The sequence below is a fragment of the Agrobacterium tumefaciens genome, from assembly GCF_009649785.1.
Lineage (GTDB): Bacteria > Pseudomonadota > Alphaproteobacteria > Rhizobiales > Rhizobiaceae > Agrobacterium > Agrobacterium tumefaciens.
Genome location: NZ_WJOK01000017.1, coordinates 1 through 112,973, shown reverse-complemented (window position 1 = coordinate 112,973; position 112,973 = coordinate 1). Strand labels below are relative to the sequence as shown.

112 protein-coding genes, 3 tRNA genes and 1 other annotated feature (1 of these 116 running past the window's edge) are annotated in these 112,973 nt (G+C 58.3%); of the genes, 51 read left to right on the top strand and 64 right to left on the bottom strand.

Annotated features, from left to right (window positions below; genetic code table 11):
• From uppE to GH784_RS18465, 4 genes are all read left to right on the top strand, one after another.
• Window positions 1-190 carry the final stretch of a polysaccharide biosynthesis glycosyltransferase UppE gene (gene uppE, locus GH784_RS18480; RefSeq protein WP_065704721.1) on the top strand. Its footprint begins 1,364 nt before the window's first position, so 190 of the gene's 1,554 nt are visible here — the last part of the coding sequence; its start codon lies off the left edge, out of view; its stop codon occupies window positions 188-190.
• The gene (uppF, locus tag GH784_RS18475) at window positions 187-1,428 is read left to right on the top strand and encodes a polysaccharide biosynthesis O-antigen ligase family protein UppF (protein WP_065661100.1); all 1,242 of its coding nucleotides are present in this window, start codon (window positions 187-189) and stop codon (window positions 1,426-1,428) included. Before uppE ends, uppF begins: the two co-directional genes overlap by 4 nt.
• 78 nt (window positions 1,429-1,506) lie before the next feature.
• The gene (locus GH784_RS18470; protein WP_003512607.1) at window positions 1,507-1,656 is read left to right on the top strand and encodes a hypothetical protein; all 150 of its coding nucleotides are present in this window, start codon (window positions 1,507-1,509) and stop codon (window positions 1,654-1,656) included.
• Window positions 1,657-1,886: 230 nt separating this feature from the next.
• Window positions 1,887-2,567: a hypothetical protein gene (locus GH784_RS18465; protein ID WP_065704723.1), complete on the top strand. Its 681-nt coding sequence runs from the start codon at window positions 1,887-1,889 to the stop codon at window positions 2,565-2,567.
• A 96-nt stretch (window positions 2,568-2,663) separates the two neighbouring features.
• On the opposite strand, the gene GH784_RS18460 is transcribed toward GH784_RS18465, so the two are convergent.
• Window positions 2,664-3,200, bottom strand: coding sequence for a DUF1269 domain-containing protein (locus GH784_RS18460; protein WP_003512604.1), 537 nt, complete (start codon window positions 3,198-3,200; stop codon window positions 2,664-2,666).
• A gap of 219 nt (window positions 3,201-3,419) precedes the next feature.
• Here GH784_RS18460 and GH784_RS18455 point away from each other — a divergent pair.
• The 3 genes from GH784_RS18455 to GH784_RS18445 all read left to right on the top strand — a co-directional run bounded on the left by GH784_RS18455 (window position 3,420) and on the right by GH784_RS18445 (window position 4,269).
• Window positions 3,420-3,496 (top strand) — tRNA-Pro (locus tag GH784_RS18455).
• Between the two features lie 138 nt (window positions 3,497-3,634).
• Window positions 3,635-3,895: a hypothetical protein gene (locus GH784_RS18450; RefSeq protein WP_003512603.1), complete on the top strand. Its 261-nt coding sequence runs from the start codon at window positions 3,635-3,637 to the stop codon at window positions 3,893-3,895.
• Window positions 3,896-4,065: 170 nt separating this feature from the next.
• Window positions 4,066-4,269 carry a hypothetical protein gene (locus GH784_RS18445; protein ID WP_013635930.1) on the top strand — a complete coding sequence of 68 codons (204 nt, stop codon included), beginning with the start codon at window positions 4,066-4,068 and terminating at the stop codon, window positions 4,267-4,269.
• Between the two features lie 59 nt (window positions 4,270-4,328).
• Here the strand turns inward: GH784_RS18445 and GH784_RS18440 are convergent, their stop codons facing one another.
• The 7 genes from GH784_RS18440 to GH784_RS18410 form a co-directional block, all read right to left on the bottom strand.
• Entirely contained in the window at window positions 4,329-4,826 is a 498-nt protein-coding gene (locus GH784_RS18440; protein WP_003512602.1) for a ferritin, read from the bottom strand.
• A 116-nt stretch (window positions 4,827-4,942) separates the two neighbouring features.
• The gene (locus tag GH784_RS18435) at window positions 4,943-5,398 is read right to left on the bottom strand and encodes a pseudoazurin (RefSeq protein ID WP_065661104.1); all 456 of its coding nucleotides are present in this window, start codon (window positions 5,396-5,398) and stop codon (window positions 4,943-4,945) included.
• Window positions 5,395-6,216, bottom strand: a complete 822-nt coding sequence (locus GH784_RS18430; RefSeq protein ID WP_065704725.1) for an ABC transporter ATP-binding protein — start codon at window positions 6,214-6,216, stop codon at window positions 5,395-5,397. Before GH784_RS18430 ends, GH784_RS18435 begins: the two co-directional genes overlap by 4 nt.
• On the bottom strand, window positions 6,213-7,265 hold the full coding sequence (locus tag GH784_RS18425) for a FecCD family ABC transporter permease (RefSeq protein WP_065704973.1): 1,053 nt from the start codon (window positions 7,263-7,265) through the stop codon (window positions 6,213-6,215). Before GH784_RS18425 ends, GH784_RS18430 begins: the two co-directional genes overlap by 4 nt.
• A gap of 120 nt (window positions 7,266-7,385) precedes the next feature.
• Window positions 7,386-8,480, bottom strand: a complete 1,095-nt coding sequence (locus GH784_RS18420; RefSeq protein WP_035198131.1) for an ABC transporter substrate-binding protein — start codon at window positions 8,478-8,480, stop codon at window positions 7,386-7,388.
• Window positions 8,481-8,792: 312 nt separating this feature from the next.
• Window positions 8,793-9,347, bottom strand: coding sequence for a dual specificity protein phosphatase family protein (locus tag GH784_RS18415; RefSeq protein ID WP_065704727.1), 555 nt, complete (start codon window positions 9,345-9,347; stop codon window positions 8,793-8,795).
• A gap of 138 nt (window positions 9,348-9,485) precedes the next feature.
• Window positions 9,486-10,073: a YqaA family protein gene (locus GH784_RS18410; RefSeq protein ID WP_003512594.1), complete on the bottom strand. Its 588-nt coding sequence runs from the start codon at window positions 10,071-10,073 to the stop codon at window positions 9,486-9,488.
• Between the two features lie 515 nt (window positions 10,074-10,588).
• Between GH784_RS18410 and GH784_RS18405 the strand changes: the two genes are divergently transcribed.
• Window positions 10,589-11,233 carry an exopolysaccharide biosynthesis protein gene (locus GH784_RS18405; RefSeq protein WP_003512591.1) on the top strand — a complete coding sequence of 215 codons (645 nt, stop codon included), beginning with the start codon at window positions 10,589-10,591 and terminating at the stop codon, window positions 11,231-11,233.
• 3 nt (window positions 11,234-11,236) lie between these two features.
• Here GH784_RS18405 and GH784_RS18400 read toward each other — a convergent pair whose 3' ends face one another.
• Window positions 11,237-11,515 (bottom strand): hypothetical protein, encoded by a 279-nt coding sequence (locus tag GH784_RS18400; RefSeq protein ID WP_013635921.1) that lies wholly within the window; start codon window positions 11,513-11,515, stop codon window positions 11,237-11,239.
• Between the two features lie 176 nt (window positions 11,516-11,691).
• Between GH784_RS18400 and GH784_RS18395 the strand changes: the two genes are divergently transcribed.
• Window positions 11,692-11,766 (top strand) — tRNA-Asn (locus GH784_RS18395).
• A gap of 90 nt (window positions 11,767-11,856) precedes the next feature.
• On the opposite strand, the gene GH784_RS18390 is transcribed toward GH784_RS18395, so the two are convergent.
• On the bottom strand, window positions 11,857-12,249 hold the full coding sequence (locus GH784_RS18390) for a DUF2934 domain-containing protein (protein ID WP_065704729.1): 393 nt from the start codon (window positions 12,247-12,249) through the stop codon (window positions 11,857-11,859).
• Between the two features lie 169 nt (window positions 12,250-12,418).
• On the opposite strand from GH784_RS18390, the gene GH784_RS18385 reads away from it, so the two are divergent.
• Window positions 12,419-12,658, top strand: a complete 240-nt coding sequence (locus tag GH784_RS18385) for a hypothetical protein (protein ID WP_065704731.1) — start codon at window positions 12,419-12,421, stop codon at window positions 12,656-12,658.
• 69 nt (window positions 12,659-12,727) lie between these two features.
• Here GH784_RS18385 and GH784_RS18380 read toward each other — a convergent pair whose 3' ends face one another.
• The 3 genes from GH784_RS18380 to GH784_RS18370 all read right to left on the bottom strand — a co-directional run bounded on the left by GH784_RS18380 (window position 12,728) and on the right by GH784_RS18370 (window position 14,261).
• Window positions 12,728-13,171, bottom strand: coding sequence for a TIGR02594 family protein (locus GH784_RS18380; RefSeq protein WP_025593218.1), 444 nt, complete (start codon window positions 13,169-13,171; stop codon window positions 12,728-12,730).
• 113 nt (window positions 13,172-13,284) lie between these two features.
• Window positions 13,285-13,842, bottom strand: a complete 558-nt coding sequence (locus GH784_RS18375) for a methylated-DNA--[protein]-cysteine S-methyltransferase (protein ID WP_065704975.1) — start codon at window positions 13,840-13,842, stop codon at window positions 13,285-13,287.
• 131 nt (window positions 13,843-13,973) lie between these two features.
• Window positions 13,974-14,261, bottom strand: a complete 288-nt coding sequence (locus GH784_RS18370) for a DUF982 domain-containing protein (protein WP_003512562.1) — start codon at window positions 14,259-14,261, stop codon at window positions 13,974-13,976.
• A gap of 189 nt (window positions 14,262-14,450) precedes the next feature.
• Between GH784_RS18370 and GH784_RS18365 the strand changes: the two genes are divergently transcribed.
• The 4 genes from GH784_RS18365 (at window position 14,451) to sseA (ending at window position 19,238) form a co-directional block, all read left to right on the top strand.
• Entirely contained in the window at window positions 14,451-15,890 is a 1,440-nt protein-coding gene (locus GH784_RS18365; RefSeq protein ID WP_153793667.1) for a cryptochrome/photolyase family protein, read from the top strand.
• Window positions 15,891-16,012: 122 nt separating this feature from the next.
• Window positions 16,013-17,050, top strand: coding sequence for a cysteine synthase A (locus GH784_RS18360; protein WP_003512558.1), 1,038 nt, complete (start codon window positions 16,013-16,015; stop codon window positions 17,048-17,050).
• Between the two features lie 12 nt (window positions 17,051-17,062).
• Window positions 17,063-17,800, top strand: a complete 738-nt coding sequence (locus GH784_RS18355; protein WP_003512557.1) for an alanyl-tRNA editing protein — start codon at window positions 17,063-17,065, stop codon at window positions 17,798-17,800.
• A gap of 16 nt (window positions 17,801-17,816) precedes the next feature.
• On the top strand, window positions 17,817-19,238 hold the full coding sequence (gene sseA, locus GH784_RS18350; protein WP_025593211.1) for a 3-mercaptopyruvate sulfurtransferase: 1,422 nt from the start codon (window positions 17,817-17,819) through the stop codon (window positions 19,236-19,238).
• A gap of 138 nt (window positions 19,239-19,376) precedes the next feature.
• On the opposite strand, the gene GH784_RS18345 is transcribed toward sseA, so the two are convergent.
• Together GH784_RS18345 and GH784_RS18340 are read right to left on the bottom strand one after the other, a co-directional pair.
• Complete coding sequence (locus GH784_RS18345) at window positions 19,377-20,021, bottom strand: dihydrofolate reductase family protein (protein ID WP_065704735.1); 645 nt, start codon at window positions 20,019-20,021, stop codon at window positions 19,377-19,379.
• 54 nt (window positions 20,022-20,075) lie between these two features.
• Window positions 20,076-20,960 carry a DUF4344 domain-containing metallopeptidase gene (locus GH784_RS18340; protein WP_013635909.1) on the bottom strand — a complete coding sequence of 295 codons (885 nt, stop codon included), beginning with the start codon at window positions 20,958-20,960 and terminating at the stop codon, window positions 20,076-20,078.
• A 162-nt stretch (window positions 20,961-21,122) separates the two neighbouring features.
• Between GH784_RS18340 and GH784_RS18335 the strand changes: the two genes are divergently transcribed.
• From GH784_RS18335 to GH784_RS18325, 3 genes are all read left to right on the top strand, one after another.
• Window positions 21,123-21,590, top strand: coding sequence for a DUF1203 domain-containing protein (locus tag GH784_RS18335; protein WP_065704737.1), 468 nt, complete (start codon window positions 21,123-21,125; stop codon window positions 21,588-21,590).
• A 98-nt stretch (window positions 21,591-21,688) separates the two neighbouring features.
• A complete protein-coding gene (locus GH784_RS18330; RefSeq protein WP_003512551.1) occupies window positions 21,689-22,024 on the top strand; it encodes a PilZ domain-containing protein in 336 nt (111 codons plus the stop codon).
• 214 nt (window positions 22,025-22,238) lie between these two features.
• Window positions 22,239-24,227, top strand: a complete 1,989-nt coding sequence (locus tag GH784_RS18325) for a bifunctional 2',3'-cyclic-nucleotide 2'-phosphodiesterase/3'-nucleotidase (protein WP_003512549.1) — start codon at window positions 22,239-22,241, stop codon at window positions 24,225-24,227.
• A 45-nt stretch (window positions 24,228-24,272) separates the two neighbouring features.
• Here the strand turns inward: GH784_RS18325 and GH784_RS18320 are convergent, their stop codons facing one another.
• Both GH784_RS18320 and GH784_RS18315 read right to left on the bottom strand, forming a co-directional pair.
• Window positions 24,273-24,824 (bottom strand): DUF2087 domain-containing protein, encoded by a 552-nt coding sequence (locus tag GH784_RS18320; protein WP_065704740.1) that lies wholly within the window; start codon window positions 24,822-24,824, stop codon window positions 24,273-24,275.
• A gap of 200 nt (window positions 24,825-25,024) precedes the next feature.
• A complete protein-coding gene (locus GH784_RS18315; protein WP_013635904.1) occupies window positions 25,025-25,993 on the bottom strand; it encodes a LysR family transcriptional regulator in 969 nt (322 codons plus the stop codon).
• Window positions 25,994-26,142: 149 nt separating this feature from the next.
• On the opposite strand from GH784_RS18315, the gene GH784_RS18310 reads away from it, so the two are divergent.
• A complete protein-coding gene (locus GH784_RS18310) occupies window positions 26,143-26,760 on the top strand; it encodes an FMN-dependent NADH-azoreductase (RefSeq protein ID WP_003512545.1) in 618 nt (205 codons plus the stop codon).
• A 42-nt stretch (window positions 26,761-26,802) separates the two neighbouring features.
• On the opposite strand, the gene GH784_RS18305 is transcribed toward GH784_RS18310, so the two are convergent.
• The 3 genes from GH784_RS18305 to ilvA form a co-directional block, all read right to left on the bottom strand.
• Window positions 26,803-28,068: a GGDEF domain-containing protein gene (locus GH784_RS18305; RefSeq protein ID WP_153793665.1), complete on the bottom strand. Its 1,266-nt coding sequence runs from the start codon at window positions 28,066-28,068 to the stop codon at window positions 26,803-26,805.
• Between the two features lie 117 nt (window positions 28,069-28,185).
• Window positions 28,186-28,494 (bottom strand): HlyU family transcriptional regulator, encoded by a 309-nt coding sequence (locus GH784_RS18300; protein ID WP_013635901.1) that lies wholly within the window; start codon window positions 28,492-28,494, stop codon window positions 28,186-28,188.
• Window positions 28,495-28,570: 76 nt separating this feature from the next.
• The gene (gene ilvA, locus GH784_RS18295; protein WP_029658759.1) at window positions 28,571-29,845 is read right to left on the bottom strand and encodes a threonine ammonia-lyase; all 1,275 of its coding nucleotides are present in this window, start codon (window positions 29,843-29,845) and stop codon (window positions 28,571-28,573) included.
• Window positions 29,846-29,924: 79 nt separating this feature from the next.
• Between ilvA and GH784_RS18290 the strand changes: the two genes are divergently transcribed.
• Window positions 29,925-31,382 carry a TrkH family potassium uptake protein gene (locus GH784_RS18290; protein WP_003512541.1) on the top strand — a complete coding sequence of 486 codons (1,458 nt, stop codon included), beginning with the start codon at window positions 29,925-29,927 and terminating at the stop codon, window positions 31,380-31,382.
• A gap of 107 nt (window positions 31,383-31,489) precedes the next feature.
• Window positions 31,490-31,744 (top strand): heavy-metal-associated domain-containing protein, encoded by a 255-nt coding sequence (locus GH784_RS18285; RefSeq protein ID WP_003496638.1) that lies wholly within the window; start codon window positions 31,490-31,492, stop codon window positions 31,742-31,744.
• Between the two features lie 391 nt (window positions 31,745-32,135).
• On the opposite strand, the gene GH784_RS18280 is transcribed toward GH784_RS18285, so the two are convergent.
• The 16 genes from GH784_RS18280 to GH784_RS18205 form a co-directional block, all read right to left on the bottom strand.
• On the bottom strand, window positions 32,136-33,629 hold the full coding sequence (locus tag GH784_RS18280; RefSeq protein ID WP_065704742.1) for an ABC transporter substrate-binding protein: 1,494 nt from the start codon (window positions 33,627-33,629) through the stop codon (window positions 32,136-32,138).
• Window positions 33,630-33,869: 240 nt separating this feature from the next.
• Window positions 33,870-34,880, bottom strand: a complete 1,011-nt coding sequence (locus GH784_RS18275; RefSeq protein WP_065704744.1) for an ABC transporter ATP-binding protein — start codon at window positions 34,878-34,880, stop codon at window positions 33,870-33,872.
• A 12-nt stretch (window positions 34,881-34,892) separates the two neighbouring features.
• Window positions 34,893-35,957 carry an ABC transporter ATP-binding protein gene (locus tag GH784_RS18270; RefSeq protein ID WP_003512538.1) on the bottom strand — a complete coding sequence of 355 codons (1,065 nt, stop codon included), beginning with the start codon at window positions 35,955-35,957 and terminating at the stop codon, window positions 34,893-34,895.
• Between the two features lie 141 nt (window positions 35,958-36,098).
• The gene (locus tag GH784_RS18265; RefSeq protein WP_013635895.1) at window positions 36,099-37,004 is read right to left on the bottom strand and encodes an ABC transporter permease; all 906 of its coding nucleotides are present in this window, start codon (window positions 37,002-37,004) and stop codon (window positions 36,099-36,101) included.
• Entirely contained in the window at window positions 36,994-37,938 is a 945-nt protein-coding gene (locus GH784_RS18260) for an ABC transporter permease (RefSeq protein ID WP_003512536.1), read from the bottom strand. The genes GH784_RS18265 and GH784_RS18260 overlap by 11 nt, the downstream gene beginning before the upstream one ends.
• Before the next feature lie 72 nt (window positions 37,939-38,010).
• Complete coding sequence (cueR, locus tag GH784_RS18255) at window positions 38,011-38,499, bottom strand: Cu(I)-responsive transcriptional regulator (protein WP_013635893.1); 489 nt, start codon at window positions 38,497-38,499, stop codon at window positions 38,011-38,013.
• 11 nt (window positions 38,500-38,510) lie between these two features.
• A complete protein-coding gene (locus GH784_RS18250) occupies window positions 38,511-39,533 on the bottom strand; it encodes a 2Fe-2S iron-sulfur cluster-binding protein (RefSeq protein WP_065704746.1) in 1,023 nt (340 codons plus the stop codon).
• Window positions 39,534-39,545: 12 nt separating this feature from the next.
• Window positions 39,546-42,050 (bottom strand): heavy metal translocating P-type ATPase, encoded by a 2,505-nt coding sequence (locus GH784_RS18245; RefSeq protein ID WP_065704980.1) that lies wholly within the window; start codon window positions 42,048-42,050, stop codon window positions 39,546-39,548.
• Window positions 42,051-42,297: 247 nt separating this feature from the next.
• Window positions 42,298-42,383: transfer RNA gene (locus GH784_RS18240), tRNA-Leu, on the bottom strand.
• Between the two features lie 141 nt (window positions 42,384-42,524).
• Entirely contained in the window at window positions 42,525-43,253 is a 729-nt protein-coding gene (locus GH784_RS18235) for a hypothetical protein (RefSeq protein ID WP_013635890.1), read from the bottom strand.
• A 116-nt stretch (window positions 43,254-43,369) separates the two neighbouring features.
• Complete coding sequence (locus GH784_RS18230) at window positions 43,370-43,903, bottom strand: MerR family transcriptional regulator (protein WP_003512531.1); 534 nt, start codon at window positions 43,901-43,903, stop codon at window positions 43,370-43,372.
• 275 nt (window positions 43,904-44,178) lie between these two features.
• Window positions 44,179-44,517, bottom strand: a complete 339-nt coding sequence (locus GH784_RS18225) for an integration host factor subunit alpha (protein WP_003512530.1) — start codon at window positions 44,515-44,517, stop codon at window positions 44,179-44,181.
• 243 nt (window positions 44,518-44,760) lie between these two features.
• Window positions 44,761-45,732: a beta-ketoacyl-ACP synthase III gene (locus GH784_RS18220; RefSeq protein WP_003512529.1), complete on the bottom strand. Its 972-nt coding sequence runs from the start codon at window positions 45,730-45,732 to the stop codon at window positions 44,761-44,763.
• 4 nt (window positions 45,733-45,736) lie between these two features.
• Complete coding sequence (plsX, locus tag GH784_RS18215) at window positions 45,737-46,798, bottom strand: phosphate acyltransferase PlsX (RefSeq protein ID WP_003512528.1); 1,062 nt, start codon at window positions 46,796-46,798, stop codon at window positions 45,737-45,739.
• A 99-nt stretch (window positions 46,799-46,897) separates the two neighbouring features.
• Window positions 46,898-47,461 carry a YceD family protein gene (locus tag GH784_RS18210; RefSeq protein ID WP_003512527.1) on the bottom strand — a complete coding sequence of 188 codons (564 nt, stop codon included), beginning with the start codon at window positions 47,459-47,461 and terminating at the stop codon, window positions 46,898-46,900.
• Between the two features lie 8 nt (window positions 47,462-47,469).
• Window positions 47,470-48,009 carry a ubiquinol-cytochrome C chaperone family protein gene (locus tag GH784_RS18205; RefSeq protein WP_019565431.1) on the bottom strand — a complete coding sequence of 180 codons (540 nt, stop codon included), beginning with the start codon at window positions 48,007-48,009 and terminating at the stop codon, window positions 47,470-47,472.
• 270 nt (window positions 48,010-48,279) lie between these two features.
• Between GH784_RS18205 and GH784_RS18200 the strand changes: the two genes are divergently transcribed.
• Window positions 48,280-48,810, top strand: coding sequence for an outer membrane protein assembly factor BamE (locus tag GH784_RS18200; protein ID WP_065661135.1), 531 nt, complete (start codon window positions 48,280-48,282; stop codon window positions 48,808-48,810).
• Between the two features lie 75 nt (window positions 48,811-48,885).
• Here the strand turns inward: GH784_RS18200 and GH784_RS18195 are convergent, their stop codons facing one another.
• The 10 genes from GH784_RS18195 to GH784_RS18145 all read right to left on the bottom strand — a co-directional run bounded on the left by GH784_RS18195 (window position 48,886) and on the right by GH784_RS18145 (window position 59,570).
• On the bottom strand, window positions 48,886-51,024 hold the full coding sequence (locus tag GH784_RS18195; RefSeq protein WP_035251686.1) for a sodium-translocating pyrophosphatase: 2,139 nt from the start codon (window positions 51,022-51,024) through the stop codon (window positions 48,886-48,888).
• Window positions 51,025-51,243: 219 nt separating this feature from the next.
• Complete coding sequence (locus tag GH784_RS18190; protein ID WP_025593088.1) at window positions 51,244-52,467, bottom strand: MFS transporter; 1,224 nt, start codon at window positions 52,465-52,467, stop codon at window positions 51,244-51,246.
• 21 nt (window positions 52,468-52,488) lie between these two features.
• Window positions 52,489-52,986, bottom strand: a complete 498-nt coding sequence (nusB, locus tag GH784_RS18185) for a transcription antitermination factor NusB (RefSeq protein WP_013635887.1) — start codon at window positions 52,984-52,986, stop codon at window positions 52,489-52,491.
• Window positions 52,987-52,990: 4 nt separating this feature from the next.
• Window positions 52,991-53,437: a 6,7-dimethyl-8-ribityllumazine synthase gene (gene ribH, locus GH784_RS18180; protein ID WP_025593086.1), complete on the bottom strand. Its 447-nt coding sequence runs from the start codon at window positions 53,435-53,437 to the stop codon at window positions 52,991-52,993.
• A gap of 164 nt (window positions 53,438-53,601) precedes the next feature.
• Complete coding sequence (locus GH784_RS18175; protein ID WP_065704748.1) at window positions 53,602-54,234, bottom strand: LysE family translocator; 633 nt, start codon at window positions 54,232-54,234, stop codon at window positions 53,602-53,604.
• Between the two features lie 262 nt (window positions 54,235-54,496).
• Window positions 54,497-55,108: a riboflavin synthase gene (locus GH784_RS18170; protein WP_003512512.1), complete on the bottom strand. Its 612-nt coding sequence runs from the start codon at window positions 55,106-55,108 to the stop codon at window positions 54,497-54,499.
• Window positions 55,108-56,244 (bottom strand): bifunctional diaminohydroxyphosphoribosylaminopyrimidine deaminase/5-amino-6-(5-phosphoribosylamino)uracil reductase RibD, encoded by a 1,137-nt coding sequence (ribD, locus tag GH784_RS18165; RefSeq protein ID WP_065704751.1) that lies wholly within the window; start codon window positions 56,242-56,244, stop codon window positions 55,108-55,110. Before ribD ends, GH784_RS18170 begins: the two co-directional genes overlap by 1 nt.
• A gap of 2 nt (window positions 56,245-56,246) precedes the next feature.
• Complete coding sequence (gene nrdR / locus GH784_RS18160; protein WP_003512508.1) at window positions 56,247-56,726, bottom strand: transcriptional regulator NrdR; 480 nt, start codon at window positions 56,724-56,726, stop codon at window positions 56,247-56,249.
• A gap of 12 nt (window positions 56,727-56,738) precedes the next feature.
• Window positions 56,739-58,028 carry a serine hydroxymethyltransferase gene (gene glyA / locus GH784_RS18155; RefSeq protein ID WP_003512506.1) on the bottom strand — a complete coding sequence of 430 codons (1,290 nt, stop codon included), beginning with the start codon at window positions 58,026-58,028 and terminating at the stop codon, window positions 56,739-56,741.
• Window positions 58,029-58,238: 210 nt separating this feature from the next.
• On the bottom strand, window positions 58,239-59,570 hold the full coding sequence (locus GH784_RS18145) for a L,D-transpeptidase family protein (RefSeq protein WP_065704753.1): 1,332 nt from the start codon (window positions 59,568-59,570) through the stop codon (window positions 58,239-58,241).
• Between the two features lie 573 nt (window positions 59,571-60,143).
• Between GH784_RS18145 and GH784_RS18140 the strand changes: the two genes are divergently transcribed.
• Entirely contained in the window at window positions 60,144-61,184 is a 1,041-nt protein-coding gene (locus GH784_RS18140) for a hypothetical protein (protein WP_065704755.1), read from the top strand.
• A gap of 147 nt (window positions 61,185-61,331) precedes the next feature.
• Here the strand turns inward: GH784_RS18140 and ldtR are convergent, their stop codons facing one another.
• The gene (ldtR, locus tag GH784_RS18135) at window positions 61,332-61,841 is read right to left on the bottom strand and encodes a transcriptional regulator LdtR (RefSeq protein ID WP_025593036.1); all 510 of its coding nucleotides are present in this window, start codon (window positions 61,839-61,841) and stop codon (window positions 61,332-61,334) included.
• A 234-nt stretch (window positions 61,842-62,075) separates the two neighbouring features.
• Complete coding sequence (locus GH784_RS18130) at window positions 62,076-62,513, bottom strand: DUF6163 family protein (RefSeq protein ID WP_003512497.1); 438 nt, start codon at window positions 62,511-62,513, stop codon at window positions 62,076-62,078.
• Between the two features lie 181 nt (window positions 62,514-62,694).
• Here GH784_RS18130 and hemB point away from each other — a divergent pair, with 181 nt between their 5' ends.
• The 5 genes from hemB (at window position 62,695) to GH784_RS18105 (ending at window position 65,906) form a co-directional block, all read left to right on the top strand.
• Window positions 62,695-63,708, top strand: a complete 1,014-nt coding sequence (gene hemB / locus GH784_RS18125; protein ID WP_003512495.1) for a porphobilinogen synthase — start codon at window positions 62,695-62,697, stop codon at window positions 63,706-63,708.
• Between the two features lie 115 nt (window positions 63,709-63,823).
• Window positions 63,824-64,282 (top strand): RDD family protein, encoded by a 459-nt coding sequence (locus tag GH784_RS18120; RefSeq protein ID WP_003512493.1) that lies wholly within the window; start codon window positions 63,824-63,826, stop codon window positions 64,280-64,282.
• A 176-nt stretch (window positions 64,283-64,458) separates the two neighbouring features.
• A complete protein-coding gene (locus tag GH784_RS18115; protein WP_065704982.1) occupies window positions 64,459-65,226 on the top strand; it encodes an arginyltransferase in 768 nt (255 codons plus the stop codon).
• A 72-nt stretch (window positions 65,227-65,298) separates the two neighbouring features.
• Window positions 65,299-65,520, top strand: coding sequence for an AbrB/MazE/SpoVT family DNA-binding domain-containing protein (locus GH784_RS18110; protein WP_038490623.1), 222 nt, complete (start codon window positions 65,299-65,301; stop codon window positions 65,518-65,520).
• Entirely contained in the window at window positions 65,517-65,906 is a 390-nt protein-coding gene (locus GH784_RS18105) for a type II toxin-antitoxin system death-on-curing family toxin (RefSeq protein ID WP_065688205.1), read from the top strand. Before GH784_RS18110 ends, GH784_RS18105 begins: the two co-directional genes overlap by 4 nt.
• Window positions 65,907-65,970: 64 nt before the next feature.
• Here the strand turns inward: GH784_RS18105 and parC are convergent, their stop codons facing one another.
• The gene (gene parC / locus GH784_RS18100; RefSeq protein WP_013635880.1) at window positions 65,971-68,223 is read right to left on the bottom strand and encodes a DNA topoisomerase IV subunit A; all 2,253 of its coding nucleotides are present in this window, start codon (window positions 68,221-68,223) and stop codon (window positions 65,971-65,973) included.
• Between the two features lie 230 nt (window positions 68,224-68,453).
• Between parC and GH784_RS18095 the strand changes: the two genes are divergently transcribed.
• Window positions 68,454-69,644, top strand: coding sequence for a hypothetical protein (locus GH784_RS18095; RefSeq protein WP_003512485.1), 1,191 nt, complete (start codon window positions 68,454-68,456; stop codon window positions 69,642-69,644).
• A gap of 43 nt (window positions 69,645-69,687) precedes the next feature.
• Here the strand turns inward: GH784_RS18095 and GH784_RS18090 are convergent, their stop codons facing one another.
• The 3 genes from GH784_RS18090 to aspS all read right to left on the bottom strand — a co-directional run bounded on the left by GH784_RS18090 (window position 69,688) and on the right by aspS (window position 74,874).
• Window positions 69,688-71,169: a SulP family inorganic anion transporter gene (locus tag GH784_RS18090; protein ID WP_003512483.1), complete on the bottom strand. Its 1,482-nt coding sequence runs from the start codon at window positions 71,167-71,169 to the stop codon at window positions 69,688-69,690.
• A gap of 74 nt (window positions 71,170-71,243) precedes the next feature.
• Window positions 71,244-71,299, bottom strand: a sequence feature (sul1 is cis-regulatory element that is thought to sense ions involved in sulfur or methionine metabolism; They are found in Alphaproteobacteria).
• Window positions 71,300-71,375: 76 nt separating this feature from the next.
• Window positions 71,376-72,830, bottom strand: a complete 1,455-nt coding sequence (creD, locus tag GH784_RS18085; protein ID WP_194842978.1) for a cell envelope integrity protein CreD — start codon at window positions 72,828-72,830, stop codon at window positions 71,376-71,378.
• Window positions 72,831-73,086: 256 nt separating this feature from the next.
• A complete protein-coding gene (aspS, locus tag GH784_RS18080; protein ID WP_003512477.1) occupies window positions 73,087-74,874 on the bottom strand; it encodes an aspartate--tRNA ligase in 1,788 nt (595 codons plus the stop codon).
• 180 nt (window positions 74,875-75,054) lie between these two features.
• On the opposite strand from aspS, the gene GH784_RS18075 reads away from it, so the two are divergent.
• The 8 genes from GH784_RS18075 to GH784_RS18040 all read left to right on the top strand — a co-directional run bounded on the left by GH784_RS18075 (window position 75,055) and on the right by GH784_RS18040 (window position 82,858).
• Window positions 75,055-76,326 carry an MFS transporter gene (locus GH784_RS18075; protein WP_065704757.1) on the top strand — a complete coding sequence of 424 codons (1,272 nt, stop codon included), beginning with the start codon at window positions 75,055-75,057 and terminating at the stop codon, window positions 76,324-76,326.
• A gap of 82 nt (window positions 76,327-76,408) precedes the next feature.
• Complete coding sequence (gene rnd / locus GH784_RS18070; protein WP_003512471.1) at window positions 76,409-77,569, top strand: ribonuclease D; 1,161 nt, start codon at window positions 76,409-76,411, stop codon at window positions 77,567-77,569.
• Between the two features lie 137 nt (window positions 77,570-77,706).
• On the top strand, window positions 77,707-78,321 hold the full coding sequence (locus GH784_RS18065) for a hypothetical protein (protein WP_065704759.1): 615 nt from the start codon (window positions 77,707-77,709) through the stop codon (window positions 78,319-78,321).
• Window positions 78,322-78,506: 185 nt separating this feature from the next.
• Entirely contained in the window at window positions 78,507-79,535 is a 1,029-nt protein-coding gene (locus GH784_RS18060; RefSeq protein WP_003512469.1) for an adenylate/guanylate cyclase domain-containing protein, read from the top strand.
• A gap of 149 nt (window positions 79,536-79,684) precedes the next feature.
• The gene (locus GH784_RS18055) at window positions 79,685-81,040 is read left to right on the top strand and encodes an esterase-like activity of phytase family protein (protein ID WP_065704761.1); all 1,356 of its coding nucleotides are present in this window, start codon (window positions 79,685-79,687) and stop codon (window positions 81,038-81,040) included.
• A gap of 159 nt (window positions 81,041-81,199) precedes the next feature.
• Entirely contained in the window at window positions 81,200-81,547 is a 348-nt protein-coding gene (locus GH784_RS18050) for a YunG family protein (protein ID WP_003512467.1), read from the top strand.
• Between the two features lie 176 nt (window positions 81,548-81,723).
• On the top strand, window positions 81,724-82,038 hold the full coding sequence (locus GH784_RS18045) for a hypothetical protein (protein WP_065704763.1): 315 nt from the start codon (window positions 81,724-81,726) through the stop codon (window positions 82,036-82,038).
• Window positions 82,039-82,225: 187 nt separating this feature from the next.
• Window positions 82,226-82,858, top strand: coding sequence for a DapH/DapD/GlmU-related protein (locus tag GH784_RS18040; RefSeq protein WP_013635872.1), 633 nt, complete (start codon window positions 82,226-82,228; stop codon window positions 82,856-82,858).
• Between the two features lie 47 nt (window positions 82,859-82,905).
• Here the strand turns inward: GH784_RS18040 and ppx are convergent, their stop codons facing one another.
• The 4 genes from ppx to GH784_RS18020 all read right to left on the bottom strand — a co-directional run bounded on the left by ppx (window position 82,906) and on the right by GH784_RS18020 (window position 88,593).
• A complete protein-coding gene (ppx, locus tag GH784_RS18035) occupies window positions 82,906-84,429 on the bottom strand; it encodes an exopolyphosphatase (protein WP_003512464.1) in 1,524 nt (507 codons plus the stop codon).
• Window positions 84,426-86,624: an RNA degradosome polyphosphate kinase gene (locus GH784_RS18030; protein ID WP_075807550.1), complete on the bottom strand. Its 2,199-nt coding sequence runs from the start codon at window positions 86,622-86,624 to the stop codon at window positions 84,426-84,428. The genes ppx and GH784_RS18030 overlap by 4 nt, the downstream gene beginning before the upstream one ends.
• Window positions 86,625-86,722: 98 nt before the next feature.
• A complete protein-coding gene (gene hdaA / locus GH784_RS18025) occupies window positions 86,723-87,451 on the bottom strand; it encodes a DnaA regulatory inactivator HdaA (RefSeq protein WP_013635869.1) in 729 nt (242 codons plus the stop codon).
• 2 nt (window positions 87,452-87,453) lie between these two features.
• On the bottom strand, window positions 87,454-88,593 hold the full coding sequence (locus GH784_RS18020) for an AI-2E family transporter (protein ID WP_003512458.1): 1,140 nt from the start codon (window positions 88,591-88,593) through the stop codon (window positions 87,454-87,456).
• 296 nt (window positions 88,594-88,889) lie between these two features.
• On the opposite strand from GH784_RS18020, the gene purM reads away from it, so the two are divergent.
• The 3 genes from purM (at window position 88,890) to GH784_RS18005 (ending at window position 91,703) form a co-directional block, all read left to right on the top strand.
• Window positions 88,890-89,963 carry a phosphoribosylformylglycinamidine cyclo-ligase gene (purM, locus tag GH784_RS18015; RefSeq protein ID WP_003512456.1) on the top strand — a complete coding sequence of 358 codons (1,074 nt, stop codon included), beginning with the start codon at window positions 88,890-88,892 and terminating at the stop codon, window positions 89,961-89,963.
• Complete coding sequence (gene purN / locus GH784_RS18010) at window positions 89,960-90,634, top strand: phosphoribosylglycinamide formyltransferase (RefSeq protein ID WP_065704765.1); 675 nt, start codon at window positions 89,960-89,962, stop codon at window positions 90,632-90,634. The genes purM and purN overlap by 4 nt, the downstream gene beginning before the upstream one ends.
• Window positions 90,635-90,767: 133 nt before the next feature.
• Window positions 90,768-91,703, top strand: coding sequence for an omptin family outer membrane protease (locus GH784_RS18005; RefSeq protein WP_065704766.1), 936 nt, complete (start codon window positions 90,768-90,770; stop codon window positions 91,701-91,703).
• Between the two features lie 317 nt (window positions 91,704-92,020).
• Here the strand turns inward: GH784_RS18005 and GH784_RS18000 are convergent, their stop codons facing one another.
• Window positions 92,021-92,644 (bottom strand): NUDIX domain-containing protein, encoded by a 624-nt coding sequence (locus tag GH784_RS18000; RefSeq protein ID WP_065704768.1) that lies wholly within the window; start codon window positions 92,642-92,644, stop codon window positions 92,021-92,023.
• Window positions 92,645-92,710: 66 nt separating this feature from the next.
• A complete protein-coding gene (locus tag GH784_RS17995) occupies window positions 92,711-94,930 on the bottom strand; it encodes a molybdopterin-containing oxidoreductase family protein (RefSeq protein ID WP_065704985.1) in 2,220 nt (739 codons plus the stop codon).
• Between the two features lie 29 nt (window positions 94,931-94,959).
• Between GH784_RS17995 and GH784_RS17990 the strand changes: the two genes are divergently transcribed.
• Window positions 94,960-95,823 carry a 23S rRNA (adenine(2030)-N(6))-methyltransferase RlmJ gene (locus GH784_RS17990; RefSeq protein WP_003512446.1) on the top strand — a complete coding sequence of 288 codons (864 nt, stop codon included), beginning with the start codon at window positions 94,960-94,962 and terminating at the stop codon, window positions 95,821-95,823.
• A 4-nt stretch (window positions 95,824-95,827) separates the two neighbouring features.
• Here GH784_RS17990 and GH784_RS17985 read toward each other — a convergent pair whose 3' ends face one another.
• Window positions 95,828-96,769 carry a lysylphosphatidylglycerol synthase domain-containing protein gene (locus GH784_RS17985; RefSeq protein ID WP_065704770.1) on the bottom strand — a complete coding sequence of 314 codons (942 nt, stop codon included), beginning with the start codon at window positions 96,767-96,769 and terminating at the stop codon, window positions 95,828-95,830.
• A 199-nt stretch (window positions 96,770-96,968) separates the two neighbouring features.
• Between GH784_RS17985 and GH784_RS17980 the strand changes: the two genes are divergently transcribed.
• Complete coding sequence (locus GH784_RS17980) at window positions 96,969-97,742, top strand: ribonuclease T2 family protein (protein ID WP_065704772.1); 774 nt, start codon at window positions 96,969-96,971, stop codon at window positions 97,740-97,742.
• Between the two features lie 33 nt (window positions 97,743-97,775).
• The gene (locus tag GH784_RS17975) at window positions 97,776-98,372 is read left to right on the top strand and encodes a glutathione S-transferase (RefSeq protein ID WP_003512441.1); all 597 of its coding nucleotides are present in this window, start codon (window positions 97,776-97,778) and stop codon (window positions 98,370-98,372) included.
• 115 nt (window positions 98,373-98,487) lie between these two features.
• Here the strand turns inward: GH784_RS17975 and GH784_RS17970 are convergent, their stop codons facing one another.
• Complete coding sequence (locus GH784_RS17970) at window positions 98,488-99,144, bottom strand: outer membrane protein (RefSeq protein ID WP_003512439.1); 657 nt, start codon at window positions 99,142-99,144, stop codon at window positions 98,488-98,490.
• A 347-nt stretch (window positions 99,145-99,491) separates the two neighbouring features.
• On the opposite strand from GH784_RS17970, the gene GH784_RS17965 reads away from it, so the two are divergent.
• From GH784_RS17965 to GH784_RS17945, 5 genes are all read left to right on the top strand, one after another.
• Window positions 99,492-100,280: an SDR family oxidoreductase gene (locus GH784_RS17965; RefSeq protein WP_003512437.1), complete on the top strand. Its 789-nt coding sequence runs from the start codon at window positions 99,492-99,494 to the stop codon at window positions 100,278-100,280.
• Window positions 100,277-102,328, top strand: coding sequence for an excinuclease ABC subunit UvrC (gene uvrC / locus GH784_RS17960; RefSeq protein ID WP_065704774.1), 2,052 nt, complete (start codon window positions 100,277-100,279; stop codon window positions 102,326-102,328). Before GH784_RS17965 ends, uvrC begins: the two co-directional genes overlap by 4 nt.
• 102 nt (window positions 102,329-102,430) lie before the next feature.
• Window positions 102,431-103,018, top strand: a complete 588-nt coding sequence (gene pgsA, locus GH784_RS17955; RefSeq protein ID WP_003512433.1) for a CDP-diacylglycerol--glycerol-3-phosphate 3-phosphatidyltransferase — start codon at window positions 102,431-102,433, stop codon at window positions 103,016-103,018.
• Window positions 103,018-103,272: a molybdopterin converting factor subunit 1 gene (gene moaD, locus GH784_RS17950; protein WP_019565410.1), complete on the top strand. Its 255-nt coding sequence runs from the start codon at window positions 103,018-103,020 to the stop codon at window positions 103,270-103,272. The genes pgsA and moaD overlap by 1 nt, the downstream gene beginning before the upstream one ends.
• Window positions 103,273-103,276: 4 nt before the next feature.
• Window positions 103,277-103,732 (top strand): molybdenum cofactor biosynthesis protein MoaE, encoded by a 456-nt coding sequence (locus tag GH784_RS17945; RefSeq protein ID WP_013635855.1) that lies wholly within the window; start codon window positions 103,277-103,279, stop codon window positions 103,730-103,732.
• Window positions 103,733-103,792: 60 nt separating this feature from the next.
• Here GH784_RS17945 and GH784_RS17940 read toward each other — a convergent pair whose 3' ends face one another.
• Window positions 103,793-104,689 carry a branched-chain amino acid ABC transporter permease gene (locus tag GH784_RS17940; RefSeq protein ID WP_003512428.1) on the bottom strand — a complete coding sequence of 299 codons (897 nt, stop codon included), beginning with the start codon at window positions 104,687-104,689 and terminating at the stop codon, window positions 103,793-103,795.
• Window positions 104,690-104,748: 59 nt separating this feature from the next.
• Here GH784_RS17940 and GH784_RS17935 point away from each other — a divergent pair, with 59 nt between their 5' ends.
• Window positions 104,749-105,300, top strand: coding sequence for a CGNR zinc finger domain-containing protein (locus tag GH784_RS17935; protein ID WP_065704776.1), 552 nt, complete (start codon window positions 104,749-104,751; stop codon window positions 105,298-105,300).
• Window positions 105,297-105,809: a hypothetical protein gene (locus GH784_RS17930; RefSeq protein WP_065704779.1), complete on the top strand. Its 513-nt coding sequence runs from the start codon at window positions 105,297-105,299 to the stop codon at window positions 105,807-105,809. The genes GH784_RS17935 and GH784_RS17930 overlap by 4 nt, the downstream gene beginning before the upstream one ends.
• A 294-nt stretch (window positions 105,810-106,103) precedes the next feature.
• Here GH784_RS17930 and ndk read toward each other — a convergent pair whose 3' ends face one another.
• On the bottom strand, window positions 106,104-106,526 hold the full coding sequence (gene ndk, locus GH784_RS17920) for a nucleoside-diphosphate kinase (RefSeq protein WP_003502118.1): 423 nt from the start codon (window positions 106,524-106,526) through the stop codon (window positions 106,104-106,106).
• Window positions 106,527-106,629: 103 nt separating this feature from the next.
• Entirely contained in the window at window positions 106,630-107,325 is a 696-nt protein-coding gene (locus GH784_RS17915; RefSeq protein WP_083211660.1) for a glutathione S-transferase family protein, read from the bottom strand.
• Window positions 107,326-107,581: 256 nt separating this feature from the next.
• Between GH784_RS17915 and GH784_RS17910 the strand changes: the two genes are divergently transcribed.
• Both GH784_RS17910 and abc-f read left to right on the top strand, forming a co-directional pair.
• Window positions 107,582-108,628 carry a GGDEF domain-containing protein gene (locus GH784_RS17910; RefSeq protein ID WP_323131482.1) on the top strand — a complete coding sequence of 349 codons (1,047 nt, stop codon included), beginning with the start codon at window positions 107,582-107,584 and terminating at the stop codon, window positions 108,626-108,628.
• Window positions 108,629-108,698: 70 nt separating this feature from the next.
• Window positions 108,699-110,582, top strand: coding sequence for a ribosomal protection-like ABC-F family protein (gene abc-f, locus GH784_RS17905; protein WP_019565405.1), 1,884 nt, complete (start codon window positions 108,699-108,701; stop codon window positions 110,580-110,582).
• A gap of 25 nt (window positions 110,583-110,607) precedes the next feature.
• Here abc-f and GH784_RS17900 read toward each other — a convergent pair whose 3' ends face one another.
• Window positions 110,608-112,545 (bottom strand): EAL domain-containing protein, encoded by a 1,938-nt coding sequence (locus tag GH784_RS17900; protein WP_065704989.1) that lies wholly within the window; start codon window positions 112,543-112,545, stop codon window positions 110,608-110,610.
• Window positions 112,546-112,973 lie beyond the last annotated feature (428 nt).

Here is a 112,973-nt window from a genome sequence, read left to right as displayed (position 1 = left end):
CAAGGTCAAGCCCGGTGTTACCGGCTGGGCGCAGATCAATGGCTGGCGTGGTGAGATTGACCACGGCGACAAGATCAAGTTCCGCACCGAATACGATCTCTATTATATCGAGAACTGGTCGCTGCTTCTCGATCTCAAGATCCTGTTCCTGACGCCGATCCGGCTGCTCAAATCGGAAAATGCCTATTGACCCACACCGGTTACCAGCACGCACCGGATTTTGACGCACCGCTTGCTGCCATGCGGCTGGTCGGCGCGTTCTTCATTGCCTTCGGCGTCTTTCTTTCCGGCTTCGTGATTTCCGAACCGGCGCCCTATGAGCTGATGATGGTGGGGCAAGTAGCCATCTGGTTCCTGCTGGGATTGCGCCTTTCGCGCACCGTCGTCCTGCTTTTGTGCCTGCTGCTTGCCTTCAATGTCGGCGGTTATCTTTCGCTGACCACCATGGCCAATCTCGACGAGGGGCCGCTTTATCTCGCCGTGTCGACCTTTCTGGCGCTGACCTCGGTTTTTTATGCTGCGATCATCGAGGACAAGCACCAGCGGCTGCTGCTGATTTTCCGGGCCTGGCTCGCCGCAGCGTTGATTACCTCCCTGCTCGGCATCATCGGATATTTTCACGCCATTCCCGGTTTCGAGGTCTTTACCCTTTACGATCGCGCCAAGGGCGCCTTTCAGGACCCGAACGTCTTCGGTCCCTTCCTGGTGACGCCGTCGCTGTACCTGATTTACGGCCTGCTCTCCGGCAAGGCGATGCATGCGCCATGGCGGATCCTTGGCCTGCTCATTCTGTCTCTTGCCGTGTTCCTGTCGTTTTCACGCGCCGCATGGGGCCTTTTCCTGTTTTCGGCAGTGCTTCTGGTTTTCGTCATGCTGCTGAAAGAGCGTACGGCGGCATTCCGGCTGAAAATCCTCGTTCTGTTTCTCGTCGCCGTGGCATTGATGGTGGCAGCCGTCATCATCGCCCTGCAATTCAAGCAGGTAGCAGACCTGTTCTCCAGCCGCGCCTCGGCGGTGCAATCCTATGATGGCGGCCATCTCGGACGTTTTGCCCGCCACTATCTCGGTTTCCTGATGGCGATGGAACATCCGCTCGGCATCGGCCCCATGGTGTTCGACGACATCTTTCCCGCCGCGGAACATAATATCTGGCTGAAGAGCCTGACCACGCATGGCTGGTTCGGCTTCGTCATCTATCTCACGCTGATCTGCTGGACCATTGCCGCCTGCTTCAAACTGCTGCTGCGCCAGCGGCCCTGGCAGCCGTTTCTCATCATTTCCTGGGTAACCTTTGTCGGGCATGTGATGATCGGCAACGTCATTGACACCGACCACTGGCGGCATTTCTTCCTGCTGCTCGGCATATTGTGGGGATGCATGGCTCTGGAAAAGCGCGAAAGCCTGCGCCAAAGCAGAAGTGCCACCTAAAGTCCTTCCCCTTACGGAACCTTACATTATTTCATGCGTTTAGCCCGCGATCATGATTGTCAAACGGGGAGACATCCTATGACGCAGACGAATAATCTCTATTTTATCATTGGCGCACTTCTGGTGGTTCTTGTCGGGCTTGGAGCCTATGTCTGGCACGAAGAAAGCAAACCGAAGGGGATCGAGATGAATATCGGCCCGAACGGTGTTTCCGTGCAGGAAAACTGAGCACTTCCAGTAAAAAATGCGTAGCGGTTTCATGACTGAAACCAAGGCATTGAGTGCGTCCAACGCTTCCGTTCATTAGAGACGCACTATATGTCCGCAAGCGTCGCGCAAAGTTCGGCTATTAGACCGGGTGCATCCCAAGCTTGAGACGGCTGGGGATACACCCGGTCTTCTTATGAGAGGAGACGAAAGGCGGGATCGAGGATCTTCGCCGAGCCGGTTCGGTATGCATGACGTGTATCGGCCTGATCATGGAAACAGTGAGCGCAATGGTCTCCTCCGTCGACCTGTCCACACGCATCAACTCCACCAAACTCGCACTCAAGGCCATCAAGGAGCAGGAGGACAATTCCGCTTCGACCTCCTCGCCACGAACTGCGATCCTCGACTCCTACGGGATCGACACCTCGCCCTCCTCCACCAATACGCGGCTGACACAGCTTCTGGCGCAATATGCGCAAGTCTCCGGCCCTGACGCGGAGACCGACGACACCAGCACACAGGCGCCATCCGGCGACATTACACAGGCCAGTTTCATGACAAGCCTGAAGGCGACGCTGGAAGAACTCTCCAAGGACCCAAGCAAGGCTACGCAAGCCAAGGCAATGCTGGAAGCGCTGGCCGCTGGAACGCTGACAGTCTCCGATCCGACCGAAGGCGCAAAGATAAAAGCCTGGGACGTGGAGGCCGACAAGACAACCACCTCAAAACCGGCAACCGAGATCACCACGACCGGCTGGAGCGATTTTCTGAAGGACCACCTCAAGCGCGACGGTTCCGCTTATGCCAAGACCACCGGTGGCGCCTATGTCGACAGTATTTCCGGCGACAATGCATTTTTTGGCAATGTCGGTAGTCGGTATTATTATCTGACCTGGCCGCAGCCTAAAACCGGAACGCTGACGGTTTAAGCCAACGTTTCCGGCGAGGGTCGCAAAGAGCGCCACCGCACTTTTATAGATCTGCTGCGACATAAAACATGCCGCAGCATCTTCTCCTTGCCTCGTTCAGACGGCAGGCGCTGCGGCTTGTTCCGTTCCGCCGGAAAGCGCCTTTTGCAGTTGCGCTTCCTGCTCTGGCGAAAGCGAGGTTTTGATGACCCGCCCACGAAGACCCTCCAGTTCCGCCATCACCTTTTCCGGCTGCACCTTGCGGATCAGCACGAACAACGCCGAAGAGCCATTCGGGATGGTTTCACCCAGAGATTTGATGAAATCGTCGTCGATGCCGTAATCCGTCAGCGACCCCGCAAGCGCACCCGTTCCCGCACCGATCGCGCCGCCAATCGCAAATCCCGCGAGCGGATTGAGGAACAGCAGGCCAACGAGGCCGCCCCAGAGACCACCGGAGAGAAAACCGGAGCTTGCACCGATCGCCGTCAGATTGACGCTCTGCTTCAGGTGCACCTTGCCGTTTTCATCGCGAACGACGACGACGGCATCTTCCAGATCGACCAGATATTCTTTTTTCATTCCAGCAAGTTTCAGAAGGACCCGGTCGGCCTCTTCCGTTCCGTCAAAACCGACAACGACGAGTTCGGACATGTTTCATCTCCCTGAATTTCAGTTTCGCTTAGATTGGAACGCCAAAGAACACGGCAGGTTCCCGCCATGATGGAAGGATGATGTGTCACGCGTTTGACGGGCAACATCTTCGGGAAGAAAGTCCCCTGCTCACCGTCCACAGCCTTTATTCCTTTTTTCAAGAAAAGGCTATTTTCCGCTTGCGCCCTAACAGGCTTATATATAAACGGCTTTCAGGTTCGGAGCGTAGCGCAGCCCGGTAGCGCACTTGACTGGGGGTCAAGGGGTCGTGGGTTCGAATCCCGCCGCTCCGACCATTAAAAACAGATAGATAGCCAGTTCCCCCAGAGCTGGCTATAATTTTTTCAGCCACATTCTCGCCGGCGCCATGCGCGAATTGACAAGATGCGGTCTGGGTGTGCGTTTATCCAAGCCTGAGAACGAGGTGTGCTGTGATGGTCAAAAAAACAAAAATTGAACACTCGGAATTCTCAGGCGAATTTGAAGACGACGGTATCACGGTTCTGGTTGATATCTACCGGCCGGCCGGCACCCAGCAGGATTGGACGCTCGAGGTTATCAGCGAGCATGATGATGTCACCACCTGGGAAGAACCTTTCACGACAGACAAGGACGCCTGGGAAGAATTCCTGGCCACCTGTGAGAAAGATGGAATTCGCAGCTTCCTGGACGGCGAAGATCCATCCGTTCATTGACGCTTGACACTGCGGTGCGAGGCCGTGGCAGGCGCGAGTGCATTCAACGATAATTCCAGAAATATACTCTTATTGCAAAGCCTGTGACCGTCCAGAGACGGCACGCATTTGCCTTGTTGACTCTCTGCTAAAATTAGAACATTTAGTGAACAAACGAGAGGTCAACCGATATGCCCGATGCGGAAAAAATCACCCCTGTACGGCCTGACGACATAGCTGGATATGTCATCCAGTGTCATGATGGCGATGCGAAGGCGGCTGTTGAAACGCTGCTGGGCGAAATCGAACATTTGCAGGAACAGCTTTCCCTTGCGGTTGCCATCATGGGAAAAGGCTATACGCGTGGATGGACGCCGGATTTGGGAAGTGACTGAACCAGCCACAAGCTGCGTTTGATGCAGCTTGTGGAATATCAGTGAATGCTGCGCAGCCTTCAGGCCTTTTCAGCCAGTTCGCCGATTTCGCGGTCAATCAGATAAAGCGCATTGGGACCGTCACCGATCAGCTCGATCTTGCCCATTATCGTGCGGCACAGGCTGTCCTCCTCATGCTGTTCGTTCACGAACCATTGCAGGAAGGATGTGGTCGCATGGTCTTTTTCAGACCGCGCGAGATCAACCGCCGCGTTGATGGCGGCGGTGACACGCGATTCGTGTTGCGCGACAATTGCAAACAACCCCTTGATATCGTTTGCGGTAACCTGTGGGGCAGGTAGCTCGGTGAAAATAACTGGAGCTCCGAGATCGTTCAGAAAGCTGAAGATACGGTGCATATGCTCCAGCTCTTCGGCAGCATGGCCAAGCAGAAACTTGTAGCAACCATCGAGATTGCGCTCAGCCGCCCAGGCGGCCGCCTGAAGATAGGCGTGGTGGGCGCGCAATTCGCCGTTGAGCAGGTCGTTCAATGTCGTTTCGACTAGTTTATTTGCCATTGGTTTATCCTTGTTATGGTGATTGCAGCCAATTTTTTCGTGTGGGCTGCTTCACACACCCGGCGAGCGAGATAAGAGGGATCGAGCGTCCCATCCGGTCGAGCACGGAGATGGCGTCATTGCGCCGGCGTTACCTGTGCCAGAGCCGCGTCCAGCCTTTCGCCCTTCATGACCAGTTTGGGGCGCAGCTTCTCCGCCTTTTGCCTGACCGCTTCCAGATTGACGGGCTTGCCGACCTGGATCACACCGATCATCGCCATCATCAGATGCGGTGGGCAATAATAGAGATAGACGCCTTCCTTCTCGACGGTAACGGTGAAGGCCTCATCGAGCTTGCCTTTCCACGGCGTTACGCCTTCCGGAACGGCATAGGACTGCACGTAATGGCTGGAATTTTGCGGCACGAAGGTGATGGTGTCGCCGGGCTCTGCCTTTACATAGGAAGGCTCAAACACCATGCTGCCGTCCGTGCCGTAATTGAGCATCAGCACCTTGTGTTCGGCAGCAAAGGACGGCGCGACAGAAAAGGTTACGGCCAAAGCCGCGGCAAACGTCATCAAAAATCGTTTCATGCAATTATTCCTTCAAGGGTTTTCAAATGTTCGGGCAGCGGGTCGCCAGCCGGCTGAATGACGGGATTGCCGCGCCTGTCCCGCAAAACTTCCACCGCCACCCCGTAGGTCTCGGAAATGAGCTTCGGCGTGACGATATCTCCCGGCGCGCCGGTCGCCTTCAATGCGCCATCGGAAATCACCAGCAGGTTGTCGGCATATTGGCAGGCGAGGTTGAGATCATGCAGCACGACCAGCGTTACCCAGCCATTGGCGCGGGTTTCCTGCCGCACCAGATCGAGAAGCGCCACCTGATGCTTGAGGTCCAGCGCGCTGACCGGCTCGTCCAGCAGCATCGCCTGCGGCTCGCGCATCAGAACCTGCGCGAAAAGCGCCATCTGCCGCTGCCCGCCGCTGAGGGAGGCGATCTCCCTGCCCGCCAGATGCGCTATTCCCGCCTGATGCAGGCGTGTCATGGCCAGGTCGAGCGTCTCGTCGTCAATATGCAACGACAGACGCCCGAACCGGCCGAGTGCCACCACCTCCAGCACGCTGAGCGCAATATCGGCCGTGGTGTCCTGCGGCATGTAGGCAAAGCCATCGCGCCACTGCCTTATATACCGCCCCGCCCGCTCCCCGGCCCGAAGACGGCGGTCGCCGAGGCTGATCGAACCGGCAGCAAGTGGCAGATCGCCGAAGATCGCTCTCAGAAGGGTCGTCTTGCCCGTTCCGTTTGGGCCGATGACGGCATGAATATGCCCCGCCTCCAGACGCGCCGACAGCCCTTTCACAACAGTCTGTCCGCCGCGCTCGGCGGAAATCGAATCGAGAACCATCATCGGCCGCGCCTCTTCGGAGCGAAAATCAGCCACATCAGAAACGGCACGCCGACAATGGCCGTGACGATGCCAACCGGGAACAGCGCACCGGGAACGATCGATTTGGAGAGGATCGAGGCAGCCGACAGCATCAGCGCGCCGCTCAGCACCGACATGGGCAGGAAGAAGCGCTGATCCTCGCCCACGGTCATGCGGGCGATATGCGGCGCGACCAGCCCGATAAAACCGATGACGCCGACGAAGCTGGTGGCCGTCGCGGTCATGATGGCGACGATGACGAGAACCTTCATGCGCAGCCAGCGGACATTGATGCCGAGGCTTGCCGCCCGCATCTCCCCCATTCTGAGCGCGGTCAGCTTCCAGCAATCCGCCATCAGCAGGGCGCAGCAGAGGGCGGTCACGGCAGCGGTCAGGCCAAGCGTCGGCCAGGTCGCCTTGGTCAGGCTGCCGAACAGCCAGAAAAGGATCTGCTGGGACAGCTCCGGTGAGGACAGGAACTGGATGAGCGACAGCAGCGACTGAAACAGGAAAAGAAGCGCGATGCCGCCGAGAATGATGGTTTCGGTCGTCATCTGCCGCATGGAGGCCAGCGTGAAGAGAAAAAGTGCTGCGAGCATGGAAAAGACGAACGCGCCCAGCGGAACGGCAATCATGGCATCCAGCCCAAGACCGCCAAGCGCCAGTACCAGCGCCGCACCGAAACCGGCCGCTGCGGCCATACCGAGCGTATAGGGGCTCGCCATGGGATTATTGAGCAGGGTCTGCATTTGCGCGCCGCCTGCCCCGAGTGCCGCACCGACGGCAAGCGCCATCAACGCCATGGGCAGGCGAAGGCCGCGCACGATGGAATCGGTCATGGCGGCCCGTTCGCCAAGGCCGGTCAGCGACTTCACCACTTCGGCGGGCGACAGCAGCGAAGGACCAGTGGCGATATCGAGAACGAGGCTCACCGCCATCAACACGAAGAAGATAGAGACGACACGCCAGCGACGGCGCTCGCGCAGCCGGTGCGCACCGATGGCCTCGGCGTTGCGGGCAGCAATTGTCATGAAAACCTGCCTGAAAGGACTGTCTGGAAAAGCGGACGCCGCAACGGCGGCGTTCGCGAGATTTCGCCACTGTGGCGGCGAAGAAAGCACGTTTCCGTGCCGCCACAGGCAAGCGCGATATCAATCCTTGACGGCGATGGCGAAAGTGCCTTGAGGCGTTACCGGAAGGTACTTCTTGTAATAGCCGAGATAGTTGGCGATCGGATCGACATCCTTGAACTGCTCGGGATATAGCTGCTTTGCGATGTACTGAACCATGGCGAAATCGGAGAGCGTGCGCGACGCACCCTGGTAGACACCGAACAGCTGGCCGTTCTTGATGGCGGGCAATTCGCTCCAGCCCTGGCGGGCCTCAAATGCCTTGAGTTTCTCGCCTGCGTCTGCCGCCTTCACCGCCTGTCCCATGGGCAGCGCTGCCGGGTTCTTGTTGTTTTCGCGACCGGAAATGAAGATGGCGTCAGGCTTGGACGCCAGAACCTGTTCTGGATTGATCGGTCCCCACCATTCGACGAAGGGAGCGGCAATGTTGTCGCCGCCAGCCGCCGTGGACATGGCGCCCCACATGTTCTTGCCGTAGGTGAAAGAATATTCGGCCGGGCCCTTGTTGCCGAACTCGACGTAGACCTTCGGTTTCGGCTTTCCGGACTTGGCGACCCGGTCAGCGACCTCTTTCAGCGAACCGGCATAGAAGTCGGCAATTTCCTTGCCACGCTTCTCCTGGCCGGTCAGGTCGCCAAAAAGCCGGGTCGAGGCGACGTGCCGCTCGACCGTCTGGGCGTTGTAGTCGACGACGACGACGGGAATGCCTTCTTCTTCCAGACGATCGGCATCGAGACCAAGCGCTTTGTATTGCCAGTCCGCCAGAATCACCAGATCGGGATTGAGGCTCAACACTTTTTCGACCGAGAAAGTCTGCGCTTCCACTTCACCGACATCGGCAATGTCGGCAAGCGAGGCGCGATGCGCGAGGTGCATCTTCCAGTTGGCGGGTACCCAGCCTTCCCAGGCTTCGCGAGAAATGCCGACGACGGAATCATAGGCTTTCTCGCCGCCGACCGCCATGTAGTCCTCGAAGTAGAAACCGAGAACAACGCGCTTTGCTGGAAGGTCAACCTTCACTTCGCGTCCGATGACATCTGTGATGGTCTTTTGTTCAGCCATTACATACGGGGCAGTAAAGAGAATAGACAAGAGCGATGCGGCAAGGCCGCTCATAAATGATTTTGGTGTCATGATGCGATCCAGAAGTTGAAACAACGTCGCTCTATAAAAGATGATTAAAGGAGTCAACTTAATTGTTGGATCGCATAAGTTACTAATATATAGACAGAAAATGTGATTTCCGACGAACCTTGAGAGGGAGAAATCGGGTCGCCTGATGAAAGACAGGCTGCGTCGTTGAGAACTCAACAGTTAAGAAACCAAGCGTTTGGGTCCCGTCCCGACCGTTGCGCGATCAGAACAGAACGCAAAATCCCGCTTCAGGAGATCGATCAGCAATTTTGCGGATGTTATGCCCGACCGTTTTCAAAACTCGTTTGAAGCAATTGTGAAGTCGTCGGCGATCGACATGTGTTCGACATTTTCCCAGGTCTGGTCCATGGCATAGGTCTCAGACAGATAGGGGATGCCGATATGGCCGTAGCGGACGGAAAGCTGACTCTCAGCCGCCTTTTCACCGAGATACGCGACGCGGCCGAGATAAAGCGCGGTCGCAAGGCCTGTCCTGTCCGCACCGGACTTGCAATGGATGAGGATGGGTTTCGGCGCATCACGCATGATCGCGACCAACTGGTTCACCTTGGTCATGTCGAGTTCGTGGCGGGCTGACATGCCAAAATCGATATGGGTCAACCCAAGCTCGCGCGAGGTTTTGATCTCATCCTTGTACCAGTCCTCGGATTCATTCTCTCCGCGCAGATTGATGACCGTCTTGATGCCATTGTCCCTGGTATAGCGGACCAGCTGCTCACTGCTTGGCTGGTTGGAGCGGTAAAGCTGCCCTGCCACCACCTCGTGAAAGTTGCCGAGAAGCTGGATGGCCAGGAGATAACCGCCTGCGGCAAGCACAGCAATACCCATGCCCCCCAAGGAGCACTTCCATAATCTTCGCATAATAAATCGGTTCTCTCATTGGACGAGACAACCGATACAGCTGGATTCTGACAGTAGGCTGAAAGTTATGCGACAGTATTGTAAGAGTAGAAAAACTGCGTTTCGTCAGCGCACGAAAACGTAGACCGCATAGATGGCGATGAGCGCTGCGGCCACAGCGGCGGCAATAACACCAAGGCGTTTTTCGATGAAGTGGCGCACCGGTTCACCGTATCTTTGCAGCAACCCGGCGAGGATGAAAAAGCGCGCGCCGCGCGTGACGACAGCCGAGAGAATGAAAAGGCCTAGGCTGATATTGGCCGCACCGGAGAGGATGGTGACAACCTTGATCGGCGGCAGATGCGCAAAGCCAGATGTCACCAGCAGGAGAATGATGGTCTCGTAATTTACCGAATTCTTGAGCTGCTCGAAGCTGTCCAGCTTGCCATAAAATTCCAGAATTGGCCGCGCGATACTCTCGAAAGCATAGTGGCCGAGAAACCAGCCGGCAATGCCACCGAGAACGGAAGCGACCGTTGCGACGAGCGCATAAAACATCGCCTTTTTTGGCTTTGCCAGCACCATGGGCAGGAAAAGCACATCCGCCGGCACAACGAAGACGGAGCTTTCGACGAAGGCCACGATCGCCAGCCACCACACGGCGCTTTTGCGCGCGGCAAGCGCCATCGTCCAGGCATAGATGTTTTTCAGCATTTAATGTCCTCGGGAAGATCGTTTTAGACCGAAGGCAAGGCGGGAGCCTAGACATCTCAGTGGCGGTTTGTCAGCGGCGGACGTTCTGACTATCGACCGCCGCCAAATCAGGATTAGAGACAACGCAAGAGAATGGCAAATGTTGGAAGATTTATTTTTTGCGTTGCGGCAAATGAGAAAAACAAACAATTCCAGACCGCAGCGGCGAATGGTTGCTGCGATGCGAAATTTCATCCTCAGGTAGATAAACCGGCCTTTTTGCGGTAGAATAAGGTGTGGCGGAAAGAGGAGGAAGTTATCATGGACTATGTAAGCTTCATTACGTCGATCAATCCGGTCATACTGGTCATCCTGCTGATTGTTCTTCTCGCAGGCGCCTACAGCAGCTGGGTTTCCCACTGACAAAGGCGGGCGGCAGCACCGGTCCGAAAAGACGCTGATTTTCCATCGGCGGTAGGCATTCGGCCGGATGAATGTTATCAAACCCGGAGTTAAAGCAACTTCCGGGAAGCCTGATGTCGAACGAATTCGCATTCACTGATACGTCTGAAAAGCTCAGCACCACGCTCGAAAAGCTGATTGGGAAACTGCAAGGTCAGACGATCACATTGCGCGAGCTGATGGAGGCAATCGGCGAACAGGGCCTGCTGCTCATCTGTGCCATAGCTTCCCTGCCCTTCCTCATTCCGGTCTCCATTCCAGGCGTCAGCACCGTGTTTGGCGCAGCGATCATTCTCGTCAGTCTGGCCATCACCCTCAACCGTCTGCCATGGCTGCCGGCCAGGATTCTCGACCGGCAGATGGAAACGGCAAAGCTGGTGCCGGCACTGCAGAAAGGCGTCGCCATCGTCTCCAGGCTCGATCGCTTCATCCGCCCGCGCCTTCCGGCGCTGACGGCGGGCATCGTCGCCAATAGAGTGAACGGACTTGCGCTGATGACCGCTGGCGTGTTGCTGATGATGCCGCTCGGCTTCATTCCCTTCTCCAACACCCTGCCGGGCGTCGCCATCCTGCTTTTTTCGGCGGGTATGATCCAGAGGGACGGCGTGACCGTTCTCGGCGGGTATCTGTTTCTCATCCTGACGGCGATTTATTTTGCAGCACTCGCCTATGCCGCCTTCTGGGCCGGACAGGGCCTCAGCAGCTCGATGGGCGGCTGAGCCTTATTGTCCACCTCTATTGCGGGTGTTGCGACCATTGCGTCGCGATGCCCACCACACTGCCAGCCGCCGCCGCCTGCGGCGAACCGCCGGCAAATCGTGGGAAAGCACGATAAGACCAAGCGGGACCATCCAGAAACCGAGGATGGGCAAAAACCCGAGCGTTCCGCCCACCACCAGCGCCGAGCCGGTGGCGATCCTGCCGACGCGCGAACGCGGCATGGCAACGCTCCATTTTCCGAGATTGAGACGACCCGTTCTGTGGTCCATTCCAAATTTCATTCCATACTGCCCTTTAACATCTGGCCTGTGGATAATTTTTTCACCGTCGATAAGCCCGGAAAATCGGGACTCCGGCGAGATAAAACAAGATGAATGCGTTTTTTTTGAAAAAAGCGCTTGGCAAATCGGAAAAGCATTTGTATTACCCCGCTCACACCGCGCCAAGCAGCGCACGTTCCCTGGTAGCTCAGCGGTAGAGCATTCGACTGTTAATCGACAGGTCGCCGGTTCGAATCCGGCCCGGGGAGCCATTTTTCCAAAATATGGCATGATGAGCGAGATGCCGCAGCATTCGCTCTATATCGATCTTGGCATAGGCGCGTAGCTGGGCGCCATTGACCTCAGGTCTTCTTCGCCACACGCTTCGTCGAAGTAGACGCGTTGGTGAGTGCCGGCGGATCGCTTGCCGGGAAACTTTCCTCTAGGCTTTCGGTCAGGTCGTCGTCTTTTCGGCTGGTCTCCGCTTTTTGCTCTTTCTGAAGAGATTTTACCGCTGGGGATTTGGCATTTTTTGCCGACGCCTTATCCGCAGTCACCTTCTTCTGGACCAAGGACTTGGCGGCAGCGGGTTTCTTCGCGCCATTTTTGCCATTGGTCTTTCCGGTTTCCGTGCTTGCCGAGACCTCCCGTTCCGCCTCCATCCAGTGGCGTTCGTGATGTCCCTCCGGCCTGCCTTCCCTCTCCCATATTGCGCGGGCTTTTTCGCGGATTGCTGCTTCGCGATCATGGTTCATAACGTCCTCCTCTTTGCGTCGCATCGGCTTTGACTGTGCCAATTGAAAAACAGAAATGGCCGGAAATTGTTCCGCGTCCGGAGATTGCGCATGCGCATTTCCCTGAAAAAAGGGAACCCTACTCACTGCAGGATCGTTTGTCCGGCAGGAACCCGCAGGAGGACCATCCATGAGCGATTCGAAACAGAAGAAAAACGAACCTCTCGATATCAAAGACGAAGATTTGCCGCGTTTTGAAACCGACAGCGAACTCAAATCGAAAGAAAGTGAGATTTACCCCGATGAATCCATAAGCCTGCGCGCACGCCGGCAGGCAGCGCGGCAACACGAGGATGCCTTCATCGTCGCCACAGACCTTGAGGACGATGACCAGCGCGATGCGGCACCCGGCACAAGGGAACAGCCATAGGGGCCTTAAAACGCATAAGGCGGGCCACAGCCCGCCTTTATAAGGATCGTCGTAAAGTTGGTCCGGTCTTCAGCGACGCACGGAAACGATGGCCTTGCGGTTGAAGTTCGACACCTGCACCCGGCCGGACTGATTGCCGCCGAGAATTTGCGCTGTCTTGCCGCTCATGCTCTTCAATATTCCGGCGTGATAACCGCGGCCGTTGCGAATGACGACAACATCGCCCGGTTTGGCGGCGGCGACGGGAACGGCATAACCGAATGACGTCCAGGATTTTGCAAATCCGTAGGATTTGGGCGATGCGCGTCCGGCCTTGCTGGCAACGGCATGCAGGAACAGGCCACACCACGGTGTGCTGCGGGGATTTGCCCCAAGAATATTCTTCAGGCTCTTGTTGTTTTTGGATTCATGCAGTCCGGTGTATTTTTCAGCCTGGTTCAGCATGCCAGCCGACGCGGGTGCCACGACTGTAAAAGCCAAGGCAGCGGATAGAATTAACGCGGATACTCTCAAACGTCTCGCCCTTATGTTAGAGGGCGTCCGTGTATTGTGACAATTTAGCGACAATTTGACGAGAAAAGGGCAGAAATCAGACGGCTATTCATGTGGACTGATCTGTCATTGCTTTAAAACAGGCTGCCCTGTGCATCGTCAGCACGGCTGCGGCCGGCATTTTCGAGATCCAGCATACGTAATTTGGTGTTCGTTCCGCCCGGCGCGGAAAAGCCACCCAGCCGGCCGCCAGCCGCCAGAACACGGTGGCAGGGAATGATCAGCGGCACGGGATTTTTTGCCATGGCCTGCCCGACGTCGCGGGCCTTTTCCATGGAGAGGCCCAGCGTTTTTACGATACCGCCATAGGTCGTCGTGCGGCCCCAGCCGATATGCCGTGCCACCTCATAGACATCTAGAAAGAACCGCTCCTGCCCGGCAAGATCGAGTTCCACGGGCGTAAAATCAATCTCTTCACCATCGAAATAGCGGGTAACCATCGCAATCGCCTCACGGGCGCGTGTGTCGGGTACAGCAATGGAAGATGACGGCAGGCGTTTCTGGATAAGTTTCTCGGTTTCACCGGCATCTGTGCTGGGCAATTGCAGACGGGCGATACCGCGCTCTGCCCATGCGAGGCCGCAATGGCCGAGAGCTGTCGGGAAAACAATATAGCCGTAGTGGTTGGTCATTGCCGTATTCATCCGCTTTGCACGCGCACGATGCCATATCCTACGTTCGACACAACCCGTTTCTGCCGGCGGATAAAACAAGGCCACCCGGCTTTACGGGTGGCCTTTCACATCTCAATCCGGCAACGCTGTCAGGATGCAAGTTTACCCTGATCTTCCACCTTGTTTCCGGCCTCCAGGAGGCATTGCGCCTGCCGGCTTGCGGTAACGAAGGCGGCGCGCGCAATCTCTCCAGCCACGTCCCCCATCAGCGAGGCGCGGCACAGACGCAGGGCCTGCTCATGCGCCTTGTCACCGCGTTGTGGCCATTCGTGCTGGAGAAAATCGAAGGCCTCGTAAACGCCGTTGAAAATCCGGGGAGCACCGTTTTCCAAGGATATGGTAACAGGCTTTTCCCACTTAACGTCTTTCAGCAACATTGATTGTACTTCCATGCTCTATTAACCAGCGAAAAACGCCGGCTCCTCCAGTTGGTTCCCTTCACTTTCGGTTTCAAGGTCGAAAAAATAGCCCTCGAAAAACCATGTGCCTCCAGCTTTCCATTCTACGCGATTTGAGGAACAAAGCGTTTCAACACTCGTTCAAGCGGAAGTGAACCGGATCCCTTCATGCCAACAAAATCCTCTCCTGTTATCGTCTGGTTCCGCAAGGACTTGCGTCTTGCGGACAATCTCGCCCTTCTCGCAGCGGTGGAGCATGGCGGCCCCGTCATACCGCTCTATATCCGTGAGACATCCAGCGGCCCGCTGGGCGGCGCGCAGGAATGGTGGCTTCACCATTCGCTTGCCTCTCTTTCCGCGGCGCTGGAGAAATGCGGCAGCCGTCTACTGCTCAGAAGCGGCAACGCAGAGGAGACGCTGCGCCGGCTGATAACCGAAACCGGCGCGGATGCAGTCCTCTCGAACCGTCGCTATGAGCCGACCGGCATGGCAACGGACAAGGCACTAAAAGAGGCGCTTGGGGACGACGGCCTGACAGTTCGCAGCTTTGCCGGACACCTGCTGCATGAACCATCCCGGGTGCAGACCAAATCCGGCGGTCCCTACCGGGTCTACACGCCCTTCTGGCGGGCTCTGGAGGGCGGCGAGGAGCCACATACGCCGGCGGATGCACCGCAGAGCCTGAAGGCACCTGAGACATGGCCAAAATCGGAGAAACTCGATGACTGGAAGCTTCTGCCGGTCAAACCGAACTGGGCCAGGGGTTTCAGCGAGATATGGACACCCGGTGAAAATGCCGCGCGGGAAAAACTCGATGATTTCATCGATGGTGCCTTGAAGGGTTATGAGGAAGGCCGCGATTTTCCGGCGAAGGACGCCACGTCGCTTCTTGCGCCGCATCTGGCGCTCGGCGAAATATCGCCCGCCGCCGTGTGGCATGCGACGAAGGGGCTATCACGCCATATCGCGTCCAACGATATCAGCCGTTTCCGCAAGGAACTCGTCTGGCGGGAATTCTGCTACCATCTGCTGTTCCACTTTCCCGAGCTGGACGAGAAAAACTGGAACGACAGTTTCGACGCCTTCGGCTGGCGGGACGATGACACATCCTTCAACGCCTGGACGCGTGGCATGACGGGTTATCCGATCGTGGATGCCGGCATGCGGCAATTGTGGAAACATGGCACCATGCACAACCGGGTGCGCATGATAGTGGCATCCTTCCTCATCAAACATCTACTTATCGACTGGCGCAAAGGCGAGAAGTGGTTTCGCGATACGCTTGTTGATGCCGATCCGGCCTCCAACGCTGCCAACTGGCAGTGGGTGGCGGGTTCGGGCGCGGACGCCTCGCCGTTCTTCCGCATTTTCAACCCCATATTGCAGGGGGAGAAATTCGATGCCGAGGGAGACTACGTGCGCCGCTTCGTGCCGGAGCTTGAAAAGCTTGAGCGAAAATACATCCACAAGCCGTTTGAAGCACCGAAAGAGGTGCTTAAAAAGGCGGGTATCGAGCTGGGCAAGACCTATCCCCTGCCGATCGTTGACCATGGGAAGGCACGGGAAAGAGCAATTGCAGCCTATGCCGCAGTGAAGAACAACGCATAAAATTGGGTATCGGCAAAATTTTGCGTGGCGAAGCCTAAGGCGGGAAGATAATTTCTTGCCTTGAGGCGGTTGTAACGGGACATAACGGCACCTAATTTCCGCTCAGACAAGAAGGCTCAATCATGACCATTCATCCCTCTGCGCTCAGTGCTATCGGCAACACGCCGCTTATCCGTCTGAAAGCTGCCTCTGAAGCGACGGGGTGTGAAATCCTCGGCAAGGCGGAGTTTCTCAATCCCGGCCAATCGGTGAAAGATCGCGCCGCGCTTTACATCATCCGCGATGCGGAACGGCGCGGACAGCTGCGGCCGGGCGGCACCATCGTGGAAGGCACGGCAGGCAATACCGGCATCGGCCTGTCGCTGGTGGCCAATGCGCTCGGCTACAAGACTGTCATTGTCATTCCCGAGACGCAAAGCCAGGAAAAGAAGGATGCGCTGAAGCTTCTCGGCGCAAAGCTGGTCGAGGTTCCGGCAGCACCCTATTCCAACCCGAACAATTATGTGAAGGTTTCCGGCCGCCTGGCAAAACAGCTGGCCGCGACGGATGAAAACGGCGCGATCTGGGCCAACCAGTTCGACAACATCGCCAACCGTCAGGCCCATATTGAGACAACGGCACCGGAAATATGGGACCAGACGGACGGCAAGGTCGATGGTTTCATTTGCTCCGTCGGTTCCGGCGGAACGCTTGCGGGCGTCGCTGACGGCCTGCGCGATTTCAATCCCGACATCAAGATCGGCCTTGCCGACCCTGAGGGCGCCGCCCTCTACGAATTTTACAAGCATGGCGTCCTGAAGTCGGAAGGCTCCTCTATCACCGAGGGCATCGGACAGGGGCGCATCACCGCCAATCTGGAAGGCTTCGCGCCGGATTTCTCCTATCGTATTTCGGATGCGGAAGCCCTGCCGGTGCTGTTCGATCTGGTCACGAAAGAGGGTCTTTGCCTCGGTGGCTCCTCCGGCATCAACATTGCCGGCGCAATCCGCCTTGCCCGCGAGCTTGGTCCGGGGCATACAATCGTGACGATACTTTGCGACTACGGTAATCGTTATCAGTCGAAGCTGTTCAATCCGGATTTCCTGCGCTCTAAGGGGCTTCCGGTTCCCCAGTGGCTGGCAACGAAAAGCGAGATTGCGGTTCCGTACGAAACCGTTTGAGGACATGCCGAAATGCCTGTGAATGCCCTGTTCCGTGACGATTTTTATCTTTCCACCGCAGAAGCGATCGTCACGGCGGTGCATGAGGATGGCGGCATCGAGCTCGACCAGACCTGCTTTTACGCCACGTCCGGCGGCCAGCCGGGCGACAGCGGCTTTCTCGAGCGGGCCGATGGTTCGCGCATCGAACTCGGCATTACCAAAAATGGCGCCGACAAGAGCGTTATCATCCATGTGCCGCTGGAAGGTCAGCCCTCCCCCGAGGTCGGTGAAAAACTGACCCTGCACGTAGACTGGCCGCGCCGTTACAAGCTGATGCGCATGCACACGGCCTGCCATCTGCTATCCGTCGTCTGCCAGTGGCCGATCACCGGTGCTGCCGTCGGCGAAGACGAATCGCGCGTCGATTTCGACATGTCGGAAACCATCGACAAGGATGAAGTGACGGCAAAGCTGATGGAACTGGTGAAAGCCAACCATCCCGTTTTCCTGCAATGGATTACCGACGAAGAACTTCAGGCCAATCCGGGCATCGTCAAATCCAAGAATGTGCGCCCGCCAATCGGCCTTGGCCGGGTCAGCCTTGTCTGCATCGGCGAAAACTCTACCATCGACAGCCAGCCCTGCGGCGGCACCCATGTTTCCGAAACGCAGGAAGTGGGCGATATTCACATTGCCAAGATAGAAAAGAAGGGCAAGGAGAACAGGCGGTTCCGCATTCGTTTCGGCACGCCTGAAGCTGCTGCCTGAAATCAGGAGAGACATCGTGAGCACGGATAAGAGCCGTTTCGTCGTTTCGGCGGACTGGGTAGAAAAGCAGCTCGGCACGGCCGGGTTTCGTCTCGTTGATGCCTCGTGGTATCTGCCGGCGCATAAACGCAACGGTGCGGAAGAATTTGCGGCGGGTCACCTGCCCGGTGCCGTGTTCTTCGATCAGGACAAGATCGCCGATCATGCAACCGGATTGCCGCATTCCCTGCCCTCGCCGGAGTTCTTTGCGGAACAGGCGGGAGAGCTTGGCCTCAGCGACACCGATACCATCGTGGTCTATGACGGCCCCGGTTTCTTTTCCGCACCGCGCGTGTGGTGGATGCTGCGGGTGATGGGTGTGCGCAAGGCCTACGTGCTGGATGGCGGTCTTGACGGCTGGAAGCGCGAAGGCCGGCCGCTAGAAACCGGCACGCCGGAAATCGAGCCTGCCACCTTCACACCCGATTTCAACGAAAAGCGCGTGACCTCGCTATCGACCATGCGCGGCATCGTTGACAGTGGCGAAAAGCAGATTGCCGATGCCCGCGGCGCGGGACGTTTCACCGGCGACGAGGCCGAGCCGCGTGCCGGCATGCGTTCGGGCCATATGCCTGGTGCTCGCAGCCTGCCCGCCACCGCATTTTCCGAGAACGGCCACTTCAAGGACCTCACCGCCATCCGCAAGATGGTGGCGGATGCCGGTATCGATCTTGGCAAGCCGGTGGTGACGAGCTGCGGCTCGGGCGTTACCGCCGCCGTCATTACGCTGGCGCTGGAATCGCTCGGCCACCAAGATAATTCGCTCTATGACGGTTCGTGGTCGGAATGGGGTGGACTGGAAGACACGCCTGTTGTCACCGGCCCTGCCGAACCTCTTCCCGTGGTGTCACATGGGCCGTTGAAGGCGCATGTCACGCAGCTTGAAATGACGGCGCCGCCGAAGGTCAGCCTTGCTATCCCCGTCAACATCCAGACGGCACTGATGCGGGTCACCGATATTCCCTTGCACTTCTACCGCTACATGTACTGGCGGGTGGGAAAACGTTGGCACTGGCAGAAACGCATGCGCATGAGCGATGCGGAACTGTCCGCCGTCCTCAAGGACCCGAAGAACAGCGTTACCGTCCTTTATATGAACGGTGCACCCGCCGGTTTCTTCGAGCTGAACAAGGCAAGCGACGAGGTAACCGAGCTTTCCTATTTCGGGCTTCTCGAAGAGGCGATCGGTGCTGGCGTCGGCAAGTGGTTCCTGTTGCAGGCGCTCTACGCCGCCTGGCAGGACAATCCGAAGCGCGTGACGGTGACCACCAACACGCTTGACCATCCCCGCGCGCTGCAACTCTACCAGATGATGGGATTTTCGCCTGTTGGTACCTATGAGGCCTGGGTAGAGCCGCTGTCCGATACGGAGCTTCTGGAAATCTCGCTGCGCAACTGAGTTCGTCACGTCGGGGATGGCCCGCGCTATTCCCCGACTATAGAGCAGATCCGACTACTCCTCCCTCATTCCTGTGCTTGTCACAGGAATGAGGGAGTGGGAGGCCACCGCACATGAAACCATTGTGTAGTTTGCGACTCAGGCTTTATCGATAATCAAATGGGTCGCGCCCTCACCCGCCGAGGTCCCGGTGCAGCGATAACCAAGCGCACGCAAATCCAGCCCCTCGAAGAGGTTTTCGCCCTTGCCGAGAAAGACCGGGGCCAGCGCCAGATGCAGTTCGTCGATCCTGCTTCCGGCCATATATTGCCGAATGGTCGAAACGCCGCCGCCGATCCGGACGTCCCTGCCATTTGCCGCCTCCAACGCCATGTCGAGGGCGGCCTTGATGCCCGTGTTGACGAAATGAAACACGGTGCCGCCCTTCATCGCAAAGGAGGCGCGCGCATGGTGCGTCAGCACGAAAACCGGCACGTGATAAGGCGGCTCTTCCCCCCACCAGCCCTTCCAGTGTTCATCCGGCCAGGCACCGCGGATAGGGCCGAACATGTTGCGGCCCAAGATCCAGGCGCCGATATTTTCGAAACTCTTCTCGGAAAACTGCTCGTCCGTGCCGGTCGAGCCGCCTTGCTTGCCGAACATGCGGTGAAAGGTACGAGTCTTGAACGCCCATTGATGCAGCGTTTCGCCATTCACACCCAGCGGGTTCTGAAGACTTTGATCCGGCCCGGCACCGTATCCGTCAATCGAAATGGCGAAATTTCGAACGACAACCTTCGGCATGGCAATATCCTCCCGTTTCAAGAGGACAGGTTGCCGTGCATCCGGTAACTGGCCTCAGATTTCTCTTTCCAGAGTAACGGCCGTCGGGGTATGCCCGCCGGCGGAACCTTTGTCTTCGGTAACGCTGTTGAGGAGATGATCGGCAATCAGCTCCGCCTGGAATTTACCCAGCTCGTAGCAATAGGTGATCTCACGTTTTTCGGCCGACCAGTAGACATCGGGACGCCCGCAGGACTTCGCCGTCAACTTGACCTCGCCTTTCAAGCCGTAAACGCCGAAACTGCGGCTGATAAGATCGAGAACCTTCGATTCCTTGACCATGATGGCGTAAGGTTCCAGCTCAGGATCGCGCGGCGGCACGTAGCTAACGGTAAATCTGGATGGTGTCTGCGCGCGGTGGGGCGTCAGAAAATCTTCCCACGCCGATGCGATACGCGGATAGGCGGCGCCACATTTGGCAAATTCGTCATTGGCGAGCCCCATCATGGTGGCAAGATCACCATAGCCGTCTTTGTCGCGGCCGACCATCAGGCAGGCCATGTTGCGATCGCGGCTCCTGTCGGGAACAAGTGCCGAAAACACCGGTGCTTCGTGCTGGGGCAAAGCCTCCGTCTCGCGCGCCAGATACCAGCTGTCGGTAGCGTTGACGAGTGCGGTATCAAGCCATTCCTCGTTGGCCTGAAGGATGAGCGTGCCCGCCAGCTGATCGGCAGGTGCTTGCGCGCTGCCGGTCTCCGGCGCGCCGAAATCCGAGATCAGCATGCGTGCACCTTCGTGATAAAGCGAGAAGATCGCATTGCCGATGACGAAATTGACCGCTTGCTGGAGCTGATCGTCGGACAGGCCATCGAGACCGGAGGCGACCTGCGCCTGCGTGTCGATCGGAACCGTCAAAGAAACGAAAGCCAGCGGAACGGCGGCCAGAAAACGACGGAACATAAAATCAGACCTTCCGGGATCGAGGAGCGCCACTGATTCCCGATGCTAACGAGTCACGCAATGGGCTGGTTGCATCACCCGTCAAGAATCGGGTGGATAGAGGTCTGTTTCGGGATCATAGCTGCAAAGAAGCAACGCCGATCCCAACAGAAGGACCTCGCCATGACCGATCTCGTCTTTACAGCAATGCCGGCTAAGGAAGCTGAAGCTTTCCGGGCGGGAGCCGCCGACGCCTATGGCAACCCGCCGGAAAAGGCCGTTTCTCCAGGCGGCATGCCGTGCCGCCATTGCCTTTCCCAGATTAATGAAGGCGAAGGAATGCTGATCCTCGCCTACCGGCCCTTCCCTTCGCTCCAGCCCTATGCGGAAACGGGGCCAGTCTTTCTTCACGCTGAGGCCTGTGAGCACTATCCGCAGACGGATGCCCTTCCCCCGATGCTTAACAGCCCCGATTATATCGTTCGCGGCTATGGCACTGACGACCGCATCGTCTACGGCACCGGAGCGGTGACGGCGACGGACGAAATCCTTTCACGCGCAGCGCATCTTCTGGAGCGGGCAGACGTCGCTTATGTGCATGTGCGCTCCGCCCGCAACAATTGCTATCAGTGCCGTATCGACAAAGCATAATCGCGCGATTACTTGCAATTTTAAGCAAACGGCTAAACGGCTCTCAAACTTTCTACGTCATGATGAAAGCATCGGAAACAATTGATTTGAGTAGCGAAATGACAAACAACCTCAATATGGCGACCCGCACTGCGACCCGTAGCAAGACCCGGATCTACGCGACCGTGCACTATTTCAGCCAGTCGACCCGAGGCCGCGTGGTGGACCTGTCCGCCACCGGCATGGCGCTCGAACTGGACGGACCTTTCGCTGCCGCCAAGGGAAGCCGAGTGAAGGTGCAGAGTGAAGATCTGGGTTTCATCGAGGGTGTCGTGCAATGGCAGCACATGAACCGGCTCGGCCTGCAACTCAAACTTTCCACCAACACGCTGGCACAGCTGTCGTCTTATTTCCGCTTCTTCCACGAAGAAGTAAAACCGACTCTCGCCCGCTAAGCAGACGTTTCCGACAAGGGGAATGCGCAGGCCGGACAAAGCGCATTCCCGAAGCGCACCATGCGCGCGCGGCCACCTTGTGACAAAAAATTTATCAAACGGTTGAAAACTGGCCCGTCCGTCACGGGCTTGTCATTTTGATGATGGACTCCTCGGGGATTGCTTCTACCTTGTCGTTTTCCTGACAGAGCAAGCTTCATACGAAGGAGTTCCCATGTCGTCGCTTCTCGCTCTCCACCCCATCACTCGCCGTTCGCTTCTGGGTGGCATCGCCGCCTCTTCGGCTCTGGTGCTGTTGCATCCCTTCGCCGCGCGCGCCGCAGCCAACCAGGCGCATCTGCGCATCATGGAAACGACTGACATCCACGTTCACGTCTTTCCCTATGATTATTACGCCGACAAACCGAACGACACGATGGGTCTGGCGCGCACCGCTTCGATCATCGGCGCCATCCGTGCCGAGGCCGGAAACTCGATGCTGGTGGACAATGGCGACTTCCTGCAGGGCAATCCGCTCGGCGACTACATAGCCTATGAGCGCGGCATGAAGGCCGGCGACAAACATCCCGTCATCAACGCCATGAATGTCCTTGGCTATGATTGCGGCACGCTTGGCAACCACGAATTCAATTACGGCCTCGACTATATGTCCAATACGCTGGCGGGCGCCGGTTTCCCTTATGTCTGCGCCAACCTCACCAAGGGTCAGCTGGCTTCCGATCCCAAGCAGGATGAGCTGTTCTTCAAGCCTTACGTCATCCTCGAGAAACAGATCCGCGATGGTGCAGGCGTAACCAGCCCGGTCAAGGTCGGTATCATCGGTTTCGTGCCGCCGCAGATCATGATGTGGGATTCCAAGAATCTGGAGGGCAAGGCCCAGACGCGCGATATCGTCGAGGCGGCTAAAGCCTGGGTTCCGGTCATGAAGGAAGAAGGTGCCGATATCGTCATCGCCCTTTCCCATTCCGGCATCGATGGCAAGGGCCAGACCGATCGCATGGAAAACGCCTCGCTTTATCTGGCGGGCGTGGAAGGTATTGACGCCATCTTCACTGGTCACCAGCATCTGGTCTTCCCCGGTCCAAAGACATGGGACGGCATCGAGGGTGCGGATGCGGTCAAGGGTACGCTGATGGGCAAGCCGGCCGTGATGGCCGGTTTCTGGGGCTCGCATATGGGCCTCATTGACCTTCTGCTCGAAAAGGACGGCAAAAGCTGGAAGATCGTCGATTTCACCTCGGAGGCCCGGCCGATCTACCACCGCGACGACAATCGCAAGGTCGTTGCAGATGTCACGGACAAACCGGAGGTCATAGCCGCCGCCAAGGCAGATCACGAAGCGGCGCTCGCCTATGTGCGTCGTCCGGTCGGCAAGACGTCGGCGCCACTCTATTCCTACTTCGCGCTGGTGGCCGACGACCCGTCCGTGCAGATCGTCTCCAATGCCCAGACGTGGTACATCAAGGACATGCTGAAGGAAGGGCAATATAAGGATCTGCCCGTGCTTTCGGCAGCAGCGCCCTTCAAGTCTGGCGGTCGCGGTGGTGCGGATTATTACACCGATGTCCCTGCCGGTGACATCGCCATCAAGAACGTCGCCGATCTCTACCTCTACCCCAACACGGTGCAGGCGGTGCTGATCAACGGTGCGCAGGTGAAGAACTGGCTGGAAATGTCCGCCGGCATGTTCAACACGGTCGAGGCCGGCGCAAAGGATGCGCCGCTCCTAAACGCGGATTTTCCGTCCTATAATTTCGACGTCATCGACGGTGTCACCTACCAGATCGACATTTCCAAACCGGCAAAGTTCGACAAGGACGGCAAGGCCGTCAATCCCGACAGCAACCGCATCGTCAACCTGCAATTCGACGGCAAGCCGATCGACCCCGAGCAGAAATTCGTGGTGGCGACCAACAATTACCGTGCAAGCGGCGGCGGAAAATTCCCCGATATCGCCGCCGACAAGGTGATCTTCGTGGCGCCCGACACCAACCGCGACGTGATCGTGCGCTATATCATCGATCAGGGCACCATTAACCCGTCGGCGGATGCCAACTGGTCCTTCGCCCCAGTTGCCAATACGACCGCCATCTTCGAGACTGGCCCGAAGGGTCGCAATTACGCGGCTGACATCAAGGGCGCAAAAATCGAGGATGCCGGCGACGGCGCCGAAGGTTTCGCAAAGTTCCGCCTCGTTCTCTAGAGCTTGCAGCCCTCCCGGCGTTTCATCGGCCGGGAGGGCATTTACTCAATTGCGGTCACTGACGATACGCAACAACAGTGGCAGTTCCGGCGGTGGCTTCTGCTCGATGCGTTGATAGTCGCTGCCATCGCGATTACGGCGAATGAGCCGGAGACCCGCCATGTCACGCCGCAGCATCGCGGCATCTCCAAACAGGTGCAGACCATCGAGAAAGCTGCTGAATTCGCGCTCTGAGAAACTGCGACCGGCTGGTATTCTTGCCCACAGATACCAGAGGCACAGTTCCTGCTGGGAGCGGCGGGCCGGCCACTGCACCAATCTACCGGCAGCGTCGAAAGTCCGCGCGGTCTTCAGCACCCTGCCCTCATTGGCAGGCATTGTCTCCGGTCGTGTCTGCGGTAGCGGCAAGCCACTTGTTACGGGTGGCGTGCGCGCGGCGCGCAGATGCTGAAAGTTGCGAAACCCGGCAGCCCGGCTCAGGAGATTGAGCATCTCCACATGGCTTGGCTGGCGGTCCAGCCTGCCGATTTGTTCGCGTAGCGATTTGGCAAATGTGGAGAGGTCGGCGATATCAATGGAAAAGATCGAACGTGGCATGACTTACCCTCGAGTGCCATTCCGAAGAGGTGTCGCTGATCGCCGGCTTCCGACTAGGCACGGGATAAGTGCTGTCAATCTTTCAAAATGCAGGTTTAGCTTCCCTTGCGGGACGGCGATGCCTCGGTGAACTGCTGACCGTGTTTCCTGTATAAGGCAGGCCATTCACCTTCGTCAATTGGTCACTCAGTCAACCCATGTCACTCGGCGGCGACAGAAATAGTCCGCTGTTTGCCTCCGGCAATTATCCTGTTGAAATCCTTCTGGTTCGGGCATGCCGACAGACGCTGCTGAAAGGCCGTGGCAAGCCACTGGCCAGCGGGACCGGCGGGTGAATCCACCCGGCGCAGCGCAAAGATTGGATATTCGCCCTGCTCATAAGCTTCGAGATCAAGTGCCTTCAGGCTGCCATTGGTCAGGTCGTTGCGCACGATCGATGCGGGCAGACCGCCCCAGCCGAGACCGCCTTTGATGAGCTGGTATTTCGTGGCAATGTCGCTGACCCGCCATGTCTTGTAAGACAGCACGTTGAAATCACGCCCCTTGGTCAGCCCCGACGCATCGGTGACGACGAGCTGGACCTCCTCGCGGACATCGCCCAGAACCAGCGGCCTCTCGATCTGTGCCAGTGGATGATCAGCGGCGACGACCGGCAGCATGAAGGAATGGCCGACCTTTTCGACGACGAGTTCGTCATCCTGGCGCAACAGCGCCCCGCCGATGCCAATCCCAGCCTTGCGGGAGAGCACCATATCCATAACCATGCCCAACTCACCCACATTAAGACTGAGGGTAACGGTGGGGAATTCCTTTCGAAAATCGCGAAGCACCGCAACGACGGCTTCCGCCGGCACCATGGTGCTGATGGCGACAGAAAGCTCGGCCTCCAGCCCCTGCTTCAAACCCTTGGCGCGCGCACGCATTTCCTGCAGACCGGCCACGATGCGCCTTGCATCTTCCAGCATGGCGCGACCCTCGTCCGTCAATCGAGGCTGGCGTACGCCATTGCGCTCGAACAGGCTGACTTCAAGCTGCGCCTCGAGATTGGCGATGGTGTAGCTGACAACAGACTGGGCGCGATTGAGCGCCCGTGACGCGGCAGAGAAACTTCCGGTTTCGGCAACCGTCAAAAACACCTGCAATTGGTCGAGCGTCGGGTTCGCGTCCATGTTCCATCCATTTCATCGATAGGTCGCTTCCACATTATCACAGTTTTCTTGATGGCATCAATTGGTCATATAGGGGGCAAAGGAAGGGCATCGTGCTCTCCCGCCCTCCCAAGGCGCCCGTCAATTCATCGCTTATGCAAGGAAAGACCATGTCCAACATTCTGCTCATCACCTCCAGCCCGCGTGGCGACGAGTCGGTTTCCAACAAGTTTTCCGGCGAACTCGCAAACAAGCTGAAGGCCAAGTCGGCTTCCAATACCCTTGTCCACCGCGATCTTGCTGCCGACCCCATTCCGCATCTCGACACCGTCAAGACCGCTGCGATCCGCAAGGCTCCAGACCAGCGCACGGCTGAAGAAGCGGTTGCAGCCGATTATTCCGACAAGCTGGTTGCAGAGCTTATGGCCGCCGACACTGTCGTCATCGGCACCGGCCTCATCAACTTCAATATCTATTCCGGCCTGAAGTCGTGGATCGACAACGTCGCCCGCGCTGGCCAGACCTTCAAGTACACCGAAACCGGCCCGGTTGGTCTTGCCACCGGCAAGAAGGTCTACATCGTGCTGGCCGCCGCCGGCGTTTATTCCGAAGGCCCGGCTGTGTCGATGAACCACGCCGTTCCCTACCTCAAGACCGTTCTTGGCTTCATGGGCATGACGGATGTGGAAGTGATCTATGTCGAAGGTCTGGCATTCGGACCGGAAGCCGTTGAGAAGGCCGTTGCGGCAGCCGAAGCAAAGGTTGCCGAACTGGCGCAGGCCGCCTGAGGCGCCATTTGACACATGGTGATGCCGGCTCGATTGCCGGTATCAGCCGACCCACATTCCGTAACGGCCGTGCACCTGATCGCGGCCGTTATTTTTTGCCGCATAGAGCCGCGCATCGGCTTCCGATAGCAGCGCGCGGAAAAGCTGCCCGTCCTCGAAAGCCGTGGCGACGCCGATGCTGACAGTCAGCGGCGAACCGTCTGGCCGTTGCAGATCCTTCAATATCGCCGTCCGCAGACCTGCTGAAAAGGCAAGTGCCCCGTCATGGGTCATCGTCGGCAACAGGGCCACGAACTCCTCGCCGCCGAACCGGTAGAGATGGCCGTGCGGTTGCACGATGCGTTTCAGAACGGCGGCGAATTCCCGCAACATCTCATCGCCCTGCAAATGCCCAAAGGTATCGTTGACGGTCTTGAAGTGATCGATATCGACGATCAGCACGCTGACGGGACGTTTCTTTTCCAGACATTCCACGACGACGGACGGCGCATCGAGTTCCATGCGGGCGCGGTCAGACACACCGGTCAGCATGTCGCGGCCGGAACGGGACAAAAGCTCCTCGTAGCGTTCCCTGAAGGTGAGGTCGTTGAAGACATCGGCAACGCTGCGGCGCGTCAGGAAGCGGCCTTTCGCCGCCGTCAGCTTCAGATAAATGGCAAAGAGCAGAGCATAGATGGCAACGGCCACCATCTTCGCTTTCCAGCCATCGTAAAAGACATCGACAGGCGCGTTCAGCATATATCGCAACGCCGCGTAAAAGCCTGCCTGATCCAGGCTCAAAATCACCACGCCACAGATTGCGAAGCGCAGGACAATATGGCGCTGCAAATAGCGTCCCAGCTTTTCGTAAAACAGGATGATGGCGATGGCGTCGATATAAAGCAGGCTGGTTCCCCAGACCATCAGCACGCCCATCTCATCCAGAAATCCGGTATCTACCGACTGTCCGGGGACAATTGCCAACGTCGGATGGAAGCGGATGATCTGCACCATGATGATGGTGAGTATATTGCCGAGAAACAGGCCGTAGATCGGCTGGCGGACGACTGCCGCATCCTCGCGCATATAGAGCATGAGGATCATCATCAGTTTGCCGGCAAAAAGGATCGAGGAGCCGGGTGATACCACGCCAAAGGGCAGCTCGACGTAAAAGACCGCCGCCAGGTAGGTTTCCAGGAAATGCATGACGCCAAGCGCGGTGAGAAAAACACCGATGCCGAGAATATGCCGGTAATGAAGGAATGCCGTCATTACCGAAAAATAGACTATGGCTTCCGCCACGAAGAGGGCCAGATTTGCCCATTGCATCGGCATACGCCCTATCGATCCACATCGCGCCGGTTCATCGGCGCGACTTCATGCCCTCTGAAGACGATAGGCCGAAGCAACCAACGGAATCTTAATGTCCAGCAGAAGAAACCGCCGTCATTTTCCTGGGAAGAGCGATGCACCGTTCTGGTCGATGATCAGCTTTGCCTTACGGATGGTGAACTCAACCGCATCGTCCATGCTGGTGAAGACATCGGCGCGCACGAATTCATGCACGAGCGTTTCCTCGCCGTCCTTTTTCTCGATGCGGCCCGCCAAACGGAACTGGCCGCCTTCCTTCAGCGGCGTCGCATAGATCAGATAGTCTCCATGCACATGCGGTTCCGACTGCGCTGCCTTCTGCGGCGCATCCGCGGACTGGCCGGAGCCGAAGGCCGAAAGGATTTTGGAAAAAAACGATGCCATGGCTTTCACTCCCTTAATCTGTCTCGCATTTCGAAGGGCGGATATGCTCCGCCCTTCCCCGTCGCTCTTATCCCGATCAGATGATCAGGTTCGACAGGATCTCGTTTTCGGTAATATCCTCATAGCCGAGGCCCGCAGCCTCGAAACGTTCAAGAAGCCCTGCGAAGTTTTCCTGCGCGTTGGTTTCGATGCCGATCAGGATCGAACCGAAATTGCGGGCCGATTTCTTCAGATACTCGAAACGGGCGATATCGTCGTCCGGGCCAAGCAGATTGAGGAAATCGCGTAGCGCGCCGGGGCGCTGCGGCAGGCGCAGAATGAAGTATTTCTTCACGCCGGTGTAACGCATGGCGCGTTCCTTGACGTCAGGCAGGCGCTCGAAATCGAAATTGCCGCCGGAGACGACGACGATAACCGTCTTGCCTTCCAGTTTCTCGCGGCCGAGCTTCTCCAGCGCGGCAATGGACAGCGCACCCGCTGGCTCCAGCACCACGCCTTCGAGGTTCAGCATCTCGATGATGGTCACGCAGATGGCGTTTTCGGGGATGAGCAAAACCTGCTCGGCCGGAAAATCCTTCAGCGCCTGGAAGTTGAGATCGCCGATGCGGGCAACGGCGGCGCCGTCGACGAAATTGTCGACCTTGGGGAGCGTTACCGCTTCGCCGCGCTCGAGGCTCCTTTTCAGGCTCGGCGCGCCTTCCGGCTCGCAGAACACGAAGTTGCCCTTTTCAACGGTGCCCGCCAGAAAGCCGGTAAGGCCTGCCGAAAGCCCGCCGCCGCCAACCGGCATGACAACCATATCCGGTTTGGTGCCTTCGGGAAGCTGGTCCATGATTTCGGCAGCAACCGTCGCCTGGCCTTCGATGATATCCTGATGGTCGAAGGGCGGCACCATGTAGGCGTCATTGTCTTCGACGTATTTGCGCGCGGCGGCGTAACATTGGTCGAAAATATCGCCCACCAGACGGATGCTGATGAATTCGCCACCGAAGATACGGGTCTTGTCGATCTTCTGCTGCGGCGTGGTCACCGGCATGAAAACAACACCGTGAACGCCGAAATGGCGGCAGGCGAAAGCAAAGCCCTGCGCATGGTTGCCGGCCGAAGCACAGACGAAAACCTTGTCCTTGCCAGCCTTCGCGACAGCCTTGCGGAGAAAGTTGAATGCGCCTCTAATCTTGTAGGAACGAACCGGAGACAGATCCTCACGCTTCAGCCAAATCGACGCGCCATACCGACGGCTGAGATGTTCATTCAACTGCAACGGCGTTTCCGGGAATATCTCCCGCACTTCCCGCCGCGCTGCCTCCACAAGCTGCTTGTCCACGATTGTCAATCCATTGAAATTCATAATGGCACCCGCTATGCCATAGGAAGGCGTCAGAGACAAAGACTCATTTCACGCTGCCACGAACCCTGGGTTTCATTTCTTGAACAGCAATCTTCTGCGCTCGGTCATATATGTGGCGTCCATCTTCGGGCTCTATCTCGCGACGGCCATGTTCCTGCCCGCGCTGACGGACCTTTATTACGGCAATGACGACTGGACGGTGTTTGCGCTTTCAGGCTTCATGTGCGGCGGCTTTGCACTTGCCTGTGCGCTGGCCACGCGCGCACCGATCGCGTCCTTCAATAAACGTTTCGGCTTCCTGCTCGTCAACGTGCTCTGGCTTGTATTTTCCATTGTCGGAGCGGTTCCGCTCTATCTGTCCGAGCTTGACCTGACGCCCGGTCAGGCCCTTTTCGAATCGGTCTCGGCCATCACAACGACGGGATCGACCGCCATATCCGGCCTCGATAATGCGCCGCAGGGCATACTTCTGTGGCGGTCGTTGCTCTGTTGGCTCGGCGGCATCGGTATTGTCGCGCTTGGCCTCTTCATCCTGCCGCTTTTGCGCGTTGGCGGCATGACCTTCTTCCGCATGGAATCATCCGACACCGGCAATGACCGGCCCTTCGCGCGGCTGGCAAGCTTCACCCGCGCTTTCGTGGCGATCTACATCATCATGACCATCGCCTGCACGGTGGCTTTCGATTTTGCTGGCATGTCGCATTTCGATGCCCTCAACCATGCCATGTCGACGGTTGCGACCGGCGGTTTTTCCACCCACGACGCCTCGTTTGCCTATTTCAACAACACGGCGCTGCTTTGGATTGCCACCATCTTCCTGATCTTCGGCAGCCTGCCCTTCTCGGTGATGATCCTGCTTGCGGTGCGCCGCAGGTTGGAGACGCTGCGCGACCCGCAGATAGCGGTCTTCCTTGGCTATCTCTGCGCGATTTCCATCGCAGTCGGCGTTTATCACCACCTTAGAAACGGCGTACCGCTGGATACTGCGCTCAGCCACTCCTTCTTCAACATGACATCAATCCTCTCGACCGGTGGCTTTGCGAGCGACGACTACACGCTGTGGGGTCCGTTCGTTGTCGTCGTTGCATTTTTCGCAACCTTCATGGGCGGCTGCTCCGGCTCGACGGCGGGTGGTATCAAGGCCTATCGTTTTCTGATCATGTTCAATGTCGTTCGGGCGGGCCTCAAAAAGCTGATCTATCCGAACGCCGTTTATTCGGTCCGTTACGGGCAGCAGGTGGTCGATCCCGACACGATCCGGACGATCTTCCTTTTCGTCAGCTGTTTCATCGCGCTCTGGATCGCCGGCAGCCTTGCCATGAGCCTGATGGGTTACGATTTCCTGACTGCGACCTCGGGCGTTGCGACCGCACTTGCCAATGTCGGCCCTGGCATCGGCCCGATCATCGGGCCTGTCGGCAATTTCTCCACGATCAGTGATCCGGCGCTCTATCTCCTGTCTGTCCTGATGCTGCTTGGACGTCTTGAAATCCTCACCGTTCTCGTGCTGCTGATGCCGATTTTCTGGCGCAACTAAAATGCCGGTGCGCTTATTTTGGCTGCCTTAATAAAGCGCTTGACCTTCCCACGTTGGAATAGTCCAGGCTCCTGCTGTTACGAGTTCCAACCCAAGGAGAACCGCCTATGTGCACCGCCCACCAGCATCACCCCGAAACCGCTGCCGCACCTGTTGATGCCGACCTTTCTTTCCACGTTGAAGACATGACCTGCGGTCACTGCGCCGGTGTGATCAAGGGCGCAATCGAAAAGACCGTCCCCGGCGCCGCCGTTCATGCTGATCCGGCAAGCCGCACGGTTGTGGTTGGCGGCGTCTCCGACGCGGCACGTATTGCTGAAATCATCACCGCTGCAGGCTATACGCCAGAGGCGCGCGCCTGATTTGACGAGATGCCGGCGGCGGCCTTCATCCCTGCCGCCGGATCGACCTGCCTGCCCCCGCTTCACGCCGAGCTTGCGTGACAGCCGCTGGACGATACCAACGTTCGTCCTTCTCCATACCTCCCGCGGCAAGTGCCTCTCCCTTTCGACCGGGGATGACAGTGGAGGTTTTCCCGGTTCCTGAAATTCATATTTTCAACGGCTGACAAGGTCTGAAAACCTGTCCTTCATCATGCTTGGGCCTGTCCGGGCATCTGATACCTATTGATCTTACGATAGGTGGAAAGATCCTTAGGACGAGGATGACGTTGAGTGTGGGCGATGGCCTGTCAACAGGCAAAACCCGGCTCTTTCGAGCCGGGCCATATCTCGTCAGCAATGTCACATTGGCCTATTTCACTGCCAGATCCTTGGTCATGATAAAGTAGTTGATCGGATGCGGCTTGAAGTTTTCGACCTTGTCCGAATAGGCATCGAAAGCGGTCTCATGGACGAGGTAGACGGTGACGGCTTCGTCGTAAATCCGCTTCGCCGCCTCGGCATAGATGGCGTAACGTTTGGCCGGCTCAGCCGCCATATAGGCCGATTTGATCAGCTTGTCCGTCTCCTCACTGCAATAATGGGAGATGTTGTAGCCGCCTCCGCAGGTATAGTCGGCGTTGAGGAACCCGACCGGTTCTGCAACATCGGTGGCATAACCGCGTGACAGAAGGACCATGTCGAAATTGCCGGACAGGAGATCGGGCTCGATCGCAGTGTAATCAGCAACGCGAACATCGACCTTGATGCCGATTTCCTGCAATTGGGCCTGAATAACGGCGGCAACATCCTTGAGTTCGGTTCTTTCAGTATAGGCCAGAAGTGTCAGCTTCAGGCTGCCGGGGGCAATGCCCGCCTCTTTCAGCAGAGCCTTTGCCTTCTCTATGTCATAAGCGGGCGTGACGTTTTGCGGCGCCCACGGCTCTCCCGGTGCGAAGGGCATCGTTGCGGGCTTTACCATGCCTTCATAGATGCTGTCGGCAATACCGGCGGTGTCGATGGCGGCCCGGATCGCCTGCCGAACCTTGATGTCCTTGAACGGCGGCTTCGAATTATTGAGCAGCATTTCCGTAATCCGGGGCACGGTAATTGGCGCAACCTTGACACCCTTCGTGGCTACAATGGTCTTTACCGCCCAAGGTGGAATCACGCGCGAAATCTGCACTTCACCGCTTCTTATCTGGGTGGCGCGGGTATCGGCATCCGGAATAAAGTTCACACGGCCGCCCGAGAGCTTCGGCATACCGTTCCAATAGTCATGGTTCGCCGTCAGTTCCATATATTGGCTGGCATCGAGCTTGGTGATCTTGAACGGTCCGGTGCAGGTTCCGATCGGATCGACCTTGCCGTCCTTATAGGCGGATGGCGCGAGGATCGAAGTCGCCGGGCTTGCCATTTGCGCCGGCAGCAGCACCGATGGCTCGATGGTCGTGATCTTCACGATATCGTCGCCACCAACCTCGACGGCAGCGACCAGCTTAGGCGAAAAGGCCCGGGCCGGAACGGGCGCTTTCAGAAGATTGGTGAGCGCATTGACCGCGGCTTTTGCATTAAGCGGCTCGCCGTTCTGGAACTTCACGCCCTTGCGTAACTTGAACTCCCAAACCTTCGGTGAGGTTTGTGTCCAGGATTCGGCCAAGCCCGGCTCCAGTGCGGTGTCATAGCCGACGCGGACCATGCTTTCGAAACACCCTGCGCGCGAACCGAGATAGGCATCGTCGGAAGCCATCTGCCAGCCGGTCTTGACGCCGGTATAATCGTCATAGGTGATCGTTCCGGCCGTCGCCGCTTGCGTTCCAAAAGAGACCACAATGGCGCTTGTCGCCAAAAGTACGTGCTTTATCATTGAATATTCCCCTTTTATTTTTGATGACAACGCTCAAAAGTCAGTCGTCTTACGAGATTTAAGATCTTCGTAAAAATAGATCTCGAAAGACACAAGAATATCCTTCGGACGCTCCACGAACATCCGCTTGAATATCATTCATTTTATGTTTTTATACTCGGAATTTAATTCCGATATTAATTCATAAACGCACGATTCATCTGTTTTTACAGAACCAGAAGAATGTAACCGCGCTGCTTCTCAACCCCATTCGCGCCAGTGATGGCAACGAGCGAAATGCTCCCCGGCGACGTCTTCCAGAACCGGTTCCTGTTCGCTGCAAATCTGCGTCGCATATTTGCAGCGGGTGTGAAACTTGCAGCCACTTGGAGGATTGAGCGGGCTTGGCAAATCACCATCCAGAAGCATTTCCGGTGCATATAGTCCGGTTTCATCAAGCATCGACGAGGCAATAAGAGCCTTCGTATAGGGATGCTTAGGCGCCCGGAAAAGCTCATCCCGGTCGGCGATTTCAACGATCCGCCCGAGATACATCACCGCGATACGGTCGCAGAGATAACGCACTACGCGCAGGTCATGGGAAATCATCAGCACCGTCAAACCATGACGACGCTTCATGTCCATCAGCAGGTTCAGGATCTGCGTACGCATGGAGGCGTCGAGCGCCGATGTCGGTTCGTCGCACACAAGGAAGCTTGGATTGAGAAGAAGCGCGCGTCCTATGACCACGCGTTGCAACTGCCCGCCGGAGCACTGGCTCGGATAACGGTCATAATAGGAGGCATCGAGGCCGACCTCCTCCAGCATCTTGAACACGCGCGCGATGCGTTCTTCGCGCGTGCCGATGCCGTGCTGGGCAAGCGGCGCTTCCATGCTTTGCCCTATGCGCATGCGCGGGTCGAGCGCGGAATAAGGATCCTGGAACACCAGTTGCACGACACGGCGCATGCGCCGCAGCGTCTCGCCCTGCATGTGCAGAATATCGTGGTCTCCGATGCTGACCTCGCCTTTCGTCGCGTTGGTCAACCGCGTTATCAGCCCGGCGACAGTGCTTTTGCCGCAGCCGGATTCGCCAACGAGACCAAGAACCTCGCCCTCGCCGATCGTGAGGGAAACATCGTCCACGGATTTGACCACGCGATTGCCGAAACCCGATATCGGATAATATTTGCACAGGTTGTTTGCGACCACATAGGGCTTGATCTTGCCATCCGCCTGAGGCTGGTTCGGTGTTTTCACTGTCGATAGCATCGCAACCCTCCTTCAGCAGACTGTGTGACTGGCATGGCTGCCGGCATGGTCGTCGTCGACCGCCCAGCACCGCGCCTTGCGGCCTTCCGGCAAGGCATTCAGATCCGGCTCCGTTGCCATGCAACGGCCGCCCATGCCGGCCGACTGTGCAAGCGCGCAGCGGGGATGGAAACGGCAACCGCAGGACATGTCATGGGCCTGCGAGCTGGAGCCGGGGATCGTCAGCAGCTGCCCCTCGCTGTCGGTCGTCAGAAGCGAGCAGCTGATGAGCGCCTTGGTATAGGGATGTTGCGGCGCCTTGAGGATTGCCTGCGTCGGCCCCTCCTCGACAATGCGCCCAGCATACATCACCGCAATCCGGTCCGCGAAAGCGGCAACGACCGAGAGGTCATGGGTGATGAGCAGCGTGGCAAGCCGCCGCTTCCGACGCTCATCGTCGAGCAGGCGCAATATTTGTGCCTGGACGGTGACATCGAGTGCCGTCGTCGGTTCATCGGCGATCAGCAGTTGCGGATTGCCGGAGAGTGCCGCAGCAATCATGACGCGCTGCGCCATGCCGCCGGAGAGTTCATGTGCGAAGCATTGCGCCCGCGCCGACGGATCGGGAATTCCGACATCCGACAGCATGCCGACAACCCGGCCCAGTGCCGCATGCCGGCTCATCTTGCGGTGGACCCACAGTGGCTCGGCGACCTGCGTCCTGACCCGGCTGGTCGGATCGAGCATGGCCTGCGGTTGCTGAAAAAGCATTCCGATATCGGCGCCGCGCAACGCATCAAGCTCGGAGGGCGAGAGAGCAAGAATGTCGCGCCCGGCAAAGGAAATGCGGCCGGAGTTGATTTCCGCGCCGTGCGGCAACAGCCGCATCAGCGACAGAGCCGTCATGCTCTTGCCGGATCCGGATTCGCCGACCAGTGCAACGACCTCTCCGGCATCGACGGAGAGCGTCAGACCGGAGATAACAAACTTGCGGCCATTTGCAGACGGCACCGAAACGTGCAGATCCTCGATTTCCAGAAGCGGTGTCCGCTCCGGGGCGATGGCCGTATTGGCATGCGTGTGTCCTTCGATATTCATAAGAGTTCCCCTTATTATTATTGCATCGGAGGCATGGGCGTATTTTCAAGCGGCTTCAGACGATAATACTCTCCTTGGGGCTATCGTGCCCTGTGTATGTTTGATCGGCGCGGGTGCCGGTCATTGCTCTAACCGCAGGCGTCAATGGCCGTTCGGTTTCCTGGTATCCATGTTCAGGCCGTGGCCGATCCATGTCACGCTCAACGCCGACAGGAAAATCGCCAGACCCGGTGCGATCACGAGAATGGGCATACGTTCCGCATAGGCCTGCGCATCGGCCAGCATCAGCGCCCAGTCTGCGGCAGGCGGCTGCACGCCGAGGCCGAGAAACGACAGTCCGCCCACCGTGATCAGCTTGTGGCCGAAGCGCAGGAAGGCAACTGCTGCGATGGGCCAGATCGTGTTGGGAATGACATGCCGGAAAATAATGAAGCGGCGTGTGCATCCAAGCACCTCGGCGGCGCGCATATATTCTCGGGAATTGATCGAAAGCGTCAGTCCGCGTGCCAGTCGCGCAAAAGGTGTCCAGCCGACGATCGTCAGCGACGCGATCAACGTTCCATATCCCGGGCCGAAGATGGCGACGAGGAAAATGGCGATCACCACGTCAGGGATGGCGATGAGCAGATCCACCACCCGCATCAGGACTTCATCGACAACGCCGCGGCTGCGACCGCTGATGATGCCGATAAATGTTCCGATGGCGACCGACAGGATGACGGTGATGGCGGCAATCGTGACCGTGAAGCGTCCGCCGATAAGCAACCGGCTCAAAACATCACGCCCAAGATGGTCAGTGCCCAGCCAGTAGGCGGCGCTTGGCGCATTCAATCGCAGGCGAAGGCTTTGCTGCGCGGGATTATAGGGCGAAATCCACGGCGCGATGACGAGCAGCACGATGATGACGAGAAAAATCGCCGAACCCGCGTAGAACGTCCAGTGCCGCCGGCGGATGAAATCCGTGAACCGGAAAAGTGTCGACGGGCGCTTGGGCAAGGTCATTGGCATGGCGGCTACCGGCGCGCTCGGGAAGTGACTAATGGTCATGTTGACCTCGCATTGCTGGATTGATCAGGACATAGAGGCCATCGGCCAGGGTATTGATCAGGATGGAAAGGGCGACGATGCAGATGAAACCGCCCTGCAGCATGGGGATGTCCCGATTGACCACGGCGTCGTAAAGAAGCCGGCCCATTCCGGGGATGGCGAATATCACCTCCACGACCACCGATCCGCCAAGCAGGCCCGCAAGCCACAGGGCAAAGAAGGTGACGATCGGAAGCGAACCGTTGCGAATGCCGTGGCGCATGACCGTGCCATGCATGCCGAGACCGCGGCTGCGGGCCGCCGTGATGTAAGGCGCGCGCAGAACCTCAGCCATGGCGGCGCGCGTCACCTGCGTGAAATAGGCCAGTGGGCGCAGCGTCAATGTCAAAGCGGGAAGCACCAGCGAGCGCCAGCTATCCCAGCCCGCGGACGGCAACCAGCCGAGATAAAGCGCAAAGACGAGCGCCGACATCGGCGCAAACCAGTATTCCGGCGTGGCAACGAAGGTCTGGATCATCAGCGTTGCGAAATTGTCCAGCCGGCCACCCGGACGCATCGCCGCCAACGTGCCGAGCGGCAGGGCGACGGCGACCGCAATCGCCAGCGCCGTCAGTGCTAATGTCACGGACACGCCGAGAGAGCGCAAAAGCTCACCCGCCACCGGCTGGCTGCTGGTGAAGGAAAAGCCCAGATCACCGCGCAGCGCGCCCGACAGCCATGCGAAATATTGGACGTAAAGCGGCCGGTCGAGCCCGAGGCTTAACCGAAGGGCCTCGACTGCATGCGGATCGAGCGCCGTATCGCGCATGCGCGAAAACAGAATGGTGCGGGCAGGATCGCCACCGGCCATGTAGGGCAAAAGAAACGCGATGACGGAGACGATCATCAGCATAAGGCACAGAATAAGGAAGCGTTGTATTATCTGTATCCACATTGCCTGTTCTCCTTCGCCGAAAATGGCCATTGCACTGCAATTGATGATCGGTCCCCGCCGGGGAAATGCGGTTTATTTCATGAGGCGCGGCAAATCCGTCACCACACCGGACGTGCCCTTCAGCATGCCGGAACGCTTGGGCAGGATCGCCACCGGCGTAAAATCGGGGTCTTCAGATTGGGCAAGATCCTGAATGATCGGGCAATCCGGTTCACCATTGTCAGGGCAATAGGTCGCGATATTTCGCAGCGTGTCGGCCATCTCCCGAAGAGCATGCATCTTGGCCTCGAGATCTACGACATGTTCCATGACGATGCGCTTGACGTCGCAGGATGCACCGCCGGGATCGCGCCACAGGGTCATGAGCTGCCTGATCTTTTCGATCGAGAAACCGAGGTCGCGGCCGCGGCGGATGAAACGCAGCGTCTCCAGATCGTTGGTCGTGTAGACCCGATAACCGGATTCCGTGCGGTTTGCGGATTTGATCAGCCCGATCGTCTCGTAGTGGCGGATCATCTTTGCGGAAACACCGGATGCGGTGGCGGCTGTACCAATGTTCATCGATCCTGCTCCTATCTTTCCGGGGTGAAAAACACGTCTGCATGAATGTCGGCGGTGCGGATGCCCCTTGCCAGGAGCTGCGGCACCGTTGCCTCGATCATCGCCGGCGGTCCGGCCAGATAGGCTTTCCAGCCATCGAGATCGTCGAAGTCGTCTGCCACGGCGGAACCGACATAACCGCGCCGTATCTGCGCATGGTCTTCATTCGAGAGAACCGGAACGAAGCTCAGATTGCCGTGGCTTACGGCAAGTTCTTCGAAACGGTCGACCATATAGAGGTCACGCTCGGCGCGGGCGCCGAAATAGACATGGATCGGGCGTTCCCGGCCCGTGGTGCGATCAGTGGCAAGCGCTGCCTCTACCACCGCCTTCACCGGCGCCAGCCCCGAACCGCCGGCAATGCCGAGGATCGGTCCGCAATGCTTTTCCCGCAAATACGAAGCCCCGAAGGGACCGACCAGCACGACAGGGTCACCCGCCTTGGCGTTCGCGAAAATATGGCCACTCGTGACGCCGCCGGGGACATGCCGGATATGGAATTCGATCAGGTCCTCATCGATGCGGCTGGCAATGGAATAGTCACGCGGCGAACAGTCCGGATAAAGCAGGCGCACATATTGGCCGGCCTTGAAGGTAAACAGTTCGCGATCGTCGAGCCTGATGCGGATGAGCTTGATATCATGCGTCGCATCCACCGCTTCCGCGATGACGCCATCAAAGCGGCCGGCCGGAATATCGGCAAACTCATCCTCACCGTCGAGCCAGCCGATCGTCACGTCGCTCAACGGCACGGCGCGGCACGCGAGTGTCAGTCCTTCCGCCTTTTCCTCTTCTGTCAACGAAAAGGGCGTATGCTTGAGAAGGTCGATCTCGCCTGAGACGAGGTGCGATTTGCACGCCCCGCACCGGCCCATGCGACAGCCGTGCGGATAGGAAATTCTGGCGGCAAGGGCGGCCTGAAGGACGGTCTCGCCCTGCGCTGCCACAATGCTGCGTCCGATACGTGGCAAATAGACTGTGTTTCCAGGCGTCATCACATCCGCCCCCTATTCTGCCGCTGCGAGTTGCATGCCGGACGATCTGTCAAGCAGCGGCGGGCGGAAGCTTTTGAGACGCAGCGCGTTGGTCAAGACAAACACGCTGGAAAGCGCCATGGCTCCGGCTGCAAGGACAGGCGACAGCAGAACACCGTTGGCAGGATACAATATTCCGGCCGCCACGGGAACGAGTGCGGCATTATAGGCAAAGGCCCAGAACAGGTTCTGGCGGATGTTGCGGATCGTCGCCTTGGACAACGCAATGGCATTCGCGACACCGCGCAAATCGCCAGACATCAATACCACATCGGCGCTTTCTATGGCGACATCCGTACCCGTGCCGATTGCCAGACCGACATCGGCCGCCGCAAGGGCCGGCGCATCGTTGATGCCATCACCGACGAAGGCCACCCGCCGGCCATCGGCCGCAAGTCTTTTAACGGCCTCGACCTTGCCGTCAGGCAGCACTTCCGCCACCACTTCGTCGATACCAAGACGGCGGGCAATGGCTTCGGCCGTGCGGCGGTTATCGCCTGTTATCATCGTGACCTTGAGACCAAGCGCATGCAGCGCTGCTATCGCCTCCGGGGTCGTCGGCTTGATCGGATCGGCAACAGCGATGATGGCGGCCAGCCGGCCATCGACAGCGGCATAAAGCGGCGACTGCCCTTCCCTGCCCAGCCGGTCGGCATCGTCGGCGAACTTCGCAATATCGTAACCGAGCTTCACCATGAAGCGGTCGGCGCCCGCCTCGACCTTGCGGCCGTCAACCGTTGCCGCAACGCCGAAACCGGGGGTCGCCTCAAAGCCGGCCGCGTCGGCAAGCGTCAGGCCACCATGTTTCGCCGCCTCGACGATCGCTTCGGCTATGGGATGCTCGGAACGGCTCTCAAGCGAGGCGACAAGGCGCAACACCTCATCCTGATCGAAGCCTTCTGTCGTGGTGAAATGCACCAGTGTCGGCTTGCCGAGCGTCAGCGTGCCGGTCTTGTCGACGGCGATGACATCGGCGTCACGCAAAGTCTGGAGAGCATCGCCGCGCCGGAACAGCACGCCCATTTCGGCTGCACGGCCGGTTCCGACCATGATCGAGGTCGGGGTGGCAAGGCCCATGGCGCAGGGGCAAGCGATGATGAGGACAGCGACGGCGTTAACCAGCGCAAAGGTCAAGGCCGGGTCCGGTCCGAGAATGAACCAGACGATGAAGGTGACGAGTGCAGCGAGCATGACTGCAGGCACGAACCAGTTGGTCACCTTGTCCACCAGCGCCTGTATCGGCAGTTTGTCGGCCTGCGCTTCCTCGACCATGCGGATGATCTGCGCGATCAGCGTGTCGGCGCCGACCTTCGTGGCGCGGAACGTGAAGGAGCCGTTTCTGTTGACCGTACCGCCCACGACTTCGGACCCAGCCGTCTTGGTCACCGGCACTGGTTCGCCTGTAATCATCGATTCGTCGACATAGGAAGAACCATCAAGCACCAGACCATCGACTGGCACTTTCTCGCCGGGACGGACGACGATGACATCGCCGGTCGCAACATCCTGCAGCGGCACATCGATGATTTCACCATTGCGCATCACGCGGGCGGACTTGGCCTGCAGGCCGACGAGCCGCTTTATCGCCTCGCTGGTGCGGCCCTTGGCGCGCGCCTCGAGGAAACGGCCGAGCAGGATAAGCGTGACGATCACCGCTGCGGCCTCATAATAGACATTGGCCGTGCCTCTCGGCAGGATTTCGGGCACGAAGGTGGCGACGACCGAGAACCCCCAGGCGGCGGCAGTGCCCAGCACCACCAGCGAATTCATATCTGGCGCCAGCCGCAGAAGTGCGGGGATGCCTTTTTTGAAGAACCGCAGGCCCGGCCCGAAGAGGACAAGCGTGGTCAGCGCGAATTGCAGATACCAGCTTTCCCGCATGCCGACGGTTTCCATCACGAAATCATGGATGGCGGGCACAAGATGCGAGCCCATCTCCAGAATGAAGACCGGCAGCGTCAGGGCAACAGCGGTGGCCAGGCTGATTTTCAAACCGCGCAATTCGGCTTCGCGCCGGTCCGGCTCGTCACCCTTGGCCTTGTCGGCGACGATCTCGTTTGCCTTGTAACCGGCTTGGCTGATTGCTTCGGCCAGCCTGGCGGCAGAGACGGCATTGCCGGCGACGCGGACGGTGGCGCGCTCCGTTGCGAGATTGACACTCGCGTCGGAGACACCGGAAACGGCCTTCAGCGCCTTTTCGACACGGCCGACACAGGACGCGCAAGTCATGCCCTCGATATCGAGTTCGATGGTTTTCTCGTCGACGCTATAGCCTGCATTTCGCACGGCATCGACAACGGCCGAAACGTTGGGCGCTCCTGAAAAAGCAATATCGGCGCGCTCCGTCGCAAGATTGACCGAAGCCTTGACGACCCCCGGCACCTTGGCAATAGCCTTCTCGACACGACCGACGCAGGAGGCACATGTCATTCCCTCGATGGCTATCGAATGGTTCGCCTGTATCTGGATTTGTGACATGCGCATGACCTCTTTTTCTCTTTACAAAAAAAAGATAGGGCTTCCCATCGTGGCAAGGTCAATAGGCTCTTTTGGATGATTTTCACGGAGAAATGCCGCGAGCGTGAACAAGCCCATTTTTTAGGCTGACTCATCCGTCATGATGCAATCGATTGCCCGGATATCGACTATCCTGGCGCAGAATCCATCCCGAATGCCCGCATGTCGCAGGAAAACGGCAGAGAAATCTTTTAATTGGAGATGGAAATGGTGCGGACGGCGGGACTTGAACCCGCAAGACCAATGGTCGGCAGATTTTAAGTCTGCTGCGTCTACCGATTTCGCCACGTCCGCATTGTCGCGCCGCGTGCCAACAGGCCCCGGCGCTACAAAATTGCCTTGTCATTCCTCAGGCGCAGGATCGAACGAAACCCTGACCCCAAGCACCGACAGCGCCACATCTACACAGGCCGCACCGTTTCGGTCAACCGCGCCTTAGCCACACCAGGACTGATTTTTTGCCGAGACCGGATGAGCCAGGCCTTCCCGCACGAGTTGATCGGCAAAGGATACGCCCGAACGTGAAATCCGTTTGCGTTCCATGGCTTGCCCGCCGGCTGTTGCCGACGACGCCACATCGAATGCGCCGGCATTCAACATATCCCGCAACCGCACCTTGGCAATGAAACCGCGCTGACGCTCTTCCATGCATCGCGCCCGGTCGATCTGCGGGACCTCAATGCCGGCGAGCTGCATTTTCACGCCCTTCATCCAGAAGGTATTGCCATCGGCCACGCAATTTGTGAGACCTGAGCGACCACAAAAGGCAAAGGCGCCGCTTTTTTCTCCCAGCGAGACTTTTTCGACCGAAGGGCGTGTTTCCGGCAGGATAGCGGCAACCTGGCTCTGCTGTGCCGCAGGCGGCATGGCAATCGAGCGTGGCGGCACCGGACCATTGATCGGTGAAACCGGCGATGCGGGGCGGATGGCCGCCACCTTCTCCGGTGCGGCCGTCTCGCGTTTGGCGGCTACGGCGATCTTGGGGGAATTTGTCGTCGTGGATGTTGCCTTCGCGACATGCCGCTGCGGCATAAGACTGTCGCGATGTTCGTAAGCCTGAATGCCGCCGGCCACGACGCCCAGCATTAGCACCCAGGGCCAAACGCTGCCACCGGCCGATTTCTTCGCCGTACGGCGTCGCGTTGTCGGTTTTCGATTGCTCACGATCAGACTCCTTTTTACGGAGCCGCATTATCGGTCAAGAGAGTTTCTGAAAGGTTGGCATTCCAGAGCGCCTTCGCTTTTCCTGAAAATGCTCGAACAGAGTTGTGGAAAAACGATCAGCGAACCTGATCAAGCAGCCGCTTGCATTCGAGAAGATCGAACAGCGCCTCCTGCAACAGCGCTTGGTCATCCTTGCCGATGCCAGATTTGCCGACCGATATCTCGGTATCGCTGTTACCGCCGCCGAAGCCGAAAAATCGGCCGCTCGGCTTGGCTTTCGGGCGGCCGACGACCTCGTCTCCGTCCGGATCCAGCACGCGCGGTTCGGCAACTTCCTTTTCGCCGCTCGCTGCCATGATGGCTTCCATGGTAGCAAGATCGCCCGACGCGATTGCCGCCACGAAACGGTTTCCGTTGGTTTTCAGAAGTTTCTGCACACCTTTGATGGTGTAGCCGTGGTCATAAAGAAGATGACGAATGCCCTTGAGGAGATCGATATCATCAGGGCGGTAATAACGGCGGCCCCCGCCCCGTTTCATCGGCTTGATCTGCGGAAAGCGCGTTTCCCAGAAACGCAGCACGTGCTGCGGCAGGTTCAGCTCATCCGCCACTTCACTGATCGTCCGAAACGCGTCGGGGCTTTTGTCCAAACTTCCACTCCCATCCGGACCTTGAGCGCCATGCACCCAGCCGGACACTGAACAAGAACGCTTTTCACCAGCCGATACCGTGCATCATGTCTTGCGAAAAATCGAACCCGATCCTCGCACCGATGCCCGTGGCGGCAAGATACCATTTATCTAAAATTGATTATGATGTGAGTCGACCAGATTTCAACGGCTTGCACGTCGAAATTCAAGCATGTTCACAAGAAGAATGGGGATAAAGGCTTGCCATGCGGCAAAAAACCCGTGTTACAGCCGGCTTACGCCCCGGCTTTCTGACCCTTTTGCTTGGTCTTGCGAGCCGTATGCGCCTTCAGGATTCGCTGTTTCAGCACGTTTGACGCCTTGAAGGTCATGACGCGGCGTGGCGAAATCGGAACTTCCTCACCCGTTTTCGGGTTGCGGCCGATACGCTCGTTCTTTTCCCTGATCTGAAATGTCGCGAAGGACGAGAGCTTGACGACCTCGCCGCGCGTGATCGCATTACAAATCTCGTCGATGATCGTTTCGACCAGTTCGGCGGATTCGGTGCGGGACAGCCCGACTTTACGAAACACAGATTCTGCAAGATCTGCGCGTGTCACTGTCTTCCCGGCCATTTTTCCCCACAAACCGTGTCTGAATTTTTCTCTAGGAGCCGCCGAGATTATTTCCCTTGTGGCGACCGGTCAAGGGATTGTTCCAGATTCATTTGAGGCTTTCGGCAATCAGTGCAATGGCTTAGAGCGACTGACGCGGTTTTGCCGCACGCGGGGGTCGCTTCAGCGCGTTTGAACGGGGTACTGCCGCAAAAATCACAACCGATTTTGTGCCAACGCCCCGGTAAACGCTAAAATTTGCCGTTACCAGCGCAGCAGCACTGCGCCCCAGGTGAAACCGCCGCCCATCGCCTCCAGCATGACCAGATCGCCTTTCTTGATGCGTCCGTCACTGGCCGCAACGGCAAGCGCCAGCGGAATGGATGCGGCCGACGTATTGCCATGCTTATCGACGGTGATGACGACTTTTTCCGGATCGATATTGAGCTTTTTTGCCGATCCGTCGATGATGCGCTTGTTGGCCTGATGCGGGACGAGCCAGTCGAGATCATCAGCCGTCGTGCCTGTCGCCTCGAAAGCCTGTTCGATGACGTCGGTGATCATGCCGACAGCGTGCTTGAACACTTCCCGGCCTTCCATGCGCAGATGGCCGACCGTGCCGGTCGTGGAAGGTCCACCATCGACGTAAAGCTTGTCCTTGTGCGAACCGTCGGAGCGCAGCTGCGAGGTGAGGATGCCACGATCGCTGGAAGTACCTTCGCCTTCGCCTGCCTCGATTACGAGTGCGCCTGCACCATCACCGAACAGAACGCAGGTGGTGCGGTCCTTCCAGTCGAGAATGCGCGAGAATGTTTCGGCGCCGATCACCAGCACGCGCTTGGCCATGCCGCCGCGAATGTAAAGATCGGCGGTGGCCACGGCATAGACGAAGCCGGAGCAGACGGCCTGCATGTCGAAGGCGAAACCGTGGGTCATGCCGAGACGGTTCTGGATGTTTACCGCCGTTGCCGGAAATGTATTGTCCGGTGTCGAAGTTGCCAGAATGATGAGGTCGATATCATCGGGCGTCAGGCCGGCATTGTCGAGCGCCGCACGCGCCGCAGCCTCGCCGAGCGAAGCGGTGGTCTCACCTTCTCCCGCTATGTAGCGCTGACGAATGCCCGTGCGCTGCACGATCCATTCATCGGAAGTCTCTACGACCCCTTCGATTTCACTATTGGTCATGACACGCTTCGGAAGCGCTGCCCCGAAACCACGTACGATAGAGCGGATCATTCCCTTATTCCTCGTCAGCCACGAGAGCTTCGGGCGCCGGGGGCGGAAGCCGTCTTGCGTGGTAAATCTTCAGATCGTTTTCAATTTTTGCTGTAAGACCGTTATGGACCATGTCGTAGCCGACATCGACCGCGGAGGCAAAACCGATGGCATCCGTGCCGCCATGGCTTTTGATGACAATGCCGTTCAGGCCGAGAAACACGCCGCCATTGACCTTGCGCGGGTCCATTTTTTCTCGCAGCACATCGAAAGCGCTTTTCGCGAGAATATAACCGATCTTGGCAAAGAAGCTGCGGGAGATCGCCTCACGCAGAAGCGTGGTGATCTGGCGCGCCGTGCCTTCGGCGGCTTTGAGCGCAATGTTGCCGGTGAAACCTTCGGTCACCACCACATCCACCGTGCCCTTGCCAATGTCGTCACCCTCGACGAAACCGCGGTAATCGATGGTGCCTAGATCGGCCTCGCGGATCAGCCGTCCGGCTTCACGGACCTCTTCCTGACCCTTCACCTCCTCGACGCCGACATTCAGCAAACCGACGGTCGGACGGTCGATATCGAAAAGCGCACGCGCCATGGCGCCGCCCATCAGGGCAAAATCGAGCAATTGCTGGGAATCGGCGCCAATCGTGGCACCAACATCGAGCACGATGCTTTCGCCTTTCAGCGTCGGCCATATGCCGGCGATGGCCGGGCGTTCCACCCGCGCCATGGTGCGCAAACAGAATTTGGCCATGGCCATCAGCGCGCCGGTATTGCCGGCGGATACGACGACGTCCGCTTCACCGAGCTTCACGGCCTCGATGGCGCGCCACATGCTGGAGACATAGCGGCCACGACGAAGCGCCTGACTTGGCTTTTCGTCCATGGCGACCGAGATTTCACAATCGTGAAAGACCGATTTTTCCCGAAGTGCGGGATATTGTGCCAGAATGGGGTCGCACTTGCTTTTCTGCCCGTAGAGCAGAAAAGTCACATCGTTGTGCCGTTCAAGCGCCTTGGCGGCACCGGGTATGGCAACATCAGGGCCGAAATCGCCACCCATGACGTCAATCGCTATTCTGATCACTCGTCCCTTATCCTTTTTGCCGCCACTCAAGCGGATTTTGCGCGAAAATACCTGTTCCGGCCTGTGTTACAATAAAATTATTTCAGCCCGGCGGCGCATTCAGTCTTTTTTCCAGTCTTTCAACACGGCGAAAGGCGACGGACGCTTTTCTTCTTCAGGCTCATTTTCGGTCGTATCGGTAAATTCGATATCCGATTTGCGCGGATAGGGATCGATCGCAAGGGCTGCGAATTCCGCAACAGTCGCGCCAACATCAATGCTGTCGCCGGTGAACTGGTCGGGAATGTCAGGGCCATTGGGATCGAGTACGATCTCCCCTTCCTCATTGGTGACCATCCTCGCCAGCTTCGATCCTTCCGGAACGAAAATATGCTCGACGCTCTCGTCGATCTTGCTGGAAACCGGCTCCAGCGTCACGACGCAGGACTGGGTCACGGCCGCATGCACCTCGCCCTTGATCTTCACGCCATCCCTCTTCCAGCGGGTAACCTGCAGTTCCGCCTTCAGATATTCGACGGAAACCACATCCCAGAATTTCGCCAGCGCCTTCAGTTCCTCGGCATTGGCTTCAAGACCAATCCTCACCGGATTGGCGGAAATATGGCCTACCTTTACGGGGTAGGAAAAAGGCAGATCGTCATTTGCGGCGTGTCGCGCGTTCATCGTAAACCTCATAGTCCAGGCAAAGGCAGCTTCAGGCTTCCGGTTGCTATCGTTTCTTCGGAGCCTGCGGAAAGGGTGGAAGACGCCTCCATCATCCAGTCCGCAAGCCCGTCCAGTTCCGGTGCCTTCTCATCTGTCTGGGGGTATATATTGCGCCGGAGCGCTGCGGCAAGGGCAACGGGGTCGGATGCATCCAGCGCCGCCGCATAGGATTCGAGCCGCCCGTAGAACATACCGGCAAATTTCTTCATGCGCTTCGGCACGCCCTGGTCGCCAATGCCGAGCTCACGGATGGAATGGTCGATATCCTGAAAAAAGGCGTCGACGATCTCCTGGGCGATTTCCTGCCCGCTCACACCGGAGGATTTGGTGCGGCGGAAATAGAGAATCATGATGATCGACAGCATCTCGAAGCGGCCCATCACCGTGTCCGGAACGCCGAGATCAAGATAAAAAGCGGGCGTGCGGGCCGCAGCCGTCAGGATCGCATATTGCCGGTCTACTATGGCGCGGTTGTTGTTTTTCTGTCTGAACAGCCCGAATATCATCGTTTTTTTCCGAACGGGGCTGGTGAATTCGCTCACCCGCCTATCGCACTTGTTGCATGATCGCCAAAGCTGGTTTACCGAAGCATCCACGAATTGCAATGCTGTCGCGGTCACGTTCGTCTTTCGGCTGAAACAGTCTAAGAGACCGGAAGAGTTTCCAAAGGCCGTGAAAGCGTTGAATTTGGGGGGTGATCGGGATTTTCCGTCCCCGGATTGACACAATCATGTGCACAGACACTGTGCACCACGCAATGCCGGAAGGTGCCATTCATGATCGCAGTCGGGGAAAAGCAGTTGAGCAAGCAGAAATCCGCAAGTCACGGTAAAATTCTGGGCAAGACCGCCATCGCAATCGTCGTCGCGTCCACCCTGCTTTCCGCCTGCACCAGCACCACCGATGTGTTCCACAACGGCTACGTCATGGACGAGCAGTCGCTTCAGCTGATCCCGGAAGGTTCCAGCCGCGAGCAGGTTCTGCTGACCATGGGCACGCCCTCCACCACGGCGACGTTCGGCAACGAGGTTTTCTATTACATCTCGCAGAAGCGTGTGCGCCGCGCCGCTTTCATGAAGCCGACGTTGGTCGAACAGAACATTCTCGCGATCTATTTCAACAAGGACGGCGTAATCGAGCGTAAGGCCAATTACGCGCTGCAGGACGGCAAGGTCTTCGACACGATTTCGCGTACCACCCCGACAGGCGGCAAGGATCTCACCTTCCTGCAGCAGCTGCTGTCCGGCGGCACCTCGGGCGCCAACATCGCCAAGAGCATTCTTGGCCAGAGCGGCAACACCCCCTGATCGGAAGACGGAACGAAAATTCAAAGGCCCGGAGATCGCTCCCCGGGCCTTTTTCTTTGTCGATGCTGCAACTCCTTAGTGGGCGAGAACCGCCAATAGCAGTAGCGCCACGATATTGGTGATCTTGATAGCCGGGTTGACCGCCGGACCGGCGGTATCCTTGTAGGGATCGCCCACCGTATCGCCCGTAACCGACGCCTTGTGGGCGTCCGAACCCTTGACGTGGCGCACGCCGTCCTTGTCGATGAAGCCATCCTCGAAGCTTTTCTTGGCGTTATCCCACGCACCACCACCGGAGGTCATGGAAATCGCCACGAACAGGCCGTTGATGATGACGCCAAGCAACGATGCACCGAGTGCGGCAAAGGCAGAGGCCTTGGAACCTGAGATAAGCAGCACGCCGAAATAAACGACGAGCGGCGCCAGAACCGGCAACAGCGACGGAATGATCATCTCCTTGATCGCCGCCTTGGTCAAAAGATCGACCGCCCTGCCGTAGTCCGGTTTTTCCGTTCCTGCCATGATGCCAGGCTTTTCGCGGAACTGGCGGCGAACTTCCTCGACGATCGAGCTTGCCGCCTTGCCCACCGCCGTCATGGCGATACCGCCAAAGAGATACGGAATGAGGCCGCCGAACAGCAGACCGGCAACGACGTAAGGATTGGCAAGGCTGAAGGATATTTCGCCGATATCCTTGAAGTAAGGATAGGTATCGCCATTGGCAGCGAAATAGGACAGGTCGTTGGAATAGGCGGCAAACAGCACCAGCGCGCCGAGACCGGCAGAGCCGATGGCGTAACCCTTGGTCACCGCCTTGGTGGTGTTGCCGACGGCATCCAGCGCGTCGGTCGCCTTACGCACATCCGGGTCGAGACCGGCCATTTCGGCAATGCCGCCGGCATTGTCAGTCACCGGACCGAAGGCGTCGAGCGCCACGATCATGCCCGCCAGACCAAGCATGGCGGTGACCGCGATGCCCGTGCCGAACAGGCCACCGAGCTGGTAGGTGCCGATGATGCCGCCAACGATGACAAGCGCCGGCAGCGCCGTCGATTCCAGCGAGACTGCAAGACCCTGGATGACGTTGGTGCCGTGGCCCGTGACCGAAGCCTGCGCGATGGAATTGACCGGGCGTTTGTTGGTGCCGGTATAATATTCGGTGATGACGACGATCAGCGCTGTTACCACAAGGCCGACCAGCCCGCACAGGAAGAGGTTTGTGCCGGTAATCTCCATTCCGGCAACCGTGCCGATGGTACCCCAGCCCACGGTCGCGTAAGTTGCCACGGCAAGCCCCGCAATCGAGAAGACACCGGTGGCAATCAGCCCTTTATAGAGAGCGCCCATGATGGAGTTGTTGGTGCCCAGCTTGACGAAGAAGGTGCCGGCAATCGAGGTCAGGATGCAGGCGCCGCAAATGGCCAGCGGGTAGACCATCGCGCTTTCCAGTATCGGCGTTCCGGCAAAGAAGATCGCCGCAAGCACCATGGTTGCGACCACCGAGACGGCATAGGTCTCGAAAAGGTCGGCCGCCATTCCGGCGCAATCGCCGACGTTGTCGCCGACATTGTCGGCGATGGTTGCCGGGTTGCGGGGGTCGTCCTCGGGAATGCCTGCTTCGACCTTGCCGACGAGATCGCCGCCGACATCTGCACCCTTGGTGAAGATGCCACCGCCGAGACGGGCGAAGATGGAGATAAGCGAAGCGCCGAAACCGAGCGACACCAGCGCGTCAATCACCTCACGCGATCCGGGCGCATGGCCGAGCACCGAGGTGAGGATGAAATAATAGATGGATACGCCAAGCAGCGCGAGGCCAGCCACCAGCATGCCCGTGATGGCGCCTGATTTGAACGCGATGTCGAGACCGGCGGCAAGGCTGTGGGATGCGGCTTGTGCGGTGCGCAGATTGGCACGGACGGAGACATGCATGCCGATGAAACCGGCAGCACCCGAAAGCACGGCGCCGATGATAAACCCGATGGCCGCGAGAGCCGACAGCAGATACCAGGCGAGAACGGCGACAATCAATCCGACGATGGCGATGGTGAGATATTGACGGGTGAGATAAGCCTGCGCACCTTCACGGATAAAACCTGCTATTTCACGCATACGCTCGTTGCCCTGATCGGCAGCGAGAACGCTCCTGGTCGTCCATGCCGCGTAAACCACGGACAGGACCCCACATAAAATCACTATGGGTATTACGGTCATGCGCACTTACCTCCCAAAAGGCCGGGTCTCACTCCCTCCCCGGCGTGGCGAACCATGTGCAAGGACAGGAGCGATCAAATGCGCGGCCTGTCCTGTCGTGGCCATTCTTCCCCTCCCAAGGAAAAATGACCTGCGCGGCAAGATTGCGTTGGCGAAAGGCGTGGCGTCAAGCCCACAAATTTGCCTGAAACATGAAAGGGGTAGAGATCGAAGGCGATCTTACGCGGCGTTTCTGCGCGGGGTCAGCAACAGCGACGCCACCAGCACGAGGCATAGCCCCGCAACCGGCCAGATAACGAGGTTCATGACCGACCAGCCCCAGGCTGTAAACACCTTGCCGGAAGAGAAGGACGACAGCGCTACCGTGCCGAACAGCACGATATCGTGAAAGCCCTGTACCTTGTCTGCCTCATGCGGGCGGTAGCTGGAGGTGATGATGGCGGTAGCGCCGATGAAGCCGAAGTTCCAGCCGAGACCGAGGAGAATGAGCGCCGCCCAGAAGTTCCACAATTCGATGCCCATATGGGCGACGACGGCGCAGGCCATCAGCACGACGAGACCGGCTGCAACGATTTTTTCCGCGCCGAATCGCGCAATCAACATACCGGTGAAGAAACTTGGGCCGAACATGGCGAGAACGTGCCACTGGATGCCGAGCGTCGCAAGTTCGGTGGGAAACCCGCAGCCGACCACCATGGCGAGCGGCGCGCCGGTCATCATGAAGGTCATCAACGCATAGGAACCGATGCCGCAGACCATGCCGGTGACAAACCGGTGCGTGCGCACGATTTCCGACAAAGGCCGTGCCGCCTGCGCGTGGATAGAGGCGGCCTTCGGGTCCGGCAATTTCAGGAATGCCAGAATGGCAATCGCGATGATGCCGAGCGGCACCAGCGCGATGAAAGCACCGGCGAAGGTGACCGGTGCGAAGACATCCTTGCCGAAAATGGCAAGCTGCGGCCCGATGATCGCCGAGACGATGCCACCCGCCAATATCCAGGAAATGGCTTTCGGCTTGTAGAAAGAGGGGGATGCGTCGGCAGCAGCGAAGCGGATTTTCTGCGTGAAGCCGCCGGAAATGCCGATCAGCAGCAGGCCGATCGCAAATAGCCAGAAGTCGGAGCGGAAGAGTGCCACGGCAGCAATGCCGCCGCCGATGGAGCACATCAGCGCGCCGACCATGAAGCCCGCCTTGCGGCCGAGAAAACGCGATGCTGCGGCAACGCAGATGGCGCCCAGCGCCACGCCGATGTTGAAACCGGTAAGCGGCGCCGTTGCCAGCGACTTGTCAGCCCCGAGCAACTGGTAACCGGCAAGCGCGCCAACCGAGAAGCTCATAGGTGCTGCCGAGCCCATGATCGCCTGTGCGGCGGTCAGGAGGAAGACGTTGCGCTTCGCCTCGTCCAGTTGAACTTCAAGTCCGGGGACGGAAACGGCGCTCATATCTTCCTCACCTAACGTATTTTAGCGTTTTGCCTCGCCGCGTACCTGCTTGGCAATGCGGTCCAGAACCGCGTTCACCAGCTTCGGCTCGTCATGCTCGAAGAAAGCACGGGCGATTTCGACATATTCCGTAACGATGACGGCGACCGGAACGTCCTTGCGCTCCAGAATCTCGAAAGCGCCGGCACGCAAGATAGCGCGAACGGTGGCATCAAGACGCGACAGCGGCCAGTCTTCCAGAAGTGCGGAGCGCACCAGTGGGTCGATCTTCGTCTGATCGCGGACGACGCCGGACACGATGGAACGGAACCAGGAAGGATCGGCCTTCAGATAGGTATCGCCATCGACTTCCTGACCGAGACGATGTGCCTCGTATTCCGCCACGACTTCCATCACGCCGGTGCCGCCGACATCCATCTGATAAAGTGCCTGCACGGCCGCGAGGCGCGCAGCGCCACGCTGGTTGGCGGGCTTTACCGAAGGCTGGCGCGGTTCGCCGCCATTTTCAACATCCGACATGCGTTCAGCCACCCAGTTTTTTCTTGAGCTCGATCATCGTCAGCGCGGCGCGGGCCGCAAAACCGCCCTTATCCTTGTCAGAACGGCGAACACGTGCCCATGCCTGATCGTCGTTTTCGACGGTGAGGATGCCGTTGCCGATGGCCAGCGATTCGCTGACGGCGAGATCCATCAGGGCGCGGGAGGATTCGTTGGAAACGATGTCGAAGTGGTAGGTCTCGCCACGAATGACCATGCCGAGCGCTACGAAACCATCATATTCCGTGCCTTCGTTGTCGCCGCCATCCAGCGCCATGGCAATGGCAGCGGGGATTTCGAGCGCGCCGGGAACGGTGATGACGTCATAGGTTGCGCCAGCCTCATCCAGCGCGAACTTCGCGCCTTCGAGAAGAGCGTCTGCCATATCGTCGTAAAAGCGTGCTTCCACGATAAGAAGATGGGGTTTGGACATGGGATTTTCCTGAAAAGGTTCGGGCCGGATCATACCGGCTTTTGCGGCGGTCAAACCACGGCTGGCCGTTTTTGGCAAGTAATTTCATGTGTCACCCGCGCAAGAGGCCCCGTTTGCAAGACAATTGCGCAGGTTTTCGCCGTATCAGGCGCGGCTTACGAAAATCAGGTTTTCTGGAAAGCCAGATGTACGCCAAGCCCCATCAGCAACGTTCCCGCAGTGCGACGGGCAAGCACCTGCACCCTGCTGGAGCGCTTGAGCCGCCCGACCATCGCGCCCGCCAGAAGCACGCCAACGAGATCGGCGGAGGAAAAAATGAAATTGACAGCGATACCGAGGATCAGCAATTGCAGCCAGATCGGAAAGGCCGCCGCCGGATCAACGAATTGCGGCAGAAACGCCAGAAAGAACAGCGCCGTCTTCGGATTGAGCACGTCGACGATGATGCTGTCGATGAAGGCGCGCCTTGCCGATTTCGGTTCGATGGTCAGATTGACGGTCTCACCTTCAAGCTTGCTGCGCAGCATCGAGAAGCCGAGCCAGATGAGATAAAGCGCGCCACACAGCTTCACGGCCAGATAAAGCCACGGCACCGCCTGGAACAGCACCGAAAGCCCCGCCGCAGAGGCGACGATATGGAAATAGCAGCCGACATGGATGCCAAGCACCGCCATCAGCCCGGCAAACCGGCCGCGCGCCATGGTCTGCGCCGCCGCATAAAGCATGGCCGGGCCGGGAATATAGGCAAACAGGGCGGTGGTGATGAAAAAGGCTGTCAGCAGTTCGAAAGACGGCATGTCGTAATCCCCCTACCCCGTTTGGGCCTAAAGACGTCTTTATAGTGTTTGCGCGTCAATCGAAAGCGGAGTGCGGGACAACAACTGATCTGTCGCGATGGCGGAGGACGGTAAAGTCTATCCGGCATTCTGGCCTTGAGAGGTAATTCAGTCAACGCGCGTCTGCGCGGCGGCAAGAGTCTTTTCAGCCCAAGGATTTGGGCTGGCTGGATACCGGCTCAAGGCCGGGAGTGTATTTCAGCACAATAGATGCCGAACGTTGTTACGCCGAGGGGAACTCCGCAAGCCTTGCGGCATATCGCGCCATGGTGTCGACTTCGAAATTGACGAAATCACCCGGTTGGCGCTCACCCCATGTGGTGACTGTGAGCGTATGGCGGATCAGGAGCACGTCGAAATCCGTTCCGTCGACCGCATTGACGGTCAGAGAAGTGCCATCGAGTGCAATGGAACCCTTGGGCGCCACGAATTTCGCCAGATGGTCGGGCGCGCGCAGGCGGATACGGACCGCCTCACCTTCCGGCTCGACAGACAGAATCTCCGCCTTGCCGTCGACATGGCCGGAAACGATGTGACCGCCAAGCTCGTCGCCAATCTTCAGGGCGCGCTCCAGATTGACGTGCGTGCCCTTCTGCCAGCCCGCAATCGTCGTCAGGCGCAATGCCTCTTCCCAGGCTTCGACCTCGTACCAGCGCTCGTTGCTGCCGTCTTCGGGCAGTTTGGTCACCGTCAGGCAGACGCCGCCATGGGAGATCGATGCGCCCATATCGATGGTCTTGGGATCGTAATTGGTCGCCACCCGCAGACGAATGCCTTCCGCCAGAGCTTCCAACTCGGACACGGTTCCAACATCGGTGACAATTCCGGTAAACATCAAAGCGGCCTTTCATAATCGAAGCAGCGATCCGGCCCGTAGGCGGTTTCGCTGACCAAAACATAATCGCCCGGAATATCGGCACGGCTGAGCGGCGTTTCAATCCCGCCTTCACCAACCACGACCGGGCTTTCAAACAGCATGATACGGTCCACGAGATCGGCTTCAAGGAACGATTTTGCGGCAAAAGCGCCGCCTTCGACCAGAAGTTCCGACATGCCGCGTTCAGCGAGAATGTGAAGGAGGTTCTCGAGGGTTGGTGCTTCAAGGATTTCGACGCCCGCGTCGGTCAGTTGTTGGCGTCGGCGGTCGGGGCTACCCCCCTCTGCCCTGCCGGGCACCTCCCCCCTTGAGGGCAAGATACCCGGCAGGTCAGAGGGGGATAACGCCGCGACGATTACCGGCACCTCGCGTGCACTTCCCGCCAGCTTAGACGTCGACGGTAGTTCAAACTTGCGATCAAGCACGATTCGGACCGGAGAACGATCTTCGAGACCTGCAATTCGAACGGTCAGTTCCGGATCGTCCGCTATCGCGGTACGGATGCCCACGAGGATGCAATCGCAGCGCGCTCTCAGTTCATGCACGGCGTGCCTGGCCTGCGGACCGGTGATCGCTACCTGCCCCTCCCCTTGTCTGCCGATCATGCCATCGGAAGAAATGGCAAGTTTCAGAATCACATGCGGGCGTTTTTTAACCTGGCGTGTGAGGTAACCCGCAAGCGCTCTCTTGCCTTGTTCGCGCAGCAGGCCGGTTTCCACGACAATGCCCGCCTCCCGCAGGATGGAGTAACCGCGACCGGAAACACGCTCGTCCGGGTCGTCTACCGCCACAACGACACGGGCCACGCCGTATTCGACCAGCGCGTTGGCGCAGGGCGGCGTCTTGCCCCAGTGCGAGCAGGGTTCAAGGGTGACATAGGCTGTTGCGCCGCGCGCCGCTTCGCCGGCGATTTCCAGCGCCTGGCGTTCGGCATGGGGGCGGCCGCCAATTGCGGTCACCGCTTCGGCGATGATTTTTCCGTCCTTTACGAGAACGCAACCGACGGAGGGATTGGTCTCGGTTTGACCCTGATGACGCAGGGAAACCTCGATTGCCCGGGCCATGAATTTTTCGTCATCGGCGCGGCTCGTCACGTCTATGCTCCGGCGTCTGTATCTCGGGCGATCTTGGCGTTGATTTCGGCAATCACGTTCTCGAAGTCCTCGGCATGACTGAAATCGCGATAGACCGAGGCGTAGCGTACGAAGGCCACGTCATCGAGGCTCTTCAGCGCTTCAAGCACCTGGAGGCCGATTTCTTCCGAGGGGATTTCCGTCTCACCGGAACTTTCCAGACGGCGAGCGATGCCCGAGACGGCCCGCTCGATCCGGTCCCGGTCAACCGGGCGTTTGCGTAGCGCGATCTCAAAGGATCGCACCAGCTTTTCCCGGTCGAAGGGCAGCTTGCGGCCGCTTTTCTTGATGACCATCAGCTCGCGCAGTTGCACGCGCTCATAGGTTGTGAAGCGGCCGCCGCAATCGGGGCAGATGCGCCGCCGGCGGATGGAGGTGTTATCCTCCGCCGGACGCGAGTCCTTGACCTGTGTGTCTTCGGAACCGCAGAATGGGCAGCGCATCTCTTTACGTCCTTACATGTACGGATACATCGGGAAACGGTCAGTCAGGCCGACGACCTTTTCGCGCACCGCAGCTTCAACAGCAGCGTTGCCCTCATCCGAATTGGCGACCTTCAGACCATCGAGAACCTCGACGATCAGCTTGCCGATTTCGCGGAATTCCGCTTCCTTGAAACCGCGCGTCGTGCCGGCCGGCGTGCCGAGACGCACACCCGAGGTGACGAAGGGCTTTTCCGGATCGAAAGGAATGCCGTTCTTGTTGCAGGTGACGTAGGCGCGACCGAGAGCTGCTTCAGCACGCTTGCCGGTGGCGTTCTTCTTGCGAAGGTCAACCAGCATCAGGTGGTTGTCGGTGCCGCCGGAGACGACATCAAGACCACCTTCGATCAGCGTTTCGGCAAGCGCCTTGGCGTTCTTGACGACCTGTGCGGCGTAATCCTTGAATTCCGGCTGCAAAGCTTCACCGAAGGCAACTGCCTTTGCGGCGATGACGTGCATCAGCGGACCGCCCTGCAGGCCGGGGAAAACGGCGGAGTTGAACTTCTTGGCCAGATCCTCGTCATTGGTGAGGATCATGCCGCCACGCGGGCCGCGCAACGACTTGTGCGTCGTCGTGGTGGCAACGTGGCAATGCGGGAACGGCGACGGATGCTGGCCACCGGCAACGAGACCAGCGATGTGGGCCATATCGACCATCAGATAGGCGCCGACTTCATCGGCGATCTCGCGGAAGCGCTTCCAGTCCCAGATACGGGAATAGGCGGTGCCGCCGGCAAGGATAAGCTTCGGCCGGGTTTCCTTGGCCTTGCGCTCCACCTCGTCCATGTCGAGCAGGTTGTCACCTTCGCGCACGCCGTAAGACACGACGTTGAACCACTTGCCGGACATGTTGACCGGCGAACCGTGCGTCAGATGGCCTCCGGAGTTCAGGTCGAGACCCATGAAGGTGTCGCCCGGCTGGAGCAGCGCGAGGAACACGGCCTGGTTCATCTGCGAACCGGAATTTGGCTGGACGTTGGCGAAGTTGACGCCGAACAGCTTCTTGGCGCGCTCGATGGCAAGCTCTTCAGCAATGTCTACGAACTGGCAGCCGCCGTAATAACGCTTGCCCGGATAACCTTCGGCATATTTGTTGGTCATGATCGAACCCTGCGCTTCAAGCACAGCGCGGGAAACGATGTTTTCCGAGGCGATCAGTTCGATCTCGTGGCGCTGGCGACCCAGTTCCTTCTCGATCGCGCCGAAAATATCCGGATCGACTTCGGCAAGCGGACGGGAGAAGAAAGCATCTGTGTTCGACATGGTGAAGGCTCCTGAAACAGTAATGCGATGGCGTCTTAGCGCCCTGCCCGAACAAGAGCAATACGGGCAGCGAGATTTGCCCGTCAAACTGCGACGTTGCGACAAAAAACGGCAGCTGTTTTTTCAAAACCAGCAGCGAAAATGAAAAAAGCCGCACCCGACGGGGTGCGGCCTTTCACTTAAATATAAAAACCTGATGGCAGCGCCGGATCAGTTGCGCGGCAACAGGTCGTCGTCGACAGGTCCAGCCGGCTGTTCGATGCCGGTGGTGGTGTTGAGCGCCAGTTCGGCGTTGCCGTCCTTTTCATAGATGTCGTCGCGGAACTGTACCACGCCGTCCTTCGCCGACCATGCGGTGATATAGACGAAATAGACAGGCACTTCCTGCGCCAGCTTGATCGGTGTGTTGACGCGGGTGGCGATGACGCGTTCCATTTCCTGACGCGACCAGCCGGGCGTGTCGCGCAGCAGCCAGCTTGTGAGGTCTCGCACGTTCTGTACGCGCACGCAGCCGGACGATTCGAACCGCATCAGCTTGTTGAACAGACCCTGCTGCGGCGTGTCGTGCATATATTCGTTGTTCGGATTGTGGAAGTTGATCTTCGTCGAGGACATGGCGTTGATCTTGCCGGGGTCCTGGCGGAACATCAGGTTCGGTGCCTTTGGCGCAAACCAGTCGACCGCCGTCGGCGAAACTTCCTGTCCCTTGCCGTCGATGAGGCGGATGTTGTTCCGCTCCAGATAGGTCGGGTCCTTCTGCATCAGCGGCACGATGTCCTTTTCGACGATCGAGCGCGGCGCTGTCCAGTAAGGGTTGAGGATGACTTCGTAAATCTTGGAATTGATGACGTGCGTCGGGCGGCTGGCGCGACCGACGACGGCGGTGTTGCGCAGGACGACGCGCTCATTCTCAACCGCCTCGATGGCAGCGGCCGGAATGTTCACCATCAGGTGACGCTGGCCGAGATCGCCGGACATGGACTGGATGCGCACGAGGTTGGTCTGCAACTGTGCCAGACGGATCTGGGCCGAAACATTGAGCGCCTTGGTCGTATATTCGCCGCTGACACCATCGGCGGGAAGGCCGTGGCGGGCCTGGAAGCGCTTCAACGCACCATCGACGTAAGAATCGAAGGCGCTGGAAATGCCAGCTTCGCGCGGCAGGTCGCCGGAGACCATCAGTCGCTGGCGAAGCGCCTGAACGGAGGGATCAGAAACGCCGATCTGGAGACGCTGCTGGGTGACAGGTACGTCCGGCCAGCCACCATTCTGCACGATCTGCTGATATTGCATGATCGCCTGCTGCATGTAGACAGGCGCTTCACGTCCGAGAACCGGGTTGTTAGAAACGACGCCAACGGCGGAACGCGACGAATTCGCGTCGAACTGGTCATCCCAGTTGCCGCGGCGCGACGAGCCCATGAGATCGTTGAGCGCATTCTGCGCCAGGGCCGGCGCGGCAAGCGCGGCAACACCAACGGAAACAGCCGAGCGCAGAAGCGCACGGCGCGATACGGATTCGGAAACGAATTTTTTTGTCATTCTACCTACCAGCCACTCTCTTCGGCATTCTCAACAATGCCTAAATCAATATGATTAACAAACACGTACAACGTGTCTGCCGGCCGGTAATGCTCAATACCCATGGTCTGGGCGCTATTGTCTGGCAGAACAGTCGGGACTTGCCACGACAGCAGGAGAAACCGCCGGCTCCTTCACCTTTGCGGGTCCCATATCAATATGGCCGATTCGTGTCACGGGGCCGTTCTCACGAAGCTGTGTTCACCTGAAAATAAGAGGGGATACGGCATAGGGGCTTGGCCCGACATGCAAGAAAAGGCACCAAAGCGATGCCTAAACATCCAATCTGCATCGGGTGCCCGCCTTGTTAGCGCCCTGAGGTGTTTAGTCACACATCGGACACTCTCAATGGTTTTACCAACTTATTGAGAGAATTCGCAGGCTGTGGCGTGCATTTCTGTGATGTTGCATCAGATATGGCGCATCAAAAATAGAAGCCCTTAAAAGCCATAATCATCTTGTGAATTACTACAAAACGAAGCTATCCGCAGCTCGGCACAGCGCTATATTATAGAGTAATTTGCCGGAGCTACCATGTTTAAAAAGAAAACCGTTTTTATTGTCGGCGCGGGCGCTAGTAAGGAAGTTGGCCTCCCAATCGGTGACGAGCTGAAGCTCAAAATTGGTGTGAAACTCGACATCCGCTTCGACAATGGTTACGATCTTTCGGCGGGTGATCCAAAGATCGTCGAAGCTGTCCGTCATATTTTACACGAAAAACAAGAGCGCGATATTAATCCGCACTGCCACGCAGGACGCATCATCGCTTCAGCGATGCATCAAGCGCTATCTATCGACAATTTTCTACACACCCATTCCGATAATGAATTGATTGTTCAAATGGGAAAGCTCGGTATCGCCGCCACTATCATGGAAGCGGAGTCGAGCAGTAAAATATCTGGCGATCAGCGCCGTTATGGACAGATTAATTTCGCATCTCACCCCGACATCTGGCATAATACGTTCTGTAAAATGTTATGTGAAGGCGTTCAGACTCGTGATCTCGAAAAGCTTTTCGACAACGTCAGTTTTATCACATTTAATTATGACCGGTGTATTGAACACTACGTTTCGCAATGGGTGAGCAATTATATGCAAATCCCCCTGCCCGATGCGCAAGAGCTAACCGGAAAACTCACGGTTATCCACCCATATGGTCAAGTTGGACGTCTGCCTTGGCAACGTAATGGCCTGACGTCTGTACCGTATGGGTCTTCTGTGGAGGGACAAACGCTCCCCAAAATTGCAAGCCACATCCGGACGTTCACTGAGCAAGTGGAGGATGAGACTGTTCCAGAAAAAATGCGTGAGCTGATTGAGGAAGCACAGCAAGTGGTTTATCTTGGCTTCTCGTATGGCTCCATGAACATGGACTTAATGCGGCTCAGGCGACGATGCTCAATGAAGACCGTGCGTGGCACCGCACTTGGAATCGCCGCTCCGAACATGTCCGCGATCACCGACTTAATAAACTCGACCATGTACGTAATGGGCGAACACTTTATGGGTACGCGATCTTTTGACGCCGTCACATGCAACCAACTTCTGAATGACTACTTCAGAACCTTGGCATGATTTGATGGAAGCTAAAATTTTGTTGAGCATCGCTGCATCTTGAAGTGGCGCTATCATGCGCCACAGCCCACATTCTCATTTCCTACTTTTGCTTCTACGTAACATTGAAAGCTTATAAATCCGCAACGCTATCAATGTTCTGTCGAATTAAAGGCGATAAGCGATAGAGTCGTTCCAGAAGCGATCGAGGCGCTGCAGCAGCTTGTTCATTTCGGAGAACTCGCCGGTGCCGATGCCGCCGACCTTTTCGATCGAGCCGACGTGGCGCTCGTAGAGGTGAGCAACCGTTTCTGCGATTTCCTGGCCTTTTTCAGTCAGGCTGATGCGGACCGAGCGGCGGTCGACACGCGAACGCTGGTGGTTGATGAGACCGAGGTCTACGAGCTTCTTGACGTTGTAGGAGACGTTCGATCCGAGGTAATAACCACGCGAACGAAGCTCGCCGGCCGTCAGTTCGGAATTGCCGATGTTGAACAGCAGGAGCGCCTGAACGGCGTTGACATCATCGCGACCCTGACGATCGAACTCGTCCTTGATCACATCGAGGAGGCGGCGGTGGAGACGTTCCACCAGGTGCAGCGACTCCATGTAGAGCGAACGGATGGTATCTTCATGTGCGTCGGCAACAACGGCCTGCGGCTTTGCTTTGCTATTGATCATGACTGCCTCACTGTTTTGTTTGGCGGTGTGTTTGTTTGTCTCCCGCCTTGAGTGAGAACCTAATCAATGCGCATAAAATTCTACTTAAAAGCTACGATTAACAAATGCTTACCTGCATTTTCCCAAGTGGGTCAAACTTGTGGCGAAGCGGGACTGGCTTATCACCATGCATTACAAATCAAAGACTTAGCAATAAAATTCGACCGAAAACCAGGCTGAATTGCTTTATTCTTATGGTAAATCAATTCTTGCGCGCTCTTCATTCTGGCGCTGATCGAGCCAAAAAGCGACCAGGAATAGTATATAAATGGTTGCCACGAGACCGTGCATGACGGGTACAAGCGTGTTGGCGCCGAAGATATATGGCCACACCTTATACATGGCGATCTGGGTGCCGGCACCCAAGACCCACATGACTGCCCCCCAGGAGGCGCCGAGCCAGAGACCGAGCGCTGCGACGGGGAAAATCACCGCAAGCGCACTACCCGCCACTCGCCATGGCAGGTTAAGCATATCGAACCGCCCATGCCCGCCGAGAGAATATCCCGTCAGCATCGCCCAATATTGCAGGCCGAACCAGAAACAGGAAACCGCGACCAGCCTCATGAAGACCAGAAAGAGGATTTCCGTCAGCGGACGTTTCGGCAGAGGTTGAGAATCAGGTTCCATGGCCGGAAGATACGGTTTCCACGGGCGGGCGACCAGCCCATATTGAATTCGGCGGCTTGCCTTGTCAAAGCACCCTCGTCCACCGGGGAAGTCCAGGGGGAAACATTGTCGCATTCGCACGGCGCTTGCTTCGTGTTATGCAGCTTTCCTGACTTAGGTGGGATACGAAGGACATTCTTACATGCAGGACAAAACGCATCTGGTCGACGCGATCACCGGCCATCGCCGCATGCGCCGCAATCGCAAGGCCGACTGGACTCGCCGTCTGGTTCAGGAAAGCCGCCTGACCGTCGATGATCTCATCTGGCCGGTCTTCATCGTACCGGGCAGCAATATCCTCGATCCCATACCGGCGATGCCCGGCGTAAACCGCATGAGCGTCGACAAGCTGGTCGAAGCGGCGAAGGAAGCCGCCGATCTCGGCATTCCGGCGATTGCGACCTTCCCGAATATCGAGATGGACTTGCGCGACGAGACCGGCTCGAATGCGCTCGAGGCCAACAACCTCATCAATCAGGCGACCATCGCGGTCAAAAAAGCGGTTCCGAATATCGGCATGATCACCGATGTTGCGCTCGATCCCTTCACCAGCCATGGGCATGACGGCATTCTGCGCGGCGACGAAATCGTCAATGACGAGACCGTGGACCAGGTCGTTCGTGCTGCAATCCTTCAGGCCGATGCCGGTTCGGACATTATTTCTCCGTCCGAGATGATGGATGGCCGCATCGGCGCCATCCGCCGCGGCCTGGATGCGGCCGGGCACCAGAACGTCGGCATCATGGCCTATGCCACAAAATTCTCCTCCGGCTATTACGGTCCGTATCGCGAGGCCATTTCGACGGCCGGACTGCTGAAGGGGGACAAGAACAGCTATTACATCAGCCCCGCCAACGGCATGGAGGCAATCCGCGACGCAGCGCTCGACGTGGAAGAAGGTGCTGACATGCTGATGGTCAAACCGGGCTTGCCCTATCTCGACATCTGTTGGCGGCTGAAAGAGAATTTCGGGCTGCCCACATTCGCCTATCAGGTGTCCGGTGAATATACCCAGATCAAGGCAGCGGCCATGCATGGCTGGATCGACGGCGAGCGCGTGATGATGGAAACGCTTCTCTGTTTCAAGCGTGCAGGCTGTGATGGCATTCTGAGCTATTTCGCAGTGGAAGCCGCGCGCAAACTCGCGAAGGGCTGACAGCCGACGCTTATTGTATTCGGTCGTTTTCTTCCCATATTGTTTGCTGACACGGAATGCTGCCTGACGAAAAGCGCGTTTCGAGCTGTCATGTCTTCTCAGGAGAAAACGACCGATGAACCTCGACCAGAACCCTACCTATGTCGCACCGGACGACTGGCGCGCCTATAGCGGCGTCCTGAGCCGACGCATCTTCGCTTTCCTGATCGATTACGCGATCGTTCTCCTGCTGTGCATTCCGGCGGCCGTGATCGTCTTCTTTCTCGGCGTGATTACGCTGGGTCTCGGCTTCTTCCTCTATCCGGCCCTGTTCGTCATCGTCGCGGTACTTTATTTCGGCGTAACGCTCAGCGGCCCGTCGCAGGCCTCACCTGGCATGCGGGCGATGGGCATCGCGATGGCGCGCATGGACGGACGGCGAATCGATTTCCTTCTGGCCACCGTGCACATTGCGCTTTTCTGGATCATCAACTCGGTTTTGACGCCGCTTATCCTGCTTGCAGGCCTTTTTACGGAGCGCTCTCGCCTCGTTCACGACTTCCTGCTCGGCACCGTCATGGTCAGAACCTACTGATATAAGGGAAAGCCACGAAAACGTGGCTTGCATATCAGGCAAATAGCGCATGGTGCAGTTGACGTTTTCCGTCATTTTGCCATTCTGTGCCATTATGCATGTCGCTTGAAGCGTCGCCGCACCCCGTGAAATCGCGGCGCGCTTTCACAACAGACGCAGGAGGCGATCACGGTTCGATGAACACGCAGGCGACGCCCTCTCCCCAATTCTATCTTACGGCACCGGCCACCTGCCCCTACTTGCCGAACCAGATGGAGCGGAAGGTTTTCACGCATCTGGTCGGCCCGCGTGCGTCGGAAATGAACGACCTTCTGACCCAGGGCGGCTTCAGGCGTTCACAGAACATCGCCTATCGCCCGGCGTGCGAAACCTGTCGAGCTTGCGTTTCCGTGCGCATCCTTGCCGAACAGTTCCAGCCGACGAAATCGATGCGGCGCGTTCTCTCCATCAACAAGGATGTCGTCGCCACCGTTCATGCCGCTGAGCCATCCACCGAACAGTTCTCACTGTTTCGCCGCTATCTCGACCATCGGCACCAGTCAGGCGGCATGTCCGACATGTCGGCGCTCGACTATGCGATCATGATCGAAGACACGCACGTCAACACCCGCATCATCGAATACCGTGTGCGAGAGCCCGGCTCCGGCATCGATTCCAGCAAACGAGGTGAACTTCTCGCCGTAGCGCTGAGCGATGTGATGAGCGACGGGCTGTCGATGGTCTATTCCTTCTTCAACCCCGATCTAGAAAAGCGCTCGCTCGGCACTTTCATGATCATGGATCACATCACCCGCACACGCGCGCTCGGCCTGCCGCACGTCTATCTCGGCTACTGGGTCGATGGTTCTGAAAAGATGGGCTACAAGACGCGCTACCACCCGCAGGAGCATCTGACACCGCGTGGGTGGGAGGTTTATTTGCCTGCGGTAGAGACAGCCGAATAGATCCAGTCCAACACCGGCATTGTCTCACCGTGACGACCATGTTATAACTTGGTTATAACAGGAGTTGGCGTCATGAACATCACAATCCGGAAAATCGGTAATTCCGAAGGCATTATCATCCCAAAAGAAGTCCTGGATCGCATGGGTCTCAAGACGGGTGATACCCTTGAACTAAGGGAAGTCTCCGGGAACATCGAACTCGTCCCTGAACAAGCGGATTTGAGCGAGCAGCTTGAAGCTGCCCGGCGCGGCATGAAGAAATACCATGTGGCGCTGAGAGAACTCGCAAAATGAAAAAAATTAAGTGGCTGTCCCGAACTTCCATTGAAATAATACATCGGGAACAACTTGTTGAACATGGTGGCCTGCAAGGTCTAAAAGACGAGAACGCACTTGAGGCAGCTTTGGCACGCCCCCTTCACAAAGCCGCCTACGGTGAGGAAGACGCTCTAAGGCTTGCATCCGCCTATCTTTACGGGATAGCCCGCAACCACCCATTTTCAGATGGAAACAAACGAACCGCGTTTCTAGCGGCCTACACCTTCTTGTTCATCAACGGCCATGAAATCCACGCCGAGCAAGCTGATGTCATCGCTTTTGTTCTCGACGTCGCTGCCGGCAACATTGATGAGGACGGCGTTTATCTTTTTCTACGCGACCACGTCGTCCCACTCGATTAAACGGAAGCGCCGCACGTCTTTCGATATGCGGCGCTTCTTCTGTTTATATCGAGAGAGGACGGATTTACCCGCCAAATTTCCCGCTACGCGGAAAGCCCTTCGGTACGGTGCGGCCAACGGTGGCGCGGTCTGCCAGCCATTCGCGCAATTCCTCACCGACCTTGGTGAAGAGGCGCCCGGCCGTGTCGGACCAGCTCAAGCCGTCTGCGAGCGCGAAACATTTCACATCAACCACGCCGCCGTCCTTGTAGCGTTGCAGGCGCACGCCCTTGCCGCGTGACATTTCCGGCACCTGCGACAGCGGGAAGGCCAGAAGCTTGCGGTTTTCGCCAACGACGGCGACATGGTCGCCAGTAACAGGTACGGCGAGCTTGGCTTCGTCAGGCATGGCGACATTCATGATCTGCTTGCCCTTGCGGGTATTTGCGACCATTTCGCTTTCGGCCACGATGAAGCCGTTGCCGCCAGTCGAGACGAGCAGAAGCTTGCGCGACGGATCGTGAACGAAGGCCGTCAGGATGTCCTGATCGTTCTCCATATCGACCATGATGCGGATCGGCTCGCCATGGCCGCGACCGCCCGGCAGCTTGTCTGCGCCGAGCGTGTAGGCCTTGCCGCCGGTGGTCAACAGCAGCAACTTGTCGGTCGTCTGCGCCGGGAAGGCGAGCTTCGGGCCATCGCCCTCCTTGAAGGTGAGAGCCGACGTATCGGACATATGCCCCTTCAGCGCCCTGATCCACCCCTTCTGCGAGATGACGATGGTGACCGGTTCCTTTTCGATCATCGCCTGCTGGATGGCCTCGATGTCGGCATCCGGCGCATCCGCAAACTGCGTGCGGCGACGGCCGATCTCGGTTGCCTTGGCATATTTCTTTTTGACCTCGCCGATTTCCCAGGCGACGGTCTGCCATTGCTTTTCATCGGAGGCGAGCAGACCCTCGATTTCAGCCTTCTCGCTGCTGAGTTCGTCGAACTCCTTGCGGATTTCGAATTCCTCAAGCTTGCGCAGATTGCGCAGACGCATGTTGAGGATGGCTTCGGCCTGATTATCGGTGAGCGACCACTTGGCCATCATCACCTGTTTCGGCTCGTCCTCCTCGCGGATAATACGGATCACCTCATCGAGATTGAGATAGGCGACCAGCAGGCCGCCCAGAATCTCGAGCCTGCGATCGATGGCCGCGAGACGATGGCGGGAACGGCGGACCAGCACGTCCTTGCGGTGTGCCAGCCATTCGCTCAGCACCTCGTTCAGCGCCATGACCTTCGGCACCCTGCCAAGCGACAGTACGTTCATGTTGAGCGGCAGGCGGCTTTCAAGGTCGGACAGACGGAACAGCGATTCCATCAGCAGCGTCGCGTCGACAGTGCGGTTTTTCGGAACCAGCACGATACGCACGTCTTCGGCCGATTCGTCGCGGACATCCTCAAGCAGCGGCAGTTTGCGGGCAAGCAGCAGCTCGGCGATCTTTTCGATCAGCCGCGATTTCTGCACCTGGAACGGGATTTCGGTGATGACTATCTGATAGCCGCCACGTCCGAGGTCTTCCGTTTCCCATTTGGCGCGCACGCGGAAACCACCGCGCCCGGTCTTATAGGCTTCGAGAATATTCTCGCGGCTTTCGATGATCACGCCGCCGGTCGGCAGGTCGGGGCCGGGAATGAATTCCACCAGCTTTTCAACCGTCGCATCCGGATGCTTGATGAGATGCAGAGCTGCGTCGCACAGTTCATGGGCGTTGTGCGGCGGGATGGACGTCGCCATGCCGACGGCGATGCCGGAGGCACCGTTGGCAAGCAGATTGGGGAACGCGCCCGGCAGGACGACCGGCTCCTCGTCTTCCTCATTATAGGTAGCGCGGAAGTCAACCGCGTCCTCGCCGATGCCTTCGAGCAGCAGCGCTGCCACATCGGTCATGCGTGCTTCGGTATAACGATAGGCGGCGGCGCCGTCGCCATCGATATTGCCGAAATTGCCCTGCCCGTCCACGATCGGATAACGCTGCGAGAAATCCTGCGCGAGACGGACCAGCGCATCGTAGACCGACTGGTCGCCATGCGGATGGAACTTACCGATAACGTCACCGACGATACGGGCGCATTTCTTGAAAGCCGAGTTGGGGCGGATGCCCATTTCGCTCATGGCGTGGATGATGCGGCGGTGAACCGGCTTCAGTCCATCGCGTACATCCGGCAGCGCACGATGCATGATCGTGGACAAGGCGTAAGCGAGGTAGCGCTCTTCAAGCGCCGCCTTCAAATCGACCGGATGAATGTTATCGTCTCCGCCTGACGGAGGTACAAGATTTTTTCCCATGGTGCTTGACTAGCCGAAATGCCGATTCCCGGCAAGGAATTCGGGGGTCTCGGCTGTGGACGAAACGACGCCTTTTGTGAGGATTTTTATTAACTGCGTTGCGAATGCCGCAATGCCGCCGTCATACGAATCGATCTAAATCCTGTAGACCTTTGAATAATCGCGAATATAAATGTCACCATTCACATTTAGAACACGGTGCACATCCGCACATTGAGGGAAGAAACACTATGAGACTGAAATCCACCCGGCAGATTCTTTTCGCAAGTGCCGCGCTTCTCGCGCTTTCCGCACCGGCATTCGCACTGGATGGCAACGACGTTCTGAAAAAGATCAATGCCGCCTACGCCGCGCAGGGCGGTGAAATTGCCGCCGGATCCGTCGCCGTCAACGGCGACACGGTGACGCTGAACGGCGTGACCTTCAATGCGGCTGCCGATCCGGCCAAAAAAATTCCGGTCGGCAACGTCACCCTTGAAGGCGTCGAGGAAAACAACGGCGGCTACAAGATCAAGAACGCGCGCTTCGACAATGTCGATTACAAGCAGGAAAACGTGGAGATCAAGGCTAACGACATCTACATGTCAGGTCTCACCATCCCTGCCGATGCGACGACGGGCACGATTGACGCGCTGATGTTCTACGACGAGGCGCATAGCGGTCCGATTTCCGTCTCCATCGACGGCAAGCAGGCTTTCTCGCTCGAGGAAAGCAGCGCAACGATGTCTGTCAGCGACGACAAGGCCTCGATCGGCTTCGATCTCGACGCATCCGGCTTCAAAGCCGATCTCAGTGAAGTCAACGATCCGGCCACGAAGGACGCAATTGAAAAGCTCAATCTGCAGGCCCTTTCCGGCAACATGACCATGAGCGGAAGCTGGGAAGTTGCCTCCGGCACCGTAGACGTCGAGGAATATGCCATCGACCTCGACAAGGTCGGCCGTCTCAACATGTCGTTCGGTTTCTCCGGTTACACACTCGCCTTCATCAAATCGATGCAGGAGACGGTGAAGGCGCAGGCTGCAAATCCGAACAAGGAACAGGCGGAACAGGCAGCGGGCCTTGCCATGCTCGGCCTGATGCAGCAGCTTTCCTTCGTTAATGCCGAAATCAGCTTCGAAGATGCCAGCATCACCAAGCGCGCCATCGACTACGCTGCAAGCCAGCAGGGTATGACCAGCGATCAGCTTTCCCAGACCATCAAGGGCATGGCGCCCATCATGATGGCTTCGCTCAACGTTCCGGAATTGCAGAACATGGTGTCGGCTGCGATCAACGCCTATATCGACAATCCGAAGAGCTTCTCCATCTCGGCCGAACCGGAAAAGCCGGTTCCCTTCCCGATGATCATGGGCGCCGCAATGGGCGCGCCGAACACCCTGCCGACAATGCTCGGCGTCACGGTGACGGCAAACGAATAGCACAACAAAAAGCCCCGGTTACGCCGGGGCTTTTTACTTCTGGTCAGTGGAGTGGGGCTGTCGCTCCATCCTGCTTGTCGTGCAGGGCGAAACGGTCGATCATATGGGCGCTCGCTTCGTTGACGCCGATCACCTCGACCGTCTTGCCGGTCTTGCGGAATTTCAGCACGACCTTGTCCAGCGCACCGACAGCCGAAATGTCCCACAGATGCGCCTGTGTGACGTCGATGGTGACCGTTTCCACGTCTTCGGCAAAATCGAAGGCGGCAATGAAGCTTTCCGTCGAGGCGAAGAAAATCTGCCCATCGACGCGGTAGATGCGGTGCCGACCATCCGCGACAAGCTCTGGACGAACGTGGAAGAGTTTTGAAACCTTCCCCGCGAAAAACACGCCTGAGAGAAGCACGCCTGCGAGCACGCCTTTTGCGAGATCATGGGTCGCCAGCACGGTCCCGACCGTTACCAGCATGACGATGCTGGAAGACGGTGGATTGCGGCTGAGATCGAGAATCGAACGCCACGAGAAGGTGCCGATCGAAACCATGATCATGACAGCCACAAGAGCGGCCATTGGAATGATGCGGACAAGATCATCCAACACCAGAATGAGGAACAGCAGGAAGGCGCCCGCCACAAAGGTGGAGAGCCTGCCCCTGCCGCCGGATCTGACGTTGATGACCGACTGGCCGATCATGGCGCAGCCGCCCATCCCGCCGATCAGCGCGGAGGCGATGTTGCCTGTCCCCTGCCCGATGCATTCCCGGCTCTTGTTGCTGCCGGTATCTGTCATGTCGTCAACGATCTGTGCCGTCAGCAGGGATTCCAGGAGACCGACGGCAGCCAGCGCTGCGGAATACGGAAAGATGATCTGCAGCGTTTCGAAAGTCAGCGGCACCTGTGGCAGGGCGAAGACCGGCAGCGTCGAGGGCAGCTCGCCGAGATTGCCGACGGTGCGGATATCCATGCCGAAAAACACCGCCACGCAGGTCAAAACGACGATGGCGACCAGCGGCGACGGGATGATTTTCGTGACCAGCGGGAAGAGATAGATGATCGCAAGACCAGCCGCGATCATGACGTAGGTTGCGACAGGCACGCCTATCAACTCGGGCAATTGCGCCATGAAGATCAGGATCGCCAGCGCATTGACGAAGCCGGTCATGACCGAGCGCGAGACGAAGCGCATCACCCGCCCGAGCCTTGCAAAGCCCGCAGCGATCTGCAGCACACCCATGAGGATGGTCGCCGCAAAGAGATATTGCAGGCCGTGTTCCTTCACCAGCGTCACCATCAGGACGGCTGTGGCGGCGGTTGCCGCGGAAATCATGCCCGGACGGCCACCGGTGAAGGCGCAGACGCAGGCAATGGCGAAAGAAGCGAACAACCCCACCTTCGGATCGACGCCGGCGATGACGGAAAAGCCGATTGCTTCGGGAATGAGCGCGAGTGCGACGACGATGCCGGAAAGCACATCGCCGCGAATATTGGAAAACCACTCACGTCTGTAAGTCTGAAATCTGTTCATTTGATTTTTTCGCAAAGTATGACGCACCGGCCGGAAACGTGTCCGGTAGATTGAAAAAGAATGTCGGTGCTTTGCGTTGTCTGGCGGATCGGCGGCCAGAAGAGCCACCCGGAATTTCACCGGGTCCGTGGTGAATGCTCCACCTATAGACGGCAAAAAAGCGGGCAGCAAGTTGTCTGCCCGCCTTTCGATGCTGGCGATGCGCCTTACGAGGCTTCGCTGCGACCAATATTGGTGTTGTGCTGGGTTGGGCCGGTTCCCGACCAGTCGACCCTGCGGGTTGCGAACATGGTGGCAGCAATGGCGATGAAAGATATCAACGCGCCGGCCAGCAGCGCATATTCATCCTCATTCAGAACCAGATACATGACCCCATAAGCCACCGCCAGAACCGTGAACAGGGCTACCCCGTTCTTGCGGCTACGGGTTGCGCTTCCGAGATAGGAAGAGATCAGGAGCGCGGTCAGAAGCGACGCCGCAGCGTAGGCGATGGTGAAGCCCGTATGTTCCGCAAGTGCGAGCAGCAGCACGTAGAAAACGATCAGCGCCAGCCCCGTCAGCACGTACTGGATCCAGTGCACGCTGCTGCCGCCCCTCAGTTCGACGATGAAGACGGCCAGGAACACCAGAGAGATGAAGCCTATCGAATATTTGAGTGTCCGGGCGATGATCTGGTAGAATTTCACGGGCTCGACGAGGTTGATCCTCATCAGGCTGTCGGTCAGCGGCAGGCGCGAACTCTCGACCACGCGGTCTATGCCCCTTGCGAGATAGGGGATTGTCCAGTTGGCCGTGAAATCCGAGGCTGTGACGGTCTTTTCCTCCGGCAGGAACAGGCCTTCAAAGCCGGGATGCGGCCAGTTGGCCTTGGCCGCCAAACTGGTGGTCTGGCCGGCGGGCGCGACGGCAAAGCTGCCGGAACCATTCAGGGAGAAGGCTATATCGAAATCGAAGCCTTTCTCGACAAGGCCTCTTTCGATCGATCTGTGCACGCCGGCATCGGACCTGATGGACATGTCCTGCGCGCCCGTGCGGGGCGCTATGACAGAGATATCACGCATGCCGGGATCGAACGGCAATACGGAACCGCCATCGATCCTGACACCGGCGCTCGAGCGAATGCCGGTCATATCCTGTATGCTGAGAACGAGAATGGCGCTGTCGAGGCGGGGCGTGCCGGAGAAGCGGGCGAGATCCTGAAGGATGCCGGCACCGAACCGGCCTTTGAGGACAAGGTCGCCATTATAGACCGGCAGGCTGTAGATCGACAGCCGCTTCTCCTCGGTCTTCAGATCGGCCGTGACATCAAGCGTTTCCGGGATGACCAGCGCCCATTCGGTCGTGCGATCGACGATGCTCTGGCCGTTCACCTCGCGGCGTCTTTCCACGTCGAAAGGCACGGCGAGATAAGGGCCGTTCACCACCTGATCGCCACCCCAGCCGCTGGCGATACGGCCCGAAACATCCTCGGCCCGCGAGGCGCGCTCTTCCGTCAGCGCCCAGACGAGAAGCAGCGGTACGAGCAGAACCATCGATATGAAACCGATCATCAGAAACTTGGCGCCCGGTGAGCGCAGGCTGACGCCGAAGCCGTTGCGAGGCGGGGCTGGCGGCATCTGCCCACCGGCCGGGGCGAGGTCTTTTTCCGATACATGTGCCATTCTGAAATCCTTATAAATATGATCGCGCCGCAACCCCAAGCGAAGTTCGGCCGGCGCTGTCCCAAGTTTAAAATCCCCGATAGTCTTTGCGTCCCCAAAATGAGCGCAAAACTATACTGGGATCGGATTCCGGCTGATTACGTTCGGAATTCCGTTAAACTCGCGGTAAAATTGTGACTTTCCCACGTTCGTTGCAGAAACAGAAAGGGCCGGCGTCGCCGCCAGTCCTTTTGTTCAAAACCCGTGGCGGTTGAGATCAGTCCTTCTTGGACGGAACCACGCGCAGCGCCAGCTCGCGAAGCTGGGTCGGCGTTGCCGGGGACGGCGCGTTCATCAGCAGGTCCTGCGCCTGCTGGTTCATCGGGAACAGCGTGATTTCGCGCAGGTTCTTCGCACCAACCAGAAGCATGACCACGCGGTCGATACCGAAGGCGCAACCGCCATGCGGAGGCGCACCGTACTGGAAGGCGCGGTAGAGACCGCCGAAGCGCTCTTCCACGTCGCTCTGCGACAGGCCGACCTTTTCAAAAGCCTTGACCATCAGCTCGGGCGACTGGTTACGGATAGAGCCGGAGGCGATTTCGAAGCCGTTGCAGACCGCGTCATACTGGAAAGCCTTGATGGAGAGCGGATCCTGCCCTTCCAGCGCTTCCATGCCACCCTGCGGCATGGAGAATGGGTTGTGGGCGAAATCGATCTTCTTTTCTTCGTCGTTGTATTCGAAGAAGGGGAAATCGACGATCCAGCACATTTCGAAACGGTCGCGGTCAATCAGGTTCAGCTCGTCGGCGGCACGGGTGCGCGCCTCGCCGGCAAACTTGTAGAACTTGGCGGGATCGCCCGCGACGAAGAAGCAGGCGTCGCCCGCCTCAAGGCCGAGCTGCTGGCGCAGCGCCTCGGTGCGTTCCTCGCCGATGTTCTTGGCAAGCGGACCGGAGCCGGCAACCTTGCCTTCTTCTTCCTTCCAGAAGATGTAGCCGAGGCCCGGCTGGCCCTGGCTCTGCGCCCAGGCGTTCATGCGATCGCAGAATGCACGCGAACCACCGGTCTTGGCCGGGATAGCCCAGACCTGCACCTTGGGGTTGGAGGCGATCATGTTGGCGAAAACCTTGAAGCCCGAGCCATCGAAATGTTCGGTCACGGCTTCCATGACAATCGGGTTGCGCAGGTCCGGCTTGTCGGAGCCGTATTTACGGATCGATTCGTCATAGGGAATGCGCGGCCATTCTTTCGTCACCGGCTTGCCTTCGGCAAACTGTTCGAAAACGGCCGTCATCATCGGCTCCATCGTGGTCCAGACGTCTTCCTGGGTCACGAAGCTCATTTCGACGTCGAGCTGGTAGAATTCGCCCGGCAGACGGTCTGCACGCGGGTCTTCATCGCGGAAGCATGGAGCGATCTGGAAGTAGCGGTCGAAACCGGCCACCATCAGAAGCTGCTTGTACTGCTGCGGGGCCTGCGGCAGCGCGAAGAACTGGCCTTCGTGGATGCGCGAGGGAACGAGGAAGTCGCGCGCGCCTTCCGGCGAGGATGCGGTGAGGATCGGCGTCGTATATTCGGCAAAGCCCAGATCGCCCATACCCTTGCGCATGGAGGAGATGATCTGCGTGCGCTTGACGATGTTCTTGTGCAGGGTTTCGCGGCGCAGGTCGAGGAAGCGATACTTCAGGCGAACATCTTCGGGATATTCAGGCTCACCGAAGACGGGCAGCGGCAGTTCCTTAGCAACGCCCAGAACCTCGATCTCCTGCGCATAAAGCTCGATCTCGCCAGTGGCCATGCCCTTGTTGATGGTGTCCTCGGACCGCGCCTTGACGAGACCGTCAATGCGGATCACCCATTCACCGCGCACCGTCTCGGCAACCTTGAAGGCCGGGCTATCGGGGTCGGCCACGACCTGGGTAATGCCGTAGTGGTCGCGAAGGTCGATGAAGAGAACGCCGCCATGATCTCGCACGCGATGAACCCAACCGGAAAGGCGAACGGTTTCGCCGACGTCGGACTTGCGGAGAGCGGCACAGGTGTGGCTGCGGTAACGATGCATTTTAATATCCTGGAGCGTGTCGTGGGCCAGATGGGCGGCACTGTCGAAATTTGCCGGAAAAGCGCATGACCAGCCCGATTTGTCAAGGCAAAGCACAACAATGTCGCGTTCAGCCTGTCCTTTCGCGCACCTTCGCTTTAGATAGTGCTTATTCAGCCCGCCAAACCGAGTCGGCCCGCAATGAGCCAGATCAGACCTCTTATCCCGCTTCTCGTCACCGCCGGCATTCTGATTGGCGGCAACGGTCTGCAGGGAACCTATATCGCGCTGCGGGGCCTGTCCGAAGGGTTTTCGGCCAGCACCATCGGCCTCATCAGCGCCGCCTACAGTATCGGATTCGCGCTCGGCTGCATTTCGGTGACGCGCCTTCTGCGCAAGATTGGCCATATCCGCACCTTCGCCACCATGGCGGCGGTCGCATCGGCCGCCTCGATCGCCATGCCGCTTGTCCTTCATCCCTTGTTCTGGATGTTGATGCGCTTCGTCATCGGTATTGCTGTCGCCTGCCTTTTCGCCGCGATCGAAAGCTGGATCAATGCGCAGGTGACGAATTCCAACCGTGCGCGCACGCTGTCCATCTATCGTTTCGTCGATCTCGGTTCCGTAACGCTCGCCCAATATATCATTCCCGTCGCCGGCATTGACGGGCCCGTGGTGTTTTCGCTGATCGCCATGGCGCTCACGCTGTCGCTGGTGCCGATCTCGATTGCCGACAAATCCAACCCCGCGCCGCCGAAACAGATCCCGTTCAATCTTTTCGCGGTGTGGCGCATCTCACCGCTTGCCGTCGTCGGCTGCGTGGCTGTCGGCCTCAGCATGGCGGCTTTTCGCAACATCGGGCCAATCTATGCCGAACAGATCGGCCTTTCCGTCACCGCCATCGCCACCTTCATGAGTGCGGGCATCATCGGCGGCGTGGTCTTGCAATATCCGCTCGGCGTCTATTCCGACCGTTACGACCGCCGCATCATCATTCTCGCTACCACGGCCTGCTCCGTGATTGTCGGTCTGTTTCTCGCCCTGTTCGCCGGCTCGGACGAATGGAGCAACATCATCGGCGTCTTCGTTTTCGGCGCCTTTGCCCTGCCGCTCTATTCACTGAGTTCCGCCCATGGCAACGACCATGCCAAAGAGGGCGAACATGCGATGGTGTCTGCCGGGCTGCTGTTCTTCTGGTCGGTGGGTGCAACCGTCGGGCCGCTGCTCGCCTCCGTCCTGATCGACCAGTTCGGTCCCAAAGCGCTGTTCAGCTACACGGCCGCGATCCAGATCGTTTTCATCGCCTACACCATATACCGGCTACGGGTGCGCGAGGGAGTACCCGTCGAGGCGCGGAACTGGCGGTTCCGCCCGCTTTTGCGCACCTCGGCCTATTTTCAGAAGCTGGCCGCCCCTGCACCACCCAAAAACGACGGGCCGACGCCAAAACCACCTGAGAAAAACGATCCTTGAGCCTTCAAAAGCGGGCTTTGTATTGACATGCGCCCGGCAAAGGGAAAGTAAGACGGATAATTTTCACGAGTGGCCATTTGCAATGATTGAAACGACTGCCGCCCTCGCCGAAGCCTGCACGGAACTGGCGAAATCGGAATTCATTACCATCGACACCGAGTTTCTGCGTGAAACGACCTTCTGGCCCGAGCTTTGTCTCGTGCAGATGGCGAGCCCTACCCTTGAGGTACTGGTCGACCCGCTCGCCAAGGGCCTCGACCTTACGCCGCTGTTCGAACTCATGGCCAATCCCGATGTCGTGAAGGTTTTCCATGCGGCGCGTCAGGATATCGAAATCATCTATCATCTTGGCGGGCTTATTCCGCACCCGATCTTCGATACGCAGGTCGCGGCCATGGTGTGCGGTTTCGGCGATTCGATCTCTTACGACCAGCTTGTCCAAAGGATCAAGAATGTGCAGATCGACAAATCCTCACGCTTCACGGACTGGAGCCGCCGCCCGCTGACGGAAAAGCAGCTGGATTATGCGCTGGCCGACGTCACCCATCTGCGCGATGTCTATCTGGCGCTCAAGGCGCAGCTGGAGCGTGAAGGCCGCTCGCTTTGGCTGACCGAAGAGATGGACATTCTGGAATCGCGCGAAACCTATGACATGCATCCCGACGATGCCTGGCTGCGGTTGAAATCGCGCCTGCGCAAGCCGACGGAACTTGCCATCCTCAAATTTGTCGCCGCATGGCGTGAACGTGAGGCGCGGTCGCGCAACGTGCCGCGCTCACGCGTGCTGAAGGACGATGCGATCTTCGAAATCGCACAGCAGCAGCCGAAGGACACCGAGGCGCTGTCGCGGCTTCGCACCATCCCGAAGGGCTGGGAGCGCTCTTCCTCCGGCACGGCCATCATCGAGACCGTGAATGCGGCGCTGGCACTTCCGAAAGAGGAAATGCCGAAGGCGCCACGTCACAGCCACGCACCGGAAGGCTCCGGCGCTGCCGTGGAGCTGTTGAAAGTTCTCCTGAAGCTGACGGCAGACAAGCACGGCGTCGCAGCAAAGGTCATCGCCAACAGCGAAGATCTGGACAAGATCGCTTCCGAGGGCGAGGCTGCCACCGTGGCAGCGCTGACCGGCTGGCGGCGCGAACTGTTTGGCGATGTGGCGCTGAAGCTCATCAATGGCGAAGTGGCATTGCGTTTCGCCGGCAAGAAGGTCGAGGCGGTTGATGTGGCGGTGAGCGAGGCCTGATCGCCCGCGCCTCGCGCAGTTTTGCGCATTGTCCGGATGCAAAAGCGTCTCTGCTTTTACTGGACCTGCGCCAACCCAAATTTTGCCCGCATCGCGGTCCATCTCTTTGCAGATGGTCTCGCTTTGAGGGTATTTCCATGAAACCTGCCCGTGCTCTGCTGTTGGCCGCATCTATCGCGGCCGCAGGCATTTTCCCTACTCTTTCATCCACGTCAGCGCGCGCCGATGACGGCAAGGTCGATCTTCAGGGCGAATGGACGACCGATTGCCTTAAGATCGGCAAGAACGATCGTCACGGCATCGTCACTCGCATCACCATACGCGGTGGCCGCATGCATGCTGTCTCACAGATTTACGCCCGCAGCAGCTGCCAGCAGCCCACGGTGCAGGTGCGTTACGAAGGCACGCTGGATGGTGGCCTGAAGGACAACGACAGCATGCTCTTTGCCCATACCGTCACCTCAATCGCCATGACGCCCAACGACCCCGCGGTTGTCGAGCATTATAATGGTGACCCGAAGGGTATCGGCTGCGGGTTGACTGGCTGGAAAGAGAATATTCCCTTCGATGTCGATGGTCGGACCTGCGCGGCCATCACCTTTGCCAGCAAGGGAGAAACCCTGTTCGACCGGGCATGGATAGACGGCAACCGGCTGCGTTTTGCCGCCTTCCCAGTCACATGGTCGAACCGCTCGCCGGACGACCGTCCGCAATCCCCGCTTGAAACGGTCTATTACAGAACATCCTATTAAGTAGTAGAGCCGGGTTCACAGCCCTTTTGCGGCAACGGGGCAACAGCCTTTCCAATCCTTCATGTGACCTTACCGAATGGTCACTTTTTGCAGCGCATTTTCCACATTAATGTCGCATATGACTTGAACAGAAGCTTCGCCTGACGGGGGCACGACGCTTCCCTTCCCCGAGATCAAGAACCGACATGAGAAAATTGCTGCCCATTCTGGATTACGTGGTGCTCTTCGTTGCCGTGGCCGGCAGCGGGGTGGCCTACGCGTTTCTGGAATATGGCGGCGGCGCGCTCATTGGCGCCACCTATGCGCTGTTCGCCTGTGCGCCAATCCTCGCCTTCGAGCGTGGTTACGTGCTGCCCGGTCTGTCGCGGCAGGTTAGCGCATTGCCGACACCGGCCTATATTGCCGTCGGCCTCATCATCTACGCCGTCCTCGTCTTCTGTGGCTTCGGGCTTGGCGGTACCATTCTGTGGGTTAGCGGCATATTTCCCGGCACCTGGAAACGGGCGGTGCATGCCGAGGTGCAGACACTGATCTTCACCCTCATCGTCTGCGGCATCATCGTTTTCATCATGCGCGTGCGCGAACTGCTGGGCCGTGACATCTTCATCGATCTCATACTTGGGCGCTATCGCCGTCCAGTCAGCGAAGACCGCGTTTTCATCTTCATCGACCTCGTCGGCTCCACTTCGTTTGCCGAAACCCATGGCGACCTGAAGGCGCAGGAGTTTCTGGGCGAAATCTTCGCGAGCTACGCAGCCCCCGTCAGAAGACATGGCGGCGTCATTGACGACTACATCGGCGACGCGGCCATCATCACCTGGCCCTATCACATGGCGATAAGGCGGGCAGCCTGCGTGCGCTGTGTTTTCGATATCCAGGCGACCATCGAGGACAAGCGCGACATGTGGCTCGCCCGTTTCGGTGAAGTGCCGCGCCTTCGCTTTGCGATTCATGGCGGGCCGGTCATAACAGCCGAAATCGGCGTCGATCACCACAAGATCACCTATTTTGGCGACACGGTGAACACCACTTCGCGGCTCGAATCACTGAGCAAGATGCTCGGCCATCCCGTGCTGATTTCTGCCGATCTCGCCCATCAGCTGGTGCTACCCAAAGGTGTTCGCAGCGAATATCTCGGCGAACATGCTGTCAAGGGACGCGGGCAGACGCTCGGCGTGTGTACGCTCAGCCAATATCAGGCCCCAGCCGCCTGAAAAAACCCCTGAAAACAAACGGGTAGCTTCGTTTCCGAGGCCGCCCGTCATCAAAATTCATCAAAGCTTCAAACTGCAATCACCTGCCTGTCATGTGGCACCCCTATCGCCTCAGTCCTGTCTTCAACAGGCATTGAGGGGTCTCCACCATGAAGCATATTCTTTTCGCACCTTTCGCCGTTCTTGCGCTCGCAACCGCATCCCATGCAGAGCAGGAGTTTCCGGCAAAGCTGGTCTCGCACGCCATTCTGCCCGCCAACACCATCATCGCAGCACCTGCCGATGCGCCGGAATACCTCAAGACATCCGCCAAGTTCACGACGGCCGACCGCAAGCGCGCCGAGGGTCTCGGCACCGTGCCCGGCAAGGATGGCGTTCGCCCGACCGGCCTCTCCATGCCGTTCAACGGCCAGGCCATGCAGGGCTTTTCCGGCATCAAGGCCATGGCGGACGGCAGCTTCTGGAGCCTTTCCGACAATGGTTTCGGCTCGAAGCTCAACTCCAGCGATGCCATGCTGATGCTCCACCACATCAAATTCGACTGGGATGCCGGCAAGGTTAACGCGCTGGAGACGGTGTTCCTTTCCGACCCGGACAAGAAAGCTCCCTTCCCCATCGTCATGGAAGGTTCGACCAAACGTTACCTGACGGGCGCCGACTTCGACGTCGAATCCATTCAGCCCGTTGCCGACGGCTTCTGGGTGGGCGAAGAGTTCGGTCCCTACATCCTGAAATTCACCCGCGACGGCAAGCTGACCGACGTCATCGCCACCAAGGCCGGCGATATCGAGGTGAAGTCCCCGGATCATCCGACCCTGGCACTGCCCGGCAACCCCACGCAGAAAATGCCCGCTTTCAACCTGAAACGATCAGGTGGTTATGAAGGCATGGCGCTCTCCAAGGACGGCTCGAAGCTCTACGGCCTTCTCGAAGGCCCGCTCTACACCGCCGAAGGTCAGGTCGAAAAGACCGAAGACGGCTCAACCGCCCTTCGCATCATCGAGCTCGATACCGCCAAGAAGGAATGGACAGGCCGCACCTGGCTCTACCCACTGGCGCAAGGTGGCGAAGCCATCGGCGATTTCAACATGCTGGACGAGAGCACCGCGCTGGTCATCGAGCGTGACAATGGCGCCGGCACCGCCGACAAGGCCTGCGCCGACCCGAAGAAGCCGGACGTAAACTGCTTTGCCGTACCTTCCAAGGTCAAGCGCATCTACAAGATCGAATTCAACGACGCCAATGCCGGCAAGGCGGCGCGCAAGATCGGCTATATCGATCTGCTGAAGATCTCCGATCCTGATAACAGGAAGCATCAGGGCGGCGGCAACGGTTTCTACGACATGCCGTTCGTGACCATCGAGAATGTCGACCGTGTCGACGCCACCCATATCATCGTCGGCAACGACAACAACCTGCCCTTCTCGGCCGGCCGTGCGCTGGACAAGGCCGACGACAACGAGTTCGTCCTGCTGGAAGTCAAGGACCTTCTCGACGCGAAGTGAGGAAAGGAGTGCCGGAATACGTTCCGGCACCGTCAGCGCATCGGCGCAATCTCAACTGAACGGAGCGTTCCTGCGGCCTGCAAAAGGAAGCGCGGCGCTCCGTTACTGTACCGACCCAACCTGACCCGGAACCCGGTTCCGAAACAGGAAAGACCCGTCATGCAGGACAATGCCGAACGACTGTATTACGCCCTGAGGAAAAGCTGGTCGCTCGAAACCAGCAGCCTGTGGTCGAGAGAAAACCCAGCCAGGGGGCAAGGCGGCGTTACAGCTCTTGTGGTGCAGGATATTTTCGGTGGCGACCTCGCCAAAACCGTCGTTAGCGGCGCCGACCATTTCTACAATATCGTCAACGGCACCCGCTGGGATTTCACCTTCACCCAGTTCGATATTCCGGTCGGTTACGAGGACAGGCCCGCCACCCGCACGGAGGCGATGGCAAGGGCCACGCCCCTGCAATATGCCTATCTCAGCGCCTGTATCAGGAAGGCGCTGGGGCACGGTTGAATAATAACGGCTTGTAGCGAGGCGACCGGTTTGTCTCGGCGACAAACCGATTTCGGCCTGTCGTGTTTTTCGTTTGCGGTTTCAAATCCACAACTTCAGCTTCTCCTCTCAAAGCAGACACAATCCATGGCATAGTACCGCAGGTAAACGAGGTGTGCCGAGAGGAGAGTTGTGCGATGAGTGAGAGCTGCCCGGTCCTGACGCCCGCCGAACGGCAGGTTCAGGATATATTGCAACGGACAGAATCGGCGATGGTGTCCACTATTTTCGCAGCGCTTGAGCGTGCAAGCAAACAAGCTGCTGAAGAACTCCAGTCAATCGGGTCTGAAATACAGCCACCGCCTCATGACTATTTTGCCGCTGTCGCACACCAGCAGCTTTTCCTGCTGCTATGCGGAGCCGACCTGGAAACATTCGAGGGCGGAGATCCCGAAGTCGCGCGTCACATCATTCAGAATGCCCAAAACATATCCGATCATTACTGGAAGTAAAAAAGCTGCGACCGCGGATGGTTCCGGCGGCTGACGGCCCTGTGTGAAGCCAGATTTCGTTCCACGCAAAGCGCGTACACGATCTGCATTTCAAAAGGATATTTGGCCTAATCGGCTTGCCTTCGCAATTTCACGTCATATGCCCTTCATAGTCGCCGGTTACGCAGGCCGAAATCCGGAGACAGGCATGCACTCAACCGCACAACTCAATCGCCCCAAGCTCGCAGAGACAGTTATCCATTCGACGGCAAGCATAAGGGACTCGAACATAGGTAGCTGCTGCGAAATTTTGGCCGATACCTCTCTGCACAACGTCGAACTCGGGAATTACTCCTACCTCGGACCCCGTTGTATTGTCGGTGATGCGACAATCGGGAAATTCTGCGCTATTGCCGCGGACGTCAGGATTGGCGCACCGAACCATCCAATGGACCGACCGTCCATGCACCGTTTCAGCTACTGCCCGGAATATTACGCTACAGAGGCGGTGCGCGACGACGCTTTTTTCGATCGCCGCAAGGAGGATCGCGCCGTCATCGGTCACGATGTCTGGATCGGTCACGGGGTCATCGTGCTGCCGGGCGTGAAGGTTGGAGACGGCGCCGTGCTCGCAGCAGGCGCGGTCGTCACCAAGGACGTGCCGCCCTACACCATCGTCGGCGGTGTTCCCGCGAAGATCATTCGCGAGCGGTTTTCGCAAACCGTGGCGGGGAAGCTTGCCAAAATCGCCTGGTGGGACTGGCCCTTCGAAACGATCATGGCGCGGCTAGCCGACTTTCAATCAAGCGATATCGACGCCTTTTGTCAGCGCTGGTCATAGTATAGCTCCACAACTGTCTGCGGTGCCAAATGGCCGGCGTCTGCCCGTTACTCGAACACAAACGCCAACCGCTTGCCCGTCAGTTTCGCCAGTTGCTGCAGGCGTCCGTCCAGACGCTCGCCGGCAAAATCGCAATAGGCGTGTGGCACGACGAATTCCAGATCCAGATCCGGATTGGTGGATTTGCGGAATTTCAGGTGATCGACGACACCGGGCATGGAGGCTGAGAAGAGGTAAACGACGCGCAGCAGGCCGCCCAGCAACTTGCCGAGTTCCAGCAGGCGGTCACCCGCCATGGCGGCAAGCGGCTGTGTGGTACCGTTGTCGTTCAACCCTTCGAAGCGGTAATAATTGGCAAGTGCAATATAGGCGCGGCCCGGATGGGTGATCGCCACGAAGGAGGAGTGGGCGATGATGTTGAGCGCCTGGAGGCCGCGATAGTCCGGATGTGCACGCCAGCTGATATCTGCCAGAAGGCAGGCCGCCTGCCGGTAACGGCTTTCCTCTTCCGTCTCCTCGATGCCGAAGACCGGAAAGGTGCGGCCGCTCCAGTCGGCCAGTTCGCGCGCATGTTCGGGCGAACGGGCACGCAGAATGGCAAGCTCGTCGGCCGTGACCAGCAGCGGGTCGGTATCCCGCTCCGCTTCCGTCAGCAGCGAATAAAGATAACCTTCGCGCACGCCCTGCGCCGAGAAGGCGATCGTTGCCGGCTTCATCGCCTTTAGAACTTCACGCATAGCGATGGCGCCGAACGGCAGAAGCGAACGGCGGTTCTTGGAGACCGCCTGCCAGGCCGGGTCCTTGCTATCCCTGGAGACGATGACTTCTTCCAGAAAATTCAGCATTTCCGCCAGCGGCAATTCATATCCCTGCATCATGTGCAGCGGATAACCCGTGATCTCCATGTGCAGCTTTGCAATGTTTCGCCACGTGCCGCCCACGGCATAAAAGGTACGCCCCTCGCCGGCCGCCAGCAGCTTTGCGAAAGATTTGACGTGCTTGCGGGCAATTGTCGTCGCCTTCTCCAGCGAGCCATCCGATTGTTCCGACAACCGAAGGCCGCCGAGCGGCAGGGTGATGCCCTCGCCGCAGTTCTTGCCCTTGATGTCGATGAGTTCCAGCGAACCGCCGCCCAGGTCGCCTGCAATGCCATCCGGGTCGTGGAAACCGCTGATCACGCCATAGGCGGAATAAAGCGCTTCCTTTTCGCCGGACAGGACCTCGATCTCGCAACCAAGTATGGCTTCGGCTTCACGGATGAAATCCGGGCCGTTTTCCGCTTCACGCGCTGCCGCTGTCGCCAGTACGTAGAGTTGCTGCGCCTGCGCCTGTTCGGAAAGCGCATGGAAGCGACGCAGCGCCATCAAAGCCCGGCTAACGCCTTCCTCATGCATCCGGCCCGTGAGGGCCAGTCCCTTGCCGAGACCGCAAAGGACCTTTTCGTTGAACAGCACGGCGGGCGCGCGGGAAAGACCTTCATATACGACGAGACGAACGGAGTTCGAACCAATATCTATGACGGAAACGGGGGCAAGGCCGGTCAGCCGCCCCTGTGCTTCTGATCGAGTCATTCAGCCTGTTTCTTGCGGGAAGAAATCAACCCGGCAATCAATTTGGGCGCACTTGATTTCAGGGCTTCACCACGTCCGGAAAGGCTGGGATTGGTCATGAAATAGTGCTGCGCGTTGAACGGTTCTTCGCCTTTACGCACCTCGATGCGCCTCGACGTTCCGTCCGCAAGTATCTCGTAGCTCTGCTGGTTGTCAATGAGATTGCCCAGCATAATCTGTGAAAGAACCTGCTCGTGCACGGTGGGGTTGGTGAGCGGCACCAGCGTTTCAACGCGGCGATCAAGGTTGCGCGGCATCATGTCGGCTGAGCCGATATAGACCAGCGCCTTGTCGGACGGAAGGCCGAAACCATTGCCGAAGCAGAAGATTCGGCTGTGCTCGAGGAAGCGGCCGACAATCGACTTGACGCGGATATTGTCCGACAGACCCGCAACCTGTGGGCGCAGGCAGCAAATGCCGCGCACGACGAGATCGATCTCCACGCCAGCCGCGCTGGCGCGGTAAAGCGTATCGATAATCTCGGGATCGACCAGCGAGTTCATCTTCATCCAGATCGCCGCCGGCGCACCGCGCTTGGCGTGCTCGATCTCTTCGTTGATGTGCTTCACGATGCGCGCACGCAGCGTATAGGGCGAAATGGCGAGCTTCATGCCCTCTTCCGGTTCGCCGTAACCCGTGATGAAGTTGAAGATATTCGCCATGTCATGGGCGATCTTCGGGTTGCAGGTGAAGAAGGACAGGTCGGTATAGATCTTGGCCGTGATCGGGTGGTAGTTGCCGGTGCCGAGGTGGCAATAGGTTCTGAGCTTGCCGTCCTCGCGGCGCACCACCATCGACATCTTGGCATGCGTCTTGAGTTCGATGAAGCCGAACACCACCTGCACGCCGGCCCGCTCCAGATCGCGCGCCCAGCGGATGTTCGCCTCTTCGTCGAAACGCGCCTTCAATTCGACCAGCGCGGTCACGGATTTGCCGGCTTCCGCCGCGTCGATCAGCGCGCGAACGATCGGGCTGTCGTTGGAGGTGCGGTAAAGCGTCTGCTTGATGGCGAGCACTTCGGGGTCGCGCGCAGCCTGCAACAGGAACTGCACAACCACGTCGAAGCTTTCATAGGGGTGGTGAACCACCATGTCTTTTTCGCGGATGGCGGCAAGGCAATCGCCGGCATGTTCACGCACGCGCTCGGGGAAACGGGCGTTGTAAGGCTCGAACTTCAGATCGTCGCGCGGTGCGCGCACGATTTCCGAGATGGTGTTGAGGGCGAGCAAGCCGGGTAGAACGGCAACGCGATTATCAGGCACGCCAAGCTCGTGCACCACGAACTGGCGGAGCGACTGCGGCATTTCGCTGTCGGTCTCAATGCGGATAACCGAACCGCGGCGGCGGCGCTTCAGCGCGCTTTCGAAGAAGCGGACCAGATCTTCCGCCTCTTCCTCCACCTCGATATCGCTGTCACGGATGATGCGGAACGTGCCGAATCCCCGGACGGTATAGCCCGGATAAAGACGGTGAATGAACAGGCCGACCACATCTTCAAGCGTGATGTAGCGGATGGCGTTTTTCTCATCCGGCAAACGAACGAAGCGGTCGAGCGCCGTCGGGAGACGCAACAGCGCTGTCATCGGCTCGCGGCCGTTGACGCTGTCGAGCTGCAGGCCCATCGAGAAACCGAGGTTCGGAATGAAGGGGAACGGGTGCGCAGGGTCGATGGACAGCGGCGTCAGCACCGGGAAAATACGTTCCTCGAACTCGGTGCCCAGCCAGGTACGATCCGCTTCGGAAAGTGCGGCAGGCCGCACGATGAAGATTTCTTCCTTGGCGAGATATTGCTGCAGAACGGCAAGCGAAGCCTGCTGCTCCATCTGCAGGTTGTCGATTTCCTTCAGAATGTCTTCCAGCTGCTCGGCCGGTGTCTTGCCGTCAGGTGTCTTGACCGTAATCTTCTGGCGCACCTGGCCTTCGAGGCCGGCGACGCGGACCATGAAGAATTCATCGAGGTTGGCGGCGGAGATGGACAGGAAACGCAGCCGCTCCAACAGCGGATGATCCGTGTTCAGCGTTTCTTCCAGAACACGGCGATTGAACTGGAGCCAGGAGAATTCGCGGTTGATGAAGCGCGCGGGGCTGTCCCAGAGGTTCTCGCCCTCGGTCATCGGCTGAACCTTGTTGAAGTCGTCCTGCACAATAGCGTCCATGTCCTGTACCATCCCCTGACTTTCCGTCCCGTGATCCTGCTGCATCCCGCGATCGTCCCTCTTGCCCGTATAACAGTTTGACGACGGAACTGTGACAGTCAATCGACCTCCAGCCCGCTACCCCTTGTCCCTTCGCCCATCGCGTTGAGGACTTCCGCCGCCAAGGGACGGGTTATCCTTGTTCCACGCGAGAGCGCCAGCCTGTCGATACGGTCCACAATCGTCTGCGCCGTATCGAGTGAACGCTCCATTCTGTTGACGATGTAGCCTATGAGTTTGTCATCCATATAAAGCTGCCGGTCGGCGAAGAGTTTCACCAGAACCTGTGCCAGAAGACCCTCGTCGGGCTCGCCCGTCTCCACCACAGTCACGGCTTTCAGGCGTGAGCGCAGGTCCGGCAAGGTCACCGGCCATGCGGCCGGCCATTGCCGGCTGGTCATCAAAAGCGTGGTGCCGTGCTGGCGCACGCTGTTGATGACATGGAAAAGTTCGGTGTCGTCAAAACCGCGGCGATCGGCATCCTCAAACAGAACCGGTCCGGTTTCGGCAAGGCGCGCAGCGCCAACACCGGCTTGCGGGTGAATATCCTGCGCGCTGCTGATATTTTTCCAGATATTGGCGAGATGCGATTTTCCCGAACCCGGAGGCCCGGCCAGCACCACCACGGGCGAAGGCCAGTTCGGCCATTCATCCACAAGGCTGACGGCAGCCTTGAGCGAGTCGGACACGAGAAGATCGTCCCTTCCAGAAGCGGACTGGTGTGAGAATGCGAGCGGCAGCTGCTCGGCCTTCGACCGGGCGTTGTCGTTTTTGATTTGGTCAGTCATCGTTAGCCCTGAGAGTCAACCTTGCCGGAGGACGTTTCCTGTTCTTCCCAGGGAAGGTTGGCGGCGTGTCCATGGTAAAGATCGCTTTCAAGATATCGCGACAATGCAAAGCGGACAAGCACGCCAACGGCTGCCGCCGCCGGCACGGCGACCAGAAGGCCGACGAAACCGAAAAGCGCACCGAAGGCGAACAATGCGAACATCAGCCATACCGGATGCAGGCCGACGCTGCTGCCGACGAGCTTCGGCTGCAGGATGTTGCCTTCGATGAACTGGCCGGAAAAGAACACGGCAAGTGTCAGAAATACATAGATATAATCAGGCCAGAACTGCACGATGGCGACGCCGACGGCAAGGATGAGGCCGACCATCGAACCAATATAGGGAATGAAGCTGATAAGGCCGGAGAAAAGGCCGATCAGCAGGCCGAAATTCAGGCCCACCAACGACAGGCCGACAGCGTAATAAACACCAAGGATGAGGCAGAGCGACCCCTGCCCGCGCACGAAGCCGGCAATCGTCCTGTCCATGTCGCGGGCGATCTGGCGGACCGTATGCACGTAGTCGCGCGGTATCCAGCTATCGACCTTGTCGATCATCCGGTCCCAGTCGAGCAGCAGGTAGAAGGCGACGACGGGTGTGACGACCAGCAGCGACATGACATCGACCAGCGATTTACCGGAATTCCAGATCTGCGTCAGCAGGGTGCCGATGAAGCCCGCGCCTTCGGTCAGCAGCTTGGAAAAATTCTCCTTCACTGCATTGATCTGGTTGCTCACCCAGTCAGGCAGCAGATTGGCGTCCGCACCGGCGATCAACTGCTGCAGGGACGAGACATATTGCGGGATGCGCGTGATGAATTCGGATGCCTGGGCGGCAATCAGCGGAATGATGATGATGAGCGACAGCGCGAAAATCAGCACGAAGGAGACGAGGATAACGACGGTGGCCATCAACCGGCTCAGGCCTCGGCGCTCCAGCCAGTCGGCAACCGGATCGAGAAAATACGCAAGTGCCATGCCCGCCACGAAAGGCAGGAGGATGGAGCTGAAGACCATCAGGAAAAAGATAAAGACGGCAAGCACGCCTATCCAGAAAAAAACCTGCCGGCGCAGGCTCGTACCGCTCACATGGGGTTGCATCCGTTCATCCTCTTGTCGCCGTGCCGTCATTGCCCATGATGGAGATAGGATGCGCATATGCACATGGTCAAGGCCGGTGGCCCGGTAGCGATAGACACGGCAGTTACCAGGTCTGTGCAACAACGACGGGTTTTCAAGTCTGCGCTGCGCATATCGCCGTCGAGAGGCCCGAGGCACACAAAACGTCAAACCATCGCAAAGCCGTTAAAAACCGGAGCTTTTGCCACTCAAACCCTTGCATCAGGCCCCGTCCCGTGCGAATGGCGACGCCAAAGGAACCAGCGGAGACGAGAGCGATGAGCCAGTCGGGCAAGAACGGTCTTACCTATAGTGACGCAGGTGTGGATATCGACGCCGGCAACCTGATGGTCGAAAAGATCAAACCGGCGGTGCGCTCGACGCGGCGTCCCGGCGCGGATGGCGAAATCGGCGGCTTCGGCGGCCTGTTCGATCTGAAGGCCGCAGGCTTTAACGATCCGGTTCTGGTGGCCGCCAATGACGGCGTCGGCACCAAGTTGAAGATCGCCATCGACGCGAATTTCCATGACACCGTCGGCATCGATCTCGTTGCCATGTGCGTCAACGATCTCGTCGTGCAGGGCGCAGAACCGCTGTTCTTCCTCGACTATTTCGCGACCGGCAAGCTCGACCCGGATCAGGGCGCTGCCATCGTTTCCGGCATTGCTGCCGGCTGCCGCGAATCCGGCTGTGCGCTGATCGGTGGTGAAACCGCTGAAATGCCCGGTATGTATTCCGATGGCGACTACGATCTCGCGGGCTTTGCCGTAGGTGCTGCCGAACGTGGCCAGCTTCTGCCCGCCGGCGATATTTCCGAAGGCGACGTCATTCTTGGACTTTCGTCCTCCGGCGTTCATTCCAACGGTTTTTCGCTGGTGCGCAAGATCGTTTCGATCTCCGGTCTTGACTGGGACGCCCCGGCACCCTTCGCAGATGGCAAGAAGCTTGGCGAAGCGCTGCTGACGCCGACGCGCATCTATGTAAAGCCGCTTTTGAAGGCAATCCGCGAGACCGGCGCGCTGAAGGCGCTGGCGCATATTACCGGCGGCGGCTTCCCGGAAAATATTCCGCGCGTTCTGCCCAAGCATCTCGCCGCCGAGATCGATCTCGACGCGATCGAGGTTCCGGCTGTGTTCTCGTGGCTTGCAAAAACCGGTGGCGTTGAAGCCAAAGAAATGCTGCGCACGTTCAACTGTGGTGTCGGCATGATCGTGGTCGTTTCGGCTGAAAATGCCGCCAAGGTCACCGATGCTCTGACGGCGGAAGGCGAGACCGTGTTCCCGCTCGGCCGCATGGTCGCCCGCGAAGAGGGTGCGCACGGCACGATCTACAAGGGCGCCCTCAGCCTATGATGAGCGCCGCCTCTCGATCTGGCCGCGCACGTGTCGTCGTTTTCATTTCCGGCAGCGGCTCCAACATGGTGTCGCTTGCCAAGGCCTGTCAGGAGACGGATTTTCCGGCCGAGATCGCCTGTGTAATTTCAGACAAGGCGTCGGCAGGCGGGCTGGAAAAGGCACAGGCGTTCGGTATTCCCACGCTCGTTTTCGAGCGCAAGACCTATGCCAGCAAAGCCGAGCATGAGGGCGCCATTCTGGCCGCACTTGGCGAGATTGCGCCTGATATCATCTGTCTTGCCGGTTACATGCGGCTGATCTCCGGGGATTTCATCGCCCCCTATGAAGGCCGCATCATCAATATCCACCCTTCCCTGCTTCCGCTTTTCCCCGGCCTGCACACCCACCAGCGCGCCATCGACAGCGGCATGAAGATTTCCGGCTGCACCGTACATTTTGTAACCGAAGGCATGGACGAAGGCCCGACGATCGCGCAGGGCGCGGTGCCGGTTCTTTCCGACGACACGGCCGAGACGCTGGCGGCGCGGATACTCACTGTCGAGCATCAGCTCTATCCGCTGGCCCTCAAGCAGCTAGCAGAAGGCAAGGTGCGGATGGAAGGCGGCAAAACTGTCTCCAGCGGCGACGCAAGTAAATCCGAGTATCCCAGCCTGATTTCTGTTTACTGATAAATATTTCACTAAAGTACAAAGATACTTAAAGTGGTATTTCCTCTAAAATAAACCGAACGTTTACCATAATCACCTTTAATGCCCGCAACGGCCCCGCATTTTGGAGCCCTCCGGTCATTCAGGAGCGATTATGCTATTTTCGAGGTTTTCCCTGCCGCTTTCGGCCGTTTTACTGGTAGGTACGAGCCTGCCGCTCGCCGCCGAGCAAAGCGGCATCACCGCTTCGCTCGATGCCGGTGTTCTTAATCTCCGCGCGACGGAAACCGTTCATATCGGCGGCAGAAAGCTGAGCGAGCTCGAATGGGAAACGAAAAACGCCATGGCGCTGCGCGGCTCTCTCGGGCTTGAGCTTGCACCCGGCTGGCGTGTGAAGGCGGAAGGCCGCGTCGGCTTCGAAGGCGATGGCTACATGACCGATTACGATTGGATAGCGCCTTTTTCCAGGGACAGCTCTAAAAACAACTGGAGTCACCGCTCCCAACATGACGATACGCGGCTTGATCATTATTTTTCGGGAAGCTTCGAACTCAATCGCATGTTGCTGGACGATCCGCAGCAATATCTCAGTGCCGGTGTCGGCTTCCGTTACACGGATGTGCAATGGTCTGCCTATGGCGGCAAAGGCGTCTACAGCCTTTTCTCACCACGGGACCTGAGTGTAAGATTCAATGATGACGTCAAAGGCATCACCTACCGTCAGCAGATCCCGGTTTTCTACGGCAATCTGGCCGGCGGCCAGAGGTTCGGCAACTGGTCCCTGAATGCCGGCCTCGAAGGCGGCGCGATGGTCTATGGTAAGACAACCGACGACCATCATCTCCGCGACATGCGCTTCACCGATAAATTCGATGTTGCGGGCATGTTCGGGGTGAAGGCAGGTGTTGCCTATGACCTCACCGAAAATGCTTCGATCTATCTCGACGGCGCGTATGACTATACCAGCCTCGGGCGTGGAGACACCCACTATAGCGGTTCAGGAGCCGGAGGCCCGTCATCGGAAAAGAATGCCGGCGGCGGCAGCTTGCAGTCGATCTTCGTGGGGGCCGGCGTCAAGGGCCGGTTTTGATTTCGAAGGTAGTCTTCTGCCTCCCAAAAATAGCCGCGCCTTTGAAAAGGACGCGGCTTCAATTAATCATCTACGTGCCCACCCTCAGGCATTAAAACCAGTCCTGCTGCCAGACATAATCGCGATAAGCCCAGGGCGGCGAATTAACGAGAGCGGACTTGGGATAGATCTTCTGCAATTTGGCACCGAAGGTCGACACGCCGGGAACGAGGCCAACTTCCCACTGGAAATGCCACCATTCCGCACCGAGATAATCGCCACCCTTCTCGAAAGCCGCGCGTGCACGGACCAGCTTGAAGCCGTTTTCCGGACAGCACTCAGCGTGAAATTCTGTCCCGATTCAACATCGCCCACTGCAACAGAATAATCGTCTTGGAATCGGTGATTTCGCCGGACGCGATCATCGCGAAGGCTTCGTCGAGGCCGTAGGTCAGAACCTCCAGATCCTCGCCTTCGGTTTCCAGACCACCGCCGCTGCCAGCCTGCACGTCGAGATCGATGCGGGCGACGAAGAGGCTGACTTTTTCGGTGAGCGTTCCCGGGCTGGCATACATGTCGAACAGGTATTCGACCTTTTCCACCGCGTAGCCAGATTCTTCCATCGCCTCACGGCGAATGGCGTCGGCGGCGTTGTCGTCATCGAGGAGCCCCGCTGGCACTTCGATCATGAAGCTTGGATCGCCGTTCACGAAGACGGCAGGGCGGAACTGGCGCACCATCACCACGCTGTCGCGTTTGGCATCGTATAGAAGGATGGCGGCGGCGCTGCCATGGTCATGCACTTCCCGCACGATGCGCATCGTCCTGCCATCCGGCATGCGCTGGTCGAAAATGAGCTTCTGCATATGCACGAAGCCCTTCCACACCGTTTCCTTTTCCACCAGCCGGACCCTGCCGGAATCAGTGTCGGCCGGAGCGTTTTTCGCTTGCGTCTGTGTCACCGGATATTCCCTTGCCTGTCGCGGAAGTGTTCAGCTTGGCCCTGTTGCGGTGCAATATCAAGCCTTTCAGGCTTCCTCGTCGCGGTGGAGCCACACCTTATTGTCGTGGAAAGCCGCGCCGCCATAGGGGGCGACGGCATCGGCGCCCGTCAGAACATTGATACCCTCGCCGTCCAGATGCGCCTTGTTGGGCCACAACCCTTCGGCAACCAGAACGCCGGGCCTCGCACCCTCCACGATTTTCGCATGGAGGCGCACTTCGCCGCGGCCATTGCCGATACGCACGATGTCGCCATCGGCTATACCGTTGCGGGTGGCGTCCTCAAAACAGATCATCACTTCCGGACGGCCTTCCTTCTGCACGGAGGTTTTCGTTTCCGCGAAGGTGGAGTTGAGGAAGTTGCGCGCTGGCGATGTCGCCAGTCGGAAAGGATGCTCTCCGTCGGCGGTTTCGATGACATCTACCTGATCCGGGAATTTCGGAAATTGCGCAACCGGTCCCATCACGCCGATGTTTTTCGGCGGTTTGTTTGGAGACGGCCCTGTCGCCCATTCGGGGCTGAAACGGAATTTTCCGTCACCATAACCAAAGCCCTCGAGATAATGCGCCACCTCGAAAGAGGGCTGCGCATCGATCCATTTTTCTTCCGCCAACGTATCGAAATCGCCCCAGCCGCTGACTTTCAGCATATGATCGACATGGTCGCGGGCTGAAAGACCGAAGCCCGGCATATGGTCAATACCAAGACGTTTCGCCAGTTCTTCGATGACGAAGAGATTGGTGCGCACGGTTTCCGGCGGCTCCACCAGCTTGGGGCCAAGCAGAATGTGGTTCTGGCCACCGGCGCGGTAGATGTCGTCATGTTCAAGGAACATGGTGGCCGGCAGCACGATATCGGCCAACTCGGCCGTCTCCGTCATGAATTGCTCATGCACGGCAACAAAAAGATCGTCGCGCAGGAAACCCTGTTTCACCAGCCGCTGCTCGGGTGCGACATTGACGGGGTTGGTGTTCTGGATGAGCAGCGCCGTCACCGGGCCACCATGTCGCAGCGCTTCCGCATCCCCCGTCAGCACGCGGCCGATCTGCGACTGGTCGAGCTGGCGCACGTTGGGGTCGGCATAGGCTGTGCCCATCAGTTCCGCCTTGTTGAGCCGGAAGATATCGCCGTTATTGTGGAAGGCGCCGCCGCCTTCATATTGCCAGGAGCCAAGAACGGTGGCGATCGAAAGGGCGGCATGCATGGCGACCGCGCCGTTGCGCTGGCGGGCGAAACCATAACCGAGCCGGAAGAACGTCTTTTTCGTCGTGCCCACGAGCCTTGCGAAATCCTCGATTTCCTCCACGGAAAGACCGGTGATTTCGGACGCCCATTGCGGCGTCTTCGATTTCAGATGCTCTTCAAGTCCCGCCGGATCGTCAGCGAAGCGCGCCATGTAATCGCGGTCGGCATAACCATCGCGGAAGGCAATGTGCATGATGGCGCAGGCAAGCGCCGCATCGGTGCCGGGACGCAGGACGATGCGCATATCGGCCTGTTTCATGGTCGGATTGTCATAGATATCGACGACGACGATCTTCGCGCCACGTTCCTTGCGGGCTTTTACCGCATGGGTCATGACGTTGACCTGCGTGGCGACAGCATTCGTGCCCCAGATGACGACGACATCGGCCTTGCCGATTTCGCGCGGATCGGGCCCGCGCAGCGCGCCTGTACCCATCACGTAACCCGTCCAGGCCATGTTGGTGCAGATCGATCCGAAAAAGCCGGAATATTTCTTGGCGTGACGCAGGCGCTCGATGGAATCGCGCTGAACCTGTCCCATGGTTCCGGCATAGAAATAAGGCCAGATGGCTTCGGCGCCGTGCTTTGCCTCAGCTTTGACGAAGGCGTCGGCAACCTCGTCCAATGCCGCTTCCCAGGATATCTCCTGCCAGTCGCCGGCACCCTTCGCACCCTTGCGGCGCTTCGGGGTCAAAAGACGGCCGGGATGATAGATACGCTCGGAGTAACGCGCCACCTTGGCGCAGATGACGCCGGCAGTGTATGTATTGGCATTGGCGCCGCGAACGCGGCCGATGCGGCCATCGGCAGTGATGTCCACTTCCAGCGCGCAGGCGCTCGGACAGTCGTGCGGACAGACTGTGTGGCCGATGCGCATGGCACTTTCGGCTTTCGGGGTGGCGTTTTTAGCGGAAATCGGGGTCGCAAGGTTCATGTCTTTTCTATATTGCATCAGCGACGCGGCAAAAAGGCCGAAGTGACGTCCATCAAGAATATTCATCATCCCCATCGGGAAGCGAGACACATCCCATGAACTATCGCCACATCTACCACGCCGGCAATTTCGCGGATGTTCTCAAACACGCCGTTCTCGCCCGTCTCGTCCGTTACCTGCAGAACAAGGACAAGGCGTTTCGGGTGCTGGATACTCATGCCGGCATCGGCCTCTACGACCTGTCATCGGAAGAGGCGCAGAAGACAGGCGAGTGGCAGACCGGCATCGGCAAGCTGATGGACGCCGATCTGCCGGCCCCTGTCGCCGAATTGCTGGAACCCTATCTTTCCACCGTCAGGGAACTCAACCCCGAAGGCGGCATGCAGTTCTACCCCGGCTCGCCAAAGCTCGCGCGCATGCTGTTCCGCCCGCAGGACCGGCTTTCGGCCATGGAACTGCACCCGGACGACGCACGCGCGCTGGCGCGTCTGTTCGAGGGAGATTATCAAGTTCGGGTGACGGAGCTCGATGGCTGGCTGTCGCTTGGCGCGCATCTGCCGCCGAAGGAAAAACGCGGCCTCATCCTCGTCGATCCGCCTTTCGAGCTTGAAAATGAATATCAGCGGCTGGCGGATGGGTTGAACAAGGCATATCGGCGTTTCTCCACCGGCACCTATTGCCTGTGGTATCCGCTCAAAAAAGGCGCACCGATCAAGGATTTCCACGAGCGGCTGCAATCCTTCGATATTCCGAAGATGCTGTGCGCGGAACTTTCCGTGAAAAGCGACCGGCTGGAAGGCTTGAGCGGCTCAGGCCTCATCGTCGTCAACCCGCCCTACACGCTGAAGGATGAGCTGCACACGCTGCTGCCATTCCTGAAGACGGTGATGGCGCAGGACAGATACGCCTCGCACCGCGCCTTCTGGCTGCGCGGCGAGGAAAAGCCGGAAGAGGATTGAGAGCTTACCCTAACCCCTTCCGCGCCTGTGCAAGCTGCGATCGCTCAAAGAACAGGATCACGAACAGCGCCATGACGAACGGGATGATGAGGTAGAACAGCCGGAACACCAGCAGCGCCGCAATCACGTCAGCCGGGTTCATATCAGGCAGGCCGGTGACGAACACCAGCTCCAGCACGCCAAGCCCGCCCGGCGCGTGCGAGATGAGCGCCGCGGAAAAGGAAATCAGGAAAATCCCGAGAATGACCATGAAACCGGGATTTCCGGCTTCCGGCAGCGCGAAATAGATGATGCCTGCAGCTCCGATCAGTTCGATCGGACCGATGACCAGCTGTTGCGCCACCAGTTTCGGCACGGGATATGGCAGAAAAAACGAACCGATTTTCAGCGGCCGCAGCTTCAAAAGACTGCCGAGCACATAAAGTGCGACGATGGCGAGCAGCAGGACGCCGGTTGTCGTTGACGCTTCCACGGGCAGGATGCCGGTAAAGCGCTCGGTAATGTCCGGTTCATAGACCAGCACCAGTCCGATGAGCATGATCGTTCCGATGATGAAGGTGAAGGAACAAAGGCCGACGAGAATGCCGACTTCGGCAGCGCTCAACCCCTTGGAAGTATAGGCCCGGTATCGGACGACGGCACCGGAAAACACGGATGCCCCGACATTGTGGGAAAGCGCGTAGGTGGTGAAGGAGGTGAGCGTGATGAAGAACCAGTTTACCTTCCGGCCGAGATGCTGGAGAGCGATGCGGTCGTAACCGGCAAGGGCGGCATAGGCGACAAGCGTCGACAGGCCGGAGCACACCCAGTCCCGCGCGCGAATGGCCGTGAGGCTTTCCCATAGATCATCGAGTGAAAGACCGCGCAGCTCGTGATAGAGCAGCCAGGCCGAAAAACCGATCGTTGCCAGACCAATGACGGGCCAGATGTATTTCTTCAATGTCATGCGGTCATGCCCGCCTATTTCCCCCAGCTTCACCCCAACCCGATTTCCGCACTCCGCAGAAGATTCGTTCGACTCTATTCGTTATGCGGCGAAGCTTTCAACCTTTTTGCCCGTTTGCCTCGTTCACAAATTTATGTAAGACCGCTTTGTCGTCTGCGGGCGATACGAGGTCGTCCATTTTCCGGAGAACGTGCACGAAATGAAGCGTTATGCCGGTTTCATCGCCCTCGGTCTTCTGTCGCTTGCGGCCCTTTGGTTTTCGCGGGAAAATCCGGCCCCGACCGGTTCTGCAACCAACCGGCAGACCCAATCCCAAACGCAGCCCGCCGGCACTTCCAGGCCCGAAACATCCCAGCCGGAAATTGCCCGACGAGACACGGGCAAAAACCCTGTGCCCGCCGGAACAGGCTTCGATTTTTATGTGCTTTCGCTCTCCTGGTCGCCGGCGTTCTGCGCCAGCTCCGAAGGTTCCGGCAATCGCCAGCAATGCGGCAGCAACAGGCGGTACGGTTTCGTCGTGCACGGGCTCTGGCCGCAAAACGAAACCGGATACCCCGAATTCTGCACGAGCAGCGAGCCGGACCGTGTGCCCGACGCAATCGGCCGCACGATGTTCGACATCATGCCCTCCATGGGCTTGATCGGCCACCAGTGGCGCAAGCACGGCGCCTGCTCCGGCCTTTCGCAGAAAGATTATTTTTCGGCAACACGAACCGCCTTCGAGGCGGTCAAGCTGCCGGAGACGATTGCCTCGGGCGCTAAAGGCGCCTCTCTTTCCGCCGACGCCATCGAAACCGCCTTCACCGACGCCAACCCCGGCATGTCGAAACGCGGCGTCTCGATCAGCTGCGACGGAAAACGCCTTGAGGAAGTCCGTATCTGCCTCAACAAGGACATGACATTCCGCGATTGCCCTGAGCTTGACCGCAAGGGCTGCCGCGTCAGCGCTACCGAAATCGTCCCCATTCGCTAATACCCACACATCAACATATGTCAGGACCCGACTATGGAACTGCTTTATTCCGTCACTTCTCCCTACTCCGCCAAGGTGCGCATGGCCGCCCGCCATCTCGGCATCGACATTACCAACGTCGCCGTCGACACCAATGCCGAGCCCGCGACGCTGGTTGACAACAATCCGCTCGGCAAAATTCCGGTCCTGCTTCTAGACGATGGCGGCTCGGTCTATGACAGCGTCGCGATCATGCACTATCTAGACCGCCTTTCGGGCGGCAAGCTCTACCCGAAAAAGAACGGCAAGCGCACCGAAGCGGAAATTCTGGAAGCGCTCTGCGACGGCATCATGGATTGCCTGCTGGCCATCGTTTACGAGCGCCGTTCCCGCCCGGAGGACAGAGTTCACCAGCCATGGATCGACAAGCAGTGGAAAAAGGCGGTGAAGGGTCTGGATCATCTCAACGCCAACCTGCCGAAAACCGGTAAGAAGCTGCATGGCGGACATTTCGCCCTTGCGGCGTTGATCGGTTATCTCGATCTGCGTTTTGCAGGTGAATGGGCCGAAGGGCACGAGGCGCTGGCGCAATGGCCGGAAACATTCGGCAAGCGTTTCGAAGCCTATAAGGACATGAGGGCTGCCGCCTGACGCCAATGTGAGCGCCATGCCTGGCCTGATCGCCGGGCATGGATGCTGTAACTGATGGCAAAAACGAAAAAGCCGGGGCGTAAACCCCGGCTTTTCTTTACCGATCCTTGAAGGATCAGAACTTGACGCCGATACCGGCCTTGACGGAGTGGTCGTCGAAGCCGCGCGAGAACGCGCCGGAGTCCAGGCTGTAGTCCTTCTTCTGGTAGTCGCTGTAACGATATTCCAGACGGGCAGTGATGTTGTCCGTAACCATGGCTTCAACGCCGGCACCAACGGTGTAGCCGAGGGCGGTTGCGCTGTCCTTGGAGGTCGCGTCACGTACCTTGTTGTCGGAGGCTGCGAGACCAGCCGTACCGTACAGCAGGAACGGGTTCATGTCGTAACCGACGCGAGCACGCAGCGAGCCGTTGACGCCCTGCTTGCCTTCGACGGCGTTGCCACCAACCGTACCAGCGGAACCGCGCTCGCGGCCGAGGTTAACGTCTGCTTCGGCACCGTAAACGATCTGGCCGTTCTGCATGTTGTAACCGCCGTAGATGCCGCCGCCGGCGCCCTTGGCGTCACGGCCGTCGTTGCTGGAGCTGAAACGGCCCCAATCGTAGTTGGCGGTACCACCGAGGTAAGCGCCGGTCCAGTTCTTGACCGGAGCGGGCTGGTCGTAGGCTACCGGTGCCTGCGGCACGTCGTTTACGGCGTCAGCGGCGTGAGCAGCCGAGAAACCGGCGGCTGCAATGGTCGAAGCCATAATGGTTGCTACGAAAATACGCATGTTATTCTCCTTTCAGGACCGCGCCGTACTCAAAACATTGTTTTTAGACGCGGTAAATTCGTCGGGTTAATCGCCCCTCTGAAAATTGAATTTGATGGGAGAATGCGGAGATCAAAGAGCCAAAATGTGAATTGTTTGGGGCAGACACGTGACTAGAATTAGACGTTGCCTAATTGCCACAAGGGTTTTATTAACCCTACTGGAAACTTAATTTCCAATATATCGAATTTAAACTTAGTTATATTCAAATTAAATTTAAATTACATTACCAATAAAAATCCACACAATTCTTTTACGGCCCACGGACAGCTTGCGATTTGCGATTATATCCAGCAAATAGGGCGTGTATGAGCAAATGCAGGTCCGCTGTGAAAGAAAATATACCGAAGACAGTCTTGATAACGGGTGCCGCCCGGCGGCTCGGGCGGGCGATCGCCACGGATTTGGCCTCGCATGGCTTTGCGATTGCCGTCCACGCCAATGCCTCTATGGGGCAAGCCGAGGAATTCGCTAACGAAATAAGGCAAAAAGGCGGCAAGGCCGTTGCCGTTCAGGCGGATCTGACACAATCATCGCCAACAATGGCGCTTGTCGAACAGGCATCTTCGGCGCTCGGCCCGATAGGCGTCGTCGTCAACAATGCATCCATTTTTCTGGACGATTCGGCAGAAACGCCCGATCCGGCAATCTTCGACGCGCATTTTTCCGTGCATGTGCGGGCGCCTTCCCTCATCGCGGCCGCATTCGTTCAGCAATTGCCTCAGGATAAATCCGGACTGATCGTCAACATCATCGATCAGCGCGTACTTGCGCTAACGCCGCGTTTTTACTCCTATACGCTTTCGAAATCGGCCCTTTGGACAGCCACACGGACGATGGCGCAGAGTTTTGCGCCGCGGGTGCGCGTCAACGCCATCGGGCCGGGTCCCTCCTTCAAAAGCGAAAGACAGGCGCCGGAGGACTTTCAGGCGCAGATCGACGGCCTTATATTAAAGCGCGGTCCGGAACCCGACGAGTTCGGGCGGACGATTCGCTTTCTTTTTGATACGCCGTCGATCACCGGACAAATGATCGCGCTCGATGGCGGCCAGCATCTTGGCTGGGAAACCCCTGATGTGGCGGAGATACCTGAATGAACGGAAAGAAGCTGCCTGACGGCGGTATTCTCTTCGATGAAACCGATGACGAAGACGACGATGCAAACCTTGCCGCGACAGACGCGGCCGAGGCACCGCGCGACGTTGCCGGCATGGACTGGAATGCCGGCTGGAAAAACGAATCCGGCCTGAAGGGCATGGATCTGATCGGCGAATTCGTCAAACACCTGCCGAACTCGCCGGGTGTCTACCGCATGTTCAACGAGGCGAACGACGTTCTTTACGTCGGCAAGGCGCGCTCGCTGAAGAAGCGCGTCGGCAACTATGCCCAGGGTCGCGTGCATTCCAACCGCATTGCGCAGATGGTGCGGCTGACCGCCCATATGGAATTCGTCACCACCCGCACGGAAACCGAGGCGCTTCTACTGGAAGCTAACCTCATCAAACGCTTGCGGCCGCGCTTTAACGTGCTTTTGCGCGACGACAAGTCATTTCCGTATATCCTGATCACAGCCGACAATCGTGCACCGGCGATTTTCAAGCACCGGGGTGCGCGGGCGCGCAAGGGCGACTACTTCGGACCCTTCGCCTCTGCCGGAGCCGTTGGACGCACGATCAATTCACTGCAACGCGCGTTCTTGATCCGCACCTGCACCGACAGCGTTTTCGAAACCCGCACGCGTCCCTGTCTTCTTTACCAGATCAAACGCTGTTCCGGCCCCTGCACACATGAGGTGAGCGATGAGGGGTATGCGGAACTCGTCAAGGAAGCCAAGGATTTCCTGTCCGGCAAGAGCCAGAGCGTCAAGACCGCGATTGCCCGGCAGATGAACGAGGCGGCCGAGGATCTCGACTTCGAGCACGCCGCCGTCTATCGCGACCGGCTGGCGGCGCTCTCGCACGTCCAGAGCCATCAGGGCATCAATCCGGCCGGCATCGAGGAGGCGGATGTTTTCGCCATCCATCACGAGGGCGGCATATCCTGCATCCAGGTGTTCTTTTTCCGCACCGGCCAGAACTGGGGCAACCGCGCTTATTTCCCGAAGGCCGACCCGTCCCTGCCCGGCTCGGAAATCCTCAATGCGTTCCTGGCACAATTTTACGACGACAAACCGGTGCCGAAGCAGATCCTGCTTTCCGAAACCGTAGAGGAACAGGAATTGCTGGCCGCTGCTCTTGGCGAAAAAGCCGGACACAAGGTCACGATCAGCGTGCCGCAGCGCGGCGAGAAGAAGGACATCACCGACCATGTTCTTGCCAATGCCCGCGAGGCGCATGGCCGCAAGCTGGCGGAAACCTCGTCTCAGGCGCGGTTGTTGAAGGGGTTCGCGGAAACCTTCAACCTTCCTTACGTGCCGCGCCGGATCGAGATTTACGACAACTCGCACATCATGGGCACCAATGCCGTGGGCGGCATGGTGGTGGCGGGGCCGGAAGGCTTCGTGAAAAACCAGTATCGCAAGTTCAACATCAAATCGACTGACATCACTCCCGGTGACGACTTCGGCATGATGCGTGAGGTCATGACCCGCCGCTTCTCGCGCCTGTTGAAGGAAGAGGGCAAGCCCGACCGCGCGCAGACGCTGACGCCCACACCCGAGGAAGCCGCGGACATGCCCTTCCCCGCCTGGCCGGACGTTATCCTGATCGATGGTGGTCAGGGACAGATGACGGCGGTGCGTGCCATCCTCGATGAGCTCGACATTCGCGACAGCGTGATTGCCATCGGTGTCGCCAAGGGTGTGGACCGCGAGGCGGGCCGCGAGCGCTTCTTTGCGGATGGCCGCAGCGATTTTTCCCTGCCGCCGCGCGATCCCGTGCTTTACTTCATCCAGCGCATGCGCGACGAGGCCCACCGTTTTGCCATCGGCTCACACCGGGCGCGACGCAAGAAGGAAATGGTGCGCAATCCGCTGGATGAAATTTCGGGGATCGGCCCAGGACGCAAGCGCTCGCTGCTGCAGCATTTCGGTACGGCCAAGGCGGTTTCACGCGCAGGCCTCAACGATCTGATGAATGTCACCGGCATTTCAGAAGCCGTAGCGCGGCAAATCTACAATCACTTCCATGAGAGCAGTGGCGATTGAAGGCGCACTGTCGCAACGAACTGCTAAAAAAACATAATAACGTGTTGACCCTATGCGTCAGGGGCGGCATCAAGGCAGCTTATCCAGACTGACAGGTTTCCCATGGCTTCGCGCGCATACAGCATTCCCAACCTTCTCACCTATGCCCGCATTCTGGCGGTTCCCGTCATCGTTTTGTGTTTTTACATCGAAGGAAAGCTGGAAAGCTCGGATTTTGCGCGCTGGACGGCACTTTGGCTGTTCATCGTCGCCTCGCTGACCGATTTTCTGGATGGTTATTTGGCGCGTATCTGGAACCAGACCTCCAATATCGGCCGCATGCTGGACCCGATCGCCGACAAGCTGCTGGTCGCCTCAGTGCTGCTCTTGATGGCAGCGGACGGCACCATTGCCGGCTGGTCGCTCTGGGCCGCCATCACCATTCTCTGCCGCGAAATTCTGGTCTCGGGCTTGCGTGAATATCTGGCGGCGCTGAAGGTCAGCGTTCCCGTCACCCGCATCGCGAAGTGGAAGACCACCATCCAGATGGTGGCCATCGCCTTTCTTCTCGCAGGTCCCGCGGGCGACAAGGTTCTGCCCTACACGACCGAGATGGGAATTACGCTTCTCTGGCTAGCAGCAGCGCTGACCATGTACACCGGCTACGACTACTTCAAGGCGGGTCTCAAGCACATCGTGGACGAAGAATGATGGCGCGGATCGTTTATTTCGCCTGGGTTCGCGAAAAGATCGGCACGGCGGAGGAGGAGCTGGATATCCCCTCCTCCGTTACCACGGCCGGTGAGCTGATCGCCTATCTCTCAACCCTTGGTGAAAACTACGAAGCCGCTTTCGAATTTCCAGATGTGATCCGCGTTGCGGTCAATCAGGAACATGTTGAACATGACGAGAGCATTGCCGGTGCGCGCGAGATCGGCATCTTCCCGCCAATGACGGGGGGATAACCGGATGCAGCCGACGGTCCGCGTGCAGGCACAGGATTTCGACGCTGCGGAAGAAACCCGCAGGCTGACGGAAGGCGACAAGAGCATTGGCGCGGTGGTGGCCTTCACCGGGCTTTGTCGCGATGATGGCGGCACGCTCGCGGCGCTGGAACTCGAGCATTATCCCGGCATGGCCGAAGCGGAAATGACCCGTATCGCGCAACTCGCCATCGAACGCTTCGACCTCCTCGGCCTCACCGCCATTCATCGCCATGGCAAGATCGCCACCGGCGAGAATATCGTCCTCGTCATTGCCGCTTCCCGGCACCGGCAGGCCGCCTTCGACGGCGCAAATTTCGTGATGGACTACCTCAAGACGTCCGCCCCGTTCTGGAAAAAGGAACATGGCAAGGATGGCACGAAGGGCGACTGGGTTGCCGCAAAGACGACCGACGACACGGCCAAGGACAAATGGCGGTAACGCTTTGTGTTTTCCCGCACTTCCGGACGAAAACCGGACGCCACCCCTCCTGGAAATGCTCTAGGGCGCTTCCACCCTGCTACGCATGACGATCAGCCAGCCCACCAGAAGCGCCAGAACCGCCGCATCACGCCAGATAACCGGGCCGTAACCGACCCATAGCGTTTCCGCGAATCCGACGGCAGCAGCCCCGAGCGCGCAGACGAGCGGGCTTGCATAACCGCCCGCTGCCGAAATCAGCACGACCTTCAGGCCGAACACCAGACCGGCACCGAAATCCATGGTGCCGTAATAAAACGTGGCGAGGACGCCGGCGATGGCGGCAAGCAGACCCGCTGCACAGTAGGACAGCAGGAACACCCTGCCTGCATTTACCCCGCACAGTGACGCGGCGAAAGCATCGTCCGACACCGCCTTCCAGCGTCTGCCAAAGCCGGAACGCTGGAGGTAGAAAGTGCCTGTGAGAACGAGCAGGCAGAAGACAGCCGTGTTCAGCATCTGCATCGACGTCAGGGTGACGGCGAAGCTTCCATCGGCCCAGAATCGCACCGGTTCGGACAAAAGCGGCGGCAGCCATAATTGTCGCGTGCCGGCGGCAAGTCTGGCACTTTCGGTGAGCGCGATCAGCACGCCAATGGAGGCGACCGTCACCGCATTGGGGGAGGCTTTAGCCAGGGGCCGCATCACCGCCCTGCCGATGAAAGCCGCCGCCCACAGACCGCCGAAAAGACCGGCCCCTGCCCCAAGCGCGAGTGTCGCAGGCAAGATCAGCCACAGCCGGTTCCAGCCAAAATCGGCAAACAGCAGACAGGTCTGACCGGCAAAAGCGAAGATCGCGCCATAGGTGACATCGGCCCTTTTCGTGACCGAAAAGGCGATGGCATAGCCGAACGCCAGAACCGCATAAAGCGAGGCGACCGGTACGGCATTCAGCAATTGTTGCAGGAAATAAGCCAATCCGTCCTCCCCATCGCATTATAACTGTTAAAATCCATTTTGATAGTTATAATGTCGCCATGACATTTCGCTGGACAGAACATCGTTTCGCAGGCGGCGCATTGGCCCTCGATGTCGCCAATAGCGTCATCCTGCGCGCGGACGCGGCAAAATCGGTCGACCGTTTTGCTGTGCCTGAGCAAATCGCCACTTTTGCCGAGGCGTCGACCCGACTCGGAGCGGAGCGCGACAGGTTTCCCGTCCTCATCGCGCCCGGAGCGGACAGGAGGCAGGTATTTCTCGATCTTCGCGAGGCGATCGACGATTATTTCCGCTCTTCGATGACGAGTGGCGACGATGACGACGGTCGGCTGGCCGGGCTTCTCTTCGCATGCGGCACGGCACTACGGTTGTTTCCCCTGCGAGAGAGCCTTGCCAATGCGACCGCCCATTCAGCTCTGTCGCTGCTTGCGGCGGAAACGCGGAAACGGCTGCGGATTTGCGGCAATTGCGGTTGGCTTTTCATCGACCGCAGCAAGAACAGAAGCCGCATCTGGTGCGACATGACGGTGTGTGGCAACCGCCAGAAAGCCAGCCGGCATTACCACCGCAAGAAGGAGGCGCAGGCATGAGAGGAATAACCATTCCGTTGCTGGCGATCACTACTGTGCTCGGTCTTTCCGGTTGTCAGCGGGACGAGCCGCGCGATGTCGCGAAGGTTTCCGGCCGCATGTTCGTCTTTAACTACCGTGTGGCGATTGCCACCTATCTCGTGACCTTGCAGCGCATCGCCCCCATCCGCGACGGCAGCACGCTGGAAGCGACCTTCGAAAATCCCCGCGGTGGCACCGAGCTGACGACCAGGGAGAAGATTTTCCCGGCAGATGAAAAGATCGCCGTTCAAAGTCCGCCGGTCGAATGCGTGAAGCAGGACCGCCCCTACAAGGTCACGATCCGCATCAAAGGGCCGGAAGGCGATGTACTGCAGACGATAGAGACCACCATCCGCTCCGACACAGACCAATCGCTCCTTCCCGCCAAACCGCTGACGGTAGGGCCGCTCTACACGCCCAACCCGGACGTGTTCAAAGCGGACGGCACGACGGATATGCGGCCAGTCGAGGGGTGTCCGGCGTCGTGACGATCGTCGGAGTAGACGAAGCGAAAATTGAACCTCCCCTCATTCCTGTGCTTGTCACAGGAATCTAGCCAGCCCACGTCCTTGGGCTGGACAGACTCTTTCGCCGCGCGGACGCGCGTCGGCTGGATTCCTGTGACAAGCACAGGAATGAGGGGGGCGGGTGCTCGGCACAGGAAACAATCTACCTGCAAATAATACAAAAAAAACGGAGCCTTTCGGCTCCGTTTCATCGAGTCTTTTCAGCGGCTTCATGCCATCGCCTGAGATGGCGATTCAAGCCGTTGATATTTTGAATCAGCCGACGATTTCGGTTTCGGCGAACCAGTAGGCGATTTCCTGTGCGGCGGTTTCAGGAGCGTCCGAACCGTGAACGGAGTTTTCGCCGATGGAAAGCGCGAAGCTCTTGCGGATGGTGCCTTCAGCAGCCTGGGCCGGGTTGGTTGCGCCCATGATTTCGCGGTTCTTGAGGATGGCGTTTTCGCCTTCCAGAACCTGAACGATGGTCGGGCCGGAGGTCATGCCTTCAACGAGTTCGCCGAAGAAGGGACGCTCTTTGTGAACGGCGTAGAAGCCTTCGGCTTCGCGCTTGCTCATCCAGACGCGCTTGGAGGCGACGATGCGCAGACCGTTGTCTTCAAATACCTTGGTGATCGCGCCAGTCAGGTTACGCTTGGTTGCGTCCGGCTTGATCATCGAAAATGTGCGTTCAATCGCCATGTGTCCGTTTCCTTTTCCTATAGAGAAAGTGGGCGGTCTTTACCCGCCCAAAGGCCCGAAAACAAGGGGGATCAACCACATTGCGACGATGGCTGCAGACATTTCACGCCGCTGTCACACTGCGGCCTCTGGCGTCGTGGAGGTCTAGGCAACCTTCGAACCAGTCACGGACGGGGTCGTTTTCGGAAAACAGATCCGCTCCGGTGGTGATCCTTGCCCATTGCAGCGCACCGAAAACGATGTAATCCGCAAACAGCGGCGATGAGCCGCCGATGAAAGGCTGGAAGCCCAGCATGCGGCGGATCGGCGCCAGGAGCGATGGGAAGGCCGCGATTTCCGCCTCACGGTTCGCCACCACATCCTCGAGCGTCCGGCCGAGCGCCTTCGTCCTGCTGTCGCGGAAATAAAGGCGGTCAGGCTCATCAAGCATATTGTGGATATCGAGCACGGCAATGCGGGTGATGGCCGGGTGCAGTACCGTCTGCGACCAGCTTTCAACGAAACGCGCCATCGCCTTGCCGCCTTCCCCGTTAAACAGCGACGGCCGCTCCGGATAGGCCTCATCCAGATAAAGGGCGATCTCGAAACTGTCGCTCACCAGCTGGTCGCCATCACGAAGGATCGGCACGGTCCTCGAAAAACCGTCCTCCACCGTCGGGATGACAGTGAAGGGCAAGGGACGCTCCTCGAAATCCAGCCCCTTATGCGCCAGCGAAAGCACGGTTTTCCAGCAATGGGGAGAAAACGGCCGTGCGCTATCGCTTCCGCAAAGTGAATATAAGGTTCTGGAGGTCGTCATAGGCTGCACCCTCTTCTGCTACATCGATTATGCGATATAAAAACGACCGCCGCCTGAAATCAAATCAGGATTTGTCATACTACTGATCAACAAACGCATCCGGCGCTCCACCGTCCCCTCCACGAGAATTGGGGTCTCACGGCAATGAAAACCTCGTCAGGTTTAGCCTATTTTAAACCGTTGCTTGTAAGAATAATCGTGTTCAACAATCGGTTATCACCGGTGCATTCATAATTTATTGGTATTGGGGCTGTCAGTGACGTCAACGACGGGCGATAAAAAACGCGAGAAGGCAAGGAACGGTCTCGTCTTTACAAAAATTGCTCAGTTCATCGACAAGATGAATATTGCACCGCTGCCGCGAAACTACGAACTGATCTACGAAATATTGTCGGGGCATAACCCGGCGATGGGACGTGATATTCTCGCCCTTGGCAACGCGCCGCAACAGCATGAAATCGATATTGTCGGCCAGAGACACAATCTGCCGGGTTTTTCGAAGATCGAGGCCGAGCAGATGGCAGCGACGGCCTTCGAGACGCTGAAGCAGATTTCCGCGCGACTGGAAGCCGGCCTGCAACGCACCGAAACATTTATTGCCAGTCTTTCCGGGCAAGATCACTCCGAGCTGCCTGCAACGGAGCGGCTTGCGCAATTGATGGGCGATATTCACGAGGAACAAACGAGTCTCCGGCATTTCGTTTCCATGGGGCTGATGAAAATCCGCGAGGTTGAGAAAAGCCGGACCGATCTTCAGGCGAATTCCCTGCGTGATGCCTTGACGGCGCTTCCCAACCGGGCGGCTTTCCTCGAGAAGCTCGGCGACCTGTTTTCGGGCGCTCAGGGGGCATCAGCCACATCGCTTGTGCTGCTCAACATCGACCATTTCCGCGAAATCAACGGCAAATACGGCCCCACCGCCGGCAACAAGCCGCTGCGCCGGCTGGCAGCGCTTTTCCGCAAGACGATCAAGAAGGACGATTTCGTAGCCCGCATCGGCGGAAACGAGTTCGCTTTTCTGTTCGCCGACGTCTCGCAAAATACAGCTGAAGCAATTGCAGAGCGGTTGCGGCAGAACGTCGAGGCGCTGCGTTTCGTCACCAGTGAGGGCGACGGCGAGCATCTGACCGTCTCGATCGGCGTTGCGGCAGTGGACTGCACCGCGACATCAGCCGAATTTTTCAGCCATGCCGAGCTCGCCCTGCTGTCCGCACGCTGCGGCACGCGCAATTGCGTCATAGGCTACTCCCGGGACGTGGCTCAACGCAGCCGCAGCAGCTATCTGGCGCAGCTCGGCTGTTGAAGCTGCATATCTGATCTGGTGTGGCGCGCGCGCTCTTGCCTTGGCCACGCAGTTCGGCCAAAACGGCGCCATGATTACGATTACCGATCTCTCCGCCCGCATCGCCGGGCGCCTGCTTCTCGACCACGCCAGCGTGACGCTTCCGGCTGGCGTGAAGGTGGGCCTCGTTGGCCGCAACGGCGCCGGCAAATCCACTCTTTTCCGGGTCATCACCGGTGACTTTTCAGCGGAAAGCGGTTCGGTAACGATCCCGAAACTGGCGCGCATCGGCCAGGTTGCGCAGGAAGCGCCGGGAACGGAAGAATCGCTGATTTCCATCGTGCTTTCCGCCGACAAGGAGCGCAGCGCGCTGCTGGCCGAGGCGGAAACCGCAACAGACCCGCACCGGATCGCGGAAATTCAGGTGCGGTTGGTCGATATCGACGCGCATTCGGCCGAAGCCCGTGCCTCCAGCATTCTCGCCGGTCTTGGCTTCGATCACGAGGCGCAGCTTCGCCCCGCCTCTTCGTTCTCCGGCGGCTGGCGCATGCGCGTGGCGCTCGCGTCCGTGCTGTTTGCCGAACCCGACCTCCTGCTGCTCGACGAGCCGACCAACTATCTCGACCTTGAAGGCACGCTCTGGCTGGAAGACTATATCCGGCGTTATCCGCATACCGTCATCATCATCAGCCACGACCGCGATCTGCTGAACAATGCCGTCAATTCCATCGTGCATCTGGACCAGAAGAAACTGACCTTCTATCGGGGCGGATACGACCAGTTCGAGCGCCAGAAAGCCGAAGCAGACGAATTGCAGATGAAGGCGAAGGTGAAAAACGACGCCGCGCGCAAACATCTGCAAAGCTTCATCGACCGTTTTCGCGCCAAGGCCACCAAGGCGCGCCAGGCGCAGAGCCGTATCAAGGCGCTGGAGCGCATGGGCACCGTCGCCGCCGTGATCGAGGACCACGTCCAGCCGATCACGTTCCCGGAGCCGGAAAAGCAGCCCGCCTCACCCATCGTAGCCATCAATGGCGGTGCCGTGGGTTACGAGCCGGGCAAATCCATTCTGAAGCAGCTCAATCTTCGCATCGACAATGACGACCGCATCGCTCTGCTCGGTTCCAACGGCAACGGCAAATCGACCTTTGCGAAATTCATCTCCGGTCGGCTTGCGCCGCAAGCGGGCGATCTTCGCATCGCCCCGGGCCTGAAGATCGGCTTCTTTGCGCAGCATCAGCTGGACGATCTCGTGCCGGACCAGACACCGGTCGAACATGTGCGCAAGCTGATGCCGCTGGCGTCTGAAGCGCAGGTGCGGGCGCGGGTAGCGCAGATGGGCCTTGCGACGGAGAAGATGGCGACGGCGGCGAAAGACCTGTCCGGCGGTGAAAAGGCCCGGCTGCTGATGGGACTTGCGGCCTTCCATGCGCCAAATCTGCTCATCCTCGACGAACCGACCAACCATCTCGACATCGACAGTCGCCGGGCGCTGATCGAGGCGCTGAACGACTATAACGGCGCCGTCATCCTCATCTCGCACGACCGGCATCTCATCGAGGCAACTGTCGACCGCCTATGGCTGGTGGCCGACGGCACGGTGAAGACCTTTGAAGGCGACATGGAGGAATATCGCGACCTCGTCGTCTCTTCCGGAAAAAAGAAGGAAGAGAAGACAGAAGCCGCCGCCGACCAGACATCGAAAGCCGACCAGCGCAAGGCCAATGCCGAAAAACGCGCCCAGCTTGCGCCGCTGAAGAAAAAGATCAATGAAATCGAATCTTTGACGGCGAAGCTTGAGAAAGTGATTCAGTCGCTCGACAAGGAACTGGCGGACCCTGCTTTGTACGAAAAGGCACCTGCCAAGGCCGCGCAGAAAGTCAAAGAGCGTGGCGAAGCCGCGAGTAAGCTTTCAGACGCCGAGGAGCAGTGGCTGATGCTTTCGAGCGAATATGAGGATGCAATGACGCAGTGATGCGTCATGATGCTGGTGCGAAAATCTAAGCGCACTCCCTGCGAGGCTGTAGCCGCTCGAGCGGCACGGCCGGCGAATAAAGATAGCCCTGACCGAAACGGATTCCCATCTGCATGAGCAGCCTGCTCTGCTCTTCCGTTTCTATACCTTCCGTCACCAGCGTGGCGCCGTAACGTTCGGCGCTTTCGAAGGCGAGCGCGATGGCCTCCCGGAACCGCGACTGTTCAAGCCGGGACGTCATCCAGTGATCGATCTTGACCTCCTCGAAGGGGAACCGCGCAAGCAGGGTGAGTGCCGCATAACCGGTGCCAAAATCATCGAGCGCCAGCCGCACGCACGCTTCGCTCAGCCTGTCGAAATTCTGCTGCACGATGTCGATGGCCGGTATCCTGCTCATCTCCGTCACTTCGATCGACAGACGGTGCGCCGGGACCCCCATCTCGTTCAAAAAGGCCACAACCCGCTCTCCGAAGCCCGCAGTGGCAAAAGACGATGCTGAAATGTTCACCGCCAGATGAAAGTCCGGGTCGAGACCCCGCAGGTCGATGAGGTCGCGGACGACGGCTTCGATCGTCGACCATTCAAACTCCACCAGCAGCCGGTGACGCTCGGCAATCTCCAGCACATAATAGGGCGAAAGCGGCTGTCCGCATGCATCCACCGCCCGTAAAAGAGCCTCCGCGCCAATCATGCGGCGATTGTGCATTTCGAATTTCGGCTGATAAAATATCGGCGGCTTGCCGGATCTGATCCAGTTGACCAGCATCTGGCGCACCCCCTCGTCCCGCGTGGCCTTATCGGCAAAGGAAAAGGGGAATATCTGCACCGGATTTTCGCTTCCTCGCAGCGCAAGACTAAGCTGCCGGAGGAAGGAAGCCACGTTCTGCCGGGAGAGCTTATCCAGATTAGCGGCACCGATTTTCAGATGCGGCACCGGTTCTGGATCCGCAGACCGTGAAAATGTACTTAACCCGTCGTGGAGACGCATTATCAGCCTTGTGCTTTCCGACTTCTCGAGCGAAATCCCCGACATGACGACTGCAAGCGTGGTATCGCCGAACATGAAGCTGCGCGGTGCATTGGAACTCGACAGCAGGCCGTTGTCATCGTTACAGATTTCCTGTGCCAGCCTCGGCCAGAAAAGATCGCCCCAATCCTCGCCCTGGCAGGCGGCGACATCGGCCATATTGACGATTTCTATGAGAAGGAGAGCGTGCGGAACGGCCGGCTCCTGCCGCATCACGACTTCGATATGGTCTTTGAGGGCACGCCTGTTGGGCAGGCCCGTCAACGAATCCGTCCGCGCCGCAGCATCGCGTTTCCTTGCCTCTTCACGCGCCCGCGCCTCGCTGCGCAGTAACAGAAACAGACAGGCGATCATCGGCAACCCGACAAACGAGCCGAAGATGCGCCGTCCGACGTTACTGAGAAAAACGTCCTGATTTATCATGCTGAGACTATAGGTCACGCAAACAGCGAACAACGCCGCGAAAATCCTGACCGCGAATACGCCGAAGACCTCGCGGACGCCGAGTTCAGTGAGACTGCGCCGGCGCATCCAGCCATACATTGCCATCCCGAAAGCCGAGATAATGCTCATATCCAGAAAAGCGGCCCCAAAGAGTGCCGGACCACCAAACAAAAATCGCCCTGCGGAGACGAGCGCCAGGCTTATCAAGCCGCCTTGCCAGGACCCCAACACGCCAGCCAGGAACAGCAGGTCAGAGCGGATATAGGGCTTGGAAGGCAGCTTGATAAACTCGGATACCAGTAGCGTCAGCAAGAAACCGGTAACCCCGAAGATGATGCCGTAGTAGATTTTATAACGAGCGTCATCGAGAGCGATGTTTCGCTGCAGAAGGATCAGCACCGACACCATGCCGACAAGGGCCGCAGCCTGGAGCAGCAGGAACGGCAACTCGGCGGCTGACGCGGCCGCCTGGGCGGCGATCAATTCCATCATCTCTGCATGTCCCCCGGTCATTACTATTCTTTTGCCGTGGTTCCGGCGTTTGACCTTCACAAATCCCGCGTTTACGCAGGAAAATCAGTACATATAGCCAATCGCTCCACACGACCTGTCGCTCCACCGCGGGCTGCCCCCGGCGAAATCGCCGGACACGTGCCAACAGCAAGCGGCTGACAAGACACGAGTTCGAGTACCTCCTCACCGCCGGCGTCGCACAATGCCGAGCAGGAAAATCAAGCAACGAAGCGAAGCGCCAACCAACAACCGAACGAGAAAACCATCGAGACAGTCTAACGAACGAATTTTACGTCGAAACTAAAGAACTTAGCGTAGATAAATATGCAAGAATTATGCTGTATGTATTTAGTTGACAATTGCATTCGTCTAACTACTTACAAAATCCATATAAATATGTATTTTAA

Excerpts from the sequence above, each read along its gene's own strand:
- GH784_RS18470 (WP_003512607.1), top strand. The coding sequence starts at position 1,507 with ATGACGCAGACGAATAATCTCTATTTTATCATTGGCGCACTTCTGGTG.
- GH784_RS18465 (WP_065704723.1), top strand. The coding sequence starts at position 1,887 with ATGACGTGTATCGGCCTGATCATGGAAACAGTGAGCGCAATGGTCTCC.
- GH784_RS18460 (WP_003512604.1), bottom strand. The coding sequence starts at position 3,200 with ATGTCCGAACTCGTCGTTGTCGGTTTTGACGGAACGGAAGAGGCCGAC.
- GH784_RS18450 (WP_003512603.1), top strand. The coding sequence starts at position 3,635 with ATGGTCAAAAAAACAAAAATTGAACACTCGGAATTCTCAGGCGAATTT.
- GH784_RS18445 (WP_013635930.1), top strand. The coding sequence starts at position 4,066 with ATGCCCGATGCGGAAAAAATCACCCCTGTACGGCCTGACGACATAGCT.
- GH784_RS18440 (WP_003512602.1), bottom strand. The coding sequence starts at position 4,826 with ATGGCAAATAAACTAGTCGAAACGACATTGAACGACCTGCTCAACGGC.
- GH784_RS18435 (WP_065661104.1), bottom strand. The coding sequence starts at position 5,398 with ATGAAACGATTTTTGATGACGTTTGCCGCGGCTTTGGCCGTAACCTTT.
- GH784_RS18430 (WP_065704725.1), bottom strand. The coding sequence starts at position 6,216 with ATGATGGTTCTCGATTCGATTTCCGCCGAGCGCGGCGGACAGACTGTT.
- GH784_RS18425 (WP_065704973.1), bottom strand. The coding sequence starts at position 7,265 with ATGACAATTGCTGCCCGCAACGCCGAGGCCATCGGTGCGCACCGGCTG.
- GH784_RS18420 (WP_035198131.1), bottom strand. The coding sequence starts at position 8,480 with ATGAGCGGCCTTGCCGCATCGCTCTTGTCTATTCTCTTTACTGCCCCG.
- GH784_RS18415 (WP_065704727.1), bottom strand. The coding sequence starts at position 9,347 with ATGGGTATTGCTGTGCTTGCCGCAGGCGGTTATCTCCTGGCCATCCAG.
- GH784_RS18410 (WP_003512594.1), bottom strand. The coding sequence starts at position 10,073 with ATGCTGAAAAACATCTATGCCTGGACGATGGCGCTTGCCGCGCGCAAA.
- GH784_RS18405 (WP_003512591.1), top strand. The coding sequence starts at position 10,589 with ATGTCGAACGAATTCGCATTCACTGATACGTCTGAAAAGCTCAGCACC.
- GH784_RS18400 (WP_013635921.1), bottom strand. The coding sequence starts at position 11,515 with ATGAAATTTGGAATGGACCACAGAACGGGTCGTCTCAATCTCGGAAAA.
- GH784_RS18390 (WP_065704729.1), bottom strand. The coding sequence starts at position 12,249 with ATGAACCATGATCGCGAAGCAGCAATCCGCGAAAAAGCCCGCGCAATA.
- GH784_RS18385 (WP_065704731.1), top strand. The coding sequence starts at position 12,419 with ATGAGCGATTCGAAACAGAAGAAAAACGAACCTCTCGATATCAAAGAC.
- GH784_RS18375 (WP_065704975.1), bottom strand. The coding sequence starts at position 13,842 with ATGACCAACCACTACGGCTATATTGTTTTCCCGACAGCTCTCGGCCAT.
- GH784_RS18370 (WP_003512562.1), bottom strand. The coding sequence starts at position 14,261 with ATGTTGCTGAAAGACGTTAAGTGGGAAAAGCCTGTTACCATATCCTTG.
- GH784_RS18365 (WP_153793667.1), top strand. The coding sequence starts at position 14,451 with ATGCCAACAAAATCCTCTCCTGTTATCGTCTGGTTCCGCAAGGACTTG.
- GH784_RS18360 (WP_003512558.1), top strand. The coding sequence starts at position 16,013 with ATGACCATTCATCCCTCTGCGCTCAGTGCTATCGGCAACACGCCGCTT.
- GH784_RS18355 (WP_003512557.1), top strand. The coding sequence starts at position 17,063 with ATGCCTGTGAATGCCCTGTTCCGTGACGATTTTTATCTTTCCACCGCA.
- GH784_RS18345 (WP_065704735.1), bottom strand. The coding sequence starts at position 20,021 with ATGCCGAAGGTTGTCGTTCGAAATTTCGCCATTTCGATTGACGGATAC.
- GH784_RS18340 (WP_013635909.1), bottom strand. The coding sequence starts at position 20,960 with ATGTTCCGTCGTTTTCTGGCCGCCGTTCCGCTGGCTTTCGTTTCTTTG.
- GH784_RS18335 (WP_065704737.1), top strand. The coding sequence starts at position 21,123 with ATGACCGATCTCGTCTTTACAGCAATGCCGGCTAAGGAAGCTGAAGCT.
- GH784_RS18330 (WP_003512551.1), top strand. The coding sequence starts at position 21,689 with ATGACAAACAACCTCAATATGGCGACCCGCACTGCGACCCGTAGCAAG.
- GH784_RS18325 (WP_003512549.1), top strand. The coding sequence starts at position 22,239 with ATGTCGTCGCTTCTCGCTCTCCACCCCATCACTCGCCGTTCGCTTCTG.
- GH784_RS18320 (WP_065704740.1), bottom strand. The coding sequence starts at position 24,824 with ATGCCACGTTCGATCTTTTCCATTGATATCGCCGACCTCTCCACATTT.
- GH784_RS18315 (WP_013635904.1), bottom strand. The coding sequence starts at position 25,993 with ATGGACGCGAACCCGACGCTCGACCAATTGCAGGTGTTTTTGACGGTT.
- GH784_RS18310 (WP_003512545.1), top strand. The coding sequence starts at position 26,143 with ATGTCCAACATTCTGCTCATCACCTCCAGCCCGCGTGGCGACGAGTCG.
- GH784_RS18305 (WP_153793665.1), bottom strand. The coding sequence starts at position 28,068 with ATGCAATGGGCAAATCTGGCCCTCTTCGTGGCGGAAGCCATAGTCTAT.
- GH784_RS18300 (WP_013635901.1), bottom strand. The coding sequence starts at position 28,494 with ATGGCATCGTTTTTTTCCAAAATCCTTTCGGCCTTCGGCTCCGGCCAG.
- ilvA (WP_029658759.1), bottom strand. The coding sequence starts at position 29,845 with ATGAATTTCAATGGATTGACAATCGTGGACAAGCAGCTTGTGGAGGCA.
- GH784_RS18285 (WP_003496638.1), top strand. The coding sequence starts at position 31,490 with ATGTGCACCGCCCACCAGCATCACCCCGAAACCGCTGCCGCACCTGTT.
- GH784_RS18280 (WP_065704742.1), bottom strand. The coding sequence starts at position 33,629 with ATGATAAAGCACGTACTTTTGGCGACAAGCGCCATTGTGGTCTCTTTT.
- GH784_RS18275 (WP_065704744.1), bottom strand. The coding sequence starts at position 34,880 with ATGCTATCGACAGTGAAAACACCGAACCAGCCTCAGGCGGATGGCAAG.
- GH784_RS18270 (WP_003512538.1), bottom strand. The coding sequence starts at position 35,957 with ATGAATATCGAAGGACACACGCATGCCAATACGGCCATCGCCCCGGAG.
- GH784_RS18265 (WP_013635895.1), bottom strand. The coding sequence starts at position 37,004 with ATGACCATTAGTCACTTCCCGAGCGCGCCGGTAGCCGCCATGCCAATG.
- GH784_RS18260 (WP_003512536.1), bottom strand. The coding sequence starts at position 37,938 with ATGTGGATACAGATAATACAACGCTTCCTTATTCTGTGCCTTATGCTG.
- cueR (WP_013635893.1), bottom strand. The coding sequence starts at position 38,499 with ATGAACATTGGTACAGCCGCCACCGCATCCGGTGTTTCCGCAAAGATG.
- GH784_RS18250 (WP_065704746.1), bottom strand. The coding sequence starts at position 39,533 with ATGACGCCTGGAAACACAGTCTATTTGCCACGTATCGGACGCAGCATT.
- GH784_RS18245 (WP_065704980.1), bottom strand. The coding sequence starts at position 42,050 with ATGTCACAAATCCAGATACAGGCGAACCATTCGATAGCCATCGAGGGA.
- GH784_RS18225 (WP_003512530.1), bottom strand. The coding sequence starts at position 44,517 with ATGGCCGGGAAGACAGTGACACGCGCAGATCTTGCAGAATCTGTGTTT.
- GH784_RS18220 (WP_003512529.1), bottom strand. The coding sequence starts at position 45,732 with ATGATCCGCTCTATCGTACGTGGTTTCGGGGCAGCGCTTCCGAAGCGT.
- GH784_RS18210 (WP_003512527.1), bottom strand. The coding sequence starts at position 47,461 with ATGAACGCGCGACACGCCGCAAATGACGATCTGCCTTTTTCCTACCCC.
- GH784_RS18205 (WP_019565431.1), bottom strand. The coding sequence starts at position 48,009 with ATGATATTCGGGCTGTTCAGACAGAAAAACAACAACCGCGCCATAGTA.
- GH784_RS18200 (WP_065661135.1), top strand. The coding sequence starts at position 48,280 with ATGATCGCAGTCGGGGAAAAGCAGTTGAGCAAGCAGAAATCCGCAAGT.
- GH784_RS18195 (WP_035251686.1), bottom strand. The coding sequence starts at position 51,024 with ATGACCGTAATACCCATAGTGATTTTATGTGGGGTCCTGTCCGTGGTT.
- GH784_RS18190 (WP_025593088.1), bottom strand. The coding sequence starts at position 52,467 with ATGAGCGCCGTTTCCGTCCCCGGACTTGAAGTTCAACTGGACGAGGCG.
- nusB (WP_013635887.1), bottom strand. The coding sequence starts at position 52,986 with ATGTCGGATGTTGAAAATGGCGGCGAACCGCGCCAGCCTTCGGTAAAG.
- ribH (WP_025593086.1), bottom strand. The coding sequence starts at position 53,437 with ATGTCCAAACCCCATCTTCTTATCGTGGAAGCACGCTTTTACGACGAT.
- GH784_RS18175 (WP_065704748.1), bottom strand. The coding sequence starts at position 54,234 with ATGCCGTCTTTCGAACTGCTGACAGCCTTTTTCATCACCACCGCCCTG.
- GH784_RS18170 (WP_003512512.1), bottom strand. The coding sequence starts at position 55,108 with ATGTTTACCGGAATTGTCACCGATGTTGGAACCGTGTCCGAGTTGGAA.
- nrdR (WP_003512508.1), bottom strand. The coding sequence starts at position 56,726 with ATGCGCTGCCCATTCTGCGGTTCCGAAGACACACAGGTCAAGGACTCG.
- glyA (WP_003512506.1), bottom strand. The coding sequence starts at position 58,028 with ATGTCGAACACAGATGCTTTCTTCTCCCGTCCGCTTGCCGAAGTCGAT.
- GH784_RS18145 (WP_065704753.1), bottom strand. The coding sequence starts at position 59,570 with ATGACAAAAAAATTCGTTTCCGAATCCGTATCGCGCCGTGCGCTTCTG.
- GH784_RS18140 (WP_065704755.1), top strand. The coding sequence starts at position 60,144 with ATGTTTAAAAAGAAAACCGTTTTTATTGTCGGCGCGGGCGCTAGTAAG.
- GH784_RS18130 (WP_003512497.1), bottom strand. The coding sequence starts at position 62,513 with ATGGAACCTGATTCTCAACCTCTGCCGAAACGTCCGCTGACGGAAATC.
- hemB (WP_003512495.1), top strand. The coding sequence starts at position 62,695 with ATGCAGGACAAAACGCATCTGGTCGACGCGATCACCGGCCATCGCCGC.
- GH784_RS18120 (WP_003512493.1), top strand. The coding sequence starts at position 63,824 with ATGAACCTCGACCAGAACCCTACCTATGTCGCACCGGACGACTGGCGC.
- GH784_RS18115 (WP_065704982.1), top strand. The coding sequence starts at position 64,459 with ATGAACACGCAGGCGACGCCCTCTCCCCAATTCTATCTTACGGCACCG.
- GH784_RS18110 (WP_038490623.1), top strand. The coding sequence starts at position 65,299 with ATGAACATCACAATCCGGAAAATCGGTAATTCCGAAGGCATTATCATC.
- GH784_RS18105 (WP_065688205.1), top strand. The coding sequence starts at position 65,517 with ATGAAAAAAATTAAGTGGCTGTCCCGAACTTCCATTGAAATAATACAT.
- parC (WP_013635880.1), bottom strand. The coding sequence starts at position 68,223 with ATGGGAAAAAATCTTGTACCTCCGTCAGGCGGAGACGATAACATTCAT.
- GH784_RS18095 (WP_003512485.1), top strand. The coding sequence starts at position 68,454 with ATGAGACTGAAATCCACCCGGCAGATTCTTTTCGCAAGTGCCGCGCTT.
- GH784_RS18090 (WP_003512483.1), bottom strand. The coding sequence starts at position 71,169 with ATGAACAGATTTCAGACTTACAGACGTGAGTGGTTTTCCAATATTCGC.
- creD (WP_194842978.1), bottom strand. The coding sequence starts at position 72,830 with ATGGCACATGTATCGGAAAAAGACCTCGCCCCGGCCGGTGGGCAGATG.
- aspS (WP_003512477.1), bottom strand. The coding sequence starts at position 74,874 with ATGCATCGTTACCGCAGCCACACCTGTGCCGCTCTCCGCAAGTCCGAC.
- GH784_RS18075 (WP_065704757.1), top strand. The coding sequence starts at position 75,055 with ATGAGCCAGATCAGACCTCTTATCCCGCTTCTCGTCACCGCCGGCATT.
- rnd (WP_003512471.1), top strand. The coding sequence starts at position 76,409 with ATGATTGAAACGACTGCCGCCCTCGCCGAAGCCTGCACGGAACTGGCG.
- GH784_RS18065 (WP_065704759.1), top strand. The coding sequence starts at position 77,707 with ATGAAACCTGCCCGTGCTCTGCTGTTGGCCGCATCTATCGCGGCCGCA.
- GH784_RS18060 (WP_003512469.1), top strand. The coding sequence starts at position 78,507 with ATGAGAAAATTGCTGCCCATTCTGGATTACGTGGTGCTCTTCGTTGCC.
- GH784_RS18055 (WP_065704761.1), top strand. The coding sequence starts at position 79,685 with ATGAAGCATATTCTTTTCGCACCTTTCGCCGTTCTTGCGCTCGCAACC.
- GH784_RS18050 (WP_003512467.1), top strand. The coding sequence starts at position 81,200 with ATGCAGGACAATGCCGAACGACTGTATTACGCCCTGAGGAAAAGCTGG.
- GH784_RS18045 (WP_065704763.1), top strand. The coding sequence starts at position 81,724 with ATGAGTGAGAGCTGCCCGGTCCTGACGCCCGCCGAACGGCAGGTTCAG.
- GH784_RS18040 (WP_013635872.1), top strand. The coding sequence starts at position 82,226 with ATGCACTCAACCGCACAACTCAATCGCCCCAAGCTCGCAGAGACAGTT.
- ppx (WP_003512464.1), bottom strand. The coding sequence starts at position 84,429 with ATGACTCGATCAGAAGCACAGGGGCGGCTGACCGGCCTTGCCCCCGTT.
- GH784_RS18030 (WP_075807550.1), bottom strand. The coding sequence starts at position 86,624 with ATGGACGCTATTGTGCAGGACGACTTCAACAAGGTTCAGCCGATGACC.
- hdaA (WP_013635869.1), bottom strand. The coding sequence starts at position 87,451 with ATGACTGACCAAATCAAAAACGACAACGCCCGGTCGAAGGCCGAGCAG.
- GH784_RS18020 (WP_003512458.1), bottom strand. The coding sequence starts at position 88,593 with ATGCAACCCCATGTGAGCGGTACGAGCCTGCGCCGGCAGGTTTTTTTC.
- purM (WP_003512456.1), top strand. The coding sequence starts at position 88,890 with ATGAGCCAGTCGGGCAAGAACGGTCTTACCTATAGTGACGCAGGTGTG.
- purN (WP_065704765.1), top strand. The coding sequence starts at position 89,960 with ATGATGAGCGCCGCCTCTCGATCTGGCCGCGCACGTGTCGTCGTTTTC.
- GH784_RS18005 (WP_065704766.1), top strand. The coding sequence starts at position 90,768 with ATGCTATTTTCGAGGTTTTCCCTGCCGCTTTCGGCCGTTTTACTGGTA.
- GH784_RS17995 (WP_065704985.1), bottom strand. The coding sequence starts at position 94,930 with ATGAATATTCTTGATGGACGTCACTTCGGCCTTTTTGCCGCGTCGCTG.
- GH784_RS17990 (WP_003512446.1), top strand. The coding sequence starts at position 94,960 with ATGAACTATCGCCACATCTACCACGCCGGCAATTTCGCGGATGTTCTC.
- GH784_RS17985 (WP_065704770.1), bottom strand. The coding sequence starts at position 96,769 with ATGACATTGAAGAAATACATCTGGCCCGTCATTGGTCTGGCAACGATC.
- GH784_RS17980 (WP_065704772.1), top strand. The coding sequence starts at position 96,969 with ATGAAGCGTTATGCCGGTTTCATCGCCCTCGGTCTTCTGTCGCTTGCG.
- GH784_RS17975 (WP_003512441.1), top strand. The coding sequence starts at position 97,776 with ATGGAACTGCTTTATTCCGTCACTTCTCCCTACTCCGCCAAGGTGCGC.
- GH784_RS17970 (WP_003512439.1), bottom strand. The coding sequence starts at position 99,144 with ATGCGTATTTTCGTAGCAACCATTATGGCTTCGACCATTGCAGCCGCC.
- GH784_RS17965 (WP_003512437.1), top strand. The coding sequence starts at position 99,492 with ATGAGCAAATGCAGGTCCGCTGTGAAAGAAAATATACCGAAGACAGTC.
- uvrC (WP_065704774.1), top strand. The coding sequence starts at position 100,277 with ATGAACGGAAAGAAGCTGCCTGACGGCGGTATTCTCTTCGATGAAACC.
- pgsA (WP_003512433.1), top strand. The coding sequence starts at position 102,431 with ATGGCTTCGCGCGCATACAGCATTCCCAACCTTCTCACCTATGCCCGC.
- moaD (WP_019565410.1), top strand. The coding sequence starts at position 103,018 with ATGGCGCGGATCGTTTATTTCGCCTGGGTTCGCGAAAAGATCGGCACG.
- GH784_RS17945 (WP_013635855.1), top strand. The coding sequence starts at position 103,277 with ATGCAGCCGACGGTCCGCGTGCAGGCACAGGATTTCGACGCTGCGGAA.
- GH784_RS17935 (WP_065704776.1), top strand. The coding sequence starts at position 104,749 with ATGACATTTCGCTGGACAGAACATCGTTTCGCAGGCGGCGCATTGGCC.
- GH784_RS17930 (WP_065704779.1), top strand. The coding sequence starts at position 105,297 with ATGAGAGGAATAACCATTCCGTTGCTGGCGATCACTACTGTGCTCGGT.
- ndk (WP_003502118.1), bottom strand. The coding sequence starts at position 106,526 with ATGGCGATTGAACGCACATTTTCGATGATCAAGCCGGACGCAACCAAG.
- GH784_RS17915 (WP_083211660.1), bottom strand. The coding sequence starts at position 107,325 with ATGACGACCTCCAGAACCTTATATTCACTTTGCGGAAGCGATAGCGCA.
- abc-f (WP_019565405.1), top strand. The coding sequence starts at position 108,699 with ATGATTACGATTACCGATCTCTCCGCCCGCATCGCCGGGCGCCTGCTT.
- GH784_RS17900 (WP_065704989.1), bottom strand. The coding sequence starts at position 112,545 with ATGATGGAATTGATCGCCGCCCAGGCGGCCGCGTCAGCCGCCGAGTTG.